This is a genomic window from Bacteroides sp. AF25-5LB (assembly GCF_003602965.1).
Classification (GTDB): Bacteria; Bacteroidota; Bacteroidia; order Bacteroidales; family Bacteroidaceae; genus Bacteroides; species Bacteroides uniformis.
On sequence record NZ_QTMC01000006.1, the window covers coordinates 1 to 115343 of the forward strand.

General features: G+C 46.0%; 100 protein-coding genes, 2 tRNA genes and 1 pseudogene (1 of these 103 running past the window's edge). 47 read left to right on the forward strand and 56 right to left on the reverse strand.

Annotated elements, in window-relative coordinates:
- Nucleotides 1-54: 54 nt before the first annotated feature.
- From DWY57_RS08375 to DWY57_RS08420, 11 genes are all read left to right on the forward strand, one after another.
- Nucleotides 55-468 carry a PDDEXK nuclease domain-containing protein gene (locus DWY57_RS08375; protein ID WP_243634660.1) on the forward strand — a complete coding sequence of 138 codons (414 nt, stop codon included), beginning with the start codon at nucleotides 55-57 and terminating at the stop codon, nucleotides 466-468.
- A 115-nt stretch (nucleotides 469-583) separates the two neighbouring features.
- Entirely contained in the window at nucleotides 584-1684 is a 1101-nt protein-coding gene (locus tag DWY57_RS08380; RefSeq protein ID WP_005826488.1) for an LPO_1073/Vpar_1526 family protein, read from the forward strand.
- Nucleotides 1681-1911 (forward strand): hypothetical protein, encoded by a 231-nt coding sequence (locus DWY57_RS08385; protein ID WP_005826487.1) that lies wholly within the window; start codon nucleotides 1681-1683, stop codon nucleotides 1909-1911. Before DWY57_RS08380 ends, DWY57_RS08385 begins: the two co-directional genes overlap by 4 nt.
- A gap of 70 nt (nucleotides 1912-1981) precedes the next feature.
- The gene (locus DWY57_RS20870) at nucleotides 1982-2128 is read left to right on the forward strand and encodes a hypothetical protein (RefSeq protein ID WP_005826486.1); all 147 of its coding nucleotides are present in this window, start codon (nucleotides 1982-1984) and stop codon (nucleotides 2126-2128) included.
- 14 nt (nucleotides 2129-2142) lie between these two features.
- Complete coding sequence (locus DWY57_RS08390; RefSeq protein ID WP_005826485.1) at nucleotides 2143-3000, forward strand: SDR family oxidoreductase; 858 nt, start codon at nucleotides 2143-2145, stop codon at nucleotides 2998-3000.
- Nucleotides 3001-3042: 42 nt separating this feature from the next.
- Complete coding sequence (locus DWY57_RS08395; RefSeq protein WP_117713553.1) at nucleotides 3043-3732, forward strand: glycine zipper family protein; 690 nt, start codon at nucleotides 3043-3045, stop codon at nucleotides 3730-3732.
- 32 nt (nucleotides 3733-3764) lie between these two features.
- A complete protein-coding gene (locus DWY57_RS08400; RefSeq protein WP_005826483.1) occupies nucleotides 3765-4076 on the forward strand; it encodes an ATP-dependent Clp protease adaptor ClpS in 312 nt (103 codons plus the stop codon).
- Nucleotides 4077-4091: 15 nt separating this feature from the next.
- A complete protein-coding gene (locus DWY57_RS08405; RefSeq protein WP_119961596.1) occupies nucleotides 4092-6332 on the forward strand; it encodes an AAA family ATPase in 2241 nt (746 codons plus the stop codon).
- Nucleotides 6333-6336: 4 nt separating this feature from the next.
- Complete coding sequence (gene aat / locus DWY57_RS08410; RefSeq protein ID WP_119961597.1) at nucleotides 6337-6987, forward strand: leucyl/phenylalanyl-tRNA--protein transferase; 651 nt, start codon at nucleotides 6337-6339, stop codon at nucleotides 6985-6987.
- A gap of 71 nt (nucleotides 6988-7058) precedes the next feature.
- Complete coding sequence (locus DWY57_RS08415) at nucleotides 7059-8687, forward strand: RluA family pseudouridine synthase (RefSeq protein ID WP_165853591.1); 1629 nt, start codon at nucleotides 7059-7061, stop codon at nucleotides 8685-8687.
- Between the two features lie 71 nt (nucleotides 8688-8758).
- Nucleotides 8759-9148: a VOC family protein gene (locus DWY57_RS08420; protein WP_117600690.1), complete on the forward strand. Its 390-nt coding sequence runs from the start codon at nucleotides 8759-8761 to the stop codon at nucleotides 9146-9148.
- Between the two features lie 4 nt (nucleotides 9149-9152).
- Here the strand turns inward: DWY57_RS08420 and nfo are convergent, their stop codons facing one another.
- The 3 genes from nfo to DWY57_RS08435 are packed head-to-tail and all read right to left on the reverse strand — an operon-like array spanning nucleotide 9153 to nucleotide 10858.
- On the reverse strand, nucleotides 9153-9995 hold the full coding sequence (nfo, locus tag DWY57_RS08425) for a deoxyribonuclease IV (protein WP_005835868.1): 843 nt from the start codon (nucleotides 9993-9995) through the stop codon (nucleotides 9153-9155).
- 4 nt (nucleotides 9996-9999) lie between these two features.
- On the reverse strand, nucleotides 10000-10317 hold the full coding sequence (locus DWY57_RS08430; RefSeq protein WP_005826471.1) for an MGMT family protein: 318 nt from the start codon (nucleotides 10315-10317) through the stop codon (nucleotides 10000-10002).
- A gap of 58 nt (nucleotides 10318-10375) precedes the next feature.
- The gene (locus DWY57_RS08435; RefSeq protein WP_005835865.1) at nucleotides 10376-10858 is read right to left on the reverse strand and encodes a PepSY-like domain-containing protein; all 483 of its coding nucleotides are present in this window, start codon (nucleotides 10856-10858) and stop codon (nucleotides 10376-10378) included.
- A 145-nt stretch (nucleotides 10859-11003) separates the two neighbouring features.
- Here DWY57_RS08435 and DWY57_RS08445 point away from each other — a divergent pair, with 145 nt between their 5' ends.
- The 3 genes from DWY57_RS08445 to DWY57_RS08455 are packed head-to-tail and all read left to right on the forward strand — an operon-like array spanning nucleotide 11004 to nucleotide 12136.
- Nucleotides 11004-11462, forward strand: a complete 459-nt coding sequence (locus DWY57_RS08445; RefSeq protein ID WP_005835863.1) for a GNAT family N-acetyltransferase — start codon at nucleotides 11004-11006, stop codon at nucleotides 11460-11462.
- Between the two features lie 36 nt (nucleotides 11463-11498).
- A complete protein-coding gene (locus DWY57_RS08450) occupies nucleotides 11499-11777 on the forward strand; it encodes a zinc ribbon domain-containing protein (RefSeq protein WP_117600687.1) in 279 nt (92 codons plus the stop codon).
- 2 nt (nucleotides 11778-11779) lie between these two features.
- Nucleotides 11780-12136: a nitrous oxide-stimulated promoter family protein gene (locus DWY57_RS08455; RefSeq protein ID WP_117600686.1), complete on the forward strand. Its 357-nt coding sequence runs from the start codon at nucleotides 11780-11782 to the stop codon at nucleotides 12134-12136.
- Here DWY57_RS08455 and DWY57_RS21275 read toward each other — a convergent pair.
- From DWY57_RS21275 to DWY57_RS08470, 3 genes are read right to left on the reverse strand one after another with little or no spacing between them, the layout of a single operon-like run.
- Complete coding sequence (locus tag DWY57_RS21275) at nucleotides 12082-12288, reverse strand: hypothetical protein (RefSeq protein WP_009036627.1); 207 nt, start codon at nucleotides 12286-12288, stop codon at nucleotides 12082-12084. The two genes, DWY57_RS08455 and DWY57_RS21275, sit on opposite strands and share 55 nt — an antisense overlap.
- A gap of 2 nt (nucleotides 12289-12290) precedes the next feature.
- Nucleotides 12291-12755, reverse strand: coding sequence for a MaoC family dehydratase (locus DWY57_RS08465; RefSeq protein ID WP_005826461.1), 465 nt, complete (start codon nucleotides 12753-12755; stop codon nucleotides 12291-12293).
- 22 nt (nucleotides 12756-12777) lie between these two features.
- On the reverse strand, nucleotides 12778-13524 hold the full coding sequence (locus DWY57_RS08470) for an SGNH/GDSL hydrolase family protein (protein WP_117966178.1): 747 nt from the start codon (nucleotides 13522-13524) through the stop codon (nucleotides 12778-12780).
- Between the two features lie 212 nt (nucleotides 13525-13736).
- Between DWY57_RS08470 and DWY57_RS08480 the strand changes: the two genes are divergently transcribed.
- The 4 genes from DWY57_RS08480 to DWY57_RS08495 are packed head-to-tail and all read left to right on the forward strand — an operon-like array spanning nucleotide 13737 to nucleotide 17804.
- Nucleotides 13737-15629, forward strand: coding sequence for a PAS domain-containing sensor histidine kinase (locus DWY57_RS08480; RefSeq protein WP_119961598.1), 1893 nt, complete (start codon nucleotides 13737-13739; stop codon nucleotides 15627-15629).
- 3 nt (nucleotides 15630-15632) lie between these two features.
- The gene (locus DWY57_RS08485; RefSeq protein WP_117966183.1) at nucleotides 15633-16043 is read left to right on the forward strand and encodes a secondary thiamine-phosphate synthase enzyme YjbQ; all 411 of its coding nucleotides are present in this window, start codon (nucleotides 15633-15635) and stop codon (nucleotides 16041-16043) included.
- 12 nt (nucleotides 16044-16055) lie between these two features.
- Nucleotides 16056-16781 carry an SDR family NAD(P)-dependent oxidoreductase gene (locus DWY57_RS08490; RefSeq protein ID WP_117966186.1) on the forward strand — a complete coding sequence of 242 codons (726 nt, stop codon included), beginning with the start codon at nucleotides 16056-16058 and terminating at the stop codon, nucleotides 16779-16781.
- Between the two features lie 42 nt (nucleotides 16782-16823).
- Nucleotides 16824-17804 (forward strand): lytic transglycosylase domain-containing protein, encoded by a 981-nt coding sequence (locus tag DWY57_RS08495; RefSeq protein ID WP_119961599.1) that lies wholly within the window; start codon nucleotides 16824-16826, stop codon nucleotides 17802-17804.
- Nucleotides 17805-17887: 83 nt separating this feature from the next.
- Here the strand turns inward: DWY57_RS08495 and DWY57_RS08500 are convergent, their stop codons facing one another.
- The 3 genes from DWY57_RS08500 to DWY57_RS08510 all read right to left on the reverse strand — a co-directional run bounded on the left by DWY57_RS08500 (nucleotide 17888) and on the right by DWY57_RS08510 (nucleotide 20194).
- A complete protein-coding gene (locus DWY57_RS08500) occupies nucleotides 17888-18661 on the reverse strand; it encodes a TIGR03915 family putative DNA repair protein (protein ID WP_117966192.1) in 774 nt (257 codons plus the stop codon).
- Nucleotides 18658-19923, reverse strand: a complete 1266-nt coding sequence (locus tag DWY57_RS08505; RefSeq protein ID WP_119961643.1) for a putative DNA modification/repair radical SAM protein — start codon at nucleotides 19921-19923, stop codon at nucleotides 18658-18660. The genes DWY57_RS08500 and DWY57_RS08505 overlap by 4 nt, the downstream gene beginning before the upstream one ends.
- Nucleotides 19924-20017: 94 nt before the next feature.
- Nucleotides 20018-20194 carry a histone H1 gene (locus DWY57_RS08510; RefSeq protein WP_005826447.1) on the reverse strand — a complete coding sequence of 59 codons (177 nt, stop codon included), beginning with the start codon at nucleotides 20192-20194 and terminating at the stop codon, nucleotides 20018-20020.
- Between the two features lie 149 nt (nucleotides 20195-20343).
- Between DWY57_RS08510 and DWY57_RS08515 the strand changes: the two genes are divergently transcribed.
- The 6 genes and pseudogenes from DWY57_RS08515 (at nucleotide 20344) to DWY57_RS08545 (ending at nucleotide 25168) form a co-directional block, all read left to right on the forward strand.
- Nucleotides 20344-20985 (forward strand): ATP-binding protein, encoded by a 642-nt coding sequence (locus tag DWY57_RS08515; RefSeq protein ID WP_119961600.1) that lies wholly within the window; start codon nucleotides 20344-20346, stop codon nucleotides 20983-20985.
- A gap of 291 nt (nucleotides 20986-21276) precedes the next feature.
- Nucleotides 21277-21417, forward strand: a pseudogene (locus DWY57_RS08525) (sodium:alanine symporter); the annotation flags it as partial.
- An 86-nt stretch (nucleotides 21418-21503) separates the two neighbouring features.
- A complete protein-coding gene (locus DWY57_RS08530; protein WP_005826441.1) occupies nucleotides 21504-22130 on the forward strand; it encodes a hypothetical protein in 627 nt (208 codons plus the stop codon).
- Nucleotides 22131-22293: 163 nt separating this feature from the next.
- A complete protein-coding gene (locus DWY57_RS08535; RefSeq protein WP_119961601.1) occupies nucleotides 22294-24390 on the forward strand; it encodes a KamA family protein in 2097 nt (698 codons plus the stop codon).
- A gap of 54 nt (nucleotides 24391-24444) precedes the next feature.
- Nucleotides 24445-25020, forward strand: a complete 576-nt coding sequence (locus DWY57_RS08540) for a uracil-DNA glycosylase family protein (protein WP_117600757.1) — start codon at nucleotides 24445-24447, stop codon at nucleotides 25018-25020.
- Between the two features lie 75 nt (nucleotides 25021-25095).
- Nucleotides 25096-25168 (forward strand) — tRNA-Trp (locus DWY57_RS08545).
- A gap of 57 nt (nucleotides 25169-25225) precedes the next feature.
- On the opposite strand, the gene DWY57_RS08550 is transcribed toward DWY57_RS08545, so the two are convergent.
- The 4 genes from DWY57_RS08550 to DWY57_RS08565 form a co-directional block, all read right to left on the reverse strand.
- Nucleotides 25226-25771 (reverse strand): radical SAM protein, encoded by a 546-nt coding sequence (locus tag DWY57_RS08550; RefSeq protein ID WP_117600677.1) that lies wholly within the window; start codon nucleotides 25769-25771, stop codon nucleotides 25226-25228.
- Complete coding sequence (queD, locus tag DWY57_RS08555; protein WP_005826426.1) at nucleotides 25758-26090, reverse strand: 6-carboxytetrahydropterin synthase QueD; 333 nt, start codon at nucleotides 26088-26090, stop codon at nucleotides 25758-25760. The genes DWY57_RS08550 and queD overlap by 14 nt, the downstream gene beginning before the upstream one ends.
- Nucleotides 26091-26195: 105 nt before the next feature.
- On the reverse strand, nucleotides 26196-27029 hold the full coding sequence (locus tag DWY57_RS08560; protein WP_119961602.1) for a phosphodiester glycosidase family protein: 834 nt from the start codon (nucleotides 27027-27029) through the stop codon (nucleotides 26196-26198).
- A 15-nt stretch (nucleotides 27030-27044) separates the two neighbouring features.
- Nucleotides 27045-27917: a pyridoxamine kinase gene (locus DWY57_RS08565; RefSeq protein WP_005826422.1), complete on the reverse strand. Its 873-nt coding sequence runs from the start codon at nucleotides 27915-27917 to the stop codon at nucleotides 27045-27047.
- Nucleotides 27918-27952: 35 nt separating this feature from the next.
- On the opposite strand from DWY57_RS08565, the gene DWY57_RS08570 reads away from it, so the two are divergent.
- Complete coding sequence (locus DWY57_RS08570) at nucleotides 27953-28312, forward strand: YbaN family protein (RefSeq protein WP_005835834.1); 360 nt, start codon at nucleotides 27953-27955, stop codon at nucleotides 28310-28312.
- 109 nt (nucleotides 28313-28421) lie between these two features.
- On the opposite strand, the gene DWY57_RS08575 is transcribed toward DWY57_RS08570, so the two are convergent.
- From DWY57_RS08575 to DWY57_RS08590, 4 genes are all read right to left on the reverse strand, one after another.
- Entirely contained in the window at nucleotides 28422-29000 is a 579-nt protein-coding gene (locus DWY57_RS08575) for a nucleosidase (RefSeq protein WP_119961603.1), read from the reverse strand.
- 158 nt (nucleotides 29001-29158) lie between these two features.
- Nucleotides 29159-29449: a transcriptional regulator gene (locus DWY57_RS08580; RefSeq protein ID WP_005826416.1), complete on the reverse strand. Its 291-nt coding sequence runs from the start codon at nucleotides 29447-29449 to the stop codon at nucleotides 29159-29161.
- Nucleotides 29450-29465: 16 nt separating this feature from the next.
- Complete coding sequence (locus DWY57_RS08585; RefSeq protein ID WP_005826414.1) at nucleotides 29466-30050, reverse strand: hypothetical protein; 585 nt, start codon at nucleotides 30048-30050, stop codon at nucleotides 29466-29468.
- 12 nt (nucleotides 30051-30062) lie between these two features.
- The gene (locus tag DWY57_RS08590) at nucleotides 30063-30437 is read right to left on the reverse strand and encodes a DUF2141 domain-containing protein (RefSeq protein WP_119961644.1); all 375 of its coding nucleotides are present in this window, start codon (nucleotides 30435-30437) and stop codon (nucleotides 30063-30065) included.
- Between the two features lie 463 nt (nucleotides 30438-30900).
- Between DWY57_RS08590 and DWY57_RS08600 the strand changes: the two genes are divergently transcribed.
- The 4 genes from DWY57_RS08600 to DWY57_RS08615 all read left to right on the forward strand — a co-directional run bounded on the left by DWY57_RS08600 (nucleotide 30901) and on the right by DWY57_RS08615 (nucleotide 34040).
- Entirely contained in the window at nucleotides 30901-31215 is a 315-nt protein-coding gene (locus DWY57_RS08600; RefSeq protein ID WP_005835817.1) for a hypothetical protein, read from the forward strand.
- A gap of 14 nt (nucleotides 31216-31229) precedes the next feature.
- Nucleotides 31230-31520 carry a cell division protein ZapA gene (locus tag DWY57_RS08605; RefSeq protein ID WP_117600675.1) on the forward strand — a complete coding sequence of 97 codons (291 nt, stop codon included), beginning with the start codon at nucleotides 31230-31232 and terminating at the stop codon, nucleotides 31518-31520.
- A 125-nt stretch (nucleotides 31521-31645) separates the two neighbouring features.
- Complete coding sequence (gene rny, locus DWY57_RS08610; RefSeq protein WP_005835816.1) at nucleotides 31646-33184, forward strand: ribonuclease Y; 1539 nt, start codon at nucleotides 31646-31648, stop codon at nucleotides 33182-33184.
- A gap of 85 nt (nucleotides 33185-33269) precedes the next feature.
- On the forward strand, nucleotides 33270-34040 hold the full coding sequence (locus DWY57_RS08615; RefSeq protein ID WP_005826404.1) for a copper homeostasis protein CutC: 771 nt from the start codon (nucleotides 33270-33272) through the stop codon (nucleotides 34038-34040).
- A 135-nt stretch (nucleotides 34041-34175) separates the two neighbouring features.
- On the opposite strand, the gene DWY57_RS08620 is transcribed toward DWY57_RS08615, so the two are convergent.
- Nucleotides 34176-34778: an OmpH family outer membrane protein gene (locus tag DWY57_RS08620; RefSeq protein ID WP_009036606.1), complete on the reverse strand. Its 603-nt coding sequence runs from the start codon at nucleotides 34776-34778 to the stop codon at nucleotides 34176-34178.
- A 25-nt stretch (nucleotides 34779-34803) separates the two neighbouring features.
- Complete coding sequence (locus DWY57_RS08625; protein WP_025832920.1) at nucleotides 34804-35037, reverse strand: hypothetical protein; 234 nt, start codon at nucleotides 35035-35037, stop codon at nucleotides 34804-34806.
- 238 nt (nucleotides 35038-35275) lie between these two features.
- On the opposite strand from DWY57_RS08625, the gene DWY57_RS08630 reads away from it, so the two are divergent.
- On the forward strand, nucleotides 35276-36733 hold the full coding sequence (locus tag DWY57_RS08630) for an aminoacyl-histidine dipeptidase (protein WP_119961604.1): 1458 nt from the start codon (nucleotides 35276-35278) through the stop codon (nucleotides 36731-36733).
- Between the two features lie 39 nt (nucleotides 36734-36772).
- Complete coding sequence (locus DWY57_RS08635) at nucleotides 36773-37831, forward strand: endonuclease/exonuclease/phosphatase family protein (protein WP_119961605.1); 1059 nt, start codon at nucleotides 36773-36775, stop codon at nucleotides 37829-37831.
- Here DWY57_RS08635 and DWY57_RS08640 read toward each other — a convergent pair.
- The 3 genes from DWY57_RS08640 to DWY57_RS08650 are packed head-to-tail and all read right to left on the reverse strand — an operon-like array spanning nucleotide 37828 to nucleotide 41320.
- Nucleotides 37828-38997, reverse strand: coding sequence for a mechanosensitive ion channel domain-containing protein (locus DWY57_RS08640; RefSeq protein ID WP_119961645.1), 1170 nt, complete (start codon nucleotides 38995-38997; stop codon nucleotides 37828-37830). The two genes, DWY57_RS08635 and DWY57_RS08640, sit on opposite strands and share 4 nt — an antisense overlap.
- A 58-nt stretch (nucleotides 38998-39055) precedes the next feature.
- On the reverse strand, nucleotides 39056-39739 hold the full coding sequence (locus DWY57_RS08645) for a response regulator transcription factor (RefSeq protein ID WP_117600672.1): 684 nt from the start codon (nucleotides 39737-39739) through the stop codon (nucleotides 39056-39058).
- 45 nt (nucleotides 39740-39784) lie between these two features.
- Nucleotides 39785-41320 (reverse strand): HAMP domain-containing sensor histidine kinase, encoded by a 1536-nt coding sequence (locus DWY57_RS08650; protein ID WP_119961606.1) that lies wholly within the window; start codon nucleotides 41318-41320, stop codon nucleotides 39785-39787.
- A gap of 219 nt (nucleotides 41321-41539) precedes the next feature.
- Between DWY57_RS08650 and DWY57_RS08655 the strand changes: the two genes are divergently transcribed.
- Both DWY57_RS08655 and DWY57_RS08660 read left to right on the forward strand, forming a co-directional pair.
- Entirely contained in the window at nucleotides 41540-42403 is an 864-nt protein-coding gene (locus DWY57_RS08655; RefSeq protein WP_117966213.1) for a GLPGLI family protein, read from the forward strand.
- 217 nt (nucleotides 42404-42620) lie between these two features.
- Nucleotides 42621-45158: a carboxypeptidase-like regulatory domain-containing protein gene (locus tag DWY57_RS08660; protein WP_117966274.1), complete on the forward strand. Its 2538-nt coding sequence runs from the start codon at nucleotides 42621-42623 to the stop codon at nucleotides 45156-45158.
- Here DWY57_RS08660 and DWY57_RS08665 read toward each other — a convergent pair.
- The 7 genes from DWY57_RS08665 to DWY57_RS08695 form a co-directional block, all read right to left on the reverse strand.
- Nucleotides 45149-45835, reverse strand: a complete 687-nt coding sequence (locus DWY57_RS08665; protein ID WP_022401654.1) for a phosphatase PAP2 family protein — start codon at nucleotides 45833-45835, stop codon at nucleotides 45149-45151. The two genes, DWY57_RS08660 and DWY57_RS08665, sit on opposite strands and share 10 nt — an antisense overlap.
- Before the next feature lie 47 nt (nucleotides 45836-45882).
- Nucleotides 45883-47781: an alkaline phosphatase family protein gene (locus DWY57_RS08670; RefSeq protein ID WP_117966216.1), complete on the reverse strand. Its 1899-nt coding sequence runs from the start codon at nucleotides 47779-47781 to the stop codon at nucleotides 45883-45885.
- 115 nt (nucleotides 47782-47896) lie between these two features.
- Nucleotides 47897-48553 (reverse strand): fructose-6-phosphate aldolase, encoded by a 657-nt coding sequence (gene fsa / locus DWY57_RS08675; protein ID WP_005835793.1) that lies wholly within the window; start codon nucleotides 48551-48553, stop codon nucleotides 47897-47899.
- 103 nt (nucleotides 48554-48656) lie between these two features.
- A complete protein-coding gene (locus DWY57_RS08680) occupies nucleotides 48657-50129 on the reverse strand; it encodes an ATP-binding cassette domain-containing protein (protein WP_119961646.1) in 1473 nt (490 codons plus the stop codon).
- A gap of 10 nt (nucleotides 50130-50139) precedes the next feature.
- Complete coding sequence (gene pulA / locus DWY57_RS08685; protein ID WP_005835788.1) at nucleotides 50140-52137, reverse strand: type I pullulanase; 1998 nt, start codon at nucleotides 52135-52137, stop codon at nucleotides 50140-50142.
- A gap of 34 nt (nucleotides 52138-52171) precedes the next feature.
- Complete coding sequence (ruvC, locus tag DWY57_RS08690) at nucleotides 52172-52741, reverse strand: crossover junction endodeoxyribonuclease RuvC (protein WP_005826381.1); 570 nt, start codon at nucleotides 52739-52741, stop codon at nucleotides 52172-52174.
- Nucleotides 52738-53043, reverse strand: coding sequence for a DUF4286 family protein (locus tag DWY57_RS08695; protein ID WP_005826379.1), 306 nt, complete (start codon nucleotides 53041-53043; stop codon nucleotides 52738-52740). The genes ruvC and DWY57_RS08695 overlap by 4 nt, the downstream gene beginning before the upstream one ends.
- Before the next feature lie 103 nt (nucleotides 53044-53146).
- Here DWY57_RS08695 and DWY57_RS08700 point away from each other — a divergent pair.
- Both DWY57_RS08700 and DWY57_RS08705 read left to right on the forward strand, forming a co-directional pair.
- A tRNA-Ala gene (locus DWY57_RS08700) sits at nucleotides 53147-53220 on the forward strand.
- Nucleotides 53221-53349: 129 nt separating this feature from the next.
- Nucleotides 53350-53712 carry a hypothetical protein gene (locus DWY57_RS08705; RefSeq protein ID WP_243634662.1) on the forward strand — a complete coding sequence of 121 codons (363 nt, stop codon included), beginning with the start codon at nucleotides 53350-53352 and terminating at the stop codon, nucleotides 53710-53712.
- 91 nt (nucleotides 53713-53803) lie between these two features.
- Here the strand turns inward: DWY57_RS08705 and DWY57_RS08710 are convergent, their stop codons facing one another.
- The 11 genes from DWY57_RS08710 to DWY57_RS08765 all read right to left on the reverse strand — a co-directional run bounded on the left by DWY57_RS08710 (nucleotide 53804) and on the right by DWY57_RS08765 (nucleotide 74648).
- Nucleotides 53804-57133: a DUF4906 domain-containing protein gene (locus tag DWY57_RS08710; protein WP_243634663.1), complete on the reverse strand. Its 3330-nt coding sequence runs from the start codon at nucleotides 57131-57133 to the stop codon at nucleotides 53804-53806.
- A 15-nt stretch (nucleotides 57134-57148) separates the two neighbouring features.
- Nucleotides 57149-58420: a FimB/Mfa2 family fimbrial subunit gene (locus tag DWY57_RS08715; RefSeq protein ID WP_119961607.1), complete on the reverse strand. Its 1272-nt coding sequence runs from the start codon at nucleotides 58418-58420 to the stop codon at nucleotides 57149-57151.
- A gap of 25 nt (nucleotides 58421-58445) precedes the next feature.
- Complete coding sequence (locus DWY57_RS08720; RefSeq protein WP_119961608.1) at nucleotides 58446-59408, reverse strand: fimbrillin family protein; 963 nt, start codon at nucleotides 59406-59408, stop codon at nucleotides 58446-58448.
- 119 nt (nucleotides 59409-59527) lie between these two features.
- Nucleotides 59528-60745, reverse strand: a complete 1218-nt coding sequence (locus DWY57_RS08725) for a fimbrillin family protein (RefSeq protein ID WP_119961609.1) — start codon at nucleotides 60743-60745, stop codon at nucleotides 59528-59530.
- A gap of 21 nt (nucleotides 60746-60766) precedes the next feature.
- A complete protein-coding gene (locus DWY57_RS08730; protein WP_119961610.1) occupies nucleotides 60767-61771 on the reverse strand; it encodes a DUF5119 domain-containing protein in 1005 nt (334 codons plus the stop codon).
- Entirely contained in the window at nucleotides 61768-63030 is a 1263-nt protein-coding gene (locus tag DWY57_RS08735; RefSeq protein WP_119961611.1) for a DUF3575 domain-containing protein, read from the reverse strand. Before DWY57_RS08735 ends, DWY57_RS08730 begins: the two co-directional genes overlap by 4 nt.
- A gap of 545 nt (nucleotides 63031-63575) precedes the next feature.
- A complete protein-coding gene (locus tag DWY57_RS08740; RefSeq protein ID WP_119961612.1) occupies nucleotides 63576-64784 on the reverse strand; it encodes a site-specific integrase in 1209 nt (402 codons plus the stop codon).
- 1139 nt (nucleotides 64785-65923) lie between these two features.
- On the reverse strand, nucleotides 65924-67120 hold the full coding sequence (locus DWY57_RS08750; protein WP_119961613.1) for an MFS transporter: 1197 nt from the start codon (nucleotides 67118-67120) through the stop codon (nucleotides 65924-65926).
- 136 nt (nucleotides 67121-67256) lie between these two features.
- Nucleotides 67257-68594: a RagB/SusD family nutrient uptake outer membrane protein gene (locus tag DWY57_RS08755; RefSeq protein ID WP_119961614.1), complete on the reverse strand. Its 1338-nt coding sequence runs from the start codon at nucleotides 68592-68594 to the stop codon at nucleotides 67257-67259.
- A 19-nt stretch (nucleotides 68595-68613) separates the two neighbouring features.
- Complete coding sequence (locus DWY57_RS08760) at nucleotides 68614-71907, reverse strand: SusC/RagA family TonB-linked outer membrane protein (protein WP_117601186.1); 3294 nt, start codon at nucleotides 71905-71907, stop codon at nucleotides 68614-68616.
- A gap of 95 nt (nucleotides 71908-72002) precedes the next feature.
- The gene (locus tag DWY57_RS08765; protein WP_117601199.1) at nucleotides 72003-74648 is read right to left on the reverse strand and encodes a zinc-dependent metalloprotease; all 2646 of its coding nucleotides are present in this window, start codon (nucleotides 74646-74648) and stop codon (nucleotides 72003-72005) included.
- A 353-nt stretch (nucleotides 74649-75001) separates the two neighbouring features.
- On the opposite strand from DWY57_RS08765, the gene pheS reads away from it, so the two are divergent.
- The 6 genes from pheS (at nucleotide 75002) to DWY57_RS08795 (ending at nucleotide 82734) form a co-directional block, all read left to right on the forward strand.
- A complete protein-coding gene (gene pheS / locus DWY57_RS08770; protein ID WP_022401660.1) occupies nucleotides 75002-76036 on the forward strand; it encodes a phenylalanine--tRNA ligase subunit alpha in 1035 nt (344 codons plus the stop codon).
- Nucleotides 76037-76142: 106 nt separating this feature from the next.
- Nucleotides 76143-77339, forward strand: a complete 1197-nt coding sequence (locus DWY57_RS08775) for an MFS transporter (protein WP_022401661.1) — start codon at nucleotides 76143-76145, stop codon at nucleotides 77337-77339.
- Nucleotides 77336-78010, forward strand: a complete 675-nt coding sequence (gene nth, locus DWY57_RS08780; RefSeq protein ID WP_022401662.1) for an endonuclease III — start codon at nucleotides 77336-77338, stop codon at nucleotides 78008-78010. The genes DWY57_RS08775 and nth overlap by 4 nt, the downstream gene beginning before the upstream one ends.
- An 88-nt stretch (nucleotides 78011-78098) precedes the next feature.
- On the forward strand, nucleotides 78099-79358 hold the full coding sequence (locus DWY57_RS08785) for a phosphoglycerate kinase (RefSeq protein ID WP_117601185.1): 1260 nt from the start codon (nucleotides 78099-78101) through the stop codon (nucleotides 79356-79358).
- A 76-nt stretch (nucleotides 79359-79434) separates the two neighbouring features.
- Nucleotides 79435-80460: a porin gene (locus tag DWY57_RS08790; protein WP_022401664.1), complete on the forward strand. Its 1026-nt coding sequence runs from the start codon at nucleotides 79435-79437 to the stop codon at nucleotides 80458-80460.
- 81 nt (nucleotides 80461-80541) lie between these two features.
- Nucleotides 80542-82734 carry a tetratricopeptide repeat protein gene (locus DWY57_RS08795; RefSeq protein ID WP_022401665.1) on the forward strand — a complete coding sequence of 731 codons (2193 nt, stop codon included), beginning with the start codon at nucleotides 80542-80544 and terminating at the stop codon, nucleotides 82732-82734.
- Here DWY57_RS08795 and DWY57_RS08800 read toward each other — a convergent pair.
- The 6 genes from DWY57_RS08800 to DWY57_RS08825 form a co-directional block, all read right to left on the reverse strand.
- Nucleotides 82731-83312: a Maf-like protein gene (locus tag DWY57_RS08800; protein ID WP_005835770.1), complete on the reverse strand. Its 582-nt coding sequence runs from the start codon at nucleotides 83310-83312 to the stop codon at nucleotides 82731-82733. The two genes, DWY57_RS08795 and DWY57_RS08800, sit on opposite strands and share 4 nt — an antisense overlap.
- A gap of 46 nt (nucleotides 83313-83358) precedes the next feature.
- Nucleotides 83359-83889, reverse strand: coding sequence for an HAD-IIIA family hydrolase (locus tag DWY57_RS08805; protein WP_005826358.1), 531 nt, complete (start codon nucleotides 83887-83889; stop codon nucleotides 83359-83361).
- 79 nt (nucleotides 83890-83968) lie between these two features.
- Complete coding sequence (locus DWY57_RS08810) at nucleotides 83969-84766, reverse strand: Rossmann-like and DUF2520 domain-containing protein (protein WP_119961615.1); 798 nt, start codon at nucleotides 84764-84766, stop codon at nucleotides 83969-83971.
- A 4-nt stretch (nucleotides 84767-84770) separates the two neighbouring features.
- On the reverse strand, nucleotides 84771-85106 hold the full coding sequence (locus tag DWY57_RS08815) for a hypothetical protein (protein ID WP_022401668.1): 336 nt from the start codon (nucleotides 85104-85106) through the stop codon (nucleotides 84771-84773).
- A 2-nt stretch (nucleotides 85107-85108) separates the two neighbouring features.
- Nucleotides 85109-85645, reverse strand: coding sequence for a nitroreductase family protein (locus DWY57_RS08820; protein WP_005826354.1), 537 nt, complete (start codon nucleotides 85643-85645; stop codon nucleotides 85109-85111).
- Nucleotides 85646-85738: 93 nt separating this feature from the next.
- Complete coding sequence (locus DWY57_RS08825) at nucleotides 85739-87019, reverse strand: DUF4026 domain-containing protein (RefSeq protein WP_165853592.1); 1281 nt, start codon at nucleotides 87017-87019, stop codon at nucleotides 85739-85741.
- A 102-nt stretch (nucleotides 87020-87121) separates the two neighbouring features.
- Between DWY57_RS08825 and DWY57_RS08830 the strand changes: the two genes are divergently transcribed.
- On the forward strand, nucleotides 87122-88105 hold the full coding sequence (locus tag DWY57_RS08830; protein WP_117966283.1) for a GNAT family N-acetyltransferase: 984 nt from the start codon (nucleotides 87122-87124) through the stop codon (nucleotides 88103-88105).
- A gap of 8 nt (nucleotides 88106-88113) precedes the next feature.
- On the opposite strand, the gene DWY57_RS08835 is transcribed toward DWY57_RS08830, so the two are convergent.
- From DWY57_RS08835 to DWY57_RS08880, 10 genes are all read right to left on the reverse strand, one after another.
- Nucleotides 88114-90186, reverse strand: coding sequence for an alpha-amylase family glycosyl hydrolase (locus DWY57_RS08835; RefSeq protein ID WP_117601180.1), 2073 nt, complete (start codon nucleotides 90184-90186; stop codon nucleotides 88114-88116).
- A 120-nt stretch (nucleotides 90187-90306) separates the two neighbouring features.
- The gene (locus tag DWY57_RS08840; RefSeq protein WP_165853593.1) at nucleotides 90307-91452 is read right to left on the reverse strand and encodes a ChaN family lipoprotein; all 1146 of its coding nucleotides are present in this window, start codon (nucleotides 91450-91452) and stop codon (nucleotides 90307-90309) included.
- A 35-nt stretch (nucleotides 91453-91487) separates the two neighbouring features.
- Nucleotides 91488-92393 (reverse strand): alpha/beta hydrolase, encoded by a 906-nt coding sequence (locus DWY57_RS08845; protein ID WP_117601179.1) that lies wholly within the window; start codon nucleotides 92391-92393, stop codon nucleotides 91488-91490.
- A gap of 17 nt (nucleotides 92394-92410) precedes the next feature.
- Entirely contained in the window at nucleotides 92411-93700 is a 1290-nt protein-coding gene (locus tag DWY57_RS08850) for a histidine-type phosphatase (protein WP_117601178.1), read from the reverse strand.
- 170 nt (nucleotides 93701-93870) lie between these two features.
- Nucleotides 93871-95823 carry a SusE domain-containing protein gene (locus DWY57_RS08855; RefSeq protein WP_117601177.1) on the reverse strand — a complete coding sequence of 651 codons (1953 nt, stop codon included), beginning with the start codon at nucleotides 95821-95823 and terminating at the stop codon, nucleotides 93871-93873.
- 30 nt (nucleotides 95824-95853) lie between these two features.
- Nucleotides 95854-96966 carry a SusE domain-containing protein gene (locus tag DWY57_RS08860; RefSeq protein WP_117601176.1) on the reverse strand — a complete coding sequence of 371 codons (1113 nt, stop codon included), beginning with the start codon at nucleotides 96964-96966 and terminating at the stop codon, nucleotides 95854-95856.
- A 39-nt stretch (nucleotides 96967-97005) separates the two neighbouring features.
- Entirely contained in the window at nucleotides 97006-98640 is a 1635-nt protein-coding gene (locus DWY57_RS08865; protein WP_165853595.1) for a RagB/SusD family nutrient uptake outer membrane protein, read from the reverse strand.
- 20 nt (nucleotides 98641-98660) lie between these two features.
- On the reverse strand, nucleotides 98661-101654 hold the full coding sequence (locus DWY57_RS08870) for a TonB-dependent receptor (RefSeq protein WP_117601174.1): 2994 nt from the start codon (nucleotides 101652-101654) through the stop codon (nucleotides 98661-98663).
- Between the two features lie 719 nt (nucleotides 101655-102373).
- Nucleotides 102374-104851, reverse strand: a complete 2478-nt coding sequence (locus tag DWY57_RS08875) for a glycoside hydrolase family 2 TIM barrel-domain containing protein (protein WP_119961618.1) — start codon at nucleotides 104849-104851, stop codon at nucleotides 102374-102376.
- Nucleotides 104852-104879: 28 nt separating this feature from the next.
- The gene (locus DWY57_RS08880; protein ID WP_119961648.1) at nucleotides 104880-106055 is read right to left on the reverse strand and encodes a glycosyl hydrolase 53 family protein; all 1176 of its coding nucleotides are present in this window, start codon (nucleotides 106053-106055) and stop codon (nucleotides 104880-104882) included.
- 215 nt (nucleotides 106056-106270) lie between these two features.
- Between DWY57_RS08880 and DWY57_RS08885 the strand changes: the two genes are divergently transcribed.
- The 5 genes from DWY57_RS08885 to DWY57_RS08905 all read left to right on the forward strand — a co-directional run.
- Nucleotides 106271-107275: a LacI family DNA-binding transcriptional regulator gene (locus DWY57_RS08885; RefSeq protein ID WP_117601172.1), complete on the forward strand. Its 1005-nt coding sequence runs from the start codon at nucleotides 106271-106273 to the stop codon at nucleotides 107273-107275.
- A 19-nt stretch (nucleotides 107276-107294) separates the two neighbouring features.
- Nucleotides 107295-108668 (forward strand): MFS transporter, encoded by a 1374-nt coding sequence (locus DWY57_RS08890; protein WP_117601171.1) that lies wholly within the window; start codon nucleotides 107295-107297, stop codon nucleotides 108666-108668.
- Nucleotides 108669-108886: 218 nt separating this feature from the next.
- Nucleotides 108887-111199 carry a family 65 glycosyl hydrolase domain-containing protein gene (locus tag DWY57_RS08895; protein WP_117601170.1) on the forward strand — a complete coding sequence of 771 codons (2313 nt, stop codon included), beginning with the start codon at nucleotides 108887-108889 and terminating at the stop codon, nucleotides 111197-111199.
- Nucleotides 111200-111317: 118 nt separating this feature from the next.
- Nucleotides 111318-112370, forward strand: coding sequence for an efflux RND transporter periplasmic adaptor subunit (locus tag DWY57_RS08900; RefSeq protein WP_117601169.1), 1053 nt, complete (start codon nucleotides 111318-111320; stop codon nucleotides 112368-112370).
- A 12-nt stretch (nucleotides 112371-112382) separates the two neighbouring features.
- Nucleotides 112383-115343: the 5' portion of an efflux RND transporter permease subunit gene (locus DWY57_RS08905; RefSeq protein WP_117601168.1), read on the forward strand. 69 nt of this gene lie beyond the right edge of the window; only the first 2961 of its 3030 coding nucleotides appear in the window; its start codon is at nucleotides 112383-112385; its stop codon lies off the right edge, out of view.

Consider the following 115343-nt stretch of genomic DNA (forward strand, 5'->3'; position numbering starts at 1 on the left):
GTAGCTGTGATTTAGTTTAAGTCACTTTGCATAATAAATTTGTTGGCATAAGAAATGGGTAAAGGATTTGCATTCGTAGGACGTCAAATGCCTTTGGAAGTAGGCGATGAAACAATCTATCCCGACTTGCTTTTCTACCACTTGGAACTGCGTTGTTATTGCGTAATCGAGCTAAAAGTGCAGAAGTTCAAACCTGAATTTATAGGTCAACTCGGTACTTATATCAGTGCCGTAAACCATCTAAAATGTAAACCTGGCGATAACCCCACCATCGGCTTGCTTATCTGCAAGACAAAAAACCAAGTAATGGCGCAATATGCACTGGAATCAACAAATCAGCCTATCGGCATATCAGAGTATGAGCTGTCTAAGCTGATTCCCGAAGATATTAAAAGTCAACTGCCTTCGATTGAGGAAATAGAGGAACAAGTAAAGAGAATTCAAGGAAAAAAGAAGGAAGAGAGATGAAGGTTATCTTGTATCAATATAGTGAACTTATTCGGAGAAAAGATAAGTCTATTGGTGAAGCATGTGAATATACCACATGACTCAATAGAGTAAAAAAAATCAAAAACAACTGAATATGTTAGACAACAATAAAATACAGTACATTGGAAAGATTGAGAACTCTAATAATGTAGTTATTATCAATGGAAATCTAACAATTGATGGGCAAATCTCTAAAGACCTCCAGACCTCTTGCCTCGAAATCCTACGGACAGACTTTGATAAATACACTACCACAGCCATAGAACAAGCTAAACAAGAAATTGAAGAGTGTATAAAAAGTATTCTTGAAAAGCTAGCAAAAGAACAACAAAAACACCTGACTGAAAGGTTCCAGTCTTTATCTATGCAAGCCTTTTTACATGATACCCTAATTGAATATATTTCCACAGAAGATAAAAGAGCAAAAGAGTTTATTATAGACGTTTTAATTGACAGACTAAATTTTCAAAACATATCAACAGAAAAAGCCATATTAAACGAAGCGATAAAACTTATACCTAACCTAAATGCATCAACATCTGCTTTGATTACCTTCATGATGCTTAGACAGCAGATGGTCAATCCTTCTATTTCATTTATGCTGGAACTGTTTTTCAAACAACTCTCCCCCATTGTTGACATAGCTTACAATATTAAGACCATTGATATCGAGTATATAATTCAAAGAAATGCTACCATGAATATTTCTGGTTTTTATCCGATAGATACTTTTGAGAATCATTTACTGAAACAATATGATTTATTCTTCAGGCAAAAAATAGACAGACGTTTTTTAGAGGACTTCAAATCAATTCATCCCGAAATTATGAATGCAGTAAACGATATGGGAAGTTGTATGTTTTGTACGTCTCACGAAGAAGACACACTTTCTTTTACAGAGGTAAACAGTGATCTTTTCTATAAAAAATTAAAAGTTAGAGAACAAGAATATCTTATTCCTTTGATTGAAGAGTTTAAAAAGGAAATGCCACCGTTTACAGCCACAGAAGTCAGAAACTATTTTTGTAATTTAAATAAGAACTGGGAGCAAGTATTCAATCTACTAAATAGTTCTACATTAACAAGATTAAGTTTAAGTATCTTAGGATTATATATTGGAACAAAAATCATAGGGAAACTCACTCATTCATCACCGTTATCCATATCTAACTTTAATAAATACATACAAATATGAGCAATCCAGTAGAATTCATACAAAATAATAAAGAGTGGTTAGTTCCCATCATTATAGCCATTTTGACAGCTCTAATTACAGAAATATGTAACTTATTTCGTAAAAGTGGGAAAAGCCACAAACAAAAAGTAGGAAAAATCAGTAAAAGCCATCATATAACTCTCATTAATGGAGAGGTGAATCACCACATTGAAAAAAATAATATGACAAAAGGAAAGAAAACATAATGCTACCCCTATAGCCTTTTCAATACTTTCTCTACCTTTGTAACATTAAACCAAATAAAGTCAAAATGACATGAAGAAACAGATTGCTATACTGACCACCTCCCTGCTCATATTGAACGGATGCGGTTACGTACCCGCCATCGGACAATACCTAAAACAGAACGGACTGGCAGTAGTCATCGGGTACGAAGTGACACACGCCGTAGTTAAACAATAAAACCGGAAACATATATGGCCGATAATTATCTTGAAAATCAGTACGAGCAATACCAGGCACGCAAAGCAGCTTGGGAGAAAGCGAAAAAATCCGGCAAGGTACAAACGCTACATAAGCCGACACTTCCCCTCAAAAAAGGCGGAAAGAAAGTTTTCGTGACCGGAGGTGCCGGGGGGATTGGCAAAGCCATTGTAGAAGCCTTCTGCAAGCTTAATTACCAAGTAGCCTTTTGTGACAAGAATGAACTGGAAGGACAACAAACCGCCCAAGCCACCGGAGCACAATTTCACCCCGTCGACCTAAACAGCAAAGAAGCATTGGAACTTTGCCTGCAAAATATTTTCAAGGAATGGGGGGATATTGACATCATTATAAACAATGCCGGCATCAGTGAATTCTCTCCCATCACAGAAACGAGTGTGGAGACGTTCGATAAAATATTGTCTGTGAATTTACGTCCGGTATTCATTACTTCACATGCGTTGGCAGTACACCGCAAAAGTCAAAACAGCACGAATACCTACGGAAGAATCATTAATCTCTGTTCTACCCGCTATCTGATGAGTGAACCGGGCAGTGAAGGATATGCAGCTTCCAAAGGAGGTATCTATTCATTGACGCATGCGTTGGCTTTATCGCTTGCAGAGTGGCACATCACGGTCAACTCCATCTCTCCGGGCTGGATTCAGACACACGATTATGAACAATTACGGGCAGAAGACCATTCACAACATCCCTCCGGACGGGTTGGCAAACCGGAAGATATTGCCCGTATGTGCCTATTCCTATGTCAAGACGAAAACGACTTCATCAATGGCGAAAACATCACCATTGACGGAGGCATGACCAAAAAGATGATTTATCGGGAATAGCCCTTTTATAAAACAATCTGCCCAACATAATAATTATAGGATATGAACATGAAAAAGTCTTTTATAGGAATCCTGGCAGCAACCATCATCCTCAGCGGATGCGGCACAAGCCAGATGGCTGCAGGCGACCCTAACGCAGTGCTCGCAGGAGCTGCCATCGGAAGTAATGTAGGCGGTGCCATCGGCGGGCTGATAGGTGACAGTAACGGAGGCTGGCGAGGAGGATACCGGGGTTCCGCCATCGGCACCATCATAGGAACCATTGCGGGAGCTGCCATTGCCAATGCAGCCACAGCCCCCAAAAAGCAGGAGGAGTACAGCTACCGGATAGAAAGGACACAGCCCTATCCCCCGCAATCCGGAAGACAGCCGCAAGCATCGGCCATCGACCACTTGAGGATACGGAATATACGTTTCATTGACGACAGCCGCAACCACGTCATCAATTCGGGCGAAAACTGTAAAGTGATTTTTGAAATCATGAACGAAGGAAACAAAACAGCCTACAACGTAGTGCCGGTGGTGGCGGAAACCACGGGCATGAAGCGCATTTACATATCACCGTCGGTCATGATAGAGCAAATAACTCCGCACAACGGTGTGAAATACACCGCCAACATCAGTGCCGGAGAACGGATAAAGACGGGTAACGTCACCATACGCATAGCCATAGCCGACGAGTATGGGGACGAATATGACTGGCAGGAGTTTTCGTTGCCCACACAACGGTAGAACAATGTCTTAACAGTAGTTTTTAAAAAGAAATGGAACAACAGCAATCTTCTTTCAAAGAAAAAGAACGCATAGAATTACGGGAACCCCGACGCTTCAAAGTCACCATCTACAATGATGACTTCACCACCATGGAGTTTGTGGTAAAAGTACTCACCACCGTCTTTTACAAATCATCGGCAGAAGCGGAAACACTGATGCTGCAGGTGCACAAGAGCAACTCCGCGGTAGTGGGCATCTACTCATACGACATCGCCCACTCCAAAGTACAGAAAGCCACCCGCATGGCACGCAATGAAGGTTTCCCCCTCCGGCTCACCGTCACCCCGGAGGAAGAAGAATAAGAAGAAAGAAACAATATGGATATAAAAAATACGATATTCGTAAACCAAGCATTCGCTTCCGCACAAAGAAAGGCCGAGTCTTACCGGCACGAGTTCATCATGCCCGAACATCTGCTGAGCGCCATTATAGAGCAGGAACCCTTTATCCACACCCTGCAAGATACCTTCTACAATTATGTGGAGCTCAGCATCTCGCTGGAAAACTATCTGACGGAAGAAGTGGACACTGTCCCCGACAATGTGGAATACGAGTTGGGACTTTCCGTCCAGCTCAGCTCACTCCTGCAACATGCCTATACGGTGACAGAGTATTCCAGCGCCGAAGAGCTGGATGTTCCTCATCTGATACAAGGCTTGCTGCAACTGGAAGATTCCTGGGCATGCCATTTCCTGAAGGAAGCAGTCGGCGGCGACCTGCCCGAATTCCTCAGCCTGCTCATCACCCACTACGAAGAAGCGGAGCTGGCAGAAGAAGCAGGCGGTACGCCATCTCCCGATGAACAAGAGAAAACAGAACCGTGGCGTAACTACGTGACCTGCCTCAACGACCATCTGGCAGGCCACAACCCGCTTATCGGCAGGGAGATGGAGTTGGAGCGAACCATACAAGTGCTCTGCCGCAAAGAAAAGAACAACCCGTTGCATGTGGGCGAACCCGGTGTAGGCAAAACAGCCCTTGCCTATGGGCTTGCCGCCCGTATCGAAGCGGGCAACGTCCCCGAACGGCTTGCCGGCTTCCGCATTTATGAGCTGGACTTGGGCAGTCTACTGGCAGGCACACAATATCGCGGCGATTTCGAGAAGCGGCTGAAAAGTATCATGGAAGGCATCGGTCGTGAGGGAAATGCCATCGTCTACATCGACGAGATACACAACCTGATAGGCGCCGGACGCACGGGTGAAGGCTCCATGGATGCCTCCAACATGCTGAAACCCTATCTGGAAACCGGGGCAATACGTTTCATCGGTTCCACCACCTACGACGAGTACAACCGCTACTTCGCACGCAGCAAGGGACTGGTACGCCGCTTCCAGCAGATAGACATACTGGAACCGAGCATTGAAGAAGCCATACATATCGTAGAAGGCCTGAAAGAGAAATACGAAACCTACCACGGCGTCACCTACGAGCCCGACGTCATCCCCTACGCCGTAAAGGCAAGCGCCCGCTACATCAGCGACCGTTTCCTGCCCGACAAAGCCATCGACCTGGTGGACGAAGCAGGAGCTTACCGGGAAATACATCCCGCAGACTCCGGAGAACAGACCGTGGACAAGGCACTGATAACCGACATACTGGCACGTACCTGCAAAGTCAATGCCCTCGCCATGAAAGAGGAGGACACCACCGCCTTGGAAAGCCTGCACGAACGCATCAGCTCCCGCATCTACGGGCAGGAAGAAGCCGTCCGTCAGGTGGTGGAAGCTGTGCAAATGTCCAAAGCCGGGCTGCTGGACGAAAACAAACCGATGGCAAGCCTGCTCTTTGTAGGCCCCACCGGAGTAGGAAAGACCGAGGTTGCCAAAGTGCTCGCCGCCGAGCTGGGCATCGCCCTGCAACGTTTCGACATGAGTGAATATACCGAAAAGCATACCGTAGCCAAACTGATTGGCTCGCCTGCCGGCTACGTGGGTTACGAGGACGGCGGCCTGCTGACCGACGCCATACGCAAGACCCCAAACTGCGTGTTGCTGCTCGACGAAATAGAAAAAGCGCATCCCGACGTATTCAACATCCTGCTGCAAGTAATGGACTATGCCGTACTGACCGATAACAAAGGGCGGAAAGCCGACTGCCGCCACGTGGTCCTCATCATGACCTCCAATGCCGGAGCACAATATGCCCGCCAAGCGTCCATCGGCTTCAACAGTCAGGTCACCGCCGGAGAAGCCATGCTGAAACAAGTCAAGAAAACCTTTAAGCCCGAATTCATCAACCGCCTCTCTGCCACGGTGGTCTTCCATGACATGGACCGCCCGATGGCATCACTTATCCTTGACAAGAAACTCGGAGAACTGGGCAGCAAACTGTCCTCCCGTCAGGTGGAAATGGAATTGAGCCAGGAAGCACACGAATGGCTGCTCCAACGGGGCTTTATCCCCGAATACGGCGCCCGGAAGATGGACCGCGTGATAGCCTCGCACTTGAAGCCTCTATTGATGCGAGAAATTCTGTTCGGCACACTGAAGGCGGGAGGAAAAGTATCCGTACAAGTGGAAAACGGAGCATTGAAACTACAACCCACAACCGAATAACGATATGGTCTTTCAACTGACGGATAAACTTGCTTTCCCCGATCCTCACTACGGTGATCCCGACGGGTTGCTCGCCGTGGGCGGTGACCTCTCTATCGACCGCCTCATCCTGGCGTACTCCAACGGTATATTCCCCTGGTACGCATTTCGAGAAGAATTGATACAATGGTGGTGCCCGATGGACCGCTTTGTCATCTTTCCAGACGAAATCCATATCTCCCACTCCATGCGTACGCTCATCAACAAAGGAAAGTACGAGATCACCTTTAACGAGGCTTTCGAAGACGTCATACAAACCTGCGGAGAATTGCGGATGGAACAAGAAGGGGCCTGGCTCGGAAGGAAGATGATGGAAGCCTATACGCACCTGCACGAACAAGGCTTCGCCGCCAGCGTGGAAGTGTGGGAAGAAGAGCAATTGGTCGGTGGGCTGTACGGAATGACCCTGGGACGTTGCTTCTTTGGAGAGAGTATGTTCTCACTCGTTCCCAGCGCCTCGAAGCTGGCCCTCATCCATCTTGCTCAATTCTTCAGGGAACATGGAGGCGTCATGATAGATTGCCAGTTCGAAACTCCTCACCTCAAGACAATGGGAGGCAGGCACATCAGTTACGACGAATATATGACATACATCGAACAAGACTACCGCTTCTAAAAATAATAACGAAAGAAAGATTTACAGTACAAACGGCCGTTATAAGAGAAAAGTAGTATCTTTGCAACATCATGTTGCACCGTTTTACTACTTCCATAACCGACATTCCGCTTCCGGAAAGGTTCACCTATCCTTTCTGCTATACTCCGCACCCATTATGTATATTGGCAGCCAAAGAAGTACAAAGCTATCTTACCCGACAAACTGCATGGAAGGACGAACTGCGCCAAGGCAAAATGTTCGGGGTGCTGATTGTACAGACCGAGCATGAAGAAACCGGATATTTAGCCGCATTCTCAGGCATATTGGCCGGAAAGAACCTACACCCCTTTTTTGTTCCTCCCGTATATGACTTGCTACAGCCACAAGGCTTTTTCAAGATAGAAGAAGAGAACATATCTTCCATCAACCGCAACATCCGGCAACTGGAAAATGACAAAGCATATGCTGCCTTATCAGCAGAGTTTGCCCGAACCATCCGGTTGGCAGAAGACATACTGGCAACAGCCAAAGCACAGTTGAAAGAAGCCAAAACAGCCAGAGAACAGCGCAGAAAAGAAAAAGAACTCAATGCGCAGGAAGAAGCCGAACTGATACGGGAAAGCCAGTTCCAAAAGGCGGAATATAAACGTCTGGAACGTTCATGGAAAGCAAGGATTACCACACTACAAACGCAGACAGAAGACTGGGAAAGACGGATTTCAGCATTGAAGTCTGAACGTAAAACCCGCTCTGCAGCATTGCAGCAAAAGCTATTCGAACAGTTCGGGATGCTGAACTACCGGGGAGAAGTCAAGAATCTCTGTGAGATATTCGGGCAGACCGTGCACAAGACACCTCCTGCCGGTGCGGGTGAATGCGCAGCCCCCAAACTGCTGCAACAAGCTTATCTGCACGGATGGAAACCTATTGCCATGGCCGAGTTCTGGTGGGGTGATTCCCCCAAGACAGAGATACGCCATCACGGCCACTATTATCCGGCTTGCAAAGGAAAGTGCGAACCTATACTGCAACACATGCTGCAAGGTCTACAAGTAGAGGAAAACCCCATGTTGAAAAGAATGCAGGTACCCTCCCAAAATTTGGAGATTGTTTATGAGGACCCATGGCTTTCGGTCATCAACAAACCAGCAGGAATGCTGTCTGTTCCCGGCAAGGAAGATGCAGTCTCCGTCTATAGCCTGATGCGCAGGCAATATCCCGAAGCTGACGGTCCCCTGACGGTACATCGTCTCGACATGGGCACTTCCGGTTTAATGCTCATTGCCAAGAGCAAGCGCGTACACCAGAACCTTCAAGCCCAATTCAAGAACCGCCTGGTCAGGAAACGTTATGTCGCACTGCTCGAAGGTATCGTCCCAGAGGACAAAGGTACGGTCGACCTCCCGCTTTGCCTGAATCCACTTGACCGCCCACGGCAAATGGTACACACCGAACACGGGAAGCCCGCCATCACCGATTATCAAGTTCTGGAACGTCTGGACGGAAAGCGGACCCGTATCGCTTTCTATCCGCGCACGGGAAGAACCCATCAGCTACGTATACATGCAGCACACCCGCTTGGCTTGCACTGCCCCATCATCGGTGATGAACTTTACGGGAAGAAAGCAGAACGGCTTTATCTGCATGCCGAGTATTTGGAATTTACCCATCCTATCACGGGAGAAACCCTAAAGATTACCAAAGAAGCCGAATTCTGACCGTCTGCTGATTTATAATCAGCAAAGTAATACAATAAATGATGATCCTATAAACCATAATAATCAGACTCATGAGAATACATCATATCGCCATCTGGACCTTCCGACTGGAAGAGATGAAAGAGTTCTACACCTGTTACTTCAACGGGAGCAGCAATGAAAAGTACATCAACCCCCAAAAAGGATTCGAATCTTATTTCCTTCACTTCGATGAAGGAACGGATTTGGAACTGATGAGCCGTACAGACATACAGAATACCCCTATTGAGGAAAACAGACTGGGACTGACCCACTTTGCCTTTGCCTTCGACAGCCAGAAAGCTGTCCTCCGACAGACAGAACGGCTACGCACAGCGGGATATACCATCGCAGGAGAGCCCCGTACCTCCGGCGACGGATATTTTGAAAGTGTCGTCCTCGACCCGGACGGCAACCGTATAGAATGTGTATTCAGGGCATAGTCTCTCAATCAGAGGAGACAAAGCTTCTCAACAGTTTTATCTCCTCTGCCCAAAGCGATTCATCGGGCGTCTCCAAAATAATAGGTATACCGTCAAAACGCACATCTTGCATAAAGCGCCGGAAGAAATCCATACCTATCAGCCCCTTGCCGATGCTGTCGTGACGGTCTACTCTGGAGCCGAGTGCTTTCTTGGAGTCATTCAGGTGTATACCGCGCAGATAGCCGAAACCTACCGCTGTGTCAAACTCCTCAAACACCTTGTCATACTCATTCACTATATCATAGCCTGCTGTATACGTGTGGCAGGTATCAAGGCAAACTCCAACGCGAGACTTGTCATCCACCCGGTCAATGATATGTCCCAGCTGCCAGAACTCGTTTCCCACATTGCTACCCTGCCCGGCTGTGTTCTCTATGACAGCCACCACATCGTGCGTCTTGCCCAATATAAGATTAATGGATTCAGCGACCTTGTCCAGACACTCTTCCACGGAAATCTTATTCAGATGGCTGCCCGGATGAAAATTCAGTAACTTCAGCCCTAATTGTTCGCAGCGCTGCATCTCATCCAGAAAAGCGGCACGGCTTTTCTGTAACCCTTCTTCTTCGGGATGCCCTAAATTTATCAGATAACTGTCGTGAGGCAGGATATAGCGGGAATCGAAGCCAAGCTTCCCGCAATTTTCCTTAAACACCCTGATACTCTCCTCCGTCAGCGGCCTTGCCACCCACTGACGCTGGTTCTTGGTAAACAAGGCAAAAGCATTTGCCCCTATCTCACTGGCATTGACGGGAGCCGCTTCCACTCCCCCACTGGCCGATACATGTGCACCTATAAATTTCATAATCTTATTGTATTTGCTCTTTCATGAATTCCCACTGGCATTTTTTCATGTCCACACACCCATTCTTTCTGAACGTCACGCCCTCTGCCTCCAGCAAAGCCCGCTGTTCCGCCCAGCACGGTGCCAGCCTGCCCTGGCTGTTCACTACCCGATGGCAGGGCAAACACATGCCGTCGGGCACATCGTGCATAGCATGTCCCACCATGCGCGAACATTGAGGTCTTCCGACAAGATAGGCTATCTGTCCGTACGTCACCACCCGCCCCGGAGGGATTGCGGCCACTACATTATAAACCTCCTGCTGAAAAGTGTCTTTGTCCATAAAAGTCTGGTTTGGGAAGGCAAAGATATGATAAATTCAGCAGGTATGCGAACAGACGTTACAAGAAAGTGGCTGCGCCGAGCGGATTGTATGTATAGGTGACATTACGGGCACGGATGATTTCGCCCGTCGGGGTAAACAATATCTGATATTTCGTCTGGAGATTTGCCATCCCTACCTCTACCGCCACGATGGACTGCCATTTGGGAAACTGTACCCAAGTGACATTCTGCACCATCCCTCCGGAATATTCACTGGCGGCAAAAGCATTGTAAACGGCAGGGGGCACTTCGTCCATTGTCTCCCAGTCCGTCTGTTGCATTACCCATTGCGCCTGCCCGTCAAACCAGACTTTCGTATCAAAACCGTTCATCAGGAAATCTGCCACATAATAAGATTCATCATGCGACCAGGCAACATCATCTGCCGTAGGATACATTTTCTTCAGTGCAGCTTGTACATCAGCAGGTGCCCAATCGGCAGAAGCCGAGACTGATACCATCAGCATCAAAACCAGAAAAGAGAATTTCAACTTACTCATAACTTCATCAGATTATCATATTATGAGAAGAACGGCGTATGGCAGATTTTGTTCACCGGCAACTCTCAACCATTCAACAGTTAAAAAGAGATATCCATTGTAATTCAATAGAAAATGACTAACTTCACACCAGAAATTCAGAAATATGATAAGAATACATCCCATATCCGGCAACAAAAAGCAATATCTTGACCTGCTGCTGCTTGCCGACGAACAAGAGTCCATGATTGACCGTTATCTGGAACGGGGAGAGATGTTCATCCTATCCGATAATGATACAGTCAAAGCGTCTTGTGTAATCACCTGCGAGGATAAAGGAATCTACGAAATAAAGAGCATAGCTGTCTATCCGGAATACCAGCGCCAGGGATATGGAAGACAACTGATAGCATTCGTTCTTGAACATTATAAAGACCGGTGCCATACTATGCTTGTCGGCACTGGAGACAGTCCGCTAACCATCCCCTTCTATGAAAGCTGCGGATTTGCATACTCACACCGGGTACCCGATTTCTTTATCGATAATTACGACCACCCCATATTTGAAGGAGGCAAGCAACTGAAAGACATGATTTATCTGAAAAGGACGCTTCAACCAAAATAATATCCTATATTTGCATATCACTTAACTCCACACATTATGGAAGCTAAACTTTGCCAAAGCTGCGGAATGCCCTTGTCATCTGCAGAAGTACTCGGAACCAATGCCGACGGTAGCCTCAACGAGGAATATTGCACCTATTGCTACCAGCACGGCAATTTTGCACAAGACTGCACTATGGACGAAATGATAGAACACTGTGCACAGTTCACCGACGAATTCAACAAGAATTCCGGAATGAATTTCACTAAAGAGGAAGCCATTGCCGGTATGAAAGAATTCTTCCCGACCTTGAAACGCTGGCAGTCCAAACAATAAACATGCCGTCCCGTATCGAGCAGGAAAAACGGACAGTAGAACGGATGGTCCGCCTCTACTGCCGGAAAAAGGAAGGTAACAAGCAATTGTGTCCCCAATGCGAGGAACTGCTGGGGTATGCCCGCACTCGTCTTTCACGCTGTCCTTTCGGTGAGAATAAATCCACCTGCAGGCAATGCAGCATTCACTGCTACAAGCCCAAAATGAAAGAACGGATGCGTGAAGTCATGCGGTATGCCGGACCACGGATGCTGTTATATCATCCCGTAGCGGCACTCTGCCATTTGTGGCAGGAGTATGTCCATCAGTATCTCACCAAACGCTTCGGAGTCCCGCGCCAGGAACAGCACAAACAATAAACCGTATCCAGGTCGTATCCTTCCAATGAAGAGGTGCTGTCTTTAGGCACAATCTCGCCTTTGTCAGAGATATAGACCGGCAGGCGCTCACCTTGTCCATTCATCACAAAAAATGCCCCCACTTTGCATTGAGGGCATACCATCTTACGCATAATCAATTGAAATAATACAAAAATATAGCTACCCCTTCCAGTGCCTTCTTCTTTTCACCTTGTATCTCGATGGCAAACTTTATTTCCGCCTTTGCCACGCCGCGCAGATTCGACAGAGATTGTAAATGGGCAACCAGCCGGATGCTCTGTCCGGACAATACCGCCTGACCGAACTTCATCTTGTCCATACCATAATTAATCATCATCTTCAGGTTGTTCACTTCAATAATCTGATTCCACAGATATGGCAACATGGACAAGGTGAGATACCCATGTGCAATGGTGCTCTTAAAAGGGCTTTCCACTTTGGCACGTTCCGTATCGACATGTATCCATTGATGGTCCAATGTCGCATCAGCAAACAGATTGATACGCTCCTGAGGAAGCTCTACATATTCCGAAACACCGATTTGCTGGCCTACCAGCTTTTCAAAATCCTCGTACGAGTTGATAATCACTTTTTCCATTACTCTCTATTTTATTGATAAATTATAAATTCACGCGCTTTATCCACATATCAGCCATTCGTTTATGCCCTGCAGGAGTGGGGTGGATACCGTCCCAAATCCAATAGGTGCCTTGAGAAGCCGGAGCAGTGCCGAGAATTTCATCGAACATCGCATTATAAGGAAGAAATACCGTCTGATAGTCTTTCGCTATCCTCTCTACGATGGCGGCACAGCGACGTACCAGACTGTCACGTTCTGCAAAATCCCCACTCTTGCGCATATTGCCGACATTGGCAACAAAAGGAGCGCCCAGCACTATCTTCAATTCCGGATTGACCTGCAAAGAACGGTCAAGCAAGGAACGGTAACATTTCTCCCATCCTTCAAAATCAAAAGGCTCTTTTTTGTCACCCTGCAGATAGTAATGTACATCGTTTGTCCCCACCAAGACGGAAAGCACATCCGGTTTCATTCCAATGACATCCTCTTCCCAGCGTTTCTCCAAATCCCTGAGAGTGTTTCCACTGATGCCACGATTAAAAAAAGCATATTCCTTTTCCGGGAAATCTCCTTGATAATGACTTGCACACAAATACATATAGCCGCTACCATAAATATGGTTCATATCCCAAAGACTTCGCTCCGCAGTCGGTTTGGGCATCCCACAGGCATTCCCCCAGTTACCGTCCGTGATAGAATCTCCGATAAACAAGACACGCGGGCCGCTTGCATGGAGTAAGAGTGATATGCAGAAAAAAACTATTACAAAGAGTCCAATACGCTTCATGGCATTTTCTTGTTAAGATGTAAAAATTGCAACAAATATACGTCTTATTCCGGCAAGTACAAAAACTCGGGTACCTTTTTCCCATTTCCCCAAAACACATATAACCCTTATTTTTATTTCCGTTCATCACATATTAATTTGGAAATAATGTATCTTTGTCAATATCTTAATTGTTGTGACAGAACAAAAACACCACTATTAAAGATTCCGGTATGAATTCTAAATTTGATTATGACTTACTGTCAGCAATGATGACCAATGCCAATATGGGATGGTGGGAAGCTGATTTAAAGACCGAAAGCTACATTTGCTCCGGATATATCTCCCGGTTGCTGGGACTGGATGAGAATGGAACCATCAGCTTTAAAGATTTCAACAAACGTATTTTGAAAGAGGAACAACGGCATACTACCACACATTCCTTCAACAATATCCGGCAGGCACAAGAGACTGTATATCTGCTCAACACAGTAGAGGGTCCAACGTGGATAAGAAGCAAGGTATGCCTACAGAGAACCGACGAAAACGATAATGTCAAAATCTACGGCATTGCCGAAACACAAGACGGTCCCGACATGTCATCGGCATCCCAAGCCTTACAAGAGCGTAACCGTCTCCTCCATAATATTTATAAATATCTTCCGGTAGGAATTGAGCTCTATAACCGAGAGGGAATATTGATAGATATGAATGACAAAGAGCAGGAAATGTTCCATCTCAAACAGAAAGAAGATCTACTTGGAATCAATATTTTCGAGAATCCGATTTTCCCGGAAGAGATGAAAAGTAAGTTAAGAAAACATGAAAATGCAGACTTCACTTTCCGGTATGACTTCTCTAAAATAGGCAATTACTACAAGACACAGAAGAAGACGGGCACCATAGACCTTGTAACCAAAGTCACAAGCCTTTACGACGATAATCACAACCTGACCAACTATCTGCTAATCAACGCAGACAAAACGGAAACGACCGTCGCTTACAACAAAATACAAGAGTTCGAGAGCCACTTTGAGCTTATAGGTGACTATGCCAAAGTGGGATATGCCAATTATGACCTTCTTAATGAGCAAGGCTATGCCCAACGCAGCTGGTACAAGAACTTGGGTGAGAAAACAGAAACACCGTTGTCCGAAATCATCGGAACCTACAATCATCTCCACCCAGACGACCGTACTATCATGCTTGACTTCCTACAGAACGTAAAGAGAGGACTGGCACACAAGCTCAGCCGGGAAGTACGTGTTCTTAAAGAAGACGGTTCTTTCATGTGGACCCACGTCAACATCATTGTAGAACGCTACATGCCTGAACAGAACATCATAGAGATTATCTGCATCAATTATGACATCACCCAATTAAAGAAGACGGAAGCAATGCTGATACAAGCCAAGGAAAAGGCCGAAGAGGCAGACCGGCTGAAATCCGCTTTCCTTGCCAATATGAGCCATGAAATCCGCACGCCGCTAAATGCGATTATCGGTTTCTCCAGCCTGCTGCACTATGTGGAAAACGAGCAGGAAAGGGAACAGTACATCTCTTTGATAAACCACAACAACCAACTGTTGCTCAAACTAATCAACGACGTTCTGGACCTTTCCAAGATAGAGGCCGGACATATAGAGCTCCATTCCGAATGGTTCAATCCGGCAGAACTCATCGAGGAAAGTATTACCGAGTACGAACGGAACGTTCCGGCAAAAGTGAAACTCTTTGCCAGGCATCCGACAGCCCCCGGCCAGATAGAGCACGACCCTATGCGCATCAAACAGATACTGAACAACTTCATATCGAATGCACTAAAAAACACCGTGCAGGGACATATCGAAGTGTACTACGAAACGGACACAGACGGCATAAGAATCAGTGTTTCCGATACTGGATGCGGTATTCCCCCCGACAAACTGGGAATGATATTCGAACGGTTCGAAAAGGTGGACTCCTTTGCCCAAGGTGCCGGATTAGGACTCTCCATCTGCAAATCCATCGTTGAGAAAATGAACGGAGTGATTACCGTAAATTCGACAATGAGAGTGGGAAGCACATTCACCGTGGAACTGCCCTGCCGGACAAGGCCATTCCTAACAACAAACAAAAAACAATGATTTATGACCACACAGAAAGAATTTACCCTGACCCCTCGCCGACGTGGCTTTCACCTGGTGACAGAGGAGATTATACGCAACCTTCCGCCGCTTCCGCCTGCCGGAATCCTGCATCTGTTCATCAAGCATACAAGCGCAGGCCTCACCATCAACGAGAATGCAGACCCTGACGTACAGACAGATATGGAAGCCATCTTCAACCGCCTCGTAAAAGAACGAGAACCTTATTACCAACATACATGCGAAGGCGATGACGATATGCCCGCCCATGCCAAGGCAACCCTCAGCGGAACCAGCCTCACCATCCCCATCACCAATGGGCGTCTGAACATGGGTATCTGGCAAGGCATCTATCTCTGCGAGTTCCGCAATCGGGGCGGAGGAAGAAGAATTGTAGCAACCGTCATCGGATAATCCCCTATCATCATGCAGAAAGCCATCATCATCGGTGCCACTTCAGGCATCGGACAAGAAGTAGCCAGGATACTTGTACAGCAAGGCTGGCATATAGGCATTGCCGGCAGAAGGAAAGAGGCATTGCATGCTCTGCAAGCCACCGCACCCGACCGGATAGTCACGGAACAACTGGACGTTACGGAAGAGACCGCGCCCCTACACCTCCATAACCTGATAGAAAAGCTGGGAGGCATGGACTTGTTTTTCCTCAGTTCCGGCGTGGGACATCAAAACCGGGACTTACAACCGGACATCGAACTGAACACGGCACGTACCAATGTAGAGGGATTTACCCGCATGGTGACTGCCGCCTTCAACTATTTCAAGACAAGAGGCTCCGGGCATATTGCCGTCATCAGCTCCATTGCAGGTACCAAAGGACTGGGCGTTGCACCGGCCTACTCTGCCACCAAACGCTTCCAGAATACCTATATCGAAGCGCTGGCACAACTTGCCCGGATGCAGCATCTTGATATACACTTCACCGACATCCGTCCGGGATTTGTTGCCACCGATTTACTGAAAAGCGGAAAATACCCGATGCTGATGAAAGCAGACCGTGTAGCACAGCACATAATCAAGGCTTTAAGAGAAAAGAGACGGGTAGTTGTCATTGACGGACGCTACCGGGTAGTGGTGTTTTTTTGGCGTATGATTCCACGATGGCTATGGGAAAGGTTGCCTATAACGAATTGATTTCGTATCTTCACGTCTCCAAACAGAAATAGGCATACAGACATGAAGAAAAACTCAAAATATATCGTGCTTACCGCTGCCATTGCACTGTGCGCTGGTTCCAGCCTCCCCTTCCTCGCAGGCAGCAGTACGCTGAATCCCGAACGCGATTCCGTGAAATCCGAAGTTCCCTACTGCGTAACCTCCCCCAGCGTACCGGACAAGATCACTTTTGCCGGACAAGCTATTGACCTGCTTCGCTACGACCACCGCGAACGTATGGACCGCGAACTGATGTCCTTCACCTACATGCACTCCACCACCATGTTCATGGTGAAGCGTGCCAACCGCTACTTCCCCGTCATAGAGCCTATACTAAAAGCCAACGGCCTTCCCGATGACTTCAAGTACCTCGCTGTGATAGAAAGCAACCTGAACCCGCTTGCCAAATCGCCTGCGGGTGCCGCCGGCCTATGGCAGTTCATGCCTGCCACCGGACGCGAATTCGGACTGGAGGTGAACAGCAACATCGACGAACGATACCATATCGAGAAAGAGACCAAAGCAGCCTGCAAGTACCTGAAAGATGCCTATCAGAAATACGGGAACTGGCTGTGCGTAGCCGCTGCCTACAATGCCGGGCAAGGACGCATCTCCACACAGCTACAGAAGCAAATGGTAGACCAGGCTGTCGACTTATGGCTGGTAGAAGAAACTTCACGCTACATGTTTCGCCTGCTGGCAGCCAAAGCCGTCATCAGCAATCCGCAACAGTACGGTTTTCTGTTGAAACGGGAACATCTTTATCCGCCCATCCCCTACACGGAAGTGACCGTCACAACGGGCATTGCCAACCTGGCACAGTTCGCCAAAGGGAAAGGCATCACCTATGCCCAACTGAAAGATGCCAACCCCTGGCTGCGAGCCACCTCGCTGATGAATAAAAGCGGACGTACTTATACACTGAAGATACCTACGCAGGACGGAATGCATTACGACCCCAAGAAAACAGTACCCCACGACAAGCACTGGGTTATCAACTAAAAGGATGAAGGATGAGGAATGAAGAATTACCATTCGGTACCACAGCGCGGCTAATTTCTTCATTCTTCATTCCTTATTCTTCATTAAACTTGTTTCTCCGTCAGATATTTCCAATAGCGCACGGGCATGTCCTGCTTGTGCTTCCGGGGATTGAGGCGTTCCTTGATGCAGATTGCCTTAAAATAGGTTTTCCAGAGAGATTGGAAAAGCCGTTCGTCTTTGTCCATCAGACTTTCGTCGAGCATGCCGGTGACAAGATGCCCTTCGCGGCTGTCCTCACCAAAAGTCACTTGGCGCACCTCCTTCAAGTCGTAATAGTATCCATAGGCGCGTTTGATGTCATAAATCAGCCAACGCTGGTCGGAAAAACGGTCCTTGAAATGCTCCGTCACCAGGGGAAGGGCATTCTTCTCGGGCTCGACAGCCGCAAAGAAAGTACCGTCTGCAGCTTTCTGGAAACGGACAAACTGAAGCAGGCGTATACGCTCCCAATCCACCCGCTTCCACATACGGGAGAACTCCAGCACATCAAGGTCGGCAAAGTTTGTTTCAATGGAACGAGGAGCATCTATTGCCTTGCGAATATAGCGGAAAAGGAGCATGGGAGTTTCCGGCTCCTCGGCCAGCCAGCACTGGGCCAGACAAGCAAGTGCCGTAGACGACAGCTTCTTCTGCAATCCCCGCCAGACACGACCAGCCTTCTCCTCATCGGTCACCACGGTAAACAGCCCGTCGTAGAACAAAGGAAGCGGCTCTCCTTCCTGAAGCAGCGCATCGGGAAAGGTACGGCGGGAATAGGCTTCGAACACGGAAGTCAGCAATCCCTCAAACGTATGGTCATACAGAAAAATATTCATTCCTCAAAATTAAGTACCAACTGTCTCTCATCCACCTTCTTACGGTCAGGCTTGGGCAGCAGCAGACTGCGTACCCCCTGTGGGGTCAGTTCGTTGACCGTGTGCATAGGCAACTCACAGCAGGTAATGAAATACTGTGCCTTCTTCATCACCACCCCTATCTTCTTCAATTGGTAGAAACCTATCTTGGAGAAACGCCGGGAAGCCACTATCAGCCGTGCAGACTTCACGCCGATGCCCGGCACGCGGAGCAACATCTCATAATCCGCCTTGTTCACATCAATCGGAAACTGCTCGGGATGGCGCAAAGCCCAGGACAGCTTGGGGTCAACCTCCAAATCAAGGTCAGGATAGGCATCATCCACTATTTCCTCCACCTTGAACTGATAGAAGCGCATCAGCCAGTCAGCTTGGTAAAGGCGGTTTTCGCGCACCAAAGGGGGCTGTTTCAATGCCGGCAGGCGCTTATCGTAAGTATTGACGGAAATATAGCCCGAATAGTAGACACGCCGCATCGTAGGCCCCTTGTAGAGAGCTGACGAAAGATACAGAATATCCTTGTCCGTCTCGGCGGTAGCGCCTACTATCATCTGTGTGCTTTGTCCGGCAGGAGCGAAACGGGGAGCGTGGCGGTGTTTCTTGCGTTCTTCCGAACTTTCCAGCACCCCTTGCTGGATGTAGCGCATCGGCGCATATACACTCTTATGGTCTTTCTCCGGCGCAAGCAGTTTCAGATTCTCCTCTTTCGGTATTTCTACATTGACGCTGAGACGGTCGGCATAAAGCCCCGCCTCGTTCACCAGTTCGCGGCTGGCGCCGGGAATGCTTTTCAGATGGATATATCCGTTGAAACGATGGATAGTACGGAGGTCCTTGGCGACACGCACCAGACGCTCCATCGTGTAATCGGGATTGCGCACCACCCCACTGCTCAGGAAAAGCCCTTCGATGTAGTTGCGGCGATAAAACTCCATGGTGAAGTTCACAAGCTCGGTCACCGACAGCGTGGCACGCGGCAGGTCGTTGCTGCGGCGGTTGATGCAGTAGGCGCAGTCGTAGATGCAATAATTGGTAAGCATCACTTTAAGCAGGGAAATGCAACGGCCGTCCTCGGCAAAGCTGTGACAGATACCCCAACCACCCACAGTGTTCCCTAGCATACCCGCCTTGCCGGAGCGCACCGTACCACTGGAGGAACAAGAGACGTCATACTTTGCCGACTCTGCCAGTATCTTCAATTTATTGAGAACGTTTTCATTCATAATACCTGCGTCAAAAGTAGCAATAATACTTTTCAAAAACAAAAAAGACCGCCAGCAGTGGCAGTCTTTCGCAGCATCAAATATGCTTTTTTTCTTACTTCTTAGAAGCTTCCAAAGATGCTTTGCGGAATTCCTTCATAGCTTTTTCGATTTCCAAAGAAGCCTTACGAGCGCGAGTTCCTGCTGCCTTGTTACCGTTTTCCAACTGAGCATTTGCATCTTTTGAGAAGTCTGCATACAATGCAGCTACTTTTTCAACTAATTCTTTCATAATCCTTTTCAAATTACTTCGTTAATAATGTCTGGCAAAAATACATTCTTTCTTGAAATAAATGCAGAAAAACGATATTTTTTTTGAAATATTCGGTAAAATCGCCGCAAAAAGGGGCTCTTACGCGTTTTTTATCTACTTTTGCAAGCATGAAAACGCTTACTGACACCGAATATATACACGCTCTCATAGCCGAAGGAGAGCATCAACAGCAGGATTTCAAGTTCGAAATATCCGACGCCCGCAAGATAGCCAAAACCCTTTCAGCCTTTGCCAATACAGACGGTGGAAAACTGCTCATCGGAGTGAAAGATAACGGGAAAATTGCCGGTGTCCGTTCGGACGAAGAACAACATATGATAGAAGCGGCTGCCGGACTTTATTGCAGCCCCGAAGTGAGCTACACCATGCAGACCTATCTGGTGGAAGGCCGCAGTGTGCTGGTGGTACAAATCGAGGAAAGTGACCGGAAGCCGGTATATGCCAAGGACGAAACAGGAAAATACTTGGCTTATCTCCGCATCAAGGATGAAAACATCCTGGCTACTCCCGTCCATCTGCGCGTCTGGCAGCAAAGCGGAAGTCCGAAAGGAGAACTGATAGAATATACCGAACGGGAACAACTGTTGCTCAATCTGCTGGAAGAAAACGACCGCCTTTCACTGAACCGTTACTGCCGCCTGGCGCATCTTTCCCGACGCGCCGCCGAACATCTGCTGGCAAAGTTTGTTCGTTACGACATAGTGGAACCGGTGTTTGAAGGACACAAATTTCACTTCAGGCTGAAATAGGCAAGGAGATTCCGTCAGGTTTTCCAGATTTGTCCATGGTACAAATTGCAGCATGCGAGTGCATACTACGTTGTTATCATCAACTTGCAAGGTATCTATCTCTGTTAACGACAGAGGTAGCCTTGAATAACGACAGAGGATAGCACTTTTTTTATGTGAGTTTTTTACTAAATTGGGATGCACCGTATGGTTTACGTTGAGAACCCGCTTTGTACAGTTCCGGATGATAAAGGAAATGGTACGTCTGCTGGGTGACTCAGACGGGAAAGGCGATGCCAAGGAAAAGTATATCTTATTGCCATCAGCCTGCTCGGAAAATACGCTTTCAGGCTGCTTGAAGACTACCGCACAAAGAAAAGCGCCGGTATCAAAGACCCCGTTTTCACCAAGAACCGCCTGAAAGAGGTAGAAAAAGACATAGAGTGCTGGTGATAACCAACTTATTTCGTACTTTTGCAGCCGGAACCGCCGGATGACCCGCGGTCTTGTAATTTGTAATCAGTAATTCGTAATTTGATATGAGTTTATTTGCCAAACTATTCAACAAGAATACCGGAGAAGTATCTTCGAAGAATGTGGAAGACTTCGTGTCACTGACACGCGTCTACTTCCAGTCTGTAATAGCCGCCAACCTGGGCATCACCAATATCCGCTTTGTGCCGGATGTAGCCAACTTCAAGCGTCTGTTCAAAATCCCCACGCAGGGAGGCCGCCTGGGACAAGCGGAAAAGGCCGCTTCGCGCAAGATGCTGATGCAGGACTACGGCATCAGTGAAAACTTCTTCAAGGAAATTGATACTTCCGTCAAGAAGCACTGCCGTACGCAGAACGACGTACAAGGTTATCTCTTTATGTATCAAGGCTTCTCCAATGACTTGATGATGCTGATGGGAAACCTGATGCAGTGGAAATTCCGCATGCCTTCCATCTTCAAGGGAGCACTGCGCAGCATGACCGAAAAAACCGTACACGACGTCTGTACAAAAACCGTATGGAAAAAGGACGATGTACACAAAACGGCAGCGGCAGTACGCCAGTACAAAGAGCGTCTGGGATATTCGGAACAATGGATGACCGAGTACGTTTACAACGTAGTGATGCTGGCCAAAAAGGAACCGAAACAGAAAGCCAACGAAGAGAAATAAAAGAAAAAGAATTCTAAAGAACTTTAGAAACAAGAAGGCGGGAAAGAAATTTCCCGCTTTTTTTTGTTATTTTTAGCAAATGAAATCATTTTCCCCTCACGGAACACAAGGACGCACCCCGCGTCAACCATCATAAATATTAACTTCAAAAAAACAACCGCTTATGAAACAAAAGAAAATGCTTGCACTCACTCTCTCACAACTGGAACAACTTTATCGGCACGAACTCCCTGAATTGGTCAGCATCGCCGTTCAAAGCGACGATACGGAAGCCTTCAAGGCCAACCTGACGGAGTACATTGCCGGACATCCGGAAGTGGACAGCGAGGCCGGTAAGCAAATTCGACTCTTGATTGAATTTGACGGGCAGGAAGTACACGAGCTCTCCATCGGAGAACAGCTGCCCATATCAACTTTATCAATGCTGCATTCCTTCCTCACGGGACAATGGGAAGAGGAAACGGAAACGGACCTGTTCATCGACTTGTTCCAGCAGTTCAAACGCCTCCACCAACCAGCCCCCACCCTGCCCTCCGCACAGAAAATCAAAACCCTGACCGAACGCTGGCCCAGCGGACTGGATGAAGACGTGCAGCATATCCGTGCAAAGAACAAGGAACGCATCCTGCATGCACTGGTGCAGAAGATTGAGCACCGCAAGACCCCGGCTTCCCGCTTCCATTTCGAAGAGGGACTCAGCTACGAGGAGAAGTTCAACCTCGTCAGCGAATGGTGGAATGACTTCCGTTTCCATCTTGCCATGGCCGTCAAAAGCCCTACGGAGCTAAACCGTCTTCTCGGCAACTCCCTTTCTGCCGAAACCATGTACCTGCTCTCAAAAGCCCGTAAGAAGGGAATGCCTTTCTTCGCCACCCCCTATTATCTGTCACTGCTGAACTGCACCGGCAGCGGATACGACGACGAGGCCCTGCGCAGCTATATACTCTATTCACCCCAACTGGTGGAAACCTACGGACAGATACGTGCCTGGGAACGGGAGGATATCGTAGAACCAGGTAAACCCAACGCCGCCGGCTGGCTGCTGCCCGACGGGCATAACATCCACCGCCGTTATCCGGAAGTGGCCATCCTCATCCCCGACACCATGGGACGCGCCTGCGGAGGACTCTGCGCATCTTGTCAGCGTATGTACGACTTTCAAAGCAAACGGCTCAATTTTGAGTTTGACACCCTGCGCCCCAAGGAGACATGGGAAAAGAAGCTGCGCCGGCTGATGGCCTATTTTGAGGAAGACACGCAACTACGGGACATTCTCATCACCGGCGGTGACGCACTGATGAGCCAAAACAAGACGCTGGGCAATATTCTGGATGCCGTCTACCGCATGGCAGTCCGCAAGCGGAAAGCCAATCAGGAACGGCCCGAAGGAGAAAAGTATGCAGAGCTGCAACGCGTACGCCTCGGCTCACGCCTCCCCGCCTACCTGCCCATGCGCATCAATGACGGGCTGGTGGAGATTCTAAGGGAATTCAAGGAAAAGGCGTCTACCATCGGCATCCGCCAGTTCATTATCCAGACACATTTCCAAACCCCGCTCGAAGTCACTCCGGAAGCTGCCGAAGGAATACGCAAACTGCTGGCGGCAGGCTGGCTCATTGACAACCAACTGGTATACAACGTAGCTGCATCCCGCCGGGGGCATACCACCCGCCTGCGCCAAGTGCTCAATCAGTTGGGAGTGGTTTGCTACTACACCTTCTCCGTGAAAGGTTTTGAAGAAAACAATGCCGTGTTTACTCCCAACAGCCGTTCCGTACAAGAGCAACGGGAAGAAAAGCGCTTCGGGAAGCTGACCAAGGAAGATGCCCATAATCTGTCCGTACTGCTTGGAACCGTCCATGACCCGGCAGCCTGCATCCGGCGTTTCCTAAAAACGCACCACCTGCCTTTCCTCGCCACCGACCGCAATGTACTCAATCTGCCCGCCATCGGCAAGAGCATGACCTTCAACATGGTAGGCATCACCCCCGAAGGCAAGCGCATCCTACGGTTCGACCATGACGGCACCCGGCGCCACAGCCCTATAATAGACCAGCTGGGACAAATATATATCGTAGAAAACAAGTCCATAGCCTCCTACCTCCGTCAGCTGCAAGCCATGGGAGAAGACGCCGAAGAATATGCCACCATCTGGAACTATACGGAAGGCAAGACGGAATCCCGGTTCAGCCTCTACGAATATCCTGATTTCCCCTTCCAAATCACCGACAGAATGAGCAATCAGGACATTGCAGGATAGCATATCCAAGATATATTCCGTACTTTTGCAGGCAGAACAATGAAATTGGAAAGTATGGAAATAGAACAACACCCTTTAGAACCCTTCCTTCCCGGCAACGCCCGTCTGCTGATGCTGGGAAGCTTTCCTCCGCAGAAAAAGCGGTGGTCCATGGAGTTTTACTACCCCAACTGGAACAATGACATGTGGAGGATTACCGGGTTCCTTTTCTTCAATGACAAGGATTATTTTGTAGACAAAACGAAGAAGGCTTTCTGCAAAGAACGTCTCATCAGTTTCCTGCAGGAAAAGGGTGTTGCTTTGTTCGACACAGCCTCTGCCATACGGCGCCTGCAAGACAATGCCTCGGATAAGTTTCTGGAAGTGGTGCAACCCACGGACGTCCCTGCCCTGCTACACCGGATACCGCAATGCAAGGCTATCGTCACTACCGGCGAGAAGGCTACGGACACACTGTGCACGCAGTTCTCCATCGACAAGCCCAAAGTAGGCGACTTCACGGAGTTTCTTTTCGAAAACCATCCGATGCGCCTCTACCGGATGCCTTCTTCCTCGAGAGCCTACCCGCTGGCTCTGGAAAAAAAAGCAGCAGCGTATCGCATTATGTATCAGGACTTACAGATGTTGTAAGCAACTTTCTTTAGAAAATAAGTACGTCCGTTACTTGCATATTTGAAAGTTTGCATTACCTTTGCAGCCGCAAACACGGGAGTAGCTCAGTTGGTAGAGCACCGGTCTCCAAAACCGGGTGTCGGGAGTTCGAGCCTCTCCTCCCGTGCATGAACGAATAATGGCTGTAAGTATTGCTTACAGCCATTATTCGTTTTATAAATGCCTACCGGATATCTATCAGCTTATGTGTCTGCAAACTAAGCCTCCACTTAGGATGCTTCATCACGCAATCCACCGTTTCGGCCGTATTGCTGCAAGAGCAAGGCTGAAGAAAGAAATGCCCGGCGGGCAGCTGCTCATAAACAGTAATATCCTGCCCTTCATACACTACCTTCACTTCATTCATACGCGTAATTTCCAGCTTTGCCCCCTGCTTGGGAGAACAGGTCACCCAATCTATATTATCCGGCAGCGGACGGGTACCGTTTGTTTCAATGCAGACATACTTTCCCGCCTGGTGCAGACAATCCACAAATTCACGGTCAATCCAAAGGGAGGGTTCTCCACCGGTCAATATCACGGTAGCGGCAGGGTATTTACTGACTTCTGTTACGATATCTTCATCGGACATCAGTATGCCGTCCTCATGCTGCGTATCACAGAAGGAGCACTTCAGGTTGCAACCGGAAAAACGGATAAAGACAGCCGGGGTACCCGTATGGTATCCTTCTCCCTGCAAACTGTAGAATATCTCATTAATCTTCCTCATAGACGGCAATGTTTGATTCCGACTCCTGCACCTCTACCTTGAAGCAAGTGGGTATCTGGTCGCATATCCAACGGGCTATGTTCTCGGCTGTGGGATTGAAGGACAGCACTTCATTAAGATTATGGTGGTCCAGCTGTTCCTTTACCACCTGCTTGATGTGACTGAAGTCTACCACCATTCCGTCCGCATTCAGCTCTTTGGAACGGCAATAGACAGTGATAATCCAGTTGTGACCGTGCAGATTCTCACACTTGCTGCGATAAGAAAGTTTCAGGCTATGGGCAGCCGACACTTCCATGCGTTTGATGACTGTGTACATATTGTTAATACGCTAATTAATATAATAAGTTGCCGCATCTAATGTCACCTCGATGCGACGGCAAAATTACAAAAAACTTAAGATTTATCCATTTACTTCCCTAACTTATTCGTACACACAAAGAGAATTGGCAACCTTACGCTCTGCGCTGCCACTCGGGGTATTGGCTATTCCCTTATCCGGCAACTCCCCACTCCACAGCGTAGAAGAACCGCCACCGTCCAGATTCAACGCATCCTCCCCACCCAATACACGAATCATATGGGCAAGCTCGGGTATATTGATGCCTTCCGCTTTTCCCTTCCGACGTCCGTCAACGACAATAAGCAGGATTTTTCCTTCTCTTGTCAGCGCCACAGCACTGCGGGGATGCTTGGTATCTACAAAATTCCGGTTAGTCCCGGACAAGTCGCACACTTGCCCGTCCTTCAGCATCAAAGGACCGGAAGCCAGCACAGTGCCTTTTTTCAAAGTACATGCCTTTTCTTCCTGCTTGCTCCAGGGAATCAGTTCCAGCCTGCCCTTCTTTATAAGTACAGCTCCATTGGACACTGTTGCCAGAACCCCAGTAGAGGTAGTATCTATCACCACCCCGTCCTTACGCAGATAGCAGACGGAATTTCCGGCTTTCATATCAAAATAGGAGCCATTGATGGCCGCCACCGCACCTGCATGCCGGGCGGCTATACTGGTCTCCTCCTTGGGATTGTGGACGAGCACATCGAAACGGTAGAGCTTCGGGGATATTTCAAAAATAGACACTTCCTGAGGAACTCCATACAAAGAACTGAATACTGCCTTTTTATAAAGCATCCCTTTCTGCAGGGGCTCAGTCTGCCAATCGGCAGAAACGATGGCAAGAGAGTCGGCAGCAGTCTGCGCCATTGCTGCAAACATGCCGCAACAGAGAAACACTGCCAGGAATATTTTCTTTTTCATATAGATGGGATTGGTTTAAATTAATTCATAGCTACAGATTTGAATCGGCATGTCGAGATTATGCAACACCTTTTCAAGCTGTATACCTTCACGGTTGTCGTACTCGTATCCGAAAGTAGCACGGATACCTTGCAGAATGAACTGCGTGGCACGGTCCAGGGCAATGGGCAAACTGTCACCTTGCAACAGTGCCCCGGTGATGACACTGGTAAACGTATCCCCCGTTCCGGGATAATGGGCCGGCAGGTAAGGACACGTAACCTTCCAGTAGCGGTTACCGTTCCGGTTATAGGCATACACGGACGTCTTATGCTTATCATCCCGTACGGGCACACTGGTAATAATCACCACTTCGGGACCACAATCGGAAAGCTGGCGAAGGTATGACTTCAATTCCTCATCCGTATTCATCTCCTTATAAGGAATACCCAGCAGATAAAACAGCTCCGTCAAATTGGGAGTAACGACATCGGCCTTGGTGATGAGATGTTTCATTTCATCAATCATGGACTCGTGGAAGTTCGCATAAAGCCGTCCGTTATCGCCCAACACCGGGTCTACCACAACCAGACCGTCCGGTCGGCGGAAGTCATCAATAAAGTCAGAAACAATATGTATCTGCCGCGGAGAACCCAGATAGCCGGTATAAAAGGCATCAAACTGTACTTCCAGCTTCTTCCACTCGGAAATAATCTTCGGCATTTCATCCGTCAAGTCCAGAAAAGAGAACTCCGGATACTGGGTATGGCTCGACAATACGGCTGTAGGCAACGGACACACCTGGAAACCCATAGACGAAAGGATGGGAATGACCACCGTCAGAGACACCCGTCCGACTCCCGACAAGTCGTGGACGGCAACAACCTTCTTTACTTTATTCGCATACATATTATCTATATTATTATTTTTCCTACATTTGCCGCATGAAAACCGTCTGCATCATTTTGGGAACAGTTTCTTTGACACTCGGCATCATCGGCATCTTCCTGCCGTTGCTGCCCACTACGCCTTTCCTGCTGCTCACGGCAGCACTCTACTTCAGAGGCTCACCCAGACTGTACCAATGGTTGCTGAACCACAAATGCCTCGGTCCCTACATCCGCAGCTTCCGCGAGAACAAAGCCATCCCACTACGTGCCAAAATCATCTCCCTACTGCTGATGTGGGGAACAATGGTTTACTGCATCTTCTTCCTGATTCCACTAACAGAAATAAAGACAGTATTGTTCCTTGTCGCTGTGGGGGTGACTTGGCATATACTGTCATTCAAGACGTTGAGATAAATGAATGTGCTAATGTGGTTAATGTGCTAATGTGCCAATGACCTGCGGTGTGAGAGTCTAATATACACATAGCGCAGCCAATTAGCACATTGGCATATTAGCACATTAATCAAACTCCTCCCAATTTTTCGAAGAATTCTCCCAACCCCTTCCGAGCATCGGCAAGCTTGTCTTCCCAATGTTTCACGGAGTTCTGTCCGATAATATCCGTCACGTACTTCACCGAAATGAAAGGAACATTCTTGGCACGGCATACCAAAGCCTGGGCATAGGCTTCCATATCCACAACATCACCGGACACATCCGAGAGTTCTGTCAAGAAAGTATCCCCCGTATTGCATACACCGCCTGCCGGCCAGTGTAAACAATATCCTTTTTGGGACAACAAATCCATTGAATCAATCTCATACTCCATACCAAGCTCCACCAGCTTCTGCATATCACGGTCCACAAAATAACGGCATACGAAAATATCTCCTACCCGATGACGGATAGTCCCTGCCGTACCTACATTGACCACCAAGTCCGGTTGCGCATGGCTTATCGCTTCAGAAAGATAAAAAGCCGATTTCACCTTTCCCACACCGGTACGGAGATAGCCTATCTGCACCTCTTCCTCCCCTATCAGTCCGGGAAATTTCAATTCCGTAAATTCGCCTTGTACGGCATAAGTGACTAAAATTCTCATATCATTCTATCTTTTTAGAGTCTGTTTAAATTTTGTCCGGCATGAGGGTGGCAAAACGGTTGATGACACACCCTCCTCCTTCTCATGAAAAAGGCAAAGATAGAAACCTTTTTCAGAAGATTTCCATCTTTGCCCCATAAATGTAAAGTCACCCACACTCACAACCTCCCTGCCAGATAAGATTTCAATGACTCTACATATTCCTCAAATGCGTCTACTCCTTGCGGAGTGATCTTACAAATCGTACAAGGCATCTTTCCTTTAAAAGTCTTTGTCACCTCCACATATCCCGCCTTGCTGAGTTTGTCTATCTGCACGCTCAAGTTTCCTGCCGTAGCTTTGGTCTGCTGGCGGATATAGACAAAGTCCGCCTCCTCGACACTAATAAGCAACGACATCACCGCAAGCCGCAGTTCGCTATGGAGCAAAGGGTTCAGTTCTTTAAACATATATCATCCTCTTCTTTTATTGTTTGTGACGCTTCGCCACACTGTTCATGTAATGTCCGGGAATCACCATCATAAAGACGAACGCCAATGCAAAAAACAGTATCTGGTCTATGCCGGGCATATAGAAACATCCCAACGAGAGCAAGGCTCCCAGCACTCCCCCTATCGTAACCACTTTCGTGTTCACAATCAGTCCCGTCAGGGCAGTTCCCATCCCCATCATCAGCAAAATGACAAACAGAATAGGAATCTTCCATACAAATATGGCGGTACACGATACCAAGAAAGCGCCCAGTCCAAATACCGTCCACACATAATCCACAACACGGTCTATGTAGGTCTTCAACATTTTCCGAGCCTTCCGCTGACTCCACAACGTAGCAGGAAAGGCTATGACTGGAAGCAGGAACCATAGGAATTGCCAATTGTTATTGCCCGTTTCCTTCAATAGAAACCAAACCAGCAACGAGATAATTACCGTTACATATCCCCACAGCAAAAAAGGTGTCCCTGAATTTTCCGCCATTCTGTCCTTCGTGTTCTGTATCATCCGAGTGATGAGTTCTAAACTCTCTTTCTCATTCAATTTTCTTTCTTCCATTTTCCTGCCGCCTTATTTGTTGCTTCCTTTTAATACCTGCTTAAGTGCTATCTCCACCTGCTTCGTGTCGGCGCTCACCTCCACATCCGCTATCGCGCAATACTCAGATGGAATTCCGTCTTCCCTATCCAACTGATAATTGTTGTTTTCATCATGATAGACATAAAGCTTATATTTACCCAGTGTCACATCTTTCAGTTCCAGTACCGCCTCCGTGCCCTTGGCATCTACCATACCATACTGCCCCTTGTCAGTGGCAATCATTATCTTTCCCACAGCAGAAGGTATGTTCATCACCTTCACTTTCAGAACATCTTGCGCAGACACCCCCAATGCAAATACACAAAGAAGAGCTGCCGCCATACTTCTACAAACAATCGTTTTCATAATCATTCTCTTTAAGTTATACATACCAAAATCACATTTCGGGTTCGAACTCCGATACAAAGATAGAAGGTTTATTTTATAAACCAAATTATTATATAAATTATTTTATTTATTTCTTAGCATCTCCTCCTTCCTTTACTACATACTATTCCAACCGCACCTAAAGAGTAGTGCCTAAAACAGCAAAAAGTAATTTCGGCCTTACTAAACAGTAATCGTCCAACAAGCGTCGGACGATTACTATTTAGTAACGGAGATACTAAGCTTTCGAAAAGCAAGAAATAAAATCCTTCTAAAAAGCAAATTGTTCCATACCTATCCACATCTCTTGAAAAGCCAGCCTCCACCACCCTTTTTCAATCCCTCAAAACCAGTACTTCATAGGCCACTTCGGTTATTTCGGCACTTCTACAGCATATTTTCCCCGAAAAGTTTTTGTAATCTCCAAGTAAATTGTATTTTTGTGTACAATTTTGGTGTAGTGATGACAGACGAAGAAAAGAAGCTATTAAGTACCTTTGAAGCCAGACTGCGGCATTTAATCTATCTGCACGATGAATTAAAACGCGAAAATGCTGAGCTAAAGCAACTTCTTGAAGCCAAAGAGGAGGAATACGGGAAGGTACAAGCTGAATACCGGGAACTGGAACTTAACTACACGAACCTAAAAACAGCTACGACAATCAGCCTTAACGGCAGCGACGTGAAAGAGACGAAACTGCGATTGTCCAAATTAGTGCGTGAAGTCGATAAATGCATCGCTTTGTTGAATGAATAAAGAGAAGAGGATGTATGAACGATAAGATAAAGATAAACCTGCAAATGGCAGGAGCCTCCTACCCTCTCACAATCAACCGTGAGGACGAGGAAATGGTAAGAGAAGCCGCCAAGCAGGTAGATATCAGGCTCAATGCGTATCGGGAGCATTATCTGAATGTGTCTCTAGAGAGAATTATAGCCATGGTGGCCTATCAGTTCGCTTTAGAAAACCTTCAGTTGAAGGACCGTAATGATACTGAACCCTATACCAGCAAAATAAAGGAACTGACAGAGGTATTGGAGACCTATTTCAAGGAACAATAAGCTGCAATCCCTCCGTCGGGTCGGTAAAAGAGAGAAATTCGCGCACTGTACAAAAGTTTGCCCTTCATCAAAGCAAGCTTTTATGCAGTGCTTTTTTATTTATATACTAAAAACAAATTAATAAAATGACAGTAGTTACAATAGTATTATCCATTGCCTGCTTCATTGTCGGAGGGTTTGCCTCGTACTTGTTCTTCAAGCACGGGCTGAAAAACAAATACGACGGTATCCTGAGAGATGCGGAAGCGGAAGCGGAAGTGATTAAGAAAAATAAGTTGCTGGAAGTAAAGGAAAAATTCCTAAACAAGAAGGCAGACTTGGAAAAAGAAGTGGCCCAACGTAACCAAAAGATACAGCAGGCAGAAAACAAGCTGAAACAACGTGAATTGGTACTGAACCAACGCCAGGAAGAAATCCAGCGCAAGAAGATGGAAGCAGAAGCCGTGAAAGAAAATCTGGAAGCCCAACTGTCCATCGTAGACAAGAAGAAAGAAGAACTGGAGCACATGCAGCGCCAGGAAATAGAAAAGCTGGAAGCTATTTCCGGACTTTCTGCTGAAGAAGCCAAAGAGCGCATGGTGGAATCCCTGAAGGAAGAAGCCAAAACGCAAGCCCAGTCCTACATCAACGACATCATGGACGACGCCAAGCTGACGGCAAGCAAAGAGGCCAAGCGCATCGTGATACAGAGCATCCAACGTGTGGCTACGGAAACAGCCATTGAAAACTCAGTAACCGTATTCCACATCGAATCAGATGAAATCAAGGGACGTATCATCGGTCGCGAAGGCCGCAACATCCGCGCCCTGGAAGCTGCCACCGGTGTGGAAATTGTGGTAGACGATACTCCGGAAGCTATCGTATTGTCAGCTTTCGACCCGGTTCGCCGTGAGATTGCACGTCTGGCATTGCACCAGTTGGTAACAGACGGACGTATCCACCCGGCACGCATCGAAGAGGTAGTTGCCAAAGTACGCAAGCAGGTAGAAGAGGAAATCATCGAAACCGGTAAACGTACTACTATCGACCTGGGCATCCACGGTCTGCATCCGGAACTTATCCGCATTATCGGTAAGATGAAATACCGTTCTTCATACGGCCAGAACCTTTTGCAGCATGCACGCGAGACAGCCAATCTTTGCGCTGTGATGGCATCAGAGCTGGGACTCAACCCGAAGAAAGCAAAACGTGCCGGACTGCTGCATGATATAGGTAAGGTACCCGATGAGGAACCGGAATTGCCGCATGCACTCTATGGTATGAAGTTGGCAGAAAAGTTCAAGGAAAAGCCAGACATCTGCAACGCCATCGGTGCCCACCACGACGAAGTGGAAATGACCAGCCTGCTGGCCCCAATCGTACAAGTATGCGATGCCATTTCAGGAGCACGCCCGGGAGCACGCCGCGAAATTGTAGAAGCATACATCAAGCGCCTGAACGACCTTGAGCAACTGGCCATGTCCTATCCGGGAGTGACAAAGACATATGCCATCCAGGCAGGCCGTGAGTTGCGTGTCATTGTCGGTGCAGACAAGATTGACGACAAGCAGACGGAGAACCTTTCCGGTGAAATCGCCAAGAAGATTCAGGACGAAATGACTTATCCGGGTCAGGTGAAGATTACCGTTATCCGTGAGACACGTGCAGTGAGCTACGCAAAGTAACATCAGAAAAGAAAATAAATGCAGAAAAGGGTGAATTCGTATTCACCCTTTTCTTATTTTTGCACCACAACCATGACTTTACAAAATGAAAGATTATCAGTTTGAAGTTTGCGCCAACTCCGTAGAGAGTTGTATTGCCGCACAAGCCGGCGGAGCAGACCGGGTGGAACTGTGCGCAGGCATCCCCGAGGGGGGGACAACCCCCTCATACGGTGATATCCTCATCGCACGGGAAGCATTGCAACAGACCAAATTGCATATCATTGTCCGTCCCCGCGGAGGAGATTTTCTTTATTCCTCCACCGAACAGCGCATCATGCTGAAAGACATAGAGAATGCCCGCCGTCTAGGCGCTGACGGAGTCGTGTTCGGTTGCTTGACGGCAGAGGGAGATGTAGACATTCCATTGATGGAGCAGCTTATGGAAGCCTCACAAGGGATGTCCGTCACCTTCCACCGTGCTTTCGATGTATGCAGAAATCCACGAAAAGCGATAGAAGATATTATCGAATTAGGATGCAACCGCATCCTAACTTCCGGACAGCAACCTACAGCAGAGCGAGGCATTCCCCTTCTGAAAGAACTCCAACAACAAGCATCAGACCGAATCATCCTATTGGCAGGCTGTGGGGTGAATGAAACCAACATAGCCCACATTGCCCGAGAAACCGGTATCCGCGAGTTTCATTTCTCCGCCAGGGAAAATATCGAAAGCTCCATGCTCTATCACAATTCCGCCGTCTCTATGGGAGGAACGGTACATATTGATGAATACACACACACCATCACTACTGCGGAGCGGGTAAAGCGTACAATCGGAGCATTAAAAGCCTCTCCCCTAGCCCCTCCCCCGTAGGGAGGGGGACAGAGATAGTCCTACAAAATACAAACACTTCAAAACTCCCCTCCCTACGGGGAGGGGGCGAGGGAGAGGCCTATAAAAAAAGGATGTACTTTTCAGCACATCCTTTTTTATATCATAGGATAAATATTATTTCTTCACCGGAGAAGAGTATCTTGCATTCAGGCCATCCAGAATCTCACGAGTGATGTTGTAGACACTGTCTGCATAGAGCAGATTGTCAAAACCCGTATTGCTGATAATCATGCTGTAACCTTTTGTCTTATTGTACTCCTTCAAGAAAGCGTTGATAGAATCACGCAGTTGCAGGCTGTTCTTTTCATTCTCACTCATCAGTTCAGACTGCAGCTTGTTGCTCAGGTTCTGCAAATCCTGCTCCAACTTTGCGATGCGGTTGTATTCCTGCTGCGCTCTCTCCTGAGAAAGATAAGCGTTGTTCTGATACTTTGTCTGGAATTCCTGCTTCTGCTTCTCCAGTTCGCTGGCTTTCTGGTTCAATGTCAGACGGACATTCTCGCCCTTCTTCACCATAGCCTCATTCAAGTCTATGCAATAGTTGTATTTTGCCAAAAGCGTATCTATTTCAACATAAGCAATCTTCATTTCCGATAATCCGCCGGCTTGTGCAGGAGCGTTTGTTGTCTGTTTATCAGTATTGCCGGCACATTGAGCAAATAAAACGATCAGTGCGAGAGCTGCCAGACCGTTCATGAGGTAGTTTAATCTCTTCATAATTGATAAATATTGTTTTTTAAAATTAGTTCATACTATCGTTTAAGGCTTTTTCCAGTTCATCAATGGAAAAACGGGATTTGCGTTGTGCTTCTCTGTCCTGCGACTGCGCACAGCCGATACCTCTATCGCGCATTGCCTTATTGCCACTGACATGCCCGTTAGGGAACCTGCCGCCTTTCACAAAAAAGACCTTTACACCCAATAAAACAATGCAAATAGCAACTATTAACAGAGTTATCAATATTGTATCAAGCATTTCCATTAATTTTGTTACATGAAAATAGTGTTTTTACTATTTTTGTGGGTGCAAATATAGGGCTTTGGTTGGACTAACTCGCCTTTTTTACTCTAAAAAAAGAGAAAGGGGAATAAAATAGTCAATCAATTTAACCATATTTAGCAATAAGTGGTTAATTTAATGGAGAATTGATATTTGACAATTGATAATGAAGGCTGCATAAACACATGTAAGGCAGCCGCTAATTCAGATAATTATGGAAAAAAAAGACTTGAAACCGGCTGGTGTATTTCACTATTTTGAGGAAATCTGCCAAGTGCCGCGCCCTTCGAAGAAGGAAGAGAAAATCATTGCTTACTTAAAAGCATTCGGAGAAAAACATAAGTTGGAAACGAAGGTGGACGAAGCCGGAAACGTTCTGATAAAGAAACCCGCTACTCCGGGTATGGAAAACCGCAAGACTGTCGTACTTCAATCGCACATCGACATGGTATGTGAAAAGAACAACGACGTGAAGCACGACTTCCTGACCGACCCTATCGAAACCGAAATTGACGGTGAATGGCTGAAAGCCAAAGGTACAACCTTGGGAGCCGACAACGGCATCGGTGTAGCCACCGAACTGGCTATCCTTGCCGACGACAGCATCGAGCACGGTCCTATCGAATGCCTCTTCACCGTGGACGAGGAGACCGGACTGACCGGTGCCTTCGCCCTGAAAGAAGGCTTCATGAACGGAGACATTCTGTTGAACCTCGATTCCGAAGATGAAGGCGAGCTCTTCATCGGCTGTGCAGGCGGTATAGATTCCGTTGCCGAATTCACCTACCGGGAAGTGGACGTACCGGCAGGGTATTTCTGCTGCAAAGTGCAGGTAAAGGGGCTGAAAGGTGGACACTCCGGCGGCGACATACACCTGGGGCGCGGCAATGCCAACAAACTGTTGAACCGCTTCCTAAGCCAGGCATCTCAGAAGTACGACATGTACCTTTGCGAAATAGACGGTGGTAACCTGCGCAACGCCATTGCCCGCGAAGCACACGCGGTAATTGCCATACCCGATGCCGACAAGCATGCCCTGCGCACAGACTTGAATGTCTTTGCCGCCGAAGTGGAGGCAGAATATGCCGTCGTTGACCCGGACCTCCAATTCGTGCTTGAATCGGAAGCAGCCCGTCCCAAAGCCATTGACAAAGATACCGCCAAGCGCTTGCTGCAAACCATCTATGCCGCACCTCACGGTGTGTATGCCATGAGCCAAGACATTCCGGGGCTGGTGGAAACCTCCACCAATCTGGCCTCCGTAAAGATGAAATCCGGCCATATCATCCGTATCGAGACCAGCCAGCGCAGCTCTACCGCCTCCTCCAAACAAGACATTGCCAATATGGTGCGTACTGTATTCGAAATGGGTGGAGCAGCCGTATCTTTCGGCGACGGATATCCGGGCTGGAAGCCCAACCCGCATTCAGAAATCCTGGAAGTGGCTGTTGAGTCCTACAAACGTTTGTTCGGTGTAGATGCCAAGGTAAAAGCTATCCATGCAGGTTTGGAATGCGGACTGTTCCTTGACAAATACCCGGCACTGGACATGATTTCCTTCGGACCTACCCTGCAGGGTGTGCACTCTCCCGACGAACGGATGCTGATTCCTACCGTACAGAAGTTCTGGGACCATCTGCAGGATATACTGAAGCACATTCCGGTGAAATAAATATCCCGCGTTCCTTAAAGGGGAACGGGAATAGTTTGTATGAACGTTATCCATAAGATAGGAGTTATACTCTTCCTTCTCTGCCCGTACATCAGTCTGTACGGGCAAGAAGGAAGAGATACCCTCACGTTTCGGATAGTAAGCTACAATGTAGAAAACCTATTCGACTCCCGACATGACACACTAAAGAATGACTACGAGTTCCTGCCGGATGCCACCCGGCATTGGAATTACTCTAAATACAGAAAGAAACTGGATAATATAGCCCGCGTCATCATCGCCACCGGAGGATGGACGCCGCCCGCCCTTGTTGCCTTGTGTGAGGTGGAGAATGACAGTGTGATGCGCGACCTTACCCGCTACTCTGCCTTGCGCGAAGCAGACTACCGGTATGTGATGACACAATCTCCCGACGAACGCGGCATCGACGTAGCGCTGTTGTATCAACGTAATCTTTTCAAACTGCTTTCCTATCAGAGCCTCCCCGTAGACAAGCCCCGGAAGAATAGCCGTCCCACACGGGACATTCTTCACGTCAGCGGATTGTTGCTGAACCGGGATACGCTTGATGTACTGGTAGCTCACTTCCCATCCCGTTCGGGAGGGGCAAGAGAGTCTGAACCTTACCGGCTACTGGCTGCCCGAAAGGTGAAGCATGCCATAGACAGCCTATACACGATACGCCGACATCCGCAAATTGTCCTTTTAGGGGATTTCAACGATTATCCGGAGAATAAATCGGTAAAGGATGTGTTGGAGGCAGCAGCACCGTCAACATTGCAAGACTCTCTACGTCCACAAAAACTTTACCATCTACTAGCAGGAAAAGCCAAAACACGCAAGCACTTCGGCAGCTACAAGTATCAAGGAGAATGGGGATTACTAGACCACATCATCGTATCAGGTACGTTGCTGCAAGAACACGCACCGCTATATACAGAGGAAGCGAAGACAGACGTATTCTGCCTGCCCTTCCTACTGACAAGAGACAAGAAATACGGAGGGCAGCAACCCTTCCGCACCTACTACGGGATGAAGTATCAAGGAGGATACAGCGACCACTTGCCTGTATATGCGGAGTTCCGGTTGATATATTAGTCGGAATACTGATACAGTTTCAAGTCAAACTTCTGTACCATCACTAGCAAGTGGTCGAAGATGTCGGACTGAATGCGCTCGTACTCTTTCCATACCTTGTTGCGAGAGAAGAAATATACCTGAATGGGTACCCCATACGTCGTGGGTTCCTTCAGGCTGATAATCAAGTCCATCTCCTGGTTCACCACCGGCAAGCTACACAAATAACGTTCGATGTAGATACGATAGAGCTGTGCATTGGTTGGCACCTCTCCTTCTGCTGGCTGATAGTCGGCCATCAAGAGGACTTCCTTGCGGATATTATCCAGCATTTCCGGAGTGCAGAACTTCAGGGTAGTCATATCCAGAAAGATATTCTTGTTTACCCGTCGCCCGCCACTTTCCTGCATGCCGCGCCAGTTCTGGAAGGAGTTGTTCACCAGGGTATACGGCGGTACGGTCGAGATGGTTTCGTCCCAGTTGCGTATCTTGACCGTGTTCAGCGTAATCTCCTCTACAACTCCATTGGCAACGCCACCCGGCAGCGCTATCCAGTCCCCTATCCGCAACATGTCGTTGGCAGAGAGCTGCACGCCGGCCACAAACCCCAGAATGCTGTCCTTAAATACCAGCATCAGTACAGCCGCAGATGCGCCCAGACCGGCAAACAAGGTCATAGGAGACTTGCCTATCAGCACTGAAACCACTATGATACCTCCGATAAAAAACAGTAGCACTTGCAATACCTGCACAAAGCCTTTCAGCGGACGGTTCTTCTGCTTGTCCTTCATGTTATAAACATCGAGCATCACCAGCAACAAGCCATTGATAGTAAGCAGCACCGCCACAATGATATAGACAGCACACACCTTTTGTGAGAACTCAAGCATCTCCTTTCCACGCACAAAGGCCATGGGCAGCAGGTAGTAAATGAGGATTCCGGGCAGAATATGTATCAAATGGTGTATCACCCTGCGTTTCATCAGCAACGTATTCCACTGATGGGGAGAGCGCCGGGTATAATGCTTCATACCGCCAACGAAGATTGCCTGGCACAAATAGTCCAGCCCTATCGAAAGCCCCACCATCAGCAGTGCAATAATCGTCTCGTCAAACATATCGGCAAACTTCGGGTCTATCCCCCAACCTATCAGGACTTTATTCATCCATCCTCCTAAACTCATCATAAGCTCTCTTTTTTTTGAAGTGTCTTGTTTGTATAACAATCCAAAGATAAAGATGTTTTCAAAGAACGGCAAGCATATACCCTTTTTTCATCAACGACTCAATCCTCACGCTCGGGTCGTTTTTTAGCGACCGCCGCAGATAGGACATCTGTACATTCAAGGCAAGGGAGTTGGCATACGAGGCAGTACCCCACACAGCATCCAGCAACGTATCGCGACTGACAGTCTTATTCACATTCAGCGCCAGCAAGCGAAGGATATCGGCTTGACGGGAAGTAATCAGCACCTTACTATTTCCCGTACGAATCTCGTTCGTACTGTAATTGAATACGGAATGGCCGAAAGCATACATCTCATCCTCCGCCACGCCGGACAACTGCGAAGTGAAACGCTCGCGGATACGCGCTGTCAGCTCTTCCGGATAGAAAGGTTTGGCAAGATAATCGTTCGCCTTCAGTTGGAATCCTTGCAGGCGGTCGGCCTTATCGCTACGGTCGGAAAGGAAAAAGATCAGGACGTGTTTATCCGTCTCGCGGATGCGTTCAGCCACTTCAAAGCCATTGTAACCGGGCATATTGATATCGAGCAATACCAAATCAGGCTTTATGAGCGGAAATTGTTCCAGAGCAATTTTCCCGTTTCCGGCATAAGTCACTTCATAGCCTTCCTTCTCAAGAAAGCGCTTCAGCAGCATTGAATATTTCAAATCATCATCGGCAAAAAGTATTTTCAAGGCTTTCATATCATTGGTTATTTTAGAGTAGGGATTATGCGGGTTAGCACGGACTTATTGGGGAATATTAATTTCAATCATTGTTCCCTTGCCTGCCTGACTATTTAAAGAAATGCTCCCATGATGCGCCTCTACCAGCAACTTTACATAGCTCAACCCCAGACCAATGCCGGGCAACGAACGGTCGGGAAGATTACTGCCCCGATAGAACTTATCGAATACACGGTTCTGTTCGGAAACCGGAATGCCGATGCCATCATCAGACACCCGTATCGTCAATTGGTGATCCTGCAAAAGGCAATCTACAACAATATGCACAGACTTGCCCGAATACTTTACGGCGTTCTCTATCAAATTACTGATAATATTAGAAACATGCACCGGGTCTGCCGTTACCAGAGTCTCCGAACTGAAATGGGTTTCAATAGCAACATCCTTACCCTCAGGAACATGGTAAAGCCGGACAAGCTTTTCCAAACTCGTCTTTATATCAAATGTACGGACGGAAAGCTGCGTGTGTTCATCATCGGCACGCGTCATATCACGTAGTTTTGAAAGATAGGCCGACAAGTTATCCAGCTCGGACATGGAATCGTGAATCACTTCATCCATCGTTTTCTCATCTGTTCGCATAGACTTGTCATTAAGAAAGGCTATACACATTTTCAGAGCCTGGACGGGACGTTTCAGTTCATGTATCATAGTGTTTACAAAGCTTTTTCGCAGTTCGTCTATCCGCCGTTGCTTCAAGATGGTTTTTATCTGAAACAGCAGACAAAGCCCCAGCAGAAATATCAGGCATGTACTGCCCACTAACTGCCAACCCATACGCACAAGTACCACATGAGGTGAAACCTTCACGGAAACAAGCACAAACTGGCGCTTCAGGGGATTATAAGGATACATTACTTCTATATATGGATTGAACAATGTACCTTGCCGTTTCAGTTCCGCATTCCACTGGTAAATGGAATCTTCGGAAACCACCAGATGCGTAGTAAACGTTTGTTTGTCCAAACGTATGGCAAGCAAGGAATCAAATTGCTGCAACGCAAAAGGCACATCCAACTCCAAACGATAAAGATTAATAATAGAGTTCAAATTAGGAGCATCTTTATCGGACATATTGATTTTGAATGAATCCTTCGCAATGAGCCGCTCTTCCGGCAAAAGGGTGTCTAACGCCAATGCCCATTCCCTACGCTTTGCCTCTCTCTCTTTATCATCTGTACTGGCAGAGTCCTGCTGCTCTATTTTGAGAGTTTCTATATTCTTTTGGCCCAAGCTCTTCAAGTCCCGCCCTTTCAGAACACCCAAAATTAATTCGTCGATAGTGGTCCGCTTTTCCAAATCAATGGATTTGCTAAGCTGATAGAAGAACATATTGGTATTGCTAAGCACCTTTTTGGGTTGGGGAGTACGGATAGAGTCATACTGTTGGGCGGTCTGCAAGATGCAATCATAAATACCATTGATTTGTTCATCATTCATATACTGATACTGATTACGCAACCAGTAGACCTGTCCGCAGGTAATAAGCAGTATCGATGCGATGGAGAATATCCAAACGATCTTAATCCGTTGTTCCATAATTGTTCTTTTTTAGTCTCACTTAGTTAGAAAGACTTTCATTTAGTACCGGCAAAGGTAGAAGTTAGCTTGCAAATATAGGTACGTGCGAGGCAGATATTATGCATTGAGTAATATTTCAGTAATAACTTTCAGCCTCTTCTGAAGCAAAATCCGCATAGTTTTGCAGTACAATAATCGCTGGAAGCAATATGTAAAACCTCTAAAAATGTAAAAACTATGAGTGCAAGAATTATTTTCCTCAATCTGTGTCTCGCTATATTGTTCGCATCACAAGCGAAGGCACAAATCATCGTTTCTGATGGAACGAAAATACAGAATGATACCATCGGTGAAGCACAAATCCTTGTGCAATATGAAACGCGCTGTATCAGTAATACGGAAAAGCCGGAAAATGTTACGGAAGAAACCATGATGCTGGAAGTCGGTAAAAATCTCTCTAAGTTCTACAGTTACACCAAGTATGTTTGCGACTCTGTACTGGCAGTAGACTTCGCCAATAAAGCCTCGCAGGAAACGATTAATGAACATCTGAAACAATACGGAACAAGCAAACTGAGCGAACAAACCTTCAGAGGTTATCCTGCCGGAAAAGTAACGACCCTCGATGAAGTGGCAGGCATGACGCGCCTGCGTTGCGAAGAAACGGATGAACGTCCGCAGTGGAAGATACTGGCAGAAAACGATAGTGTCCTCTCCTACCTTTGCAGCAAAGCCGAATGTCAATTAAAAGGCCGTACATGGACAGCATGGTTTACTGCAGAAATACCCGTCAGCGAAGGTCCGTGGAAGCTTTGCGGACTGCCCGGACTGATACTGAAAGCCGAAGACAGTGAAGGGCATTATTCATTCACTGCCACAGGTGTAGAGCAATGCCACACATATCGGCCGATACTTTTCGACGGAAAGAAGCACGAACCGATGAACCGCAAAGCATACAACAAAGTGCACGAACGTTATTATGCCGATCCGGTAGGATTTATCACCGGAAGCATGCCGAACGTCACCGTCAAGGTTAGTGATGAACACGGCAATGCAACCAAGAACCCGAAAAACATTCCTTATAATCCACTGGAACGATAATATTTCTCCACACCCGTAAGCATTCGTGAAATCTATCGCATACTGAATGCATTTCAGTCGTATACTGAACCCTATTCAGTCGTATAGTGAATGCCATTCAGTCGTATACTTAAATATCCTCTTTTTGCGCATTGATAATCAACAAATTACAAAATCACCATAATCGTATAAAAAATTCAACAAACTTCAATTGCCAAACAATCAATTATTGCAGTGTATGAATAAAAAAACTATCATTCTATTTTTCCTGTTTCTCTTTCGTTTCTTGTCGCCTACCTACGCACAGACGTTGAGCGGCAAGATAACAGATGCAGAAACCGATCAACCGCTGGAAGCTGTAATGATTAGTGTATTACGCGGAAACACAACGATAGACTATGCATTGACCGATGCCAAAGGACAATTTTCTTTGCCGTGGAAGCATAGCGGAATGCTGCAACTCAATATTTCTTTGTTAGGCTATAAGAGAGAAATGCGGAATATCAATGCGGCAGGAATCCTGAATCTCAGCCTACAACCGGAAGCCATCGTATTAAAAGAAGTACAAATACGTCCCGGACGTATCAATACCCGAAAAGATACGGTGAGATATGACTTGGCACAGTTTGCTTCATCTAAAGATGTGCACATAAAGGATGTATTGAAGAAACTTCCGGGCGTGGATGTAGATGAAAACGGACAGGTTAAGTATAAAGGGAAAGCCATCGACCACTACTTTGTGGAAGGAATGGACGTGACAGGCGGACGTTATAACCAAATCAACAACAACCTGAGTGCCAAAGCCGTAAAGAGTGCGGAAATCATGGAGAACTATCAGTCAGTAAAGGCCTTGAAAGGAAAAATCAATTCCGATGAGGTGGCATTGAACCTGAAACTGGATCCGAAAGCACGCGATCAATGGATAGCAAACGGTACTCTGGGAACCGGATGGAGTGACAACAACAAAATCCTGTGGGAAGGCAGACTGAATGCCCTTCAACTGGGTAAAGGAAAACAGAGTGTCTATAATTACAAGACAAATAACAATGGCAAGGACCTCAGCAACGAGCAAACCAAACTGACCGGAAATGGCCAGCAACAAGTTCCGCTTTCCGGTTTTCTCTCCCAGCCGGGCATCAGCGCACCATTAGACAAGAATCGCTTATTATTCAATGAAACCCACACCCTGAACGGCAACCGTATGTACAAATGGAATGATGACCGCAGCTTACGCCTGCAAGCCGGATATACTCATGAGCTAATCCGACAGCAACGGGGAAATACCCAAATCTATTATCAACCGACAGATACCATACAAATAGACGAAACCTACCATTATCGTCTGAGAAGTGACATCGCTAATCTGGAACTGCGTTATGAAGATAACAGCAGCCGGAATTATATATCCAACCGCTTCACCGTAGACGGAGAAATAAATCGCGGATGTTCGGAGGAACTGGGACAAACTCTGCAAACGTCACAGCTAAGTGCCGGAAACTACTTCAATCTTATCCGAAACCGGGAAAGCGGAACCTGGGAATTTCGTTCGACGACACAGTATGCTTACCAGCCTGCATCCTTACTACTCGAAGAAGGAAAAAGTAAATTCAACCAGCACAACTTCTACACAGATAACAGTGCCGCATATCTACGAAAGTATGATGGATTTACCCAACAATATAAGGCAGGAATACAAGGAGAACGGGCTACCCTGAAATATACTCCGACAAGACAGCCCAATGATTTCAATGCTTCGCATCTGTCATTGTATATTACCCCCTACTTCCAGCTGGAACGTGGAAAATGGCTGGCTACACTTTCGCTTCCTCTGAAAGCAGATCGGTATTTCTCACAACAGCGTTCGTTCCTGTTCTTCAATCCGTCCATGTATTTGCGCTATAAACTGGATTATCATTGGACGTTCTCCCTTTATGGCAGTCTGAAACGCTCGGCAGAAGACTTCTCCGACTTGTATCCGGGACTCTACCAAACTGATTACCGCACCTGGCGAGACGGCAACGGACTTTTCCCTACCAGCCTCACGCAAACCTACAATCTCTACGGAGAGTACAAAAACACTGTACAGGAATTTTTCATCACTGCCGCACTAACCTACAGCCGCAGCAACCGGAATACTCTTTTCGAACAGAGTGTTTCCGAAAATGCCATTGTCTACACTCGTCGTGAACTACCGAACCATAACGATAGCTGGAATCTCAGCAGTACTTTGTCCAAAGGTATATACGACTGGCATTTGAAAACCTCACTCACCCTACTACTCAGTCGCAGCAATGGCGAACAGCTTACCCGCCTGGCTGACAGCGAGGGTAACCGGCAAAGTCTTCTGCAGACCTATCGTTATGATTATCTGAAAGCAGAGCCTAAAATAATCTGGTCTCCCGCAGATATTTTTGAAGCGGAATATCATGCCACATTAGGCTATGGCGGCAGTAAGATAGGAAGTGATACCCGTCTCACCCCGTTACTGGACTTCATACAACGGCTACATCTCACATTCAGTATCGGGCAGGTAGACCTACGGCTATCCGGCGAGCATTACCGGAATGACTTAGGAGGGGACGCACATCTCAACACCGTGTTCGCAGATGCATCCCTTATCTATAAAAGAAAAAAATGGAGATTGGAAGCAAGCCTCAACAACCTGTTCAACAAAAAAGAGTATGCTTACACAACGTATTCCACCACGCAAAGCTACACTTCACGACTAAATATACGTCCGAGGGAAGCAATGGTGACGATAAATCATCAGTTCTGAGCCTGCAATATCATCACCGTGGAATATATCAATATCCCAACTATCGTCAATCCGCCCACCAATATGGGAGCATAAATATGGGGGACTTTCTTCATGGTCTTATACCCGCTGACTTTCAGGAAAAGGCGATATACAATGTATGCGGCAATCAATCCAACCAATGTTCCCGCGATGAGATCGCCCGGATAATGCACTCCCAAGTAGACACGTGAATAGCAGGTCAGCAACGCCCATCCCATCATAAACACAGTGAGCCATCGTTTACGGAAAAGAAACCAGACAAAGAATGCCAGGCCAAAAGTATTAGCAGCATGACAGGAGGGGAATCCATAACGCCCTCCTCGATGTCCGTTTACGATATGCACCATATCGGATATGGGATTTTCCAGATTGGCGGGACGAAGGCGTTCCACATACGGGCGTATCAATGTTGCCCCCGTCTGGTCGGCAATGGTAATTACGAGTGCCAGACCGACCATGCAGAACAAAGTCACTTTCCAATGGAAGTTGCGCAGCATCACATACCAAATGGCAGCATACATCGGCACCCAGACCCACTTACCGCTGTAGGCACTCATAAAGTAATCGAAAAAGGTGTTGTGCATCCCATTGATGAAAAGGAATATGTTTGTGTCTATATCTATCGCCCCTTGCAAGACATCCATAAGTGCTGTCATACTTTATACTCTTATACTTTATACTCTTATACTTTAATTATCTTCCTTTATCTTTTTGCTATATCGTCATACAATTTCTGCAGATAGGCTTTGCCCAACGGCAAGTTCTTTCCCTTTGCCGTGCCCTCATCCACTACCACAGCACCTGCCTGGCAATTGAATATCACCTGGTTGTCTGCTGTCACCATACCGAAAGCATCGGGTACGGTAAAGAACGCGAAATGAGGGGAAGCGGGATTAAGCATATCTTTACTGAAGACAAACTCTTCATGGGGCAGCGCCAATTGGGCCAGCAACGTGGCTGCAATGTCATGTTGCGAGCCATAGACGTCAATGCGCCTCGGCTCTCGGACGGCACCGCCCACCATCAACAGAGGTATCCGGTAGCGTTCTACCGACAAATTGTCGATATGTTCGGGATAAGCTCCCAAATGGTCTGGAACAAACACAATCACCGTATTCTTCCACTGGGGGAGCTCACGGAACTGTCTTACAAAATCGCCTGCACAACTATCCGTATAGGCAAAGGCGTTCAGCCGGTCATTCTCCAGACGACGGAAAGGTACTTCAAAAGGCTCGTGGCTGCTGGAGGTCTGCAAGACACGGAAATGAGGAGTTTTCTCTTCTGCAGTTCCTTCGGCAGCTTCGGTTTTCAAGTCTTCCAGCAGACGGTTGAATACGAGATGGTCGTGCGCCCCCCACTTACTTAAACGTTCCGTTACGGGAAAGTCCTGGTCGGAAACAATATCTTCAAAGCCCGATGACATCAGGTAGGAACGCATATTGGTAAAGTCGGCATCACCGCCATAATAATACTTGGTACCATAACCCGCCTTCCGCAAGCTGCCTGCAATGGCAGGAATGGACTGCGTTTTACGGGGATACTTCATAATACTCGTAGTGGGCTGGGCAGGATAGCCACTCAAGATAGCCACCAGTCCACGGTCCGTACGAAAACTGTTGGCGTAGAAGTTCGTAAAGAGCACCCCTTCCTTACTCAAGCTATCCAGATGAATGGCAATATTCGGCTCACCTCCCAAAGCTGTCATCAACCTAGAGGAAAAACTCTCAAGAATCACAAAGAGTACATCGGGACGCTGAGTATTGAATAAAGTATGCAGCGAATCGGCAGATTGCCGCACAGAATCCGTCTCTTCCGTTTGACCACCGGCAACTGCGGGTTCAAGCATGTCTTTAAAAAGCCGGTCGGCCTCCGCAGCTTCCATAAAACGGTATTGCTTGCTAAAGTCCTTCTGCTTGGCAAGAGATTCCATCAGACTGAATGCAGGGTTGATAGCTGCATGGTTCAGACGCTGCTCGGCACTGAAATAGACTTTCCCCACATTCATGGTAGATACTGTAAAGCCTCCACGGATAGGAATAAACAGCAGCCCCGTCATCAGCAACAATATACCTGACACCTTCAGGCGACGATAAGGCAGTTTCATCTGCAGCAACAGTTTCTTCTGCAACAAGATGCTGTAGAAAACAACATACAGCACGACAGCATAAACAGCCATTGCAACAATTCCCCCCAGCACCATCCAGATACTGACGCTGGCCACTGCTTCTTTAGGAGAAGAAAAGAAATAGAACAACGGTGTGGCATCCAAACGAAATCCCCAATACTCGTATAATCCTAAATCTACAGTAAAAATAATGGATAGAAGAACAGAAATGAAGAGGAAATAGCCGCACCAGATGAGATGAAGGGATTTAGAAAGTGTCCATACAGAGGTTATGAAAAGAAAACCGGGAATAGCTGTCAGATAACCAGCCAGAGATAGGTCTAAAGGTAACCCATGCCAAATGACACTGAACCAGTCCGCACACGAGACATCCGGGTACAGCGATTTGTAAAACAGCATAAACAGTGGTTTCTGCAACACAAAAATGCAGACAAACAAGCAGTATGTCTTAATAAATCCTATGAGCCTATCTTTCATCGGTGCCTTATTGTATATCTAAATATAAGGCGCAAAAATAAATCTTTTTATTCTATTTCTCACCAATATTAGTCAATAATTACATTGAAAGATAGGCTTATAGGATATTTTAAGTTTATCCGTTCACGCGTTTGTAATCTTCAAGGAACTTCCTCAGACCGGAATCGGTCAGCGGATGATTAAGTAAACCCTTAATGGCCGAAAGCGGACAAGTAGCCACATCAGCACCCACCTCTATACACTGCATGATATGTGCCGTATGACGGATAGAGGCGGCAAGTACCTGGGTGGTATATCCATAATAACGGTACATCTCTACAATCTTCGCAACCAATGCAATGCCATCCTCACAGATATCATCGAGACGCCCCACAAACGGAGAAACATACGTTGCACCTGCCTTGGCTGCAAGCAATGCCTGACCGACAGAAAATACCAGAGTACAATTTGTACGGATACCTTTGCCCGAGAAGTATTTAACGGCCTTGATACCTTCTGCAATGCAAGGCACCTTCACTACGATATGCGGATTCAAGGCTGCCAATTCTTCACCCTCTTTAATCATGCCTTCATAGTCGGTAGCTATCACCTCGGCACTCACATCGCCTTGCACAATATTACAGATGTCCACATAGTGCTTACGCTGGTTCTCCACTCCTTTGATACCTTCTTTTGCCATAAGCGAAGGATTAGTGGTAACTCCGTCGAGTACGCCCAAGTCATAGGCCTCCCGAATCTGTTCTAAATTTGCCGTATCAATAAAAAACTTCATGATATAAATGTTTAGATGGTTGATATTACAAATATAACGATTTACACCATAAATGGTTCCCGCCAGTCCTTTATTATCTTTGCTTGACGTAATTATTATCCGGTCAGCGGTTTCGCTTCAAGAATAAACGGTTAGTAATTGTTTGCGGCAATTCATTCTCATAGTGGGTTACCATAATCATCGTTTTATCCCGACGATGGCAGAATGCCTCTATAATCTTCTTAACCCGACGGCGGTTGTATGTATCGAGTCCATGAAGCGGTTCATCCAATATCAGCAGTTCCGGGTCCTTGACAAAAGCACGTGCCAATAATGCCAGACGCTGTTCCCCGCTGGAGAGTTGCAGAAAAGGATTGTCTTTCAAGGCGGCAATACCGAAAATCTCCATCCACCACTCACATACCGACATCTGTTCGGCATGAGGACGTTTATACAATCCGATGCTGTCGTGCAGACCGGAAGCGACAATCTCTATGGCAGGCAGATTCTTCAGATAAGCACGATGCATTTCCGGACTGACATAACCGATGTGTTTCTTGATTTCCCAAATACTCTCCCCCGTTCCGCGCTTCCGTCCGAAAAGACTGATATCGCAGGCGTATGACTGCGGATTATCCGCACAAACCAAACTAAGCAAGGTAGACTTGCCGGCACCGTTCTCGCCACTCAGCGCCCACTTCTCACCACGCATCACTGTCCAATCCAGCTCCTTCAGAATGGTACGGTCATCGTAACGGATGCTAACCCCGTTCAATTTCACCACTTCGTCCGAAGTGAAATTCGCATGTTCGTAGGGCAAATCGAGAATACGCCGCTGCAATTCCTCCAACGCTCCGGCCTCTTCCTGAATACGCATCTGATTGCCCGCACAGAATGCCTGCACATACTCCTCACGTTCCATCTTTTCGCCCACCTTCATCTCCTCTACCGGCACAACGTGTGTAACAAATGAAGGTATGTCATCCAACATGGAAAGCACAAGGACAATCTGCAACTCGCCCAGCCGGGTAAGCCGCTCCAGCAAATTAAAAAGCAGTTCACGGGTAGGCGCATCCAGCCCTATGAAAGGATTGTCCATGATAAGAATTCGGGGAACAGTCAGTAAAGCTTTAGTCAACTGAAACTTGCGCAGCTCCCCACTGCTGAGAAGAATGATTTTCTTGTCAAGCATCGGCTCTATGCTGAAAAGTTCAAATAGCTGCCGTCTCAAGGCATCGTCTTTTACCTCTCCCAGCACTTCGCGTACTAGCGGAGCATCCTCTTGGTCGTGGGCATTCCAACGCTGTTGATAGTAATAATTGGCATCGGCAGAACCGTAAGTATCACGGAAGGCAATGTATCTGATATTGTCATAGGCAGTTTTCGTGAGGGAGGGAGAGAAATCATAGGTAAGCTCACCATCACGCAAAGGATACTTTCCCGTCAGCATATCCACCAGGAGGCTCTTTCCGGCTCCGTTCGGTCCTACAATAGCAATGTGTTCTCCTGCCAGAAAATCAAGGGTGACAGGCTCTGTCAAACGAACAAGCGGGTTGCGTACTACGCCCCCCGCTATGTGTATTGTATGTTGCTGCATCATCCAATCATCATTTATACATAATCAGTGCCGATTGGGCCGGAACAACAACTTCGGGGCCGTACAGTGTGCCCAAACCTTGTTCATTGATAAAGCCATCCTTGCAGACCACTGTATATTTACCTTCGGGTACGGTAAGTTTGGCAGGCTCCTTACGGGCATTCAAGACTACTATAATATCTCCCCATGCATCACCGTTGGCATTTTCTTTCAGACGGTAAACCACCACATTGCTGCCGTCAACCGGTAGAAATTCCAAATGCTTACGCACCAAATCCGCATCACCCATACGGAAAGCCGGATGCTTCTTACGAAGCTGTATCAAACCTTTATAATAAGCAAATACATCTGCATGCTCCGCCTTTCGTCTCCAATCAATCGCATTGATGGAATCGGGACTCTCAAAACTATTGTGCACTCCCTTCTTGTCACGCATCACTTCCTCACCGGCATAAATAAACGGTACACCCTGTGAAGTGAATACAGCTGTTTGCGCCAGTTTGTCAAGCTTTGCCAATTCTACGGGAGTAATACCCGGGATACTTGCTTTCAGCCTATCCACCAAGCACATATCATCGTGACAGGAAACATAGCTGATCATCTGTGTAGGTTGTTCCGCCCACGGAGCCTTACTATAATTCACAGAGTCATTATTTACTTGCGGATGCCTGATGGCTCCTACAATACCAAACTTTATGCTCTCCTCTCCTCCCGGCAATCCGGCAAGGAAAGCACCTTGATGATTGTCATTGAACGGACCGCGCAAAGCATCACGCATTTCGTCAGAGAAAGCAGCAACACCCGGCATCTTATAAGTATTGGCTTTCATTGCCAGAGAATCTTCCGCCATCTGTGGAGCCGATGCCGCCCATCCTTCACCATATATAAATATAGTCGGATCTACAGACGTTGCCGCCTTACGGATTTCGTTCATTGTCTCGATGTCATGAATACCCATCAGGTCAAAACGGAATCCGTCAATGTGATATTCATTAATCCAATGTAATACAGACTCTATCATGTATTTACGCATCATCGGACGGTTGCTGGCAGTTTCATTGCCACAAGCCGAACCGTCTGCATACGTTCCGTCCGGTCGCTGACGGTAAAAGTATCCCGGCACTGTACGTTCAAAATTACTGTCGGATGTATTGAAAGTATGGTTATACACCACATCCAGAACAACACGGATACCTGCTTTGTGCAAAGCCTGCACCATCTGCTTGAATTCCCGGATACGAACATCCGGTTTGTAGGGGTCGGTAGAATAAGAGCCGTCAGGCACATTGTAGTTCTGCGGATCATATCCCCAATTATACTTGTTCTCGTCCAGCCTTGTCTCATCAACGGAGGCATAGTCATAAGACGGAAGGAGATGTACATGTGTCACTCCCAATTCTTTCAGATGGTCAATGCCGGTTGCCAGCTTGTCGGGACTTACCGTTCCTTGTTCTGTCAATGCCAGGAACTTTCCTTTATGCTCAATACCCGACGACGGGTCGATGGACATATCACGATGGTGCATTTCATAAAGAATCACATCGGCAGGAGAGGCCAATGCCGGACGTTTATCATCTGCCCATCCTTCGGGGTCCGTGGATTTCATGTCGATGATGGCGGCACGCTTTCCATTCACCCCTACAGCTTTGGCATTGATACCCGGAGTGTCCCCCAACCACTTATCATTGATTTTCACATTGAATGTGTAGAATTTACCTATCAAGTCCTTTTCAACTTTAGTTTTCCAAGTTCCTTCTTCAGAGGATTCCATTGAAATAGTTTCATAGGCATGCCCTCCGTCTCCTGCTTCGAACAACATCAGGCGAACTTCATCCGCCGTAGGTGCCCACAATGTGAATTGCGTGGCAGCAGGTGTATATTCCATCTCTGTCAGACTACCCGAACGGACAGGGTAAAGTTCGTACGAAGCATACTCCGTCTTCGCGGGAGTGCAGCTTACAACCGTCGTTGCAGCCACTCCAATGATAGCAAGTTCATTCAATTTCATGATATTATTTTTAGATTCTACATTTCAATTCTTATCACTTCTTCACCTTATCCGGATTTTTGGCAATAAAGTCTTTCCAGCCATGATAGCCTTTCTCCACCGTGGGACGCCCCATCTGCAGAAAGTGACAATAGGCAGCAGCAAGCCCGTCCGTTGCATCCATAAAAGTAGGCATATCCTCTTTAGGAAAATGCAGCATACGCTGCAACATGTCCGCCACCTGTTCCTTGGATGCCTGTCCGTTTCCGGTGATGGCCATCTTTATTTTTAAAGGAGCATATTCCGTAATGGGAATATCCCTGCTCAAAGCAGCTGCCATTGCTACGCCTTGCGCACGCCCCAACTTCAACATGGACTGTACATTCTTTCCGAAGAAAGGGGCCTCAATAGCGAGCTCGTCAGGCAAATAACTCTCTATGATACTTAGTACCCGTTCATGAATATGGCGTAACTTCAGATAGTGGTCTCCAAATTTGCGGAGGTCGATAATTCCCATGGCTATCATTTCCGGCTTGACACCTGCCACACGCAATACTCCATACCCCATAATGGTGGTACCAGGATCTATACCCAATATTATTTTCTCTTTGACCGGTTGTATCACACTATTACCTCCATCAATGTAGGAAAGCCAATCACTTTATCCTTAAAGATATTCAGTAATTCCTCGTTCAGTTTCACTCCTTGCTCTTGATGCCAACGATGCAGTTTGGCAGAGTTTTCTACCTCAAACTGAACAGAATAACAGATGCTTCCTTCCTCAATATGACTCAAGATACGGGCTATACGTGGAGCATACAATGTTCCGTTCTTCTCTACCTCAGGAAGATAGTGTTCCTGCATCCATATCAGGAAGTTTTTGTCTTCTCCTTCCTCTACATGATAAGTGGTATTATATATCAGCATAACTTATTTTTTCAAATTCTTTCGCAAACATAGCAATTATTTCAGAATAATGCATTATATTTGCACCATCAAAAATGAAAGCAAGCCTGCAAACGTTGGCAACGGGGCGTTAGCTCATCTGGCTAGAGCGCGACACTGGCAGTGTCGAGGTGATCGGTTCGAGTCCGATACGCTCCACACACAAGTCGTTAACTATTTGATAGTTAACGATTTTCTTTTTTTAGGTAACTTGGCGTGCAACAACCTCCAAAATAGTATTTTAAAGAGTGTATTACCTTTTTTGTTACCCCAGTTTTTATTAAGTCGTTGAAAATCAAAGTAAGTTTCGACACTGATGAAACAGCTGATTTTCCCCTAGAATTGTATGGCAGATTCTATCTGAAAACACCTAAAAGCAAGCGCCCGTCTGTTATAACTTTTATTATTAGATTCAAAAGCAAACAATATAAATTTGCTACTCACACCAAAGTATATCCCCAGCAATGGAATCAATCATTGCAAAAGGCATATATTAGTCCTATTCTGACTAATGCAGATAACTTAAACAATTCGATAGTAAACCAAAAAATAGAAGAAATAAAGGAGCGTTTTAGCAAGTTTAAATATATCTGTATGCTTTTAAAAAACAAGCATGCCGGTGATGGAATGTTTCATCACCGACATACTTAAACTCACAGTCTTTTATCAAATATGCAATTGACAATCTCTGGCATTTTCGAATAGATTCTTTGAGGAAAAACTATCCGGTTGCCACTATGGATTATTCTCTCACATCGCGCACACAGAACACACCGGCTTTTCCGTATTTTTCTCGAGCATTACCATTCTCTTCCTTTTCATCTTCCACCATGCCTTTTCCCGGATTCAGCATGTGCAAATCCACCCGTCGGGCTTTATTTAATCCGAGTTCCGAATCGGATTTCCAGTAGTTCAGTATGTAGCCGGTGGGCGTAAACTCGTTCTTGGGCGGATAATAGCGGCTGTAAGCATAAGCCGTGCGACAATGGAACATGGCGCAAAGCTTGTGCGTCCATTCATGCTTTCTGGCATTCTGGCTTGCGGTACATTTCAGGCTGAACGGGTTATACCAGCCATAGCCATCGCCTGCGGCATCGGCACTGCCCGGCGTTATCGGAGGTGCGAAAGGCAGGTTGCTGTCATCTTGAAAGAAATCGAATGCCAGCATTATCAGCGTCAGTTCGCGTTCGTTGGGCAAACGCCACGCTCCGGCAGATACTACCTTGTCGCCTGCTTCGTGATAGTCCTGTGCCACGGTAAACTTGTCGCGCTTGGCATGGTCTATCTCCATCAGTTTCAAGACCTTGCCGTTCCATGTTTCTGTTTTATTTGCAGCACCGTGTCTTTTGTTGTTACAAGTAACGGTTATGGTTGTATCTATCAGCATGGGTTGCTGTGCCAGCTGGAATTTCCTGTACAGGCGGTTCTGCGGTTCGCGTTCACTGTGGGGTTGAAGCTCGCGATGGCTGAATGAGCGCATGGCTTCGTCTGCCAAAAATACTTCCAGCGTACGGTCGGCTTTATTGTATTTATAATAAGGCTCCGAAACTTCGTTATCCATCCGCCCCTTCACTTCTCCTGCCCCCAGGCTTCTCACGGCTACTACGTGTTTGTCATCTGCAATAGAAACATAACCTCCGGCTTCCGGTAAAAGTGCAGAATAGCTCCCCCCGGTGCTCGCCGAAAAAGTATGGAGACCCTCATCATTCATTGTTTTACCCGGTTGATTCATATACTTTTCGAAAGAAAGTTTCCACAAAGCAGCCTCTTTTTCCATGGCAGGCTCTCCCAACCACATACCAAGCAACTGGCCTATGGCGGGTACATACCAGCGTAGTTCATCCTCGTTCAGATAGCCGTCTCCATTCAAGTCGCGATTACGTACAAACAGAATTTTCGATTCGTTTTCTATTCCGGACATAGGACGGGTCTCCTTCAAACGTCCATCTTTCGTCAGTATAAAACCGGATTGGAAAATGCGCTCATTACCATTCGAAACATGGATATCAGCCTTACCAAGAGCGTCTTCCGCAATGTCCCATGTATTCTTTCGTCCGTCCCAACAGTCCCCGCCACCATCTTTACCCACAGGGAATACCAAAGCATCCATTTCCTCCACCGATTCCACGCCGAATTTATTGAGCGTAGGGTCGTTCATGTCGTAGAAGCAAGCTATGGAGCGCTGTTTCAACGTGTAGACCGACTGCGACACTGCACTCTTGTCATCCTTGCTGAACTTGAGGTCGGTGGCAAGTGAGAAGATGCGATCTTTGCAGTTGATGAAGTCCTTCAGCTGCACCGGGTCGGTAATGCGTGGGTCGGGATGCCGTTCATAAAAATTCTCGTCCACAAAGCAGGTGTAGTAGGCAGAGTCTTCCCTGCTTGCATAGAACTCATCGAGCGCATCGAACACATTTTTCACCTCGTCGGGACGATAGAATGCCATAAGGTAGGGACTTTCCTTGTCCGCCGATGTGTAATCGCAGACTGTCGTTTCTTTTGTAAACTCCAGCCATGCCAGATAGTCCTGTGCCACCTCTTTGGTAATGGCGGGGTTGCTCACGCCCATACAGAGTCCGTCGGTTCCTCCGTCGGGAGTGCCTTTGGGATAATACATCACTCCCATGATGCCAAATGGCGTGTCGGTGTACAGGTACACCCCCTTCTCGACATCGCTCCGCCGGAATTTCATCTCCACCTGGTCGAAGTGAGAGTCAAGATGCACGAACGCCTCGTGCTTAAACACCACTCCTTCCACTCCCGGAGTCTTTTCTTTTTCATCTTCCACTTCCACCACGATGTCATCCACTCCCTTTACGGTTACATTGTACGTATAGTAATGGTCGCGCTCCACACTGAAGTCACTGAGGTCTTTTCCGAAGTTGCCCAAATGGATGTAATAACGGACATCGGCAGCCACCGACTTGTCTTCGTTTTCAAACCATCCGGTCAGCTCGATGTATGTGGATGCCGGAGGAGCATACTGAAACTTGTAATGTCCCTTGTGGTTGTGTGCGTTCTCGGCATGGAAATCATCGGGAGCGGTTTCTTCTACATTCTTGTCATTGAGCTTCACTACCTTGTCGCGCTGTTTGTAGTCGTCGATGGTCACACCGAGCTTCACCTTCCGTATGTTCTCCGGCAAGTACACGGTAAACGTAAGTGAGTCTCCCAAGCCGAACTTCACCGGTTTGGCATCCTCCACCAGAATCCGTGCCCGTTCCTCCTCCGTCCACGCCTGTGCTGTAGGCGACACGTAATGGGGGATGTGACGCACGGTGTAGTCTCTCGGCACGAACTTCACTCCCTCGCCCGATTTAATGTTCATCGTAACCTTGCTCATCAGGCGTTTCAGGATAAACGATTGGTAAGGGTCGTGAGGCCCATCATGCGGTGTGCCGGTGATGACATGGTTCGTTCCGTCATTGTCCGTGTAATGGATTGCCCCATTTTCGTCCACGTGGCACAAGCCTGTACGGTTGGCCACCATGCCCACCAAAGGCAGATAACCGTCCACGCTGTGTATGTTCTTGTTCCATTTCGGGGTGGCTTGTTTGAAAAACTCCGCTTGGGTAGCCAACCGGTCACCATCGCTTACACCCGGGAAGAAATTGAGGAACGAACTTTGCGCATTACCCAGCAGGTAGATGTACACATCGCCCACCGGGATATAGAACTTGATGGCGCCACAAGTTGGGTCGTCGTTGTCTTCCATCCATCCGCCGGTAGCTCCATCCAAAAGCTTGTCGGACGGATTGGAGAACAAATGGTAGGCGAGCAATTCGTTTTCTTCCGGATTCTCACTTTTTGCTTCGTATACGAAAGCCATCACACCAGAAAGTTGCGAGTCATAATTGACCTCTCCTTTGTCTGCCGCACGAGTAGTGATGGTGGTACTGATACCACGTCCTACACCGAAAGGCAGTGTAACCTCAACCTGCCTGTTCCGGTCTACTCCCTGCAAAGTTCCTGGAGTCTCGATCACGTCATCCGTACATGACATGAATGACAAGAGCGCAAGCATTCCTGCCATAATAACATGATTGGTTGAACTTTTCATTATCTTGTTCATATTTATATATCTTTACTACTCAAATTCGACATCACCTCCACCTGTCTCCCAGGGGACAATCATCCAATGGGCGGAAACTCCGACGTGGGCATGCATGGATATGACGGAAAACAACCGCAGGTTCATGTTGGCTTCCACTTCGGGCAAAGCCACATATTGCATATCAGCCTCATGTCCTTCCATACCGTCACTTCCCATTTTATGCTCATGCGACAGTATTTTCAGATAATATCCCCTTGAACTCTCTGCTGACGGATTCTTAGGATAACGGTCTGTAATTTCATTGGGATTGGCAAACAGATAAACCGGTTTGGCTGGCAGCCACTGAAATTTTTTCGTGTCTGTGTTCCCGGCATGTGCCAAAGCCTTAATCTCGTTGATATGGCTCTTCTCCTTCAAGTTCCTTTCATACTCCTCATATTCCGGCGTCCCTTCTTGCGGAGCGGTTTCCGGTTCCTCCGGCCATCCCGCACCCAGAATTACCTTGCCGTTCTTCTGATTCTTCGAGTCGAAACTTTCACCGGCTCCCTCCAGACAATTGAAATCTCCCGTATATTCGTACTTCTCTTTCGGAAACAAATACCCGTATTTCGGCATATTGTAGAGATACAACCCGCGCCCCATATAGAGCTGCCCTTCTCCGGCGTCCGCCACGTCGGCTTTGGCAAAATAAAGTTGTAATTTCGCTATGCTACGTTTCAGTTCCAGGTTTATCTCCTGATTGTCGTGCGTAACTGTTCCACGATACTTACAAGTCATCGGCACAATGGCAGAACGGTATTTTTTTTCCGTTTCATCCTTGTCTGTCTCCGTTCCCCCCGACACATATTCCGCTTCCGGCAACCGGCTGAAAGTCAAAGACTCCAGTCTATCCGGCACTACTTCCAAGCCTTCGACCGGATGTACTCCCCCAGCTGTCTCACCGGGCAGTACAAAAATGTCTCCTTTGTTTTCGCAAAGCAGTTCTCCGGCCTCCTGCTCGTTGGCCACTGCATAAAACCAGACTTCTCCCTTCGGCAACTTCCATTCAAAAGTATGAGCCGGCACATCCTCCCCGCCATAATAATACCCCACCGGGCTGCCATCCTGGAAAGCATACACCCTGAGCGTCTTCACCTGCGAGTCGAAATCATCCGTTTCTGCCGCCCTTGTATCGATTGAAAATTTCACCGTCACCGGTTCTCCTTTTTCGGGGAACATCCCTTCTTGTTCGTCCGATGCACAAGCCGTCATTATCCCCGCCATTGCGGCAAATATCCATATATATGAGTATTTCAGGATTTTCATATCTTGCTCCTTCCTATTTATAAGATTACCAATCTGCCGAAATATCCTTGCTGTCCCAATGGTCCACACTCACTTTGACAGTAATGTCGGCATCGCCGGCAGGCAGTGTTATTTTATAATGGTAAGTGTTCGACTTTATCCATTCCGTTGTCTGAGCTGCATCCAGATATATCATCGCTTCTTTTGCCTCCGACAGCGGTTTGCCGGCATAGACATACTTAAAGGTTACCGCCACATCATCCGTCACCGGCTGTGGCAACAGCAATACGCCATCCAGCACAGTAGCGTTACTTCCGGCTTCTATCCGCACGCTCCCGCTGTGTACGAAAGGAGTTCCCTCTTCCGTACAGTTCACCCGGCTTTGCCATGTCGAGTTTTCCGGCGTCCACAGCAAGTCACCCCTATAGTCCACACCGAAAAGTCTGATGTCCGACACTTCTGCCTGCTTCTCCCCGGTACGGACAGTTAATTTCACCTGTGCCAGTTCATGTTCGAATGCCAGAAGCACGGATGGCATCGTTCCGCCGCCCTCATAAGTCACATCTGTTTTTGTTGCCGTCATTAAATCCACGGCATCCTTCCCCATTCCGGAAGAATCAAAACCCGTAACCCTAAGTTCGCCCTTGTCGTTGCAGGAAACTTCGGTAGCGGCACCAATCTCTTTCATTTCTTCCGGATGCACCGCATAAAAGTCATAAGGCCTGCCTACAGCCCAGAAACGTTTCTCGCCATAGTTTCCCGACGGAGTAACCGAAGCGGCATCGAAAAACAATTTCGGCCCGTCGCTTTCCCGTACCCATCCCCACAGTGTGAAATTATCCATACCCTCCTTGTCACTTTCCACCACGGCGCGGGTGGCAACTTGTGTGCCAAAGACAATCGGCACCTGTTGTTCCGGATTATTTGCTTCCGTCATGCTATCGGAACAGCCGGCAGCGACCAGCATGGCCGTGACAAGAAGGAAATCCTTTTTAAAATTAAGTCGCATAGGCATTTATTTTTTTATTTTGAATAAATAGCGACTGGGAAGGGAACATTCAACCCCGCCCGGTCTGTTATATTTCCGCAACCTGATGGATGGAAAAGACTGGTTTGCGGTGGTTCAGTTTATTTTCCGGGGTTTGAATCAGGAACGCCGGCATCGAGGTCCTGAGGATATTCAACAAAATTATCCACAGTTACGTTGAATGTGATAGGAACCAATACTGGTTCCGGATCCGGATTTTCGGGATCAGGATCAGGATCAGGGTTAAATCCGCCGCCCTCACCAAAGATAAGAGTATAAACATAGCGTTTGCCCTGCTTCCAGACTTGTTCGGTTTTTCCACTTATGTCCTTGGGTTCTCCTACCAGGGAGACGCCCACCCATGCGGTTTGTGAACCCTGGCCTGGCCACAATTGTACATTAGATACCGTATCTACCAGCTTGCATTTAACAAGCACACGTGCCGTCCCCGTGATTTTGTACTCCGGATTTTCATCCGTTCCACCGGTCTTCGTAATCCAGGGATTCAATATCTGCGGTAAAAGGAGCAGTCCCTTATAGTCATTGCCTGTTTTAACAGTCAAGTCCCGTATCGATGCTTCTTCGGAACCTGTAAAGCCTAATTCCATAATCGGAGTAATCTCAGCGGCATAGCTGTTATGTTTTGCGTTCTCTTTGTTATATGCGATATCCCATGTTCCCCATGACTTGTCAGTTTCCGTATCCTTTTCAGTTCCCTGCCATTGGGTAGTAGTGCTCAAAGTCGGCCAGGAGAATGTACCCTGTTTCTCTATTCCCTCCACTTTCACTGCGTCTACGAACACTGTCAGGTTGGAACTGGTGTTCTTGATTCTGAATACAATCTGTGATAGAGCGTGGCGGAAGTTGACCAAAACCGGTTGTTTGCCCTCGTGTTCGGCTTTCTTTTCAGCCAGGTTCAAGGCATAGAGCAGGTCCTCATCGCCGGGTACCTCATAGCCGGTAATTTTCTTGTCGCCATCTACTGTAATGTCAACATTACCATTCTTCGTATCCGTTGGACTATACGAATAGAAGTCCACATCTGTTTCCGGCCAGAATTTGGTATCGCCATACGACCATACATTCCCTTGTTTCTGGACATCGTGATCCATGTATTTAACTCCTTGGGTAAAGGCGTACACGTGGAAGTTATCAATATTGTTTGTTGTAGTAGCCTCACTTCCTGCACGGGTAGCTTTTCCTGCTATCGCACTCAAACTGATGCCTTCACCCTGGTTCATTTCTATTGTTTCATCATTGGTACATGCCGTTACCAATGCCATGGCCAATAGTGCCATTAGAATTGATTTCGTCTGCATAACATTAAAAGATATAAAAAACTACATAATGATATCGTTTTCGACTTCCACCCAATCATCAACCTCCACATCAAATCCACCCTCGTCCGGAAGCGGTTCCGGAAAGTCCGCATTATCAATGATGATGTGCACATGCTTCCTGTCCGGTGCTTTATGTACTTGGTCAGTCACATCAAAGGTTGTATAGAATTTCTCCTTATTGGAATACCATACATAAAACATCATTTTGTGCGGACGGGCATTCTCTTCATGATGACCGAACGTATAAAACTTACCGGTCATTTTCGAACTCTCGGGGTGGAGTTCTGTTTCGAAGGGGACTGTGACACACTCCCTGTCCAGTTCCTCGTTGGCAAACAGCATGGAGGGAGCCATGCTCGACAATGACCCGCAAGCCTGCGTCATATACTCCATGTTCTTGACATTACGAACCTCATAGGTGTAGGTACATATCAGTTCGGCAGGATAAAGCGTGATGACATGCTCGCTACTTTCTATCCATTCGACCTTGTCCTTGTCTGTAAAGGGAACACATTCATAACTTAGCCCTGATTCGGTAATTTCCACATTTCGGGCGTTACTTCCCCACATCATGTCAGGGCAGATGACGACACGCTCGTCTTCCGAACCTTTGGCCGGAGGCGCATAATGGGCACCGTTACCGTAAATACTCTCAAAAACGTTACCGTTCCGCGTATATCCCTCATGGGTGTCAAATCCTTCCACTCCTCTGAACAGTAAAGACTCCGTGTCATTATTGTAACAGAGTGTCCGGTACCTTCCTACTTTAATCTCTACCGGTCCTCCGTCTTTCCCTGCAAAATCGAACCGGACCGGATATCCGCCTTCTTCAGGATAGAAATACACACACATTCCCTCAGGATTGGCCTGCGGAGCGTTCCTCCAGTCAAAATCCACTCTGACCGTAGCCACATGCGGATGATGGAAACAGAGCTCCTTGTGCTCGCATGAGAAAAGAATCATGGTCAGCAGTGCGTAAACAGTCATTCGTATTCCGGTTTTCATCGTCCGCCTCCTTTCCCTTTGTTGAAATTTCCCCTGCCAATCAGCCATACCAGCGATATTTCCGCCTTAGTAGGGCCGAACCAGTGCCGTTCCTTGGTAGCCTGCCATACGTAGCAGTCGTCTATGGGGGTATATTCATAATAGGTTCCTCCCCAATATCCGACAGCGATAGTGAAGTCAATATTCAGTCTGTATGCCACCGGCAACGAGTAGCCGTATTCCACACCTGTGGAATAATTCATTTTATCCCAGAGTGTTCCTCCGGGTCTTCCACCCATATAGCCTTTTCCCCCTGTTTCAAAATCATAAGTAAAAATCTGCCCGTAGAGTCCCACATGATGTCCCGTAAGAGGCTTTTCCTTGGCGGTCTTACCGAACCATTTCCGAATGGCTATGTCGCCGCCATAAGTTCTCCAGTACCAGTGCCGCCGGTCTGTTTTCCACCAGGCATACATCCAGTCAGCACTCATACTCCAGTCTTTGCCAAGATAAAATTCCACACCGATATTCGGTACGAGCAATGCGTCGTACAGCATATTTGTCTTTACGGCAAGATACAGCTTACGTGGCTGCATAGGTATGTATGGGACAAGGGGAAGAGGTTCTGTCGGTTTTGGTTCGGGTATAGGCAGTTTGAAGGGAGGCATTGGCATGGGGGCAATAGGATTCCATACTTTCTCATACCATAGATATAGCCGAGAGGCGCGCAACTCCGGAAAATATTTTTTATACATATACCGATAGGGTGCCCCACCATGCAGTTGCTGTATCCGTCGCAGATGGTCACCTTTTGTAAGATTGTCATTTGCCGCATCCTCTGCCAATTCATGCAGTAAATGTAGCGTTTCTTTCCGGTAGGGTAGTTCCCAGTCATCACTCACCAAACGGATTAGACCGTTCCAGTCTCTCCCGAGGAACACGTTCGTTTTCAAGGAGTCGGGTAGTTCTCCATAACGTGAAAGATAGTCAAACAGCACATTGGCTCGCTTTACGGATAAACGTCTGTTTAGGAGAATACTGCCTTCCGGTGATGCTCCACCCACTACCTGGATACGTTTCAGTTGGTAAACAGAGTCCGCATAGCTTGTACGCAGACTGTCTGCTATCCGGTCCAACGCTTCTCTGTTGTTTCTATGGGATGGTTCCAATACAGAATATCCTTGTCTGAAATAGATTTTTACCGAATCCTGTATCTCTTGTGCCTGGATGTGGCCTACATAAAATATCAGGAATACAAGTAAGATTTTATTCGCTTTCATATTGATTCCATATTTGTGTACACATTACCAATACACCTCTAGGAGAAAAGCATCATCTATTTATTTTGTGGAGGGCATATACTTTGAAGTGCTTGTGACATTTTACCAAAACACCTTCGCTTTTTACAAGCTGTTTTCTCATGACTTAGGCATATTTACTCCACCAATTCTCCATGGTAAATAGACCTCTCTTCATAAGAGAGGTACGTCTTCCGAATACATAAATAGTAATTGACTGATTACTAAAACCATTCAGGAGTGTATATTAGAGTGATTGTTTTTTATTTTACACACTATGTTGAACATTTTGGGAAACAAATCATAAGAAAGCCACAAAAAAGTTTATTTTTTCACTTTATTTTTTAGTTTTTTAGTATCTTTGCAAACGAAATATACATCTCTTATGAAGATAAAGTTACGATGGTTACTCTATTTCAAGTTTTATAACTAAAGATGTACATCTCTTATGAAGATATGTATCCTTTTGAATGGCTTTGATATTCTTTTGTCATATTCGTTAATGATTATTATATAAATCACCTTATTCATATAGACATCAAAATGAGACTATTTGCCGTGTCTACAATAGATGCGTCTAAAGAGGCAAGATAAATTCGGGTGGTTTGCTCCGAATCATGTCCCAATGCTTCACTGATAACAGATAAAGAGACATTTTTACTTTGAGCAATACTGGCCCATGCATGGCGGGCAACATAAGTAGTAAGTGGAATACCCAAACCCATCTGTTTGCCAATGTATTTCAAATTTCTGTTGATACGGTGCGCTTCATTTTGGTATTGATGCCATTCGTCCATACCATTATTTCGAATAATCGGTAGTAGGTAGGGAATATCAGAGGTGTCGTATTTATCAATGAGTTCCTGCATGGTTTTTTCCCATTTGATGAACAATTGCTGACCGGTTTTATGTCTCCGGTAAGTAAGGATCCCATTTTGCAGGTCTTTCTTTTTCAAGAATGCCATATCCACAAAGGACATTCCACGTGTATAAAAGCTGAATAAAAAGATATCCCTGGCAAAGACCAGTGATTTTTTCGTCAAATTTAAGTCTCGTATTTCCCTAACCACATCTAAGGATACAGCACGTTTCCTTGTTTTATCAATGCCAGTATATACATGCTTAAAAGGATTTTGTTGGGCAACAAAACCTTGTTCTACCGCACGATTATAGATAGCTCTGAGATTACGCATATAATAGGAACTGGTGTTCGGACAAATGCCATTCCCTTTGAGCCAGCTTTCATAAGCTATCATCTGATTAGAGTCCAGTGCATCCAACGAGACATCACCACGGTTATTCAAGTAACGTTCAAAGCTATTCAAGGCACTCTGATAGGTACCCGCTGTACGTGCCTTGCCTATTTTCCTCAATTCAACCAGCAGTTCTTTTCCGTATAAAAGGAAAGTGTAATTTCCTTCAGGAACAGTGTAAAGCTCTATGATGCGTTCCACAGTGAAAGGAACATCTTCCTGAACCAAACGGTTGATGCATTTCTCTATTTTAACAAGGTCTTTATCAATTTGCTTTTTTAACGCAATAAGATAATTTTTTCGATCTTCTCCACTTCCTGCCGAGACATCGATTTCACCGGAAGCAGAAATCCACTCACTTGAAAACAGTTTGTAACCGGTACGGATATGTCGTACCTTACGATGATGGATTATTTGATAATGAAGCGTTCCCTCTTTGAGGATAATGGATGAAGGGCTGAATTTTACTTTTACACTAGTCATAAACAATCAATTATTAGTTTAATACAGAATTATAAAAACAAGAAGCAATTCAAAATACTTCAAACTGTTATGTATACTTCCTGCTAAACTATTCTTGACTGATAAAAGATGCTTTATCTAAAAAAACGTCGCTTTAATGGCGTAATTATAAAGTGTATATTCGTGCAAATCAAAAGCTTTCTGTGCTCAAAGATAACGAAAAAACAAGCTTCAAAACATTTTTCCAAAAGATTCTTCATATAAAAATTGCAAGGACAAAGATCAATGGTAATTAAGAATTTGGATTGCATATTCGTGCCGGTTGAAAGAATAGACCGATAATCTGAATACCCTTCGGTGACTATCACTAGACTGTACGTTTAGTGCCAAGTTCGATATCGGGAGCAAAATCAACTGAAGGTAAAGATACCGTCTTGTCTTTTGTTGAGGAAACCAATTTACCGCTTAACAGAGAAATGACAAACTGCACTGTAACCAATATCAATAAAGATAATTTATTAAACATGACTGTCCGCTAAAACTTTTTGCTAATACAAAAATAGAACTGGTATCTCTTTTGAGATATCAGCCCTTTAGTTACGTTTGAGTTGCCACACAAAAAGGAGGGGGAGCAAAGCACATTCTGCCATTCATGCAAATGGATCCTTGATGCTGATAACTATTGCCTCGTACGCATCTATATCTATCTACATACACGTTTTTTTCAACATGCAACGCGTGTTACCCGGGTTCACTGTTCCTTTTATCCTTTCTGTATAGCTACTGCTAGGATTGTGCAGTTAGCTGATGCCTAACATGCTATTCATTTCTACTTCCTACATCGATTACTTACAATGTTTCAGTATGGATATAAACCAGGTGATGTTTCAAGGAAACATTATGACCAGACTATTTTTCCTTGCAGGCACCCTCGTAAATTCCCGGAATGCAGCAATATATACCATATATTGGGGGAGTTATTCCTCTCCTATCTTGTGTACCATTGCTCTAGAAGACCAAAATTGGATGAGCTGAATATGGGCAGTGTATTTCGTTTTACTCTCTGTAGCCTTGTAAATTGTAGGAATTAACTGAGGACTCACTACATTGACTGCACCTTTCGTTCTCTCTGCATGGCTGACAATGGGAATACAAAACCTCTATCTCTTTTTCAAATTAGGCAGAAAGCAAGCCACCAACCCCAACAAAGGCATAAAGGCACATACATTATAAACAGCCTCTATACCATACTTATCTGCCATACCTCCCAATATAGCCGAAGCGATACCGGCAATTCCAAAAGCGAAACCAAAGAACAACCCGGAAATCAAACCCAACTTATTAGGCAGCAATTCCTGTGCATACAGCAATATGGCAGGAAAAGCGGAAGAAAGCATCAGACCGACACAGAAACTCAGCACTACCGTCCATGCAAGCCCTACATGAGGCATCATCATACTGAATGGAGCCGTTCCAAGAATGGAAGCCCAGATAACATACTTACGCCCAGCTCTATCACCTACTGGGCCTCCCACCAATGTTCCGATGGCAGTGGCTACCAGGAAGACAAACAAAAAGAGCTGTGAGTCCTGAACAGTGACACCAAATTTATGGATCAGATAGAATGTATAGTAACTCGTCAGACTTGCCATATAGATATATTTGGAGAAGATAAGTATCAGCAGAATACTTATGGCAAACACCGTCATCCTTGAAGAAAGGGGACGTTCTATCTTTCCTGCCACGAGCATCGGGCTTTTCTTGATGTGGTTCAAGTAGGAACGGAACCAACGGCATATAGGAATCATCACCACGATGGCAATCAAGGCAAAAGCCGTGAAAAAAGCAATATGTCGCCTCCCATAAGGAGCTACCAGTAAAGCCACCAGCAATGGTCCAAGCGAGCCTCCCAAATTCCCACCCACTTGAAACAGAGACTGCGCCAGTCCGCGTTTTCCGCCAGAAGCCAGAAAGGTAATGCGCGACGCCTCTGGATGGAGTACAGATGAACCGATACCCACAATGAATACCGAAGCCAGCAGCCAATACAGATTAGTTGCAAAAGCCAGATTCATAATGCCGACCAAAGTAAAGCACATACCTATTGGCAATGACCAGGCAATGGGGCGCTTATCAAAGAACAATCCCATTAGAGGCTGAAACACGGACGCCGACATCTGATACACCAACGTAATCAGACCAATCTGGGCAAAACTCAAGGATAAATCCTCCTTGAACAAAGGGTATATCGCCGAAATGACCGATTGCAGCATATCGTTCAAGCAATGCGAAATACTCAATGCTATAAGAATTGGAAAAGCAATTCTACGGATAGGAGGTCTCTGATTCTGTATCATCTTATATTGTCTATTACAAAAACGGTGCAAAGGTACGTAAAAAACATATATCCAATCCACATTAAGACAAAACTCCCCGATTCCCTGCGCTGTTCAGCCGAGAATCGGGGAGTTTAATCTTTACCGGTCATCTTTATCAGTTCAGCAATCCCGGATTGGCTTCTATGGCTTCTTTCGGAATGGACAATGTATAACGGGCATCATCTTCTTCGAGTACATAACGCGTACCACCAAGCACTTTCTCCAAACGTGGACGAGTGGAACGACGAAGGTCAAACCAACGATGTCCTTCAAAAGCAAGTTCACGGGCACGCTCATCCAATATTTCCTGTACCAACGCTTCCTTATCCATAGCGTTGACAGCAATAGATTTTGCTTCGTAAGCCTCCGGTGCATAACGTTTCCGCATCAATTCCAGCAGGCGGGTACGTGCCTGAGGCAGTTGTCCTAGTTGAGCAGCAGCCTCAGCAGCCGTCAGATATATTTCACCTACACGGAAAGTACACAAATAGTTGTTACTTCCCGCCTTCTTGTTCTTCCTGAAACCTTTTTCATCCGCTTCAGCAAAATATTTATCCAGCCGAAGGTCGTTCTCAGCATAAAGGGAGAGAAAAACCGGAGTAGCCAGAGCAGCCCCATTGACTGTACTACTCAAAGGTGTCTCCAACGGAGTGATATTCTCTACGGAATTATAATTGTTAGGAAGAGTTGCAGCGTCATCATTCAAATCTACCAATACAGACTTCACGGCAAGCACTGCTTCAGCAGCATTCCAAGCTGCTTGCCACTCACCCTTGTAAAGGGATACACGCGACTGAAACGCCTCTACCGAAGCTGTATTGAAACGATATGAATATCTCTGCTCCCATTCTGCCTCCGTAACCAGTTTGCGCGCCTCATCAATATCTTCTTGGATGGAAACATAAACTTCTTTCACTGTATTGCGTTTCAGGACTTTCTCCAAATCAGTATCCAGTTTCAGCGGCACCGATTTGGTATCCAAAGCTCCCTCCTTAGTATAGGGCTGCCCATAAAGATTTACCAATAAGAAATGTACATAAGCACGGAGCATATACGCTTCTCCTACAAGCTGATTTATCTCTTCTTCAGTACCTTCTTTGATATCACTCTTGCTCTCTATAACATGATTGGCAATAAAAAGCACATTATAATACTTGGCCCATTCAAACGATGAGGTATAGGCATTGGGGGCAAGATCGTTCCAGCGCTCTATATCCATATAATAATTTTGATCATATTCATTATCCCGAACCTGCATCTCGTCGGAACGGAAACAAGCCATTCCCCGGTCACTGAATTTACTCACGTCCTTATAAGAACGGGCAAGCAACGCCCTATACTCAGCCAAAGAATTGGGAATGACACTACCGGTAGGCTGTATATCCAGATAGTTGTCGCATGCCGCAAGCAGAAGCATGCAGGCCATTATCATCAGACTTATTGTTTTCTTCATTTTCTTTCTGCTTTTGAAGTTAGAAATTCAAGTTCAAACTGAATGTAACCGACTTGGGTACGGGAGTTGCATAAGGATTGTACATCGACTCCGGATCCATGTAGTTATTATATCCCGAACCAAACACGAAGAGATTGCGTCCTTCAACAGATACCGTTGCCGAGTTCATTCCCAAACGCTTTGTCAAGAGTTCAGGGATACGGTAACCCAGACGCAGATTCTGCAAACGTACGTAGTTCAGCTTCTTCACCCAGATATCCAAATCTCTCCAGATGGTTTTAGAATCATACCAAGAGTACTCTTCCGGGTTGGAAGCACTCAGCATAAATGCCGGAAGCTCCGCATTCGGGTTTTCCGGAGTCCAGCGGTTCAGCACATCAGCATTATAGTTCTTGCCATAATCCGGATTGATGATGTCATAAGAGGGCTGCGTACGTACGTACCCACCAAACGTCAAAGAGAAATTGACATTCAACTCCCAGTTTTTATAGCTGAAGGTATTAATCAAACCTCCCGTATAAGGAGCATCGCTACTCCCGATATACGAATAGAAGGTCCTCTCTTCGGCTGCAGTTACATCGGAAGAGGCAATACCTATCCCCCACTCATCTTTCAGGCGGTAGAGTTCCTTCAAGGTCACTTTCTCTCCCTCCGGATTATAGAACATCATGTTACCTGTTTCCTTATCTACACCCGCAGTCTTCAGTGCGAAAATTGCTCCTACTGGATAGCCTTCACGCCCCGGAGTGGTCTGCTGTTCGGGAATATTTTCTTGCAGCACCTTATTACCGTTATAAGCAAAATTGAAATTTGTATACCAAGAGAAATTCTTCGTCGTTATGTTACGGGTAGACAAGCTGATTTCCACACCTTTGTTCTCCATACTTGCCCAGTTGACGTTCATAGAAGTAAAACCCGTCTCCAAAGGAAGCATGCGCAAAGCTATTAAATCGGTACCCTTACGGTAATAATAGTCCACACTCAGATTGATAGCCTGGTTCAATACAGAAAAATCAAAGCCTGCATTGACTGATTGCGTCTTTTCCCAACGCAACTTCTTATTGGGAGCGGAATTAATAACAATCATATCTTCCGACACACCGGGCAGAATACTTTCCGATCGGTAAGTACCCAGCAGGAACGGAGAGGTATTCTTATCAATATTTCCCTGCAGACCGTAGGATGCACGGAACACCAGGTTGTCCACCCACTTGGCCTGCTGCATAAACGGTTCTTGTGACAGACGCCACAATGCACTGACAGAATAAAGAGGAAGATAACGGTACTTCTTATCCACACCGAAAAGGTCGGAACCGTCAAAACGGATACTTCCTCCCACCGTGTAGCGGTTCAACAAAGAGTAAGAGGCCGTAGAGTAGAAAGATACATAAGCATTCTCCTTATACGTTGTCTGATGGAGCGGGAAAGACGTGGCGTAACTTTCGTTGGGGAAAATCACCGGTTTGGTCGTCAACGTCTTGCGGTCGAAGCCATACCCTGCCGAGAACAAGGTTTCATACCAAGTCTTGCGTAGTTCGGTACCCGCCATCACTTCCAACTCGTGAATATCATTGAAACTGTCACGATATTCTCCCATCGCCTTCCAGGTAATTTGTGAATTGGAATTCTCGTATGACTTCTGCATCCCCCCTTCGGGTAGAAAATGCTTCGTTTCCCCATCCTGAGAGTATTCGCTCAACTTGTAATAATAACGCATGGCATAACTTTCCCAGTCTGCTATCTCTTCTCTGGAAGTCTTTTCCAACTGATAACCGAACTGGGAAGTCAGCTTCCATTTGTCATTAAAACGAAGTTCCGCATCAAATATGGACGAAAAAGAATTCACTACGCTTTCATTGGACGTGTTCCGACGTTCCTCAAAGATATTAAACCCTAAATCCTTATCGGTATTATTCTGAATATCATAATCGTAATTATAGTTTCCATTTTCATCGTAAAGCTCGAAATACGGATTAGCCTTGCGCGAATAGAACACGGGATTGGACATGCCATATGCATCTGTCAGATAATTGGTATTTTTACGACGATTGGCAAACATGGAGGCACCCACCTTTAATATATTGTTTACTTTGTAAGACGTCTTTCCTACCAGGTTAAAACGGTCCATACTCACACCGTCCACATTTCCATCTTCTTTGTAATAGCCGAAAGAGGTATAATAAGTAACTCTTTCCGTACCGCCGGAAAGACTCAGATTATATTCCTGGCTGAAAGCATCACGGAAAAGAACATCTCCCCAGTCTGTATTTATATTCTTCAAACGGTTGATAGCAGCTTGCGTCTCACTGCTCAGAGCATCCCATCCTCCATTCTGAAAGGCAGACAACTCATTGTAATTGGAAAGAATATTATATACACCTCCTTTATGATTGTCCGGAGAATAGTTGTTACGGATCATATCCATTTCCAATCCTACTTTCTCCGCTGAGTTCAGCAAGTTCAACCGGTCAAGGCTCAATGTAGGAGTATAGGTAAATCGGGATGAGAAACTGATAACCGGTTTACCGACCTTCCCTTTCTTTGTCGTAATCACAATGACGCCATTGGCTGCACGCGCACCATAGATGGCTGTGGCTGCCGCATCCTTCAGAATGGTGATATTCTCAATATCCGCCGGATTCAAGCCCGCAATGGAAGATTGTTTCATGTTGGTGATGTCATTCAGTTCATCCGGTTCAGGAACATCCGTTCCCTCCAAAGGAATGCCGTCCAGCACCCATAAAGGGTCTTGTGTACCATTCAACGAAGCGGTACCGCGAATGCGTATCTTTGCCGGAGCACCCGGAGCACCTGAAGTCGGGCTGACAGAAAGTCCGGCAATTTGTCCGGCAAGTGCCTGATCAATACTTTTTACTGCACCAATAGTCTCATCCGATATATCCAATTTGGACACCGCTGCCGTCAGCTTGCGACGCTCCACCGTCTGATAACCCGTCACAACAACGGCATCGAGCATTTGGGAAGATACATGAAGTGTTATTTCATAAAATTCCTTCCCCGGAACAAGCTTTACTTCCAATACGTCATACCCCACGTAGCTACAAAAGAAACGGGTTATCCCGGCAGGTATAGCTATAGAGAACTGACCATCCACATCAGTAATAACCCCCATTGTAGTCTGAGCACTTCCCGCCTTTTTCAAGTCTTCCGGAGTCACATAGATGGAAGCACCGATAAGCGGTAGGTTATCCTCTGAAGATATTACTACGCCCTGGACTTTTTTCTCTGCAGCAAAAGCAGATGACAAAACTCCCACAAGGCATAGCAAAACGATTAATACACGTTTTTCCATGCGTTACATATAAAATTAAATTAATACTCAAATTAGGGATTAAGGATTAGCGGTTAGTTACTAACGACTTATCCCTAACCCTTAATCGCTAATCCCTAATTCTTCATTCCTAATGCTGTATTGATACGCAAAATCAAATCCTTATAATGATATCTAGTGGCTATATCCGATGTACCTAAACGGCTCTGAAGCAGTTCCTTGATGCGGAGCAACTCACCACGCTTCACTGAAATGACATCAGATACGCGGTTTATCTGCGAACCGTAGAAGTTCAGTTCGCGGTGGGCCCCCATACGGTCGGCATCCAAAGTCTTACCAACATGCTCGTCACAACTGCAAAGGGCAGTCTGGTGGTCCAGCAAGAAGTGGTTGTCCATCAGTTTTTTGTTTATTTTCACTCCTTCGCTTTCGGCAGCTGCCGTAATCAGCGCATCTACGAAATTCTTCTGCAAGGCGCGTGTCATGACGTCCGGCAAAGCACCGCGTTCCGTAGTGGCAAAGATGTTGCGATGCAGGCCATCCATCAGCTCTACCACCGTGAAAGCCTTTTTGCCGTTCACCGATTCGTTCTCCAACATACGCATCAGGCGGTTGTTGCCCAGCAAATCCCAAAGGATATAGGATTGGGCATTCTTCAACACCTGTGTCGGTGCATTCTCCACTACGCCCAGCGGAGTGTTGCGCAGCAAGTAGGTGTACTCTCCCACTTCCGTGTCGAACAGCCATTTGGGATAGGTCAGCACTTCGTCCAGCAGGAACTTCAAGGCTGCTTGCTGCTTTTCTTTTTCTACGAAGGTATAGGTTTTCTGTCCGTCGCCCACAACGGTGTTTTCTATATAGATACCACCGATGTTTGCCAATACATGATAGAGGTAATTGTTCCATTGGTTGATAACCGCATAGTATAGGCGGGAAGCTTCTTCATAAGTCTGTCCTTTCTCGCCAGTGGTAGTCCATTGGATGATTTGAGGAACAATACGCTTCAAGTTCTCAATACCCAGCAGAGATGAGCGGACAGCATCATCGCCCAAATCTTCATTCTGTGCACGCGGGTCTACGGCATCACGCACATCCTGCGCCTCACTATATTTATATAAACGGTCTGCATGACGGCTCAGGAAGTCGGCAAGCAAATCCTTCTCCGCCTCTGGGGTTTCTTTACCATACCAACGATAGCCGTATTCTATGGCAAACATATCATACGGACCGATATGGGGAGAAAGCGCCGTAACACCGTCACCCGGCTGTGCCACATAGTTGAAACGTGCATAGTCCATGATAGAGGAAGAAGTGGTATTCATACAATCCGTAAATGTTTTGGAACGCAGGGAATCTGTCGGAAAAGTCCAGGAAGCAATCATATTGTGACGCAAACCCAACGAGTGCCCCACCTCATGGCATGCCACAAAACGCATGGCATCACCCATCAGTTCATCCGGCAGCTTTACTCCTCTTGCTTCAGGACGTACGACACCGGTTTGCACTGTAATCCATTCCTGGAGCATACCCAGCACATTATGCCACCACATGATGTCCGCTTCCAATATCTCGCCAGAACGTGGGTCAAGGATAGAAGGTCCCATGGCATTGGCTTTGGTGGAGGCCGCATAGGTCAGCACAGAGTAGTTCACGTCATCCTTATCCACATTCATACTGTCCGTTAACTCCCTTGCGACGATGGCATTCTTGAATCCGGCACGTTCAAAAGCAGCCTGCCAATCCTCAATTCCCTGCTTGATATATTTCCGCCAACGACGGGGAGTGGAGTTCTCGATATAGAACACGATTGGTTTGACCGGTTCCACCAATTCACCACGAAGATAACGCTCCCGGTCTTCCGGTTTCGGTTCCAGACGCCAGCGGGTGATGAAGGGTTTCTTGTCTACACGCTGCTGACCGTCACTGTAATTCAATAACGGATTGGTAAAGTAACCTACACGCGGACTATCCAGACGTCCCATCATCGGTTTCTCCGGCAACAGCAACAGAGAGGAACTGACTTCGACCGTAACAAACACAGTCGTTGTTCCCTCAGTCACCTTAGTTGTCAACTCGGAAGTAGCTACCACATTGTTCTCAAAAGCTTTGATAGATAAAATGCGGGAGAGATTTTTGATGGCCGAAGTTCCCAGGTTGATATTTGTAAAGACATTATTGATGCTCGTCTCCGTACCATCATAAATATCGTTGACCTTGACCACTATCATGGTAGAGTCATTATTGAATGCTTCTATCTTGAAACCGGCTATCAGCGGAGAAATATAATTATCCAGTACGGACTGCCGTATGGCATCCTCATCCGGCGCCAATGGAAGAGGACGGCTCTGACGTACCAACAGCTTGTTGGCAGCCTTGTCCAATTCAAAACGCACCATCTGATTTTCGTAATTCGTACCACGGTTCACACCCGCCTCATTCAGTTCGGAAGGAACACGCTGTAATTTATTTACTACCAGCATATCACGTCCCAGCAGCCTTGCCGGCACTTCAAAGTAATAATCGCTCTTCTTCTGGTAAACATTGAACATTCCCTTGCAGGCAATAGCACCTGAACCCGTCAATTTCTCGTAGTCGCTCTTGGATTGAACGCTGTCCTTGGCTTCACTCTTCTTTTTCTTACGGAACCATCCCATAGCTTCGGAAGAAGCAAAATCAGATGTACCGGCATGCAACAATACGGCAGGCTCACACATGAGTACTCCCGCAACTGCCACGACTGGCAGGATTGTCTTCAATTTCATCAATTCAAACTCTAACTTTAATGCAACAATTACTCCGTTAACTCTCTCTTTGACGTATGTTAATAAATACCAACCGCCAGTTTGTTCTACCTCCATAGAACGGTAAACGGGGCGCAAAGATACAAAAAGTATATTTTAAAAGTCACTAAACAACGCTCATTTATGTTTTTTCCATAAACAATATGAAGACTTTTATATATTATTATTTTTTCTCCAATCCTTTATCATTGCTTCTTCACATGAAATTTTGTACCACTGACACCAAATAATCTTCCCCAATTGGCGGCAAAACAATGATAATATTGTATCTTTGCACCGTTTTTAACTTAGAAAATAAATAAGATAACAACGATATGATAGCTAAAATCAATCAGCTTCTGCAGGAAGTAGAGGCACTGAAAGCCGCTAACCCCGAGGAATTAGAGGCACTCCGCATCAAATACCTCAGCAAAAAAGGAGCCATCAATGACTTGATGGCAGATTTCCGCAATGTAGCCGCCGAACAGAAAAAAGAAGTGGGTATGCGCTTGAACGAACTGAAAAACAAAGCACAAGAAAAGATTGCCGCCTTGAAGGAACAGTTCGAAAGCCAGGATACTGGTTGTGACGATATTGACTTGACTCGTTCAGCCTACCCGATAGAATTAGGAACCCGCCATCCGCTTTCCATCGTGAGAAACGAAATCATCGATATATTTGCCCGTATGGGATTCAATATCGCCGATGGACCGGAAATGGAAGACGACTGGCACGTATTCTCCTCCATGAATTTTGCCGAAGACCATCCGGCACGCGACATGCAGGATACATTCTTCATCGAAAATGATACAGAAAACGTATCGCACAGCATCATTCTTCGCACACACACATCCAGCGTGCAAAGCCGTGTTATGGAGACCACGCAGCCTCCTATCCGCGTACTTTGTCCGGGACGTGTATACCGTAATGAGGCCATCAGCTACCGTGCACACGCATTCTTCCATCAGGTAGAAGCCTTATACGTAGACCGCAATGTGTCTTTCACTGACTTGAAGCAGGCCTTACTGCTCTTTGCTCAAGAGATGTTCGGCAGTAACACCAAGATTCGTCTGCGTCCTTCCTACTTCCCCTTCACCGAGCCGAGTGCCGAAATGGACATCAGCTGTAATATCTGCGGCGGCAAGGGCTGTCCTTTCTGCAAGCATACGGGTTGGGTAGAAATTCTGGGATGCGGTATGGTAGATCCGAATGTATTGGAGCTGAACGGAATAGACAGCAAAGTGTATAGCGGATATGCCCTGGGTATGGGTATAGAACGCATCACCAACTTGAAATACCAGGTGAAAGACCTTCGTATGTTCTCTGAAAATGACACACGCTTTCTGAAAGAATTCGAGAGCGCTTACTAAATATAGTGAATAACGGCTAGTGATTAGTGATTAATAAGTTGCGCATTTTCAGCATATCATTAATCACTCATCACTAACCACTCATCGCTAACCACTATTTTTCGCTATGGCAAAAGACAAACTTGTAACTTCCGGCTATTGCCTTATCCTGGCTGCCAATTTCCTTTTGTATTTTGCCTTTTATCTGATACTACCGGTTCTTCCATTCTACCTGACTGAGGTATTCCATACCGGAAATGCAGCAGTGGGTGTCATCTTGTCATGCTACACCATTGCCTCGCTCTGCATACGCCCGTTCTCGGGATACCTGCTCGACACGCTAGCCCGCAAGCCTCTTTATCTGGTGGCATACTTCATCTTTATCACCATTTTCGCAGGTTACATGTTAGCGGGAGTCCTATCCTTATTCATCATGTTGCGGGTTGTCCACGGCCTTGCATTTGGAATGGTGACCGTAGCGGGAAATACAATTGTAATTGATATTACCCCTTCGTCCCGTCGCGGCGAAGCCGTAGGATATTATGGACTGATGAACAATACAGCCATGAGCTTCGGCCCGATGATTGGTCTTTTCATGCATGACATATATTCCTTTGAAACGATTTTTGCCTGCTCGCTCATATCAGGAACTATCGGTTTTGTTGCCGCATGCCTCGTCAAGACCCCACCCAAACAACCTGTCAAACGAGAACCTATCTCATTGGACCGCTTTGTGCTGCTGAAAGGTATCCCGGCAGGAATCGCACTGCTACTGCTCTCCATACCATATGGCATGACAAGCACTTATGTAGCCATGTATGCCAAAGAAATAGGAATTACCTTGAATTCCGGATTGTTTTTTACTTTTATGGCCGTCGGCATGGCAGTGTCCCGTATGTTCTCCGGCAAACAAGTGGATAAAGGACATATCACCCAAGTCATAACTTTAGGACTATATCTGGTATGTAGCTGTTTCTTCATATTATCCGCTTGCGGACTACTGATGAAGACCGTCCCGGAACTGACAAACATATTGTTTTTTATGGTTGCCCTCCTATTGGGAGTAGGCTTCGGGACGATGTTCCCCGCCTTCAATACGCTGTTCGTAAACCTGGCCCCCAACAACCAGCGCGGAACAGCCACCTCTACCTACCTGACTTCATGGGATGTAGGCATTGGTATAGGTCTGACAGCAGGAGGTTATATCGCACAGATTACCTCATTCGATATGGCATATTTTTTCGGAGCCTGCCTCACGGTTATCTCCATCTTCTATTTCAATCTGAAAGTATCTCCTCACTATCATAAAAACAAATTAAGATGAGAAAGAAAGAGCGTTATGAAAAAATCCTTGCTTGGTTTAGGGAGAACGTTCCCGTAGCCGAAACAGAGTTGCATTATGACAATCCGTTCGAGCTGTTGATAGCAGTTATTCTCTCTGCACAATGTACGGACAAACGCGTCAATATGATTACCCCCGCCCTTTACCGGGACTTCCCTACTCCCGAAGCACTCGCCGCTGCTACTCCCGACGTGGTATACGAATATATCCGCAGCGTCTCCTATCCCAACAACAAAGCCAAACATCTTGTAGGCATGGCACAGATGTTGGTGAAAGAATTCAACAGTGAGGTACCCGATACCCTTGAAGAACTGGTAAAACTGCCCGGCGTAGGCCGCAAAACAGCCAATGTCATCCAATCCGTTGTTTTCAATAAAGCGGCTATGGCGGTAGACACACACGTGTTCCGCGTCAGCCATCGCCTGGGCCTGGTATCAGATAAATGTACAACTCCGTTCAGTGTCGAAAAAGAATTGGTAAAACATATACCGGAAGCAGATATCCCCATAGCTCACCACTGGCTTATCCTGCACGGTCGCTATGTATGCCAGGCACGTACTCCACAATGTGATACCTGCGGTTTGCAATTAATGTGCAAATATTACTGCCAGAAATATAAAGTTAGCAAAGAGAACGGCAAAGACAAAGAATAAACAACGGTTTCATAGCAAAAAAAAGAAATAAATGCTAACTTTGCGCTCACTAAAAAGAATTTAATAACACTTTTAAATAAAATAGAGTATTATGACAATTGATCAATTTAACTTTGCCGGAAAAAAGGCATTCGTTCGTGTGGACTTCAACGTACCCTTGGACGAAAACTTCAACATTACAGATGATACCCGTATGCGTGCCGCTCTTCCTACACTGAAGAAGATTTTGGCCGATGGCGGCAGTGTAATTATCGGTTCTCACCTCGGTCGTCCGAAAGGCCCGGCTGACAAGTTCTCTTTGAAGCACATTCTGAAGCATCTCGAAGAGTTGTTGGGTGTTGAGGTGCAATTTGCTAACGACTGCATGGGCGAAGAAGCTGCCGTAAAGGCTGCCGCTCTGCAACCGGGTGAAGTGTTGTTGCTCGAGAACCTCCGTTTCTACGCTGAAGAGGAAGGCAAACCCCGCGGTTTGGCTGAAGATGCTACAGACGAAGAAAAGAAGGCTGCCAAAGCTGCTGTTAAGGAAAGCCAGAAAGAATTCACCAAGAAATTGGCTTCTTATGCAGATTGCTATGTAAACGACGCTTTCGGTACCGCTCACCGTGCACACGCTTCTACTGCATTGATCGCTAAATATTTCGACAAGGACAACAAGATGTTCGGTTACCTGATGGAAAAAGAAGTAAAGGCTGTTGATAAAGTTTTGAACGATATCCAACGTCCGTTTACCGCCATCATGGGTGGTTCCAAGGTTTCTTCTAAGATTGAGATCATTGAAAACCTGCTGAACAAGGTAGACAACCTGATTATTGCCGGCGGTATGACTTATACTTTCACTAAAGCTATGGGCGGCAAAATCGGTATTTCTATCTGCGAAGATGACAAACTGGATTTGGCTCTTGACCTGATGAAGAAAGCAAAAGAAAAAGGCGTAAACCTTGTTTTAGCTGTTGATGCCAAGATTGCAGATTCTTTCTCCAACGATGCCAACACCAAGTTCTGCCCGGTTGACGAAATTCCTGACGGTTGGGAAGGTCTTGATATCGGTCCTGAGACTGAAAAGATCTTTGCAGATGTCATCAAGAACTCCAAGACTATCCTTTGGAACGGTCCGACGGGTGTATTCGAATTCGAGAACTTCACTCACGGTTCACGTGCTGTAGGCGAAGCTATCGTAGAAGCTACCAAGAACGGTGCTTTCTCACTCGTAGGTGGCGGTGACTCTGTAGCTTGTGTCAACAAGTTCGGCTTGGCAAGCGGCGTGTCTTACGTATCTACCGGTGGTGGTGCATTGCTTGAGGCAATCGAAGGAAAGATTCTTCCGGGTATCGCTGCTATCAACGAATAAAAACAAGTAAAATAACATCCAAAGGCAGCTCTTTGAAAAAAGGGTTGCCTTTTTTATACTATCCTTATCCCTAATAATGAGACGAATTCTACTATCCTGCATCCTTTTATCAGCCACATGCATCCTGAAAGCACAAAATGCTTGTCTGAATGATGTAGTCAACACTTTAAAAGACCGCATTTCCCTCTCCGGCTATGCCCAAGTGGGATATACATACGATGATGCGGGCGAAGGTACCAGCAATACTTTTGATATAAAGAGAGTTATCTTTATGGCACGCGGTAAAATCACCGATAAATGGTCGGCTTACTTCATGTACAGCTTTGCCAATACCGGGAAAATCTTGGAAGCCTACACGGAATACCGTTTTCTCCCTCAACTCACAGCACGTATCGGACAGTTCAAAACCATGTATACCATTGAGAACCCAATGTCTCCCTGCTTTGTCGAATTAATAAACTGTTATTCTCAAGCTGTCAATTACCTGGCCGGTATCAATGGCAGTGATCCCTTGTATGGCTCTGCAAGCGGTCGTGATATGGGATTACTAATTTATGGAGACTTGTTTAACTCTTTGATGACTTATAACCTTGCCATCATGAACGGACAAGGCATCAACCTAAAAGACAAAAACAATCAAAAAGACATTGTAGGCAGCCTTATGGTACATCCATTGAAATGGTTGTCCGTCGGCGGTTCTTTTGTTAAAGGAAAAGGATGCGCCGTAGCCGTTTCTTCCATTAATCCGGATATAGCCATAGGAGAGAATTACGCCCGAAACCGCTGGTCGGCAGGTGCTACCATCAAAACAAAATCCGTAGATGTACGTACAGAATACTTGGCTGGAAAAGACGGACACGTTAAAAGTGATGGTTACTATGCAACCGTATCTGCCCATGTGCTTCCCAAATTTGACGTAATAGCCTCTTATGACTATTTCAACAAAAATAAAACTATTTCCGATAAACAGACCAATTATGTAGCAGGTGTACAGTATTGGTTCTATCCCAAATGCCGTCTGCAAGCCCAATACACATACTGTAACCGCCATAAAGGAGAGAATTCAAACCTGCTTCAAGCCCAGTTGCAAGTTCGTTTCTAAAAATGAAAAATGAGAAATTCCGAACTTTTTGGCATTCTTTTTGTAGTTTTGTAGAATACATACCTCAAAAGATACTGATTTATGAACGAACAAGCCATACAAGAGCAATATCAGCATATTGTCGCTCTACTCAAGCAGCAACGGCTGAAGGAAGCGCAATCCCAACTGGAAGCCTTTCTTTGGAACAGCGGTGACTGGCCACTCCGTAACCGTTTGGAACAAGCACAAACATCCTATCAGTATATGCTGCAATACATGCGCCAAGGAATCGACGATCCTGAACGTCAGAAACTATATCGTCAAATTCTGACCGAAACTTGGGAAGTCGCTGACCAGGCACGTCTGTCTCTCCTTGACGGAGTTTCCACGCACTATTACCATTCCCTGCGCAATAACCGGGAACGCCTCCCCAAAGAATACAATATTGCCGCACTACAGAAGGTATTGGAATCTTTCCCTGATGACTTGGCCGTTTGTCAGCTGATGCCGGACAACCAAGGTCTGGACGCCCTACTTCAACGGCACGAACAAACCGCCCAGGTCCTTTTTCTTTCCACATGGAGCAACAGCGACTGGTCTACAGAAGACGAACAGCAAGCTAAAGGATTACTGGAATCAGAAATGCTTCCCGTCAATGATTTGTGCCTGTTCACCAGTGCCGTCATGCTCAGTCTGATGGAGTGCTTTGATACCCGTAAATTCTCATGGTTGCTGAACGCCGTAACGCATGCAAATACGCAAGTAAACCAACGGGCTTTGGTAGGTATCGCTTTCGCACTTCTTTTTCATCCCACCCGTCTGTCGCTTTATCCCGAATTAACAGCCCGCCTTTCCCTGCTCAATGAAGACAGCAGTTTCGGCAAGCAACTGAACCGTATTTATATCGAGTTGCTCCGTAGCCAGGAAACGGAAAAGATAGACAAGAAGATGCGTGAAGAAATCATTCCGGAGATGATGAGGAATGTGAACATCATGCGCAACATGAAATTCGGTTTTGAAGAGAACCCTGAGGAAAACGATCTTAATCCGGATTGGGAAAAAGCTTTTGAAAGTTCCGGACTGGGAGACAAGATACGAGAGATGAACGAATTACAGCTGGAAGGCGCTGACGTCTATATGAGTACGTTTGCACAACTCAAGACTTATCCGTTCTTTAAGGAACCGTACAACTGGTTCTATCCGTTCGACATGCATCACTCCAGCATCATCAAGGAATTCGGATTCAAGCCTACCGGAGACAATGCCATCCTCTCCCTTATCCTCCAATCCGGTTTCTTCTGCAATAGTGACAAATATTCCCTTTGCTTTACAATGGCACATATACCACAGTCACAGCGTACGATGATGCTCAGCCAGATGACTTCTCAGGATCTGGATGCACTCATGGACGAAAGCAAATCCTCCGCTTTGCGGCAGTATGCCGAACGACCGGATGTCATCAGCAACCAGTATGTCCACGACTTATACCGTTTCTTCAAGTTAAGCCAACGCAGACACGAGTTCCGTGACATCTTCAAGGAGGAGATTGCCCTGCACCGTATCCCGGCACTCAAAGAGATTCTGTGCAAACCCGAGCTGCTGATTACCATCGCCGACTTCCACTTCCGCAAAGAACACCCGGCAGAAGCATTGGAGCTTTATAAGGAATTGATAGCCTTGAACCATGCAAATGCAGACATTTTCCAAAAGGCTGGCTATTGCCTGCAAAAGGAAAAGAGGTATAAGGAAGCGATAGACGCCTACCTGAAAGCCGATGTACTAAAGCCCGACCATGTCTGGACAATCCGCCATCTCGCTACGTGCTACCGGCAGATAAGGGACTTTGCCTCTGCACTGGAATACTATAAGAAAGTGGAGGCAATCCAGCCGGAAAGCCATAATGTCCTTTTCTACGCCGGAAGCTGCCTTGCCGAACTGGAAAGATATGAAGAGGCTCTGCAATATTTCTTCAAGCTTGATTTCATCGAAAGCAATTGTATCAAAGCATGGCGTGCTATAGGCTGGTGTTCGTTTGTCAACGGCAAGTATGAGCAAGCAATGAAGTATTACGAAAAGATACTCACCTCCAAACCACTCGCGGCAGACTATCTCAATGCCGGACATGTTGCTTGGAGAACGGGCAAAATAGAAAAAGCTGCAGAACTTTACAGTAAAGCAGCTTTGGAATATGGCGGGCAGGAGATTTTTAGAGAAATGTTCGGTAAAGACAAAGAAACACTTGTCAGACAAGGAATCAGTGAAAAAGATATCCCTCTAATGATGGATCTGGTTTAGATCTCCAACAACTCCCTGTACAGTCTCTGTACGGGGAGCCCCATTATATTATAGTAACTCCCGGATATGTTTTCCACCCCAATGAATCCAATCCACTCTTGTACACCATAAGCTCCGGCTTTATCCATGGGTTGGTATTTGTCCACATAATAGGCAATTTCCTCTTCGCTCAGTTTAGCAAAACGCACTTCTGTTGCCGCTGCAAAACTGCGTTGCCACTCAGTAGTAGTGATGCACACACCGGTAAACACTTCATGGGTACGTCCGGACATGTCGCGCAACATCTGCATGGCTTCTTCCCTATTCTTGGGCTTTCCGAGAACTTGTCCATCCAGCCAGACAATGGTATCTGCCGTAATCATCAATTCGTCCGGATGCATCATATCACGGTAGGCATCTGCCTTTTCCCTGGATATGTAGAGAGGAATATCCGCTCCCCGCAATGTCTCGGGATAAGATTCATCCACATCGGGCAAAGTTCTTACTTCATATTCCACTCCCAAACCAGCCAGCAATTCTTTCCTTCGCGGAGAATTGGAGGCGAGAATCACCTTATATTTCTTCAGATTATCTAACATCATATCATTTACGATTTGACGATTTACAATTTAACGATTGAAACAACTACCAACCGAAAGCTTTTTCATCTGCCATCCAAAGCCCTTGCACTTTCAATACCTGTTCCACAATGTCGCGACCACAGCCATAACCGCCTTCTGCATACGAAATATAGCGAGCCACAGCCTTTACCTCAGGCACAGCATCCTTAGGACAACACGGCAAACCACACTCACGCATCACCTCCAAGTCGGGAATATCATCACCTACATACAATATTTCCTCGTCCTTCAAGCCATGACGGTCACGGAAGTCATGGTAATCATGGATTTTAACAGAAGAACCCATATAGATATTTCCATCCTCAAAACCTAAAGAAGTAAAACGCTTGCGGACCGCTTCTGTACGTCCACCCGTAATTATACCCAGCAACACCCCTTGCTTAGCAGCTAAATGCAGGGAATAACCATCCTTTATGTTGACCGTACGCAGAGGTTCACCCTCTGAACTCATAGGGATAACATTGGCACTCAGCACACCGTCCACATCAAAAACAAGGGCTTTTATCTTTTTCAAATCATAGTTTATGGTACTCATTGCACTTTTTTCTTGTTCATTATAATATACCTATATACAGCAAAACATTCGTTCAAAAGAGGCAAGCATCGGCGTCCGGTTATCTTATTGCCAACCGATGTATATTCTCGCTAATCTCCCGATATAGTTCCAGCATTTGCGGCTCATCGGCAAGCATCCGCAGATGCTCGTCAATGACATTCTCATCATAGCGCACAGCCGGTCCTGTCTGTGCGGCAAGCGGTTCCAGCTCATGCACCTTACGGGCCGTCTCGTCTATCAAGGGGAGCATTGCCTCGAACGGCAACCCGTACTTTTTCAGCAGTTCAGCAGCCAACACATACATGTGATTGGTAAAATTGCACGTAAACACAGCCGCCAGATGCAAACTTTTGCGCTGCTCAGAACTTGCTTCATACACTTTTTCCGATAGGGCTGAGGCAATATCCTTCAGAAGCCGCACATCCTCTTCCGAGTTGCCTTCCACAAAAAACGGTATCTGTCCAAAATCCACTTCACGCTGCTTACTGAAAGTCTGCATCGGATAAAGCACTCCATGACGCGCAACATGCCCCTGCCAAATATTCATAGGAATACTGCCGGCTGTATGCACCCATAAAGCATTCTCCTTTCCAGAAACAATCTGGGGTAATAATTCCACAAAAGCCGCGTCCTTCAGCGAAACGATATAAAGCTGCGCCTCCTTCGTAACCGCCTGCAGATCCGTGGTATATACCGCCTCCACCGTCTGTGCCAATTCCTGCGCTGATTCTTTTGTACGACTGTAGACCTGCACAATACGAAACCCTTTCCAATAAAGAGCCTTTGCCAGATTAGTAGCCAGATTTCCGGCACCGATAAAGGCAATAGACGTATCTTCTATACTTCTTCCCGCCATACACTTATCTTGTTGCCAACCAATACAGAATAGCCCCTAATACCAGCAATGCCAGTGGCAACAGATAAGCCGACATCGTACCGAGCAAAGCCGTTATCAATCCGAAGTTCAATATCAGCCATAAGCCTATCAATACCAATCCCACCGACTTGTCATGCTTGAACAGCAAAAAAATCACTGCGGTATACAGCAGAAAATTATCCTTATTCATCACCCATGGCAAGCCGATTGCAGAGAAATGCACCAATTTGTCTACCAAATAAAGAATACCGAATACAATCAGTGTGATGGCAGTGGCCTTATACGTATCACGGTTATTGTTTGCTTTTGCTGCACTCACTGTTACTTTCCTCCGTATTTATTGATATGTATCTTTTCCCACTGCAGATTGTCTTCATTGAAAGGCTTACGCTCCATCCCCTTATGACCGATAGCAATAACACTAAGCACCTGCAGTTGCAAAGGAATATCCAGCACCTCGTGCACATACTCGCCTGAAGGCATACCGGAAGCCGTAAAACGTTCGCGCACCTGCACCCAGCAGCTTCCCAGTCCCATATCTTCGGCCTGAAGTTGCAGGTAAATGGAGGCAATGGAGGCATCCTCTATCCACACATCGCTTGCCAACGGGTCGGCAACAACCACTACTGCCAATGCCGCATCGGCAATGAACTGCGATGCCTGCTCCTTGCAATAGGACAATTCCTTCAATTTATCCTTCTCGTCTACCACTATAAACTGCCATGCATTACTACGCTTCGACGTGGGTGCCATCAAAGCAGCTTTCATCAAAGTAACGACTTGTTCTTGTGTCAATTCTTCTTCTGTAAACTTCCGCATGCTGCGGCGGGCTTTTATCAATTCACTGAAACTTTCCATAACATATTCGTGTTTAGCGAAGGCAAATTTAGATAAAATATCCGGGAATGGCGAATAAAAGCCCTTACAATCTTCTCCCCGCTTCCTTTTGTATCAGACAAGCAGATAGGCGGTATCCGGAGCAACCGAAAATTCCTCTAAATAGATTATCCAGTCGGTCACATCCTCTACCGTAAACCACGCCTCATCACCCTCGTGCATGTGGCTGACGTCGTAAGGTTCTTGTATAAGCTGTCCCTTGAAGCGTTCTCCATCAAACTCCAACAGCTTAAACCAAATATGTTCGCGGTCGTCAGCCTGCTCGGCACTGTCTGTCTTCAAGCCAATTTTAAGCAAGATAGAGCTTTCGTCCTTCTTTGCCATGTATTTCACAAGACCGAAACGCTCGCGAGCCAACGCACTCATGCGATTGGTCTCACGGGTACTAATAAAGAATAGTGGATTCTCACCCCACATGCTATCGTATTCGGACACCTTCCGCAGTCTGCCCTTTTTCTCGTCGTCCTCACTCGTATAGATGAACACGGGTGCCGTGCGGCCGTTGTGTCCTTCCTCACGGTCGTCCGCACTGCCAAGAGCGAGGCTTCGGTACTCATCCAGCGCCTTTGTCCACGAAACGTAGGTGGCCACTATCGGCAAACGGTCATTCAACATTCCGATATATACGCCAGCACCTGGTTCGGGAGTCCTATCGTCTTTATCGAGCAGATGACTGGCAAGGGTGGAAATCAAGTAATAATGGTTGTTGTAATTCTCCTTGTCTGATTTCAGAATCTCAAGTTCATACAAACCGCAACGGTTCAATCCGTGCGTATGCAACCACACCTCGCCTCCTTCATCAGTCACAGCATGTACCGTAAACAAAACACTCGTTCCGGGAACTACCGCCGAGTCGGCAGCTAGAGTGGCCCACCGAGCACAAACCAGTTTCTCGGCACTTTCGTCCACAATGGCAAGCAGGTCGGGCACCATAGCTACAGCAATCTTCAGTTGCAGATGGTAGGACTTCTGCCCGTCAACGCCGAACTTCATGAACACCGTAAGTGCCCTATCGGCTCTGCCAATAGCATATAGTTCTTCGTCAGTGAAATAATAATCCCGACGATTAAACATATCAGGCATTGAAAAATCACCTTCATAGAAGCCTATTTCATACACTTCGCCATCATATCCTACTTCCATATATCCCGGTTCGTCTTCATCAGGCAAACGTTTTTTCAACAATTCCACTCCAGAGATAGCAGCCACGCGCTCAAAAAGCCGTACCGACAAATCCATTCCACCCTCCTTAGGCACTGCCATCATATAAGAGGACTCTTCCCAGTAGCACAGCGGCTGTTCTTCGAGAACCGTTTTCTTTTTCTTAAAAATCATATCCATTCTTTTTATGTAAGACTTCAGCTATAGTGACAAATTTAATAAAAAAGCCTACCCATGCCAACCGAAATTTCAGTTTTTTTGTTAAGTTTGCAAGCAATGCCCCTCAAACTCACTACATATTACCGTGGGAGCAAGGTTCCTGACCTACCGGGGACCAACACCTTCCATTCCACGGAGTTGTTCCGAATCTACGAGGAAACTCCGGGGTATACCCCCATACTCATTGTGGCATCTGAAGATGACAAGCCCGTTGCGAAACTGCTTGCCGCCATACGTAAAAGTATCCGCATGTTTCCCCCCGGCATCATCAAAAGATGTGAGGTGTACGGTATGGGAGAATATTTCGACAACGAGGCAGACAAAGAGGCTATCTTCAGTGACATGTTGCAAAGGCTTACCAATGAAGCATTGCGCGATTCTTTTCTCATCGAGTTCCGCAACCTGGAAAATGCCATGTTCGGATACAAATCTTTCCGGGCCAACCAATACATCGCCATCAATTGGCTACGGGTGCGCAACTCACTGCACAGCGTCGAAAAGGTGGAAGAGCGTTTCAGCCCGTCACGTATCCGGCAAATAAAGAAAGGCCTCAAAAACGGTGCCCAAGTGCGGGAAGCACGTACCAAAGAGGAGATTCTCTGTTTTGCCCAGATGTTGCGCCACGTATATTCTTCCAAGATACGGCGCCACTTCCCCAGCATCAAGTTCTTTCAGCATCTCGAAAACCAATTGACAAAAGGGCAACAAAGCAAAATCTTCATCGTCACTTATAAAGAGAAGATTATCGGTGGCAGTGCATGCATTTATTCAGATGATAGCGCCTACCTGTGGTTCTCCGGTGGCATGCGCAAGACTTATGCCCTGCAATATCCGGGTATTCTTGCTGTATGGAAAGCACTGGATGATGCCAAACAACGCGGATACCGCCACTTAGAGTTCATGGATGTGGGACTTCCCTTCCGTAAACATGGCTACCGTGAGTTCGTTCTCCGCTTTGGAGGAAAACAAAGCAGCACCCGACGCTGGTTCCGTTTCCGTTGGAACTGGCTGAATCGGGTGCTGATAAAGATGTATGAATAAAAACGGCTTTATTGGGATATTTTAAATACGACAGTGCTATATGCGCCCATTTTTACCATAATGTCATCACCGTCCTTCTTCTGCTGAATATCCCCATTTACTCCGACGGCTTTCTCTATCTTATCCGTCAGTGTAATTTCAGTGGCAGAGACACCAAAGTTATGTATTACCAACATTTTCTCTGTATCCTTCGTCATATACCAAGCAGCAATAGTCTTACCGGCAGTGGTATTATTTTCATTGTAAATGCCATGTTTTGACATCTTTCCTTCAGCCAATGAAGGATAAGTATTACGTAGTTTGGCAAACCGAATATAAACATTCAACAGAGAACTTTCATCATTCTGCTGTTCCACCACAGACTTTATGCTGGAAGCTACCCCCTTGTCTATCTTATCCGTATAGGCAGTCACCGTATTATCTCCCCACAACATCGGACCGCGCACATACTCGTCACCATTGTCCTTCATTCCATAGAGTCCCAGTTCTTCACCATAATAGATATAAGGTTCGCCCGGACCGGTCAGTAAGACAGCTGCCGCCAGTTTCTCCTTATCAATGGATTTACCCAGTTTGGAAGCAGTACGATCTTCATCATGGTTCGAAAGTTTGGTAGCTTCTATGTAATCTGTCCGGTTAGCAGCATAAAGCTGTTGATAGCTCATGATATCTTTTACAAAGTAACAACCCGTACTGTTATTAATGGCCCACTCCAAACGATACCAAAAGTCAAACTCAAACAGTGCGGGAAGCCCTTGATAATAAGGGGCTACTTCACTAGCACCCGAAAGAACTTCACCCACGATGTAAAGGTCTTCCGTCTTACCCTTCTGTTTATAATAAGCATTCAGTTCATCATAGAAAGTTCTCAAGAAAGTCGGATTTTCTGAACCTCCAGCATTATGATAGATATGTTTCACTGCATCAAGACGGAATCCATCTACTCCACGGTCTATCCATCCCTTAGCTGCTGCGACCACAGCCTTGAATGCCGGAGAACTTTTCAAATCAGACAATTTACCGTAATTAAGGTCGGCAAAGGAGGCTGTATAGAAATGAGAGTGATAATACCATAGGTTCATAGACTCAAACATAATATCTTCTGCATCCTCACCTTGCTTTAAAGCAAAAGGTTCGCCATATTTCAGACGAGTACTGGTAGAGGCAGCACCATATTTATGGTTGCCCCAATCTGTATTGCTGGTACGAATCAAGAATCCCCAAGGTGAAGAGAAGTCCACTGTCAATTCATAAATACCATTTCCCTTATCATAAAATTTCTTACAAACAGCAGGGTCACCATAATAAAGATACTTGGCACCAGTAGTTGTCTGGTCTGTATTATCCGTATCCGCCTTTTCTGCAACGCTCACCGTCACCGTAGGTTTTGAAGCATTCGACCAATCGAGTACAAATTTATAACATCCGCTTACGACATCTGTTGAAGCTGTCGTAGAATACCATTCTCCCGAATTATATCCGTTTCCCCCTTCACTGGAAATCATATCAATTTTTCCCGCCTTGATGTCAGCTTCCGGGTCTTGAGAGAATATGTAGTAATTGCGATATTCACTGTCAGTAGAAGATTTTGCAGCCAAAAACCACGGATGCTCCACACTCGTATGGTTCAAGACATAATCCAGATAAATTTTAATGCCCCGATTATGAGCCTCGGCAACCAATCGGTCAAAATCACTTTCCGTGCCGAACTTCTGATTCACCCTCGTATAATCTGTCACATCATAGCCATGATACGAAGGAGATGGATGAATAGGAGAAAGCCAAATAGCCTTCACACCCAAAGCATCTATATAATCCAGTTTAGAAATTAAGCCATTAATATCGCCATAACCGTCACCATCGCCATCGGAAAAGGAGTAGACCAGTAACTGATAAGAGATGTCCGCACGTTTCTCCCCATCCCAATCTGTAGGAGTTGCAGTTATCACAGTCCATTCTGACGGCGTTGGCTCCGGCTCCGGTTCCGGCGTTGGTGTAGTACCATTATCATCACTGCAAGCTACCAAGCAGAATGATAACACACAAAATAAAAAAAAAGAAAGAAGCTTTATTGTCTTCATATCATTAGATTTTCAAATTATTATGATTCAAAGATAAGGAAGATAAAATAGCTGATAGACAGACTATAATGAAAAAGTGGAGTTAAAGGACGAAAACGTTTGCATAGTTCCCAAACACATCTATTGAACATCTGTATACCGTCTTCTGATATCCACGAAATCTTTTATCATCTCCCAATATTGTTCCCTGGTTTGGGGACGAGGATGCCAATCCGGATCCGGATTATTGCTGACAGCCTCATTCCAATTAGTATCATCCATAAACTTATAGTCTATACTACAAGAGGACAATCCACTAATCGGCTTAAGGAATATATATCCGTCAAATAAGTCTGCCAACGTAAAATCATTATATCCCATTGAGTAATAGCTATCATCATCCAACTTACCTAAAGGTGTACCTTTTAAATCAAACCCTATAGGTTTATTGTCCATCCTCCCCATTATGGCCTCCAATCTACCTAAAGCAGGAGAAAGTAATGCCGGCTGACGGTTTAAACGGTTCGGGAAAGGTTGATGCAAAGCTATTGCAACTACTTTCGATCCATATTTAGAGTACAACAAATTTCCAAGAAAATTCTGTTCGTAACGTACATAACCCGGAGACGTATAATCATAGTAGGGAAAATGATAAAAAGTAAAAGCATGGGGAGTTCCGGTCAATACTAATATCTTCTGTCCTGACGCCAGAACTTCCCGTTCCAGCAATCCACACCGAAAGTCTTCTGTATTTCCCAATGGAAATACCTCATGCATATTTTCCGGAGTTCTAACTCCGGAGAATTTCTGCCAGTTATAATGATAACTGATATTCAATATCCGGAATTTCCTTGCATCTTTGGGCAGTGAACGGTTCCATTTCCATGCAGCCCTATAAATTTCCATATATTCAGTAATCGCCCATCGGGTATTATAATTGAACATCAGTTCGCGAGCCACTTGCTCATCATACTTCGGAGCATTGATTAGAGAATCCAACCGTCGCTGATCTTCGTATGCCCCAAACTCCATACCCAGTACAATATTATTCTCGTATAACTTAGGTATCAAATTACAAACAAAGTCCAGATTTTCTTTCACCCCATGGTCTTCTGCTAATAACACAATATCTGCCTTCCGGAATTTGGCTACCAGATAGTCATCAGGCGACATCGCCTCATCATGCAAATAGGCGAGGGCAACCTCCTGAATTTTATCCTGCGCACTCAATGGCAACAAAAGAAACAACAGGCAAAACAAAATACAATTAAAAACTTTACGAATCATACTTATAAATCAAAAACAATACATTCCTTTCATCATCATCTCTCAGTTCCTATCAAAAATTTCACCGGATATTCCAAACGCTTCATCCAATCCGTTTCTATATGCGCAGCTCCCGGAAAGACCTTGGATATCCACATAGGCTTGGTCCATCCTTTTTCTTTCATCAGCTTATCCAATTTGTCTTGATAAGGAGGATAAAAAGCATCCAATGTCGCGTCTCCCCTATCCATATAAATCAGTCTGCTATTAGCTTTCGGCAAATGATCGGCAAGATAACTTTCAAAAGCAGAAAACCACAAATCAGTCTGCTCCTTAGTAGGCTGTGTACTACTGATAATCATGGTGAGATGGGTAGACAAGCAAGCTGCTCCACCAAAAATCTCAGGATATTCACATATTGCATACAGAGAAATCAACCCACCCATACTGGAACCCATTACAAACGTATGCTCTACTCCCTTATTAGTTGAATACTCCTTATCAATAAAGGGTTTGACTTCCTCTACTAAAAAACGGAGATAATTGTCCGCATTAAAGTGAATGTTTTCAGGTATGTTTCCATTAGGCAGATATTTCAAAGCTTTTTGTGGGAAATAATCTTCATACCTGCTTTGAGCGATATTAGCAATACCAACCACAATACATGGCCTTATCTTTTTCTCTTCCAACAGTTCTCCCAAAACCTCATCCACTCCCCATTCTACTTTATTCCAAGTGGAAGCAGCATCAAAAAGCATTTGTCCGTCATGCATATAAATGACATCGTATCTGTTTTCTGGAGAATAATCTGAAGGAAGCCAAACAAAAACATCACGAGGAGCTACAATGGCCGATTTGAACAGAGGATACTCCACGAGTTTTCCAGATGAAACAGTTTGTTGTGCAACACTCCATTGACACAATAAAAAACTGAATAAAACAAATAAAGTTCTTATTTTCATGACCTACGATATATAATCTATTTTTTTATATCTCTATATAAGTAACCAATATAATCACGATAGAATTTTTCAACATCTTTCCAAAAATAAAATGGAGCTATTTCACTCTTTATTGGAATGGTTGTTTCTTTTTCATTCAACATAAACTTGACAATTATTTCATCCGTACCTCTTTTTCGATAAAAAATAATTTGTACATTAGCAGCCATAGGAACAATTTTATAATCACTCCATACTCTATAGAAGTTTTCAGAATTGGTTTCTTCTCCATAACACCCTTCCAAATGAAGAAGACCGGTCAATGGCATAACATTTCCATCATGTCCAAATCTCAATGTAGCAGCCATTTCATCATTTTGTATGGCTTCATTTGCAGAATCCAATATATTTTCAAGTAAAGGAATAAAAGTTCTTTGTACAATCTCCTTTCCCCAAGGACAAGTTCCATTACAAACATAATGCTTATAATTATTTACCTGCCAGATATCAAACAACTCTTCTTTTTCAAAAATATCATAAAAGGACAAGTCTAATTCCGTATTCTGAATATCTGATGCAATCCAATATAATCCCATCATCAACTGCTCCTGATTGACATGCTGTTGCACATAATTTTGGTTTGAAAACAAAAGTCTCATCAATCTTTCCGGATGAATATGCTCTCTACAAAACTCATGATAATCTTTCCTCCAATCAGACTCATCCGAAGTAAACTCACGAGCATTCTCATTCCAATAATTCAAATAGCGCATATAGCGTTCACCTGAACCATAAGTAAATTGTAACTCAGGATTCAACCCCTTAAGGGTCTCACAAAAAGTAGCCATACTCAATGCGCAACGAATTACAACAGTGGAGCAAGCACTTATTTTCCGTTTACCTTTAAATACATCCGGAAAATTATAAAACATACGTTCAGAAATACTACGATGCTGTCGATATCCCAAAGGAGTAAGCTGCCCTCCCAACCCCTCTGCATCTCTCCAAACCACTTCAAGCCTACTACGAACACTCTTCCCTTTATCTGTCAGAAAACCTACAGCATCTGCTTTATCCAATATTTCCATTACTGTTTGGTATTCAGAATCAGAAATAAGATAGCGAGATCCATGCCGCCCATAATGAGAAATATAAAAAGGGGTATATCCTTCAGGAGGAAGAGTATATTGTTCACTTATTTCAGGATAGGCATAATATACACTGGCGCTTTTATTGGGATCAGCACTTATTTCTTCAAAGGCTGTCTGGGCTTTACTTGTTACAACCGACAATATCAATCCACAGACAAGGACAAATCTCATTTTCATGCAAATTCATTTTAATAAAATACACCCATAAACACAGAATCGGCTGTCTAATCACTCCATTACGACGTTCATCTTGCTCTATCTTGAATAATAACATATTCGACAAAATGACATTCCTAATTGTAGTGTTCAGACAGCCGATTCAATTCATATCTCTCAGTATAAATTCTTTATTTTACAACCGTAATTGTATTAGGATTAGTTGACATATCTACTGTTATAGTATAGTTACCATCTTCAGCCACCTTCATGTTATTTCCATCTTGATTGACTGGTATTTTAGTACCAGGAGTAAGGGCCACCTCACAACCACGGTTCATATCCCAGGCAGCATTAAAACGAATTTTAAACTCATCGGTAGTTGTAAGAGTCACATCCGACAACGTCCATACATTCTTTTCTGCATCATATACAAAGACTGCATCATCTTTCCAATCATTGAAAGAACCAATCAAGCCAACCTTATCAATGCGCTGCATTTCAAAAGTACCGGTAGTCATATCCACTTGGATATAATAATAGCCCGCCGGAGTATTAATATTACCAGAGCCACCATATACTCCCTTCCCATAACCAGCCTCATTCAATTCGATCGTACCAGCAAAGTCTTGTCCCCAATCTGTAACCGGAGAGAACTTCCACTCATTGCTTGTCATATTGACGCCACCTTCAAATTTACCTTCACCATTACCCCCTAAATATAACGTAAAGGGTACATTCCAGTTTTGAGCTCCAGGAAGATACAGTTTTTCCGGGAATGAGGTACTTAATATTTTCGCTGTATAAGGATGGCTATTCACGTCAAGTACAACCTTATATTCACCGGTTTCCTTTTCAAATACCATATTATCGCCGCCATCACGGAAGTCACCATTCTTATCAATGGCAAATCCCCAATTGTCATTCGCACGGAACTTATATTCTCCATCTTGAGTCAATGTTGTAACAACAGAATAAGTATTTGCGGTTGCATCATATTCCATCGGCAGTTCAGCATTCCATCCATTAGGTGTGGCAGCACCTATCATTCCCATAGAATTAATTTTAACAATCTGAAGAGTACCAAATTTGATATCCGCACTGATACGATATAAACCAGCAGGGATTGTTATAACTCCACTACCAATAGTACCTGATGTTACAACATTTCCCTTATCATCAGTAGTAGTCTCAACATCATCACTACCATATTCTGTTTGTGTATCTTGGTCAATAAACTTAAACGAGACACCACTTTCCAAATTAACAAAACAGTCAAACAGTCCCTTAGTTACTGTACTATGAGGGAGCTTCTTATCTGTTCCACTTATTAACAGATATGCTGGATAAGTAGCCTTATAAGTAGTAATACTAATGCTCAAGGGAGCTGAAGGAATACCTTCCGGATAAGTTTCGGAATAAGCTTTTACTATAAATTCCACATCAGCGGCTTGTGCTTCAGGCGCACCTGAAGCTACCACCAATTCATTCCATTCATCCACCGTTTTAGAACAAGCTGTTTCGGTTAACCCTGTTGCAACTTCAGTCAATTCACCGCCATTATAGGTGATATAAACATTATAAGTGATTGCCTCGCCATACTCTAAACGCGCAGCTTCCCACGTCAGTAACTGCAATTCTTCCGCAGGAGCTGTGATGTCAAGAATTACATCAGCCGCATTTGCTGTAAGCACCGCAGAAACAGCATCACCATACGAGTAAACAGTCATCAATTGTGCTGCTGATTTATATCCACCATTCTCATCTGTAGCCTCTACATAGAAAGACAAATCAAAAGATGCATTTTCCGGAATGCCTTGAACACCTCCTAACAATGTCTGGAATTCATTCTTTGTCAAGGTCAAAGACAATCCTTTAGTAGAAGAACCTACTTGTACTGGAATTGCATCACCATACTGCGCATAAAGTGTGTAGCTGGTTTCGCCTTTCATAAAACGAGCAGCCGACCATGCCCATGTAATAGATTCTGACATTGTGTTCTTGGTCATCAGAATAGTACCATTATTCACAAGTTCAGGAGCTGCCGGTTCCTTGGAAAAAGTATCCTCAATATCTTCCTGACATCCCGTAGCAGCTATCATAATGATAGCTGCCATGAACATATATTTTAAATATTTTATCATATCTCTTTATTTTTGAAGATTAAAACTTTATTATTGCTTCACAAGTTCCAGTACATAAGGAGTACGGTTACCGTGGAACACAACTATATAAGTACCAGTTTCCGGTACACTGATATTATCTTTTCCTGCTTCTAGTTCATATCCACCGGCAACAGCAGTACTCATTGTGCCAGTTGCCCCCCAATTTGTGGTCCAAGCACCATCAACACGCACTTTTATGGATTTACCAGCTTCCAATGCAATAGGCTCAGTCTTCCAACTGCTACTTAAATAGTCATAAGTAAAGATTGCATCAGGATTACCCTCACCCCAATTATTGAAATCACCTGTCAGACCTAATTTATTGCCAATAGCTTTCTTATCAATCGTCATCACAGTCTTATTTACAGTTATCTCAAAAATATTACCTTCAGAAAGTGGTAACGACAAGTTAGCATCAGCCTGTTCCGGACAATTCCAAGAAGGTTTCAAATCATTATATCCCCAATTGTCTCCACTCCAAGCCTGCTGCGCTACAACCTTAAAGAAAGAGCGTGTGGCATCATCTCCTGCCGCAGTCTTCGAGAAGTCTGCCATACAGACATAAGTATTGGAACCACCAGTTGTTTCCCAGAAAATCGGAGCGTTGTTAATATCCCAACTTCCACTAAACTCACCACATAAATAGAGGGAAGTCAATGGTGCAGAATAAGTCGTTACACTAAAATTATTGGAAACAGCAGAAGCAATAGGCTCATAATTATCTGTTCCGTACATTTTAGCTGTTACATAAGCAGACACAGTGGCTGTTTCATTAGCAGCAACCCCCAAACTATTTATAACAACTCCATTTAAGTCTCCCTTAGATATTGCATAGGAAGTTGTAGAAGAAGTTCCCAATAAAGCAGAGTTCTCACCGGAAGTCAAGTATACAGAATAAAGAATCTGGACCGGAAGCCCGAAATCCGCTGCTGTCCAAGTAAAAATCACATTCTCATTCGCTGAATTATCAGCATTTACAATTACATCACTGCACTGCCCGATCACAGGAGCAACAAAGCTCTCAGGAGTACTGATTTGAGGTGTATCCACATCCGTTTCACACGAAGTGAATAGAGCTGTCGCAACTGCTGCAAACAGCATTATATTTTTAAATAGTCTCATATTGCTAAAGTTTTATCATTACAGTTTCTTATTGATGTATTAATAACCAGGATTCTGAACCAAATTAGGATTCTCGGTCAAATCGGTACTCAAAATCGGATAAATTGTACGATATGATGGTAAAGCAGTTCTTCCGTCAGGTACACCACCCTTATAAGGCCAAGGGAATGACATGGAAGTAAAATACCCATAACGGATCAAGTCTGTACGACGATGTCCTTCCAACATCAGTTCGCGAGCGCGCTCTTTCAAGATAAAATCCAAATCAATGGACGAAGGCATAGAAACTCCCGCACGATCACGTAAAGCCTTAACATATCCCAATGCTTTAGAATCTGTTGTTATTCCGCCATCCAGACGAGCTTGTGCCTCTGCATAAATCAGATACATTTCAGCCAGACGAATCATCGGGAAATCAATGGAAGAGAACTTCTCATAGCTATCACTTGAGTAAATGTTTCCTTGAGAGTCACGACTTGAAAATTTCCAGCATCTCCATCCTGTTTCTGCTTTTGACTTATCAAATGCCTCTACACAACCTACGTTAGAGAAGAATGCACGTTTATCACTGGCAGCTCTATCATATCCTATACCAGAACCACCCCACTCAACGCCAGATAATTCAAAATATTCAACAAATTCATTCGGGACATGATACCCGTTCCATCTTTCACGAGCGATATGGCTTCCTTCCGGATATCCCAGTTCTTTTGCAATAGCTTCACTATTGGCATCATCCAAACTACCGGAAACCAAATGTGTTGTCCCCCCCCAACTCTGAGTTCTATCACGATCGTAACCAATTGCAAAAATCATCTCTTTTTGAGCATTAGCGTTTTCACTGTTATCCTGCATAAAGAGTTCTTCATAATTATTACATAGTTGGTATCCCATACCAATAGTAGCCTCAGCCGCCGAACGAGCATCTGCCCAACGAGCTGTGCCTGTATATACTTCAGCATTTAGATACATACGCGCCAACAAAGCCTGGGCTGTACCTTTCGTTACACGTGGATAACCAACAGTACCAACAGCCGGCATATCACTACCGGAAACCAAATCCAATAATTCACTTTCAATCCATTGGAACAAGGCTGTGCGTCCTATCTGCGAAGGCAGTTCTCCACCAATATTTTCTTCAAGGGCAAAAGGAGGATTACCATACAAGTCCATCAGCATATAATAGGCATACGCACGCAAAAAACGCGCTTCTGCACGAAGACCGGCAACTCCTTCTACAGAAGAACCTTTACTTTGAAGCAAGAATTCATTGGCACGGGTCACAGTCACCATGCAGCGTGTATACACCGCTATCGTAGCAGCATTAGGAGTAGAAGTCCATGAGTTATTCTGTGTATCAGTAATATAACTATCCCCCCATGTACACTTCAGAACATCACAAGACATCTCATTTAATACAACATACTGGCGTATCAATTCGCTCTGACCGGCATCTTCTACCGCTATGTCAGAACTACCCGGATCATTCTGGCTAACCAAAGAGTAAGAACCATAGATATATGCTAATCCTTTTTCAAAATCCTCCAATGTTTGATAAGCCTGCCCAGCAGTCTTATCCATTTCATTTAACGGCAATGTATCCAAATCTCCGATACAAGCATTCAACGTCAACATAGACGCTACAATTGCCAAGCTATATATAATCTTTTTCATAATCATGTACATTCTCTAGTTTAGAAATTAATATTCAGACGCACGGTGTAGAGACGAGGACGTGGAATCAAATTGTTATCTACACCATCTGCTGCTGTAAGCTCAGGATCAAGCCCACTATATTTAGTGATGGTAAATACATTTTGTACAGAAGCTCCTACACGGATTTTTCCATTCCAATGAGCAAACTTATCAAAAGTATAACCTACATTAATATCATCCAGACGGAAGAAAGAAGCATTCTCCAGGAACATATCTGAAACTTGCTGGTACTCAGTCAAGGCTTCAGTCCATCCAGTCTTCAAGCAATAAGTAGACAAGTTATTGATATATCCTTTACTATGGTCGTCCGAGTATGAAGTCGAATTATTCTTAGCAACCTTATTCAGCGCATACCCCCCTAAAGATCCGTGAGCATTAAAACCAAAGTCCCATTTTTTATAAGTGAACTGAGAACCGATACCGAAGAAGAATTTCGGCAAAATACTCTTACCAGTCACATAACGGTCATCTTCTGTAATCTGTCCATCACCGTTACGGTCCACTAACGTATTTTCAATGGCTTTTCCATTTTCATCATAAGCCTGCTGGAACAGATAATAAGTATAAGGAGTATACCCCACACGATACAGAGAAGTATAACCACCAATACTACTCATACCTGCACCAACCTGAACCCCCAGATAGTCATCACCGCCTGTATTCGTCAGTTTTGTAATCTCTGTCTTCTGCCAAGTTCCGTTCACATTAATAGTCCAGCGCATATCCTTCTTTTCAATAGGAATGAAGTTCAAGTTAAACTCTAATCCCATATTCTTCATATCACCAACATTGGAAATAACTTTATTAGAGAAGTTAGAGCCCATCGGAGTATTGATATCATTCAGCAAATCATATGTTTTACGCAAATAAGCATCAATATTACCATTAATACGGCCACCAAAAATTCCAAAGTCTAAACCAACATTATAAGTTTCAGTAGTCTCCCACTTAATATTGGGATTATATGCATTTGGTGCCAATGTGTAAATGTATCCATTGCCCCAAGGTATTTGAGTAGTCAGAGCGGAAGATTCGGTATATTTTGCTTGATAAGCATAGCAACGGTCCATACCTATATCTTGCTGCCCAGTTTTACCCCACCCCAAACGAAGTTTCATACTTGAGAAGAAATTATTGTCTTTTAGGAAACCTTCTTCTGCCACATTCCATGCAAAAGCCGCAGAAGGGAAAAGTCCCCAACGATTATCTTTGGAAAAGCGTGAAGACGCATCATCGCGCAATGAGAAAGTGAACAAATATTTGGAATTAATAGAATAATTAATACGCCCAAAGAAGGAAAGCAAGTAATACTCCCGTCTATCAGTCGGCTTTTGCAGATAAACTTTAGAACGGTCATTATTATAATACTCAGTTTGATTATACTTCACATAATTATGCTGCCAAGAATAACCTGCCATTACATCCAAGTGGTGAATACCAAACTCCTTATTATAATTACCGTAAAATTCCAAAAGTGTATTGGAGTTCTGATTGGCATACTCTTTATAATAGTCGGCTGCACCAGCTCTTTTGGAAAGAATTGAGCCTAATTCATTGTAAGTGGTACCAGTTGTACGTGAAAAGTCATATCCCAGATTCAAGTTCAAACGAAGATCCTCAAAACCATGAATTTTATAATCCAACTGCATATTTCCCATAGAACGCCATGTATCATTCACATTGTAAGGATCATATATCTGCGACAAAGGATTAATACTTGCCATTGTATTAGCAGAACCATCAGATGCATACCAATTGAAATAGCTGCCATCTTCCATTTTAGGAGCAACAGTCGGGGTAAAACTAATAGCGTCACCAATAGCTCCTGAATTAGGATAATTGGCACGATTATATATGCCTTTTGCATTAAGATTTACAGACAAATGATCCTGGAAGAACTTCGGAGTCAAGCTTATGGACATGTTGGCACGTTGGTTATCACCAACTTTCAATGTGGCTTCATCATAAGTATATCCCAAGCTTACACGGTATGGAAGTTTCTCCTTCACACTACCATAAAGGCTGACATTCTGATCGGTAGAAAAAGCTGTACGATAAATCAAGTCCTGCCAATCTGTATTAGCGGTTCCCATCATGGATTGTATATTAGCCAAACGGTCAGTGCCTGCATAAACTTCATTTACATAATTACGGTACTGGTCTCCAGTCATCACATCCAATGTAGAAGTGTTTTGTTTCAAACTATAACTCGAATTATAACTGATCTTCATTTTATCGCCACTACCTTTTTTAGTAGTAATAATAATTACACCATTGGAAGCACGTGAACCATAAATTGCCGTAGCTGATGCATCTTTCAAGACGGTGTAAGATTCAATATCATTGGGATTTACCGATGCTAATGGATTCGCCATACCTGCACCACCTTCCGGAGTAATAGGAACACCATCAATAACAATCAGCGGGTCATTGCTAGCATACAAAGAAGCTGCACCACGAATGCGGATTGTAGCACCTCCCGTAGGGTCACCAGACGCGGGAGTCACTAACAACCCCGGAACCTTACCTTGCAACATTTGGTCAGGAGAAGTAATCGCACCACGATTAATTTCTTCTGCTTTAATGGCAGTTACAGAACCTGTTAAGTCATTCTTTTTAACAGAACCATAACCAATAACTACAACTTCACTTAATAATTCTGCATCATCCTGCAGTGTTACCATAATAGTAGGAGAGTCAACCACCACATCCTGAGTTTTATAACCAATAAAAGATACAGTCAATGTAGTGCCTTTAGGAACAGTCAACGTAAAATTACCATCTAAATCAGTAATTGTACCATTCGTAGTATTACCTTTTTCTACGACATTTGCACCAATCACTTCCAATCCCGTGGCATCTTTCACATGCCCTTTCACGGTAATGTTCTGTGCATAAGCGCCAATTGACAAGAACAACCCCAACATTAGGGTAAGAATCGTTTGACAGATTCTAAGATTAACTTGCTTCATGCATTTAATAAATTAAAGTTAACAATATTAATTACCTATATATATTATTCGAAAAATAATTTTCGTACTTTTGTTTTCTAACGTCTTTCAAGTACCTAAAGCATGACGCAACAAAAATATGCTTTATTAATTTAGTAAAGTATAAAGAAAGAGCAAAATGTGAGAAACGAACAGTGCAAACGATTGCATGCGGTTGCACAAGATAGGGAAATCACTTGATATATCATAATACAGCGTTTCTTTCCACTACACATGTAGCATTCTTGCACATAACATATATGATTATTCTACTGAACTACAGATATTTTCACCGCCTAACGACCGTTAGGCGATTTGTTGATGGCCGTTGGCAGATCGCTTTACGGCCGTCAACAAATCGCTTTACGACCGTTAAGCACTACACAACATCAAGACAAAACAAAAGAAACACAAAGCTTTTACTGAAGAAATGCCATGCATGTATGAACCAAGCAACATACTTTCAGGATATGAATAACGTGTCTGCACAATATTAATATGCCATTAACACGATATTAACAAAATGGCCGACATGATATTAACTTGTTACATTACAATAAGTTAACATCATATCAGCCCTAAAAACAGAGGTGGAAGCAAATTTTGCTTCCACCTTTTTCTGTTGCTTCCACCGCACCTCAAACACCGATGAACAAAGGGTTACAGAGCAGGTGTGGTAGAGTGGAAGCAAATAGTGCTATTTATTTCTCTGAAGTATAAAGTACCAGCTTTCCGGACTTCAATCCTTTAGCCCTTGCCTCAAACACAATCTCACCGGCTTGCTCGCCACTCTGCACAATAGCCGTCAGCTGACCGCTGAAAGCCGGCATCTTGGGCAAATGGAACAAATCGAGGCTGGTAGCATCTCCATTGGCAGCAGCGCGATATTTTCCGGCACCCTTCACCGAGAAGTTTACCATGCGGCTGTCTGCCGGACAAAGATTACCGTCCTTATCCACGACACGGACTGTGATATATGCCAGGTCCTTACCATCGGCAGACAAGCGGGTGCGGTCGGCAACCAGCTCCAGATGATGGGGCTTGCCAGCGGTACGAATCACCTTTTCTTCTGCAGGCTTACCGGAAGCATCATAAGCTACCACTTTCACTTCGCCCGGTTCATAAGGAACATCCATCCACATCAAGCGATAGCGACGCTGCAAAGCAAGGGAGTCCTGACCTTCCAAAGCACGGCTTTCATCAGCAGTAAGTTTCCGCTGTTTGCCATAACTCTTTCCGTTGACGAACAGTTCGGCACTGGGATAGCTGGTGTAAACAAAAACCGGAGTATTCTCCCCTTCCCTGCCCGGCCACGTCCAGTGCGGAAGGACATGCAAGGTATTTGCCTGCTTGTTCCATAGGCTGCGGTACAGATAGAAACGGTCTTTGGGGAGACTTGCCAAGTCTATGATACCGAAAACGGAGCTGTGGCTGGGCCAGGAATCCGTACTATAAGGAGAAGGTTCACCCAAATAATCAAAACCTGTCCAGACGAACTGTCCGATTGTCCAGTCATAATCATCAGCCAAAGCAAAATCCTCATCGGGAAGATTCGACCAGGAACAACACTCCACATCATAACCGGAGCACTGATGGTCATCGTACATCACACTGGCTCCCTTCTGTACGGGAAATTTATAGACACCACGGGAACTTACAGTGGAAGCCGTCTCCGAACCGAGCACAATATTCTGTGGAAGAGTCTCATAAGACTCCACATAGCGGTGAGCCCGATAATTAAGGCCGGGTACATCAATCATTGCCGCAAACCCGTTGGCAAGCACACACGTCACTTGGTCCATACCGCAAGTAACGGGGCGTGTAGGGTCTTCGCGATGGCAAATATCCTGCAGGAAAGAAGCCACTTTGTAGCCCTCGGGACTACATTGGGTAGGAACCTCATTTCCTATACTCCACATTACCACACAAGGATTGTTCCGATACTGATGCAGCATATTTATCATATCCTTTTCTGCCCATTCGTTGAAATAGCGGTGATATCCATTCTCACATTTGGCAATATCCCATTCATCGAAAGGTTCCAACATCATCATGAAGCCCATCTCGTCACAGAGTTCCACCAATTCGGGGGCAGGCATATTGTGGGAGGTACGGACTGCATCACATCCCATATCCTTCAATAATGTCAACTGACGGCGAAGAGCAGCCACATTGACAGCCGCACCCAACGGGCCCAAATCGTGGTGATTGCATACCCCCTGGAATTTACGGTGCTTACCATTCAGGAAGAATCCCTTATCAGCTATAATCTCAATGCTGCGGATACCAAAACGCGTGGTATATTCGTCAGTCTGTTTGCCATCTACATAAATCTTAGATACTGCCTTATATAAATAAGGTGTCTCAGGGGACCACAGAGACGGAGCATTTATCAGAAAATTCTGCTCAAATGGCTGTCCGTGATTAATTTTCCGGCTATTATCCTTACGGGATACTATCTTACCGTCCGGCGCAATAATATCAGTAGAAATACGAACATCCGCATCACCGGCATTCCGTATTGTAGTACGCAGACGCACGGAAGCGTATTCAGCAGAAACATGCGGTGTGGTGAGCTGTGTACCCCAAACCGGAACATGGACACGTTCCGTAGTAACCAGGCGGACATTGCGATACAATCCCGCCCCCGGATACCAACGGGAGGACTGGGGTCTGTTTTCCAGACGGACAGCCAGCACATTGTCTTTACCGTCGGCATTCAGCAAACCGGTAACATCGCAATGAAAAGAGTTATATCCGAAAGGCCAGAAACAAGCTTCTTTCCCATTGACATAGACCCGAGCCTCACTCATAGCACCGTCGAAAACCAGAGTGACCTGCTTGTCGGCAGGAGCATCAAAAGCCGTACGATACCAACCGACACCCACATAAGGCAACCCTCCGGTACGCCCGGTCTTTACGGAAGCTTGCTTTTCAAGGTCTTGCGTAACCGCTACCTCCTGCAAATCGTTGTTGCGGTCGAACGGACCAAAGATGGCCCAATCATGAGGAATGGTCACTGTTTCCCACTTACTGTCGTCGAAATTTGTTTGTGTTGCTTCGGGAACATCTCCCTTGGTGAACTTCCAGTTCTTTTCCAACAATGCTTCTGTACGCTGCGCCATTGCCGCCAAGGCAAAACTGGCGCAGCAGGAAAAGATAAGTATTGTCTTTCTCATTCTTCTTTAAAAGATTTTGTTAATATAATTATTTAAAAGCATCCATTATCACAGTGGGGCGACCATCTTCAGTGAATGCCCCCAACCGATATTGGTTCGGCCTGCATTCCGGTTCCCAGTAGAACACGCCCTTGCAACATCCGCCGGTATTCTCCTTGCACTCTTTCAGGACACGGGCCAGTTGGCGTTTCCCTTCTGCCAGCACGGAAGCACTTGCCAGATTCCCTTTGTCGTCGGCACACTCCATGCCGGTTTCCACCACCATCACGTCACAGTTGTATTTCCGGGCTACACTATTAATATTGGCAATGCACTCGGTAATAGTTCTATCAGCTGTATATTCCTTGTGCTCGAGCATCGTCCAGTAAGGATAGAGCGACATGCCTATCATATCCCACTTACCGCCATTGGCTTTCAGTTCATTAAAGAACCAGGTATACAATTCGTTGTCATATCCATTGTCCAGATGGACGATGACAATGGCATCGTCGAAGACGGACTTTACCGCATCGTATCCTACATTGATAAAAGCAGCCAGGTTGGCAAAGTTCTCACGGTATTTCACTTCCTCGGAAGTACTGTTGGAACCCTTTACATCACATTCCCTCACATCATAGGACGCACCGCTCAATGCAGCATCTTCATCCCAAAGCATCCCCGGACGAATTTCATTACCTACCTGAACCCACTTGGGAGTAACTCCTGCCGCTTTCAGCGCATTAAGTACATCGGCAGTATGGTCGGCGATGGCTTTCTTCAAGTCGGCCAAGTTCAGTCCTTTCCATGCAGCAGGCTTATGCTGCTGTCCAGGGTCGGCCCACCAGTCACTGTAATGGAAGTCTACCATTACGTCCATGCCCAGCTCTGCGGCACGTTTGGCTTTCGTCACCAAATCGGCCATATTGCACCAGTTATCGTGTTCTTTGGGGTCGACCCATACTCTGAGTCGAACCGCATTCAGGCCCAAATCCTTCATCAGCTGGAAACAATCGGTCTCCACACCGGAGGTATTGTAAAATTTCATACCCTTATGTTCCATCTCCGTCACCCAACTGATGTCGGCACCTTTAGCAAAGTCCGTAACCAGAGGTTCCTCCTTATCGGGAAGTCCACCGGCGTTGGGGTCTGTCTCATTATTGCTGCTGCATGCAAATACGGCAAAGGCAATACAAAAAAAGAAAGTCAAGAACTTCATGTGTTTCATGGCGTTATCATCATTAATTGCATACTGCAAATATAAGCATTTAGGGAATATAGAACTATATATCACCTCTATTTGTCAAAATACGGGTGTCTGCAATCGTTTGCACAAACTTACAACCCGATAAACCTCAACGAATAAGCCCAATTTACCATATTACGTTATTTTTGCAATCGGATTAGGGAAGTTTACCTTATCTTTGTCCTCAAAACTATACCATGAATAAACCGCAGATTACCATCAAGGATATTGCCCGGGCGCTGAATGTCTCCCCTTCTACCGTGTCAAGAGCGCTGAAAGACAATCCGGACATCAGCAAGGAAACTCGTGATCTTGTCCATGCCTATGCGCGCGAACATAGCTATAAGCCCAATGTACTGGCTGTAAACCTCCGCGCAAGCCGCAGCAATACCATCGGCGTCATTGTTCCCCAACTGGTACACCACTTCTTTTCCTGCGTATTGAGTGGAATTGAGAAAGCAGCGGCGGATGCCGGATATAATATCATAGTGGCGCAGAGCAGCGAATCGTACGAGCAGGAAGTGAAGATTGTGCATTCTTTCCTTGCCGCCCGTGTCTGCGGAGTCATCGCTTCACTTGCCAAGGATACTTCCAAATACGACCATTATCAGGAGCTGCTGAACAACGACATTCCCATCGTCTTTTACGACCGTATATGTACGGGGTTGAAAACCGAGCGAGTGGTGGTGGACGACTATGCCGGCTCCTTTGCAGCCGTGGAATACATGATACAGACCGGATGCAAGCGCATCCTTTTCTATAGTGCGGCTCCCCACCTGGAGATTACCAAGAATCGCCGGAACGGCTACCTGGATGCCATGAAGAAGTATAAAATTCCAGTGGACGACAGCATGATTCTGTTGTGCGACACCCGTGAACGCGCCATCTCCATCACTCCCGACCTATTGGAAAGCGAAAACCGCCCTGACGGTTTCTTCGCCATCAACGACGAGACAGCTTCAGGCATACTGTATGCCTGCAAACTGGTCGGCATAAAAGTTCCCGATGAAGTATCCATCTGCGGATTCACCGACGGAGCCATTGCCCAAAGCACCGACCCGAAGCTGACTACTGTGGAGCAACATGGCGAGGAAGTAGGTAAAAGCGCTTTCAGCATTCTAATCGGAAAGCTGGAGGGAGAAGAGAAAAGCAACAACAAGATAGTACGTACCAATCTGGTGATAAGAGGAACAACGAAATAATAAAACATATTGAACCATCATGAAAGTAAAACCCGATTTAAGTTTCTGGAAGCTGTGGAACATCAGCTTTGGTTTTTTCGGCGTGCAGATTGCATATGCTTTGCAGAGTGCAAACATCAGCCGTATCTTTTCCACTTTGGGTGCAGACCCGCATAATTTGAGTTATTTCTGGATACTGCCGCCGTTGGCAGGTATCATTGTACAACCCATTGTGGGAGCCGCCAGTGACAAGACCTGGACACGCTTCGGACGGCGCATTCCTTATCTGTTTATAGGTTCGTTGGTGGCCGTACTCGTCATGTGCCTGCTACCCAATGCCGGAAGCTTCGGCATGGCAGTAAGTACAGCCATGATTTTCGGTCTGGTATCGCTGATGTTCCTTGATACCTCCATCAATATGGCCATGCAGCCCTTCAAAATGATGGTGGGCGACATGGTGAATGAGAAACAAAAAGGACTCGCCTACTCCATCCAGAGTTTTCTATGCAATGCAGGTAGCCTGGTGGGTTATCTCTTCCCGTTCATCTTTGCATGGATTGGCATCAGCAATACAGCTCCCCAAGGAGTAATCCCCGCCTCGGTTATTTACTCATTCTACATCGGAGCGGCCATCCTTATCTTCTGCGTCATCTACACTTCGATCAAAGTAAAAGAGATGCCGCCTGCCGAATATGCAGAGTATCACGGCATCACCGAAGAAGAGGAACATGAAAAGACCAACATGCTGAAGCTGCTCATCAACGCTCCGAAAGCATTCTGGACTATCGGACTGGTACAGTTCTTCTGCTGGTTTGCCTTTATGTTCATGTGGACTTATACCAACGGCAGCATCGCTGCCAATGCTTTCGACGCTCCTACAGTAGAGCACCTGGTAGATGGTGTGACCAAAATAGTACTCGACACCAAGAGCCTGCAATATCAGAATGCCGCCGACTGGGTAGGCGTACTGTTTGCCGTGCAAGCCATCGGCTCTGTGCTTTGGGCCATCTGCATACCGATGTTCAAGGACCGCCGCCGCGTCTACTCACTCAGCCTTGTTCTGGGAGGTATAGGTTTCATTTCCACCTACTTCATACACGACCCTTATATGCTCTTCATTTCCTTCTTGCTGATAGGGTGCGCATGGGCTGCCATGCTGGCACTGCCGTTCACCATCCTAACCAACGCACTGAGCGGAGGACACATGGGTACTTATCTGGGACTTTTCAACGGAACTATCTGTATCCCGCAGATTATAGCGGCAGCCTTGGGCGGCATCATCCTTGCCTTGTTTACTCCCAAAGGAGGACTGCCTCCTGAAATCAATATGCTTGTGTTAGCAGGAGTCATGCTGATAATCGGTGCTTTCTGTGTATATTTAATCAAAGAGACCAAAGGAGAGAAAGCAAACTAAGAATCACCCCCGAAGTACTCTGAGATGGAAATATTGACCGACACCGGGCAACATTCCACCTGACACCGGGGAAAGCATCGTTCGGTACCAAGGAACGATACTTTCCCGGTTTCTTTTTGATGTCTTTCCTTGCCTTTCTTTATTTTTGTCCTTACTTTTCTTCTTTATTTCCGCATATTGCTTAACTTTACGGCGATAACTACAGAAAACACGTCGTCATGAAGAAATACCTCAAGACCGATGAATGGAATATCATCGAAGACCAATTCCACCCCGACCGTCAACGGATGTCGGAAAGTATATTCAGTCTCGGAAACGGACGTTTCGGGCAACGGGGGTATTTTGAGGAGCCTTACAGCAGTGACAGTTACCGTGGTTCATTTGTGGCCGGCATCACTTTCCTGGACAAAACCCGCGTAGGATGGTGGAAGAACGGATTTCCCCCATATTACACCCGCATACCCAAGGCTGCCGACTGGAGCCGTATCAACCTGCGCCTCATCGATGAGGAACTCGATTTGGCAGGCTGGGATGTCGACAGCTTCAACCGCCGCCTCGACATGAAAGAGGGTATCTCCTACCGGGACATGGAGGTGACCTCTCCCCGGGGAAACCAGCTCCGCATCCATATAGAGCACATCACGGATATGGCAAGACCCAACCTCTGTCTCATCAAGTACAGTGTGTCCTCCATCAACTATACCGGTAGAATCTCACTCGTGCCCATCCTTGACGGGAATATCGTGGACGATGCCGACCTGCCGAACCTGAAAATATGGAACATCCTGCGTTCCGGTTCTACCAGCGACTGTGCCTACCTCTGGACACAGACCCGCCGGGAAGATGCACAAGTGTGCTACGCCATGACTTACCAATTCTTCAAAAACAACAAGGAAACCACTGCCAATCCCATACGGATAGAAAAGGAAAAGCAGACCGGTTTCAGCGTAGGTGCCGACGTAAAACCCGGAGACAACGTGACACTCATCAAATACACCGCCATCGCTTCTTCTCTTTACCACGAACGGAGTGAATTGGTGGAGCACTCCATGACCGAGGCACGCGAAGCCAAGAACATAGGCTGGAATACGCTGGTAGAAGAGCATCGAAGGGCCTGGCAGGAAATCTGGGACGAAACGGATGTCGTCATCGAAGGGGACCCGGAAGCACAGCAAGGTATCCGGTACAACATATTCCAGCTGTATCAGACTTACCGGGGAGATGACCCGCGCCTGAACATCGGCCCCAAAGGATTCACCGGAGAAAAATATGGCGGCAATACCTATTGGAACACGGAATTGTGTTGTGTACCGTTTTTTCTGCTCTCCACTCCCAAAGAGATTGCAAAGAACTTGCTGGCATACCGGCACAACCAGCTTCCCAAGGCCATAGAAAACGCCCGCAAACTGGGTTTCAAGGACGGTGCAGCGTTGTTTCCGCAGGTAACCAACAACGGAGAGGAATGCCACAGCGAATGGGAAATAACCTTCGAGGAAATCCATCGCAACAATATCATTGTTTATGCCATCGTTCAGCATGCAGTACTGACGGGTAATATGGACTATATCGCCCAATATGGCCTGGAAGTTATGATTGCCGTCAGCCGCTTCTGGAGCCAACGGGTATCCTTCTCCCAACCCAAACAGAAATATGTCATACTGGGAGTTACCGGCCCGGATGAATACGAAAACAATGTGGACAACAACTGGTACACCAACTATTCCTGCATACAATGCCTCAAGATGACCCTCCGTTTTCTGGAAATGATAGCACAGCAATATCCGGACGAATATGCCCGCATACGCCGCATCACCAATCTCGACCAAGTAAAGGAAAGCGCCCGGTGGAGAGACATCATCGAACACATGTATCTGCCGGAAGACAAGGAACGGGGAATTTTTATCCAGAATGACGGCTATATGGATAAAGTACTGGAAAGTACAGATAACATTCCTGCCGAAGAACGCCCCATCAACCAACATTGGTCATGGGACCGCATTCTGCGCTCTTGCTACATCAAGCAAAGCGACGTGTTGCTCGGACTTTACCTTTATTATTTCTATTTCGACACGGAAACCGTCCGCCGCAATTTCGAGTTCTATGAGCCGATGACCGTACACGAATCCTCCCTTTCTCCCCACATCCATTCCATCCTGGCTGCACGCATCGGCAAAGTGGAAAAAGCTTACCAGCTTTTCCTGCATGCCACGCGGCTTGACCTGGACGACTACAACAACGAAGCGGACCAAGGTCTGCACATAACCAGTATGCCCGGCAGCTGGCTGGCCATTGTACGCGGATTTGCAGGTATGCAGGTGCTGAAGGAGACATTGTGTTTCTCCCCCGTCATACCGCAAAAATGGGACAGCTATTCATTCAAGGTGAATTATCTGAAAAACACACTTCACATACGGGTAGGAAAAGAAATCGAAATCTCGCTTACAGCAGGCAGCAAAGTGGACATACAAGTCTACGGACACCCATATACGCTGGAACGGGGGACGGAATTAAAAATTAATGTGCTCATGTAATTAACCATATTGGCACATTAAATCATCATTTATCCTATAACCGGGAGAACATTTGGTTGTTTTCCCGGTTTTATGTTTTTATATATACCTGAACGAATAACTATATACTTGTTTACCAATGAAAAAAATGTTTCTTTTCGCCCTGGTCACGACGTTGCTCATCACGTCGTGCGGGCAAAAACAAAAGGGTAGCAATACCCTTATCCGACCGGTGAAGACTGCACAAGTCAGTTCACAGTCGGTTATCCGCAAAGACTTCTCCGGAATGGTGGAAGCCGTGGAATATGTGAGACTTGCCTTCCGCGTCAGCGGACAAATCATCAACCTCCCGGTTGTAGAGGGACAGCGGGTAAAGAAGGGGCAACTGATTGCCGCCATCGACCCACGCGACATCTCCCTGCAATATGCAGCCGACAAAGCTGCCTACGAAACAGCTGCCGCACAAGTGGAACGTAACAAACGGCTACTTAGCCGCCAGGCTATCTCCGTGCAGGAATACGAAATCAGCGTAGCCAACTATCAGAAAGCAAAATCCGCCTACGAGTTGTCCGGCAACAATATACGGGATACGCGGCTGACAGCCCCTTTCGACGGTTCCATCGAAAAACGGCTGGTAGAGAACTATCAGCGTGTCAATGCGGGAGAAGGGGTTGTACTACTGGTAAATACACAGAAACTACGAGTCAAGTTCACCGTACCGGATGATTATCTCTATCTGCTCCGTGCCAAGGACGTAAAGTTCAAGGTGGTGTTCGACAGCTACCCCGCAGAGGCTTTCGATGCCAGACTGGAAGAGTATCTTGACATCTCCACAGCAGGGACGGGTATTCCGGTGACAATAACAATTGACGACCCGCACTTTGACCGTGCACGTTATGACGTAAAACCGGGATTCACATGCAAAATAAAGCTGGCATCGGATGTCACTCCCTTCCTGGAAGAAAAGCTGATGAATGTACCGTTAAGTGCCGTATTCGGTAACAGTGAAAACCAGAAAACGTATGTATGGGTGGTGGAAGGTAATAAAGTCAGCCGCCGCGAAGTGACCGTTTATTCTCCAACGGGAGAGGCAAACCTGCTTATCTCTAAAGGGCTGGAACCGGAAGAAACCGTTGTGACGGCCGGAGTATACCAGCTGACAGAAGGAGAAAAGGTAAAAATTGATAATTGATAATTAAACAACATGAATCTAGCCAAATATTCATTAGACAACACGAAGATAGTCTACTTCTTTCTGGCTGTGCTGCTTATCGGTGGCATACTGTCATTCGGCAGGTTAGGAAAGAAGGAAGACGCACCTTTCGTCATCAAGTCGGCAGTCATCATGACACGCTACCCGGGAGCGGAGCCGGCAGAAGTGGAACGACTCGTCACCGAACCCATCTCCCGAGAAATACAGTCGATGAGCGGCGTCTACAAGATAAAGTCAGAGTCTATGTACGGACTCTCCAAGATAACCTTCGAACTGCAACCGTCACTCTCTGCCGCATCCATTCCGCAGAAGTGGGACGAACTGCGGCGCAAAGTGCTCAACATACAGCCCCAACTGCCCGCAGGCTCTTCTGTGCCGACCGTCTCGGATGATTTTGGAGACGTTTTCGGCATCTATTACGGCCTGGTGGGTGACGACGGTTTCTCTTATGAAGAAATGAGAAACTGGGCGGAACGAATCAAGACACAAGTCATCACGGCAGACGGTGTGATGAAGGTAGCCCTTTTCGGTACACAGACAGAGGTCATCCATATATTCATCTCCGTAAACAAGCTGGCAGGAATGGGTATCGCCCCCAAGCAGCTGGCCAGCCTGCTGCAATCGCAGAACCAGATTATCAATACGGGTGAAATCAGTGCTGGAGAACAACAGTTACGCATCGTGGCCAACGGTACCTACACGACTGTCGATGATATCCGCAACCAGGTTATCACTACCTCCGGCGGACAAGTCAAGCTAGGCGACATCGCCATCATTGAAAAGGGATACATGGAACCTCCCGGCAATATCATGCACGTCAACGGAAAGCGCGCCATCGGTATCGGCATCTCCACAGACCCTACAAAGGATGTGGTAAAAACCGGTGAACTGGTAGACCGGAGGCTTGCCGAACTCATGCCCCTCATCCCCGTGGGGCTGGAACTGGAAAGTCTGTATCCCGAAAACGTGATTGCCCAAGAAGCCAACAACGGGTTCATCATCAATCTGATAGAATCCATCCTGATTGTGATTGTAATCATCATGCTGGTGATGGGCATGCGTGCAGGAGTACTGATTGGCTCTTCCCTTATATTCTCTATCGGAGGCACACTGCTCATTATGTCGTTTCTTGGCGTAGGTCTGAACCGGACCTCCCTCGCCGGATTTATCATAGCCATGGGAATGCTGGTGGACAATGCCATCGTGGTGACAGATAATGCCCAGATTGCCATTGCCCGCGGCATCGACCGCCGGAAAGCGCTGATAGACGGTGCCACCAGTCCCCAATGGGGATTACTGGGAGCAACGTTCATTGCCATCTGTTCGTTCCTGCCACTGTATCTGGCTCCCTCTTCCGTAGCCGAAATCGTGAAACCGCTATTCGTAGTGCTGGCCATTTCCCTGGGATTAAGTTGGGTGCTGGCGTTGACACAAACCACTACATTCGGCAACTTCATACTGAAAGCAAAGGCAAAAGATGGTGGTAAAGACCCATACGACAAGCCTTTCTACCATAAATTCGCCTCCATCCTCGGCACACTGATACGCAAGAAGGCGTTGACCCTTGGCAGCATTACAGCACTGTTCATCCTCTCCCTTTTCGTCATGGGACTGATGCCCCAGAACTTCTTCCCTTCTCTGGACAAACCCTACTTTCGGGCAGATGTATTCTATCCGGACGGGTACAGCATCCGCGAAGTAGAAACCGAAATGAAAAAGGTGGAAGCCCATCTGATGCAGCAGCCGGAAGTGAAACGGGTATCCGTCACATTCGGCAGCACACCGTTGCGTTACTATCTGGCCTCCACTTCCGTCGGCCCCAAACCTAACTTCGCCAATATCCTGGTGGAAGTAACGGACAGCAAATATACCAAGGAACAGGAAAAGAACCTTGATGCCTACATGAAGGCCAACTATCCCAATGCCATCACCCGTACCATGTTGTTCAAGCTCTCCCCTGCCGTAGATGCCGCCATTGAAATCGGGTTCATCGGCAATAACACGGATACGCTGGTCATGCTGACCAACAAGATTCTGGACATCATGCACCGTAACGACGAACTTATCAACGTGCGCAACTCCTGGGGCAATAAGATACCGGTATGGCATCCCATTTACAGTCAGGAACGTGCACAACCGTTGGGTATCTCCCGTCAAAGCATGGCACAGAGTATCCAGATCGGTACGAACGGCATGACACTTGGAGAATACAGGGAAGGAGACCAAGTACTCCCCATTCTGTTGAAGGATAAAACCATCGACTCTTTCCGTATTAACGACTTGCGTACACTCCCCGTATTCGGCACTGCACGCGAAACAACCACTCTGGAACAAGTCGTCAGCCGGTTCGACTTCCAGTACAAGTTCTCCAATGTGAAAGACTACAACCGGCAGATGGTGATGATGGCGCAGGCCGACCCACGCCGCGGTGTGAATGCCATTGCCGCCTTCAACCGTATATGGAAGCAAGTGCAGAAGGAGATTGAAGTGCCCGAAGGTTACACCATGAAATACTTCGGAGAGCAGGAAAGCCAGGCAGAAAGCAATGCCGCACTGGCAGCTAACCTGCCGCTGACATTCTTCCTTATGTTCGTCACCTTGCTGTTTCTGTTCCGCAGCTACCGGAAACCGATTGTTATCCTGCTGATGCTGCCGCTTATCTTTATAGGTATTGTACTGGGACTGGTGGTATTGGGAAAATCATTCGACTTTTTCTCCATCCTCGGCTTGCTGGGGCTGATTGGAATGAATATCAAGAATGCCATCGTGCTGGTGGACCAGATTGATACGGAAACCGCTGCCGGGAAAGCACCGCGTGAAGCCGTTATCAGTGCAACGACCACCCGTATTGTCCCGGTGGCTATGGCATCGGGTACCACTATCCTGGGAATGTTGCCGTTATTGTTCGACGCCATGTTCGGCGGCATGGCGGCAACCATTATGGGTGGTTTG

What these genes read in the sequence shown, in the direction of transcription:
- DWY57_RS08530 (WP_005826441.1), top strand. Translation starts at nt 21,504, where the DNA reads ATGAGTTTATTTGCCAAACTATTCAACAAGAATACCGGAGAAGTATCT.
- DWY57_RS08465 (WP_005826461.1), bottom strand. Translation starts at nt 12,755, where the DNA reads ATGGAAAAAGTGATTATCAACTCGTACGAGGATTTTGAAAAGCTGGTA.
- DWY57_RS21275 (WP_009036627.1), bottom strand. Translation starts at nt 12,288, where the DNA reads ATGCGTAAGATGGTATGCCCTCAATGCAAAGTGGGGGCATTTTTTGTG.
- DWY57_RS08485 (WP_117966183.1), top strand. Translation starts at nt 15,633, where the DNA reads ATGACCACACAGAAAGAATTTACCCTGACCCCTCGCCGACGTGGCTTT.
- DWY57_RS08420 (WP_117600690.1), top strand. Translation starts at nt 8,759, where the DNA reads ATGAGAATACATCATATCGCCATCTGGACCTTCCGACTGGAAGAGATG.
- DWY57_RS08875 (WP_119961618.1), bottom strand. Translation starts at nt 104,851, where the DNA reads ATGAGAAAGACAATACTTATCTTTTCCTGCTGCGCCAGTTTTGCCTTG.
- DWY57_RS08735 (WP_119961611.1), bottom strand. Translation starts at nt 63,030, where the DNA reads ATGAAAGCGAATAAAATCTTACTTGTATTCCTGATATTTTATGTAGGC.
- DWY57_RS08830 (WP_117966283.1), top strand. Translation starts at nt 87,122, where the DNA reads ATGCCCCTCAAACTCACTACATATTACCGTGGGAGCAAGGTTCCTGAC.
- DWY57_RS08575 (WP_119961603.1), bottom strand. Translation starts at nt 29,000, where the DNA reads ATGAGAATTTTAGTCACTTATGCCGTACAAGGCGAATTTACGGAATTG.
- DWY57_RS08510 (WP_005826447.1), bottom strand. Translation starts at nt 20,194, where the DNA reads ATGAAAGAATTAGTTGAAAAAGTAGCTGCATTGTATGCAGACTTCTCA.
- DWY57_RS08445 (WP_005835863.1), top strand. Translation starts at nt 11,004, where the DNA reads ATGATAAGAATACATCCCATATCCGGCAACAAAAAGCAATATCTTGAC.
- DWY57_RS08470 (WP_117966178.1), bottom strand. Translation starts at nt 13,524, where the DNA reads ATGAAGCGTATTGGACTCTTTGTAATAGTTTTTTTCTGCATATCACTC.
- DWY57_RS08630 (WP_119961604.1), top strand. Translation starts at nt 35,276, where the DNA reads ATGGAAAAAAAAGACTTGAAACCGGCTGGTGTATTTCACTATTTTGAG.
- DWY57_RS08640 (WP_119961645.1), bottom strand. Translation starts at nt 38,997, where the DNA reads ATGATGAGTTTAGGAGGATGGATGAATAAAGTCCTGATAGGTTGGGGG.
- DWY57_RS08515 (WP_119961600.1), top strand. Translation starts at nt 20,344, where the DNA reads ATGAAAACGCTTACTGACACCGAATATATACACGCTCTCATAGCCGAA.
- DWY57_RS08535 (WP_119961601.1), top strand. Translation starts at nt 22,294, where the DNA reads ATGAAACAAAAGAAAATGCTTGCACTCACTCTCTCACAACTGGAACAA.
- DWY57_RS08565 (WP_005826422.1), bottom strand. Translation starts at nt 27,917, where the DNA reads ATGTATGCGAATAAAGTAAAGAAGGTTGTTGCCGTCCACGACTTGTCG.
- DWY57_RS08725 (WP_119961609.1), bottom strand. Translation starts at nt 60,745, where the DNA reads ATGCAGACGAAATCAATTCTAATGGCACTATTGGCCATGGCATTGGTA.
- DWY57_RS08450 (WP_117600687.1), top strand. Translation starts at nt 11,499, where the DNA reads ATGGAAGCTAAACTTTGCCAAAGCTGCGGAATGCCCTTGTCATCTGCA.
- DWY57_RS08635 (WP_119961605.1), top strand. Translation starts at nt 36,773, where the DNA reads ATGAACGTTATCCATAAGATAGGAGTTATACTCTTCCTTCTCTGCCCG.
- pulA (WP_005835788.1), bottom strand. Translation starts at nt 52,137, where the DNA reads ATGAAATTGAATGAACTTGCTATCATTGGAGTGGCTGCAACGACGGTT.
- DWY57_RS08760 (WP_117601186.1), bottom strand. Translation starts at nt 71,907, where the DNA reads ATGGAAAAACGTGTATTAATCGTTTTGCTATGCCTTGTGGGAGTTTTG.
- DWY57_RS08845 (WP_117601179.1), bottom strand. Translation starts at nt 92,393, where the DNA reads ATGAAAATAAGAACTTTATTTGTTTTATTCAGTTTTTTATTGTGTCAA.
- nfo (WP_005835868.1), bottom strand. Translation starts at nt 9,995, where the DNA reads ATGAAATTTATAGGTGCACATGTATCGGCCAGTGGGGGAGTGGAAGCG.
- pheS (WP_022401660.1), top strand. Translation starts at nt 75,002, where the DNA reads ATGATAGCTAAAATCAATCAGCTTCTGCAGGAAGTAGAGGCACTGAAA.
- DWY57_RS08375 (WP_243634660.1), top strand. Translation starts at nt 55, where the DNA reads ATGGGTAAAGGATTTGCATTCGTAGGACGTCAAATGCCTTTGGAAGTA.
- DWY57_RS08880 (WP_119961648.1), bottom strand. Translation starts at nt 106,055, where the DNA reads ATGAAACACATGAAGTTCTTGACTTTCTTTTTTTGTATTGCCTTTGCC.
- DWY57_RS08765 (WP_117601199.1), bottom strand. Translation starts at nt 74,648, where the DNA reads ATGAAATTGAAGACAATCCTGCCAGTCGTGGCAGTTGCGGGAGTACTC.
- DWY57_RS08500 (WP_117966192.1), bottom strand. Translation starts at nt 18,661, where the DNA reads ATGAATATTTTTCTGTATGACCATACGTTTGAGGGATTGCTGACTTCC.
- rny (WP_005835816.1), top strand. Translation starts at nt 31,646, where the DNA reads ATGACAGTAGTTACAATAGTATTATCCATTGCCTGCTTCATTGTCGGA.
- fsa (WP_005835793.1), bottom strand. Translation starts at nt 48,553, where the DNA reads ATGAAGTTTTTTATTGATACGGCAAATTTAGAACAGATTCGGGAGGCC.
- DWY57_RS08720 (WP_119961608.1), bottom strand. Translation starts at nt 59,408, where the DNA reads ATGCGACTTAATTTTAAAAAGGATTTCCTTCTTGTCACGGCCATGCTG.
- DWY57_RS08650 (WP_119961606.1), bottom strand. Translation starts at nt 41,320, where the DNA reads ATGGAACAACGGATTAAGATCGTTTGGATATTCTCCATCGCATCGATA.
- queD (WP_005826426.1), bottom strand. Translation starts at nt 26,090, where the DNA reads ATGTACACAGTCATCAAACGCATGGAAGTGTCGGCTGCCCATAGCCTG.
- DWY57_RS08380 (WP_005826488.1), top strand. Translation starts at nt 584, where the DNA reads ATGTTAGACAACAATAAAATACAGTACATTGGAAAGATTGAGAACTCT.
- DWY57_RS08490 (WP_117966186.1), top strand. Translation starts at nt 16,056, where the DNA reads ATGCAGAAAGCCATCATCATCGGTGCCACTTCAGGCATCGGACAAGAA.
- DWY57_RS08480 (WP_119961598.1), top strand. Translation starts at nt 13,737, where the DNA reads ATGAATTCTAAATTTGATTATGACTTACTGTCAGCAATGATGACCAAT.
- DWY57_RS08835 (WP_117601180.1), bottom strand. Translation starts at nt 90,186, where the DNA reads ATGAAGACAATAAAGCTTCTTTCTTTTTTTTTATTTTGTGTGTTATCA.
- DWY57_RS08605 (WP_117600675.1), top strand. Translation starts at nt 31,230, where the DNA reads ATGAACGATAAGATAAAGATAAACCTGCAAATGGCAGGAGCCTCCTAC.
- DWY57_RS08400 (WP_005826483.1), top strand. Translation starts at nt 3,765, where the DNA reads ATGGAACAACAGCAATCTTCTTTCAAAGAAAAAGAACGCATAGAATTA.
- DWY57_RS08615 (WP_005826404.1), top strand. Translation starts at nt 33,270, where the DNA reads ATGAAAGATTATCAGTTTGAAGTTTGCGCCAACTCCGTAGAGAGTTGT.
- DWY57_RS08655 (WP_117966213.1), top strand. Translation starts at nt 41,540, where the DNA reads ATGAGTGCAAGAATTATTTTCCTCAATCTGTGTCTCGCTATATTGTTC.
- DWY57_RS08390 (WP_005826485.1), top strand. Translation starts at nt 2,143, where the DNA reads ATGGCCGATAATTATCTTGAAAATCAGTACGAGCAATACCAGGCACGC.
- DWY57_RS08790 (WP_022401664.1), top strand. Translation starts at nt 79,435, where the DNA reads ATGAGACGAATTCTACTATCCTGCATCCTTTTATCAGCCACATGCATC.
- DWY57_RS08455 (WP_117600686.1), top strand. Translation starts at nt 11,780, where the DNA reads ATGCCGTCCCGTATCGAGCAGGAAAAACGGACAGTAGAACGGATGGTC.
- DWY57_RS08580 (WP_005826416.1), bottom strand. Translation starts at nt 29,449, where the DNA reads ATGTTTAAAGAACTGAACCCTTTGCTCCATAGCGAACTGCGGCTTGCG.
- DWY57_RS08810 (WP_119961615.1), bottom strand. Translation starts at nt 84,766, where the DNA reads ATGGCGGGAAGAAGTATAGAAGATACGTCTATTGCCTTTATCGGTGCC.
- DWY57_RS08860 (WP_117601176.1), bottom strand. Translation starts at nt 96,966, where the DNA reads ATGAGACTATTTAAAAATATAATGCTGTTTGCAGCAGTTGCGACAGCT.
- DWY57_RS08730 (WP_119961610.1), bottom strand. Translation starts at nt 61,771, where the DNA reads ATGAAAACCGGAATACGAATGACTGTTTACGCACTGCTGACCATGATT.
- DWY57_RS08625 (WP_025832920.1), bottom strand. Translation starts at nt 35,037, where the DNA reads ATGCTTGATACAATATTGATAACTCTGTTAATAGTTGCTATTTGCATT.
- DWY57_RS08570 (WP_005835834.1), top strand. Translation starts at nt 27,953, where the DNA reads ATGAAAACCGTCTGCATCATTTTGGGAACAGTTTCTTTGACACTCGGC.
- DWY57_RS08885 (WP_117601172.1), top strand. Translation starts at nt 106,271, where the DNA reads ATGAATAAACCGCAGATTACCATCAAGGATATTGCCCGGGCGCTGAAT.
- DWY57_RS08840 (WP_165853593.1), bottom strand. Translation starts at nt 91,452, where the DNA reads ATGATTCGTAAAGTTTTTAATTGTATTTTGTTTTGCCTGTTGTTTCTT.
- DWY57_RS20870 (WP_005826486.1), top strand. Translation starts at nt 1,982, where the DNA reads ATGAAGAAACAGATTGCTATACTGACCACCTCCCTGCTCATATTGAAC.
- DWY57_RS08800 (WP_005835770.1), bottom strand. Translation starts at nt 83,312, where the DNA reads ATGTTAGATAATCTGAAGAAATATAAGGTGATTCTCGCCTCCAATTCT.
- nth (WP_022401662.1), top strand. Translation starts at nt 77,336, where the DNA reads ATGAGAAAGAAAGAGCGTTATGAAAAAATCCTTGCTTGGTTTAGGGAG.
- DWY57_RS08865 (WP_165853595.1), bottom strand. Translation starts at nt 98,640, where the DNA reads ATGAAAAAGATTATATATAGCTTGGCAATTGTAGCGTCTATGTTGACG.
- DWY57_RS08540 (WP_117600757.1), top strand. Translation starts at nt 24,445, where the DNA reads ATGGAAATAGAACAACACCCTTTAGAACCCTTCCTTCCCGGCAACGCC.
- DWY57_RS08855 (WP_117601177.1), bottom strand. Translation starts at nt 95,823, where the DNA reads ATGATAAAATATTTAAAATATATGTTCATGGCAGCTATCATTATGATA.
- DWY57_RS08590 (WP_119961644.1), bottom strand. Translation starts at nt 30,437, where the DNA reads ATGAAAACGATTGTTTGTAGAAGTATGGCGGCAGCTCTTCTTTGTGTA.
- DWY57_RS08695 (WP_005826379.1), bottom strand. Translation starts at nt 53,043, where the DNA reads ATGCTGATATATAATACCACTTATCATGTAGAGGAAGGAGAAGACAAA.
- DWY57_RS08405 (WP_119961596.1), top strand. Translation starts at nt 4,092, where the DNA reads ATGGATATAAAAAATACGATATTCGTAAACCAAGCATTCGCTTCCGCA.
- DWY57_RS08870 (WP_117601174.1), bottom strand. Translation starts at nt 101,654, where the DNA reads ATGAAGCAAGTTAATCTTAGAATCTGTCAAACGATTCTTACCCTAATG.
- aat (WP_119961597.1), top strand. Translation starts at nt 6,337, where the DNA reads ATGGTCTTTCAACTGACGGATAAACTTGCTTTCCCCGATCCTCACTAC.
- DWY57_RS08775 (WP_022401661.1), top strand. Translation starts at nt 76,143, where the DNA reads ATGGCAAAAGACAAACTTGTAACTTCCGGCTATTGCCTTATCCTGGCT.
- DWY57_RS08795 (WP_022401665.1), top strand. Translation starts at nt 80,542, where the DNA reads ATGAACGAACAAGCCATACAAGAGCAATATCAGCATATTGTCGCTCTA.
- DWY57_RS08890 (WP_117601171.1), top strand. Translation starts at nt 107,295, where the DNA reads ATGAAAGTAAAACCCGATTTAAGTTTCTGGAAGCTGTGGAACATCAGC.
- DWY57_RS08495 (WP_119961599.1), top strand. Translation starts at nt 16,824, where the DNA reads ATGAAGAAAAACTCAAAATATATCGTGCTTACCGCTGCCATTGCACTG.
- DWY57_RS08435 (WP_005835865.1), bottom strand. Translation starts at nt 10,858, where the DNA reads ATGAGTAAGTTGAAATTCTCTTTTCTGGTTTTGATGCTGATGGTATCA.
- DWY57_RS08820 (WP_005826354.1), bottom strand. Translation starts at nt 85,645, where the DNA reads ATGGAAAGTTTCAGTGAATTGATAAAAGCCCGCCGCAGCATGCGGAAG.
- DWY57_RS08430 (WP_005826471.1), bottom strand. Translation starts at nt 10,317, where the DNA reads ATGGACAAAGACACTTTTCAGCAGGAGGTTTATAATGTAGTGGCCGCA.
- DWY57_RS08550 (WP_117600677.1), bottom strand. Translation starts at nt 25,771, where the DNA reads ATGAGGAAGATTAATGAGATATTCTACAGTTTGCAGGGAGAAGGATAC.
- DWY57_RS08895 (WP_117601170.1), top strand. Translation starts at nt 108,887, where the DNA reads ATGAAGAAATACCTCAAGACCGATGAATGGAATATCATCGAAGACCAA.
- DWY57_RS08710 (WP_243634663.1), bottom strand. Translation starts at nt 57,133, where the DNA reads ATGAACAAGATAATGAAAAGTTCAACCAATCATGTTATTATGGCAGGA.
- DWY57_RS08505 (WP_119961643.1), bottom strand. Translation starts at nt 19,923, where the DNA reads ATGAATGAAAACGTTCTCAATAAATTGAAGATACTGGCAGAGTCGGCA.
- DWY57_RS08805 (WP_005826358.1), bottom strand. Translation starts at nt 83,889, where the DNA reads ATGAGTACCATAAACTATGATTTGAAAAAGATAAAAGCCCTTGTTTTT.
- DWY57_RS08645 (WP_117600672.1), bottom strand. Translation starts at nt 39,739, where the DNA reads ATGAAAGCCTTGAAAATACTTTTTGCCGATGATGATTTGAAATATTCA.
- DWY57_RS08665 (WP_022401654.1), bottom strand. Translation starts at nt 45,835, where the DNA reads ATGACAGCACTTATGGATGTCTTGCAAGGGGCGATAGATATAGACACA.
- DWY57_RS08560 (WP_119961602.1), bottom strand. Translation starts at nt 27,029, where the DNA reads ATGAAAAAGAAAATATTCCTGGCAGTGTTTCTCTGTTGCGGCATGTTT.
- DWY57_RS08680 (WP_119961646.1), bottom strand. Translation starts at nt 50,129, where the DNA reads ATGCAGCAACATACAATACACATAGCGGGGGGCGTAGTACGCAACCCG.
- DWY57_RS08415 (WP_165853591.1), top strand. Translation starts at nt 7,059, where the DNA reads ATGTTGCACCGTTTTACTACTTCCATAACCGACATTCCGCTTCCGGAA.
- DWY57_RS08755 (WP_119961614.1), bottom strand. Translation starts at nt 68,594, where the DNA reads ATGAAGAAAACAATAAGTCTGATGATAATGGCCTGCATGCTTCTGCTT.
- DWY57_RS08385 (WP_005826487.1), top strand. Translation starts at nt 1,681, where the DNA reads ATGAGCAATCCAGTAGAATTCATACAAAATAATAAAGAGTGGTTAGTT.
- DWY57_RS08660 (WP_117966274.1), top strand. Translation starts at nt 42,621, where the DNA reads ATGAATAAAAAAACTATCATTCTATTTTTCCTGTTTCTCTTTCGTTTC.
- DWY57_RS08585 (WP_005826414.1), bottom strand. Translation starts at nt 30,050, where the DNA reads ATGGAAGAAAGAAAATTGAATGAGAAAGAGAGTTTAGAACTCATCACT.
- DWY57_RS08750 (WP_119961613.1), bottom strand. Translation starts at nt 67,120, where the DNA reads ATGATACAGAATCAGAGACCTCCTATCCGTAGAATTGCTTTTCCAATT.
- DWY57_RS08395 (WP_117713553.1), top strand. Translation starts at nt 3,043, where the DNA reads ATGAACATGAAAAAGTCTTTTATAGGAATCCTGGCAGCAACCATCATC.
- DWY57_RS08715 (WP_119961607.1), bottom strand. Translation starts at nt 58,420, where the DNA reads ATGAAAATCCTGAAATACTCATATATATGGATATTTGCCGCAATGGCG.
- DWY57_RS08620 (WP_009036606.1), bottom strand. Translation starts at nt 34,778, where the DNA reads ATGAAGAGATTAAACTACCTCATGAACGGTCTGGCAGCTCTCGCACTG.
- DWY57_RS08740 (WP_119961612.1), bottom strand. Translation starts at nt 64,784, where the DNA reads ATGACTAGTGTAAAAGTAAAATTCAGCCCTTCATCCATTATCCTCAAA.
- DWY57_RS08850 (WP_117601178.1), bottom strand. Translation starts at nt 93,700, where the DNA reads ATGAAAATGAGATTTGTCCTTGTCTGTGGATTGATATTGTCGGTTGTA.
- DWY57_RS08900 (WP_117601169.1), top strand. Translation starts at nt 111,318, where the DNA reads ATGAAAAAAATGTTTCTTTTCGCCCTGGTCACGACGTTGCTCATCACG.
- DWY57_RS08825 (WP_165853592.1), bottom strand. Translation starts at nt 87,019, where the DNA reads ATGATTTTTAAGAAAAAGAAAACGGTTCTCGAAGAACAGCCGCTGTGC.
- DWY57_RS08670 (WP_117966216.1), bottom strand. Translation starts at nt 47,781, where the DNA reads ATGAAAGATAGGCTCATAGGATTTATTAAGACATACTGCTTGTTTGTC.